The 97,010-nt window shown below is 64.8% G+C and carries 94 protein-coding genes, 1 tRNA gene, 1 pseudogene and 1 riboswitch (1 of these 97 only partly in view); of the genes and pseudogenes, 48 read left to right on the top strand and 48 right to left on the bottom strand.

Features of this window, described 5'->3' with window-relative positions; all coding sequences use genetic code 11:
- The 4 genes and pseudogenes from BST47_RS30760 to BST47_RS18530 form a co-directional block, all read left to right on the top strand.
- Nucleotides 1–1,547: pseudogene (locus tag BST47_RS30760) on the top strand (MobF family relaxase); the annotation flags it as partial.
- 259 nt (nt 1,548–1,806) lie between these two features.
- Nucleotides 1,807–2,154: a hypothetical protein gene (locus tag BST47_RS18540; RefSeq protein ID WP_133056228.1), complete on the top strand. Its 348-nt coding sequence runs from the start codon at nt 1,807–1,809 to the stop codon at nt 2,152–2,154.
- A gap of 589 nt (nt 2,155–2,743) precedes the next feature.
- Nucleotides 2,744–2,884 carry a helix-turn-helix domain-containing protein gene (locus BST47_RS31465; RefSeq protein ID WP_255392533.1) on the top strand — a complete coding sequence of 47 codons (141 nt, stop codon included), beginning with the start codon at nt 2,744–2,746 and terminating at the stop codon, nt 2,882–2,884.
- Between the two features lie 210 nt (nt 2,885–3,094).
- Nucleotides 3,095–4,285 carry a tyrosine-type recombinase/integrase gene (locus BST47_RS18530; RefSeq protein WP_234809765.1) on the top strand — a complete coding sequence of 397 codons (1,191 nt, stop codon included), beginning with the start codon at nt 3,095–3,097 and terminating at the stop codon, nt 4,283–4,285.
- 78 nt (nt 4,286–4,363) lie between these two features.
- Here BST47_RS18530 and BST47_RS18525 read toward each other — a convergent pair.
- The 6 genes from BST47_RS18525 to crcB (BST47_RS18500) all read right to left on the bottom strand — a co-directional run bounded on the left by BST47_RS18525 (nt 4,364) and on the right by crcB (BST47_RS18500) (nt 8,873).
- Nucleotides 4,364–4,436, bottom strand: a tRNA-Ala gene (locus tag BST47_RS18525).
- A 53-nt stretch (nt 4,437–4,489) separates the two neighbouring features.
- Entirely contained in the window at nt 4,490–5,770 is a 1,281-nt protein-coding gene (locus BST47_RS18520; RefSeq protein ID WP_083127076.1) for an MFS transporter, read from the bottom strand.
- Nucleotides 5,767–7,401, bottom strand: a complete 1,635-nt coding sequence (pgm, locus tag BST47_RS18515; protein ID WP_083127112.1) for a phosphoglucomutase (alpha-D-glucose-1,6-bisphosphate-dependent) — start codon at nt 7,399–7,401, stop codon at nt 5,767–5,769. The genes BST47_RS18520 and pgm overlap by 4 nt, the downstream gene beginning before the upstream one ends.
- Before the next feature lie 51 nt (nt 7,402–7,452).
- On the bottom strand, nt 7,453–7,920 hold the full coding sequence (locus tag BST47_RS18510) for a universal stress protein (protein WP_083127075.1): 468 nt from the start codon (nt 7,918–7,920) through the stop codon (nt 7,453–7,455).
- Between the two features lie 36 nt (nt 7,921–7,956).
- Nucleotides 7,957–8,325, bottom strand: coding sequence for a fluoride efflux transporter CrcB (gene crcB, locus BST47_RS18505; protein ID WP_083127074.1), 369 nt, complete (start codon nt 8,323–8,325; stop codon nt 7,957–7,959).
- Nucleotides 8,322–8,873: a fluoride efflux transporter CrcB gene (gene crcB, locus BST47_RS18500; RefSeq protein ID WP_083127073.1), complete on the bottom strand. Its 552-nt coding sequence runs from the start codon at nt 8,871–8,873 to the stop codon at nt 8,322–8,324. The genes crcB (BST47_RS18505) and crcB (BST47_RS18500) overlap by 4 nt, the downstream gene beginning before the upstream one ends.
- Nucleotides 8,874–8,897: 24 nt before the next feature.
- Nucleotides 8,898–8,970: riboswitch (Fluoride riboswitch) on the bottom strand.
- Nucleotides 8,971–9,077: 107 nt separating this feature from the next.
- On the opposite strand from crcB (BST47_RS18500), the gene BST47_RS18495 reads away from it, so the two are divergent.
- From BST47_RS18495 to mbtN, 3 genes are read left to right on the top strand one after another with little or no spacing between them, the layout of a single operon-like run.
- Entirely contained in the window at nt 9,078–9,347 is a 270-nt protein-coding gene (locus BST47_RS18495) for a mycobactin biosynthesis acyl carrier protein MbtL (protein ID WP_083127072.1), read from the top strand.
- A gap of 5 nt (nt 9,348–9,352) precedes the next feature.
- A complete protein-coding gene (gene mbtM, locus BST47_RS18490) occupies nt 9,353–10,924 on the top strand; it encodes a long-chain-fatty acid--ACP ligase MbtM (protein WP_234809772.1) in 1,572 nt (523 codons plus the stop codon).
- Entirely contained in the window at nt 10,921–12,081 is a 1,161-nt protein-coding gene (gene mbtN / locus BST47_RS18485) for a mycobactin biosynthesis acyl-ACP dehydrogenase MbtN (protein ID WP_083127070.1), read from the top strand. The genes mbtM and mbtN overlap by 4 nt, the downstream gene beginning before the upstream one ends.
- On the opposite strand, the gene BST47_RS18480 is transcribed toward mbtN, so the two are convergent.
- The 4 genes from BST47_RS18480 to BST47_RS18465 are packed head-to-tail and all read right to left on the bottom strand — an operon-like array spanning nt 12,078 to nt 15,074.
- Nucleotides 12,078–12,776: a YceI family protein gene (locus tag BST47_RS18480; RefSeq protein WP_083127069.1), complete on the bottom strand. Its 699-nt coding sequence runs from the start codon at nt 12,774–12,776 to the stop codon at nt 12,078–12,080. The two genes, mbtN and BST47_RS18480, sit on opposite strands and share 4 nt — an antisense overlap.
- An 11-nt stretch (nt 12,777–12,787) precedes the next feature.
- Nucleotides 12,788–13,420 carry a GNAT family N-acetyltransferase gene (locus BST47_RS18475; RefSeq protein WP_083127068.1) on the bottom strand — a complete coding sequence of 211 codons (633 nt, stop codon included), beginning with the start codon at nt 13,418–13,420 and terminating at the stop codon, nt 12,788–12,790.
- 60 nt (nt 13,421–13,480) lie between these two features.
- On the bottom strand, nt 13,481–14,350 hold the full coding sequence (locus BST47_RS18470) for an LLM class F420-dependent oxidoreductase (RefSeq protein ID WP_083127067.1): 870 nt from the start codon (nt 14,348–14,350) through the stop codon (nt 13,481–13,483).
- Between the two features lie 28 nt (nt 14,351–14,378).
- Entirely contained in the window at nt 14,379–15,074 is a 696-nt protein-coding gene (locus tag BST47_RS18465; RefSeq protein ID WP_083127066.1) for an Ntn hydrolase family protein, read from the bottom strand.
- Nucleotides 15,075–15,131: 57 nt separating this feature from the next.
- Between BST47_RS18465 and BST47_RS18460 the strand changes: the two genes are divergently transcribed.
- Nucleotides 15,132–15,329 carry a hypothetical protein gene (locus BST47_RS18460; RefSeq protein WP_083127065.1) on the top strand — a complete coding sequence of 66 codons (198 nt, stop codon included), beginning with the start codon at nt 15,132–15,134 and terminating at the stop codon, nt 15,327–15,329.
- A 48-nt stretch (nt 15,330–15,377) separates the two neighbouring features.
- On the opposite strand, the gene BST47_RS18455 is transcribed toward BST47_RS18460, so the two are convergent.
- The 3 genes from BST47_RS18455 to BST47_RS18445 form a co-directional block, all read right to left on the bottom strand.
- Nucleotides 15,378–15,716, bottom strand: coding sequence for a hypothetical protein (locus BST47_RS18455; RefSeq protein WP_083127111.1), 339 nt, complete (start codon nt 15,714–15,716; stop codon nt 15,378–15,380).
- Between the two features lie 96 nt (nt 15,717–15,812).
- Nucleotides 15,813–16,352: a TetR/AcrR family transcriptional regulator gene (locus BST47_RS18450; protein ID WP_083127063.1), complete on the bottom strand. Its 540-nt coding sequence runs from the start codon at nt 16,350–16,352 to the stop codon at nt 15,813–15,815.
- Nucleotides 16,336–16,782 (bottom strand): SRPBCC family protein, encoded by a 447-nt coding sequence (locus tag BST47_RS18445; protein ID WP_083127061.1) that lies wholly within the window; start codon nt 16,780–16,782, stop codon nt 16,336–16,338. The genes BST47_RS18450 and BST47_RS18445 overlap by 17 nt, the downstream gene beginning before the upstream one ends.
- A 145-nt stretch (nt 16,783–16,927) precedes the next feature.
- Here BST47_RS18445 and BST47_RS18440 point away from each other — a divergent pair, with 145 nt between their 5' ends.
- Genes BST47_RS18440 through BST47_RS18430 form a run of 3 tightly spaced genes read left to right on the top strand, consistent with a single transcriptional unit; the run spans nt 16,928 to nt 22,406 of the window.
- Nucleotides 16,928–19,213, top strand: a complete 2,286-nt coding sequence (locus BST47_RS18440; RefSeq protein WP_083127110.1) for a DUF1214 domain-containing protein — start codon at nt 16,928–16,930, stop codon at nt 19,211–19,213.
- A 9-nt stretch (nt 19,214–19,222) separates the two neighbouring features.
- Nucleotides 19,223–20,908, top strand: coding sequence for a patatin-like phospholipase family protein (locus tag BST47_RS18435; RefSeq protein WP_083127059.1), 1,686 nt, complete (start codon nt 19,223–19,225; stop codon nt 20,906–20,908).
- Nucleotides 20,909–20,924: 16 nt separating this feature from the next.
- Nucleotides 20,925–22,406, top strand: a complete 1,482-nt coding sequence (locus BST47_RS18430) for a flavin-containing monooxygenase (protein WP_083127057.1) — start codon at nt 20,925–20,927, stop codon at nt 22,404–22,406.
- Here the strand turns inward: BST47_RS18430 and BST47_RS18425 are convergent.
- Both BST47_RS18425 and BST47_RS18420 read right to left on the bottom strand, forming a co-directional pair.
- Complete coding sequence (locus BST47_RS18425; protein ID WP_083127055.1) at nt 22,403–24,787, bottom strand: CaiB/BaiF CoA transferase family protein; 2,385 nt, start codon at nt 24,785–24,787, stop codon at nt 22,403–22,405. The genes BST47_RS18430 and BST47_RS18425 overlap by 4 nt on opposite strands.
- Nucleotides 24,787–26,250 (bottom strand): aldehyde dehydrogenase family protein, encoded by a 1,464-nt coding sequence (locus BST47_RS18420; protein ID WP_083127053.1) that lies wholly within the window; start codon nt 26,248–26,250, stop codon nt 24,787–24,789. Before BST47_RS18420 ends, BST47_RS18425 begins: the two co-directional genes overlap by 1 nt.
- 169 nt (nt 26,251–26,419) lie before the next feature.
- On the opposite strand from BST47_RS18420, the gene BST47_RS18415 reads away from it, so the two are divergent.
- From BST47_RS18415 to BST47_RS18380, 8 genes are read left to right on the top strand one after another with little or no spacing between them, the layout of a single operon-like run.
- Entirely contained in the window at nt 26,420–27,622 is a 1,203-nt protein-coding gene (locus BST47_RS18415; protein WP_165799816.1) for a cytochrome P450, read from the top strand.
- A 3-nt stretch (nt 27,623–27,625) separates the two neighbouring features.
- A complete protein-coding gene (locus BST47_RS18410) occupies nt 27,626–28,825 on the top strand; it encodes an acyl-CoA dehydrogenase family protein (protein WP_083127052.1) in 1,200 nt (399 codons plus the stop codon).
- Nucleotides 28,822–29,406: an FAS1-like dehydratase domain-containing protein gene (locus BST47_RS18405; RefSeq protein ID WP_083127050.1), complete on the top strand. Its 585-nt coding sequence runs from the start codon at nt 28,822–28,824 to the stop codon at nt 29,404–29,406. Before BST47_RS18410 ends, BST47_RS18405 begins: the two co-directional genes overlap by 4 nt.
- Nucleotides 29,406–29,816 carry a Zn-ribbon domain-containing OB-fold protein gene (locus tag BST47_RS18400; RefSeq protein WP_083127048.1) on the top strand — a complete coding sequence of 137 codons (411 nt, stop codon included), beginning with the start codon at nt 29,406–29,408 and terminating at the stop codon, nt 29,814–29,816. The genes BST47_RS18405 and BST47_RS18400 overlap by 1 nt, the downstream gene beginning before the upstream one ends.
- A gap of 15 nt (nt 29,817–29,831) precedes the next feature.
- Entirely contained in the window at nt 29,832–30,935 is a 1,104-nt protein-coding gene (locus BST47_RS18395) for an acyl-CoA dehydrogenase family protein (RefSeq protein WP_083127046.1), read from the top strand.
- Between the two features lie 12 nt (nt 30,936–30,947).
- Nucleotides 30,948–31,415, top strand: coding sequence for a MaoC family dehydratase (locus BST47_RS18390; RefSeq protein WP_083127044.1), 468 nt, complete (start codon nt 30,948–30,950; stop codon nt 31,413–31,415).
- Entirely contained in the window at nt 31,412–32,578 is a 1,167-nt protein-coding gene (locus tag BST47_RS18385) for a lipid-transfer protein (protein ID WP_083127043.1), read from the top strand. The genes BST47_RS18390 and BST47_RS18385 overlap by 4 nt, the downstream gene beginning before the upstream one ends.
- 10 nt (nt 32,579–32,588) lie before the next feature.
- Complete coding sequence (locus BST47_RS18380; protein WP_083127041.1) at nt 32,589–33,191, top strand: TetR/AcrR family transcriptional regulator; 603 nt, start codon at nt 32,589–32,591, stop codon at nt 33,189–33,191.
- 38 nt (nt 33,192–33,229) lie between these two features.
- Here BST47_RS18380 and nagA read toward each other — a convergent pair whose 3' ends face one another.
- From nagA to BST47_RS18365, 3 genes are read right to left on the bottom strand one after another with little or no spacing between them, the layout of a single operon-like run.
- Nucleotides 33,230–34,375, bottom strand: coding sequence for an N-acetylglucosamine-6-phosphate deacetylase (gene nagA / locus BST47_RS18375; protein ID WP_083127039.1), 1,146 nt, complete (start codon nt 34,373–34,375; stop codon nt 33,230–33,232).
- Entirely contained in the window at nt 34,376–35,161 is a 786-nt protein-coding gene (gene nagB, locus BST47_RS18370; protein WP_083127038.1) for a glucosamine-6-phosphate deaminase, read from the bottom strand.
- Nucleotides 35,162–35,632 (bottom strand): PTS sugar transporter subunit IIA, encoded by a 471-nt coding sequence (locus tag BST47_RS18365; protein ID WP_083127036.1) that lies wholly within the window; start codon nt 35,630–35,632, stop codon nt 35,162–35,164.
- A 134-nt stretch (nt 35,633–35,766) separates the two neighbouring features.
- Here BST47_RS18365 and BST47_RS18360 point away from each other — a divergent pair, with 134 nt between their 5' ends.
- Nucleotides 35,767–37,341 (top strand): PTS transporter subunit EIIC, encoded by a 1,575-nt coding sequence (locus BST47_RS18360; RefSeq protein ID WP_083127034.1) that lies wholly within the window; start codon nt 35,767–35,769, stop codon nt 37,339–37,341.
- Between the two features lie 13 nt (nt 37,342–37,354).
- Here the strand turns inward: BST47_RS18360 and BST47_RS18355 are convergent, their stop codons facing one another.
- The 7 genes from BST47_RS18355 to BST47_RS18325 all read right to left on the bottom strand — a co-directional run bounded on the left by BST47_RS18355 (nt 37,355) and on the right by BST47_RS18325 (nt 45,252).
- Nucleotides 37,355–38,293, bottom strand: coding sequence for a TIGR03619 family F420-dependent LLM class oxidoreductase (locus BST47_RS18355; RefSeq protein ID WP_083127032.1), 939 nt, complete (start codon nt 38,291–38,293; stop codon nt 37,355–37,357).
- A 295-nt stretch (nt 38,294–38,588) separates the two neighbouring features.
- Entirely contained in the window at nt 38,589–39,545 is a 957-nt protein-coding gene (locus tag BST47_RS18350) for an LLM class flavin-dependent oxidoreductase (RefSeq protein WP_083127108.1), read from the bottom strand.
- Between the two features lie 5 nt (nt 39,546–39,550).
- On the bottom strand, nt 39,551–40,378 hold the full coding sequence (locus BST47_RS18345) for an SDR family NAD(P)-dependent oxidoreductase (protein ID WP_083127030.1): 828 nt from the start codon (nt 40,376–40,378) through the stop codon (nt 39,551–39,553).
- Nucleotides 40,379–40,502: 124 nt separating this feature from the next.
- Nucleotides 40,503–42,119, bottom strand: coding sequence for an FAD-binding protein (locus BST47_RS18340; protein WP_420094045.1), 1,617 nt, complete (start codon nt 42,117–42,119; stop codon nt 40,503–40,505).
- Nucleotides 42,065–42,928 (bottom strand): SDR family NAD(P)-dependent oxidoreductase, encoded by an 864-nt coding sequence (locus BST47_RS18335; RefSeq protein ID WP_083127107.1) that lies wholly within the window; start codon nt 42,926–42,928, stop codon nt 42,065–42,067. The genes BST47_RS18340 and BST47_RS18335 overlap by 55 nt, the downstream gene beginning before the upstream one ends.
- A 40-nt stretch (nt 42,929–42,968) precedes the next feature.
- A complete protein-coding gene (locus BST47_RS18330) occupies nt 42,969–44,330 on the bottom strand; it encodes an APC family permease (protein WP_083127026.1) in 1,362 nt (453 codons plus the stop codon).
- A gap of 37 nt (nt 44,331–44,367) precedes the next feature.
- Nucleotides 44,368–45,252, bottom strand: a complete 885-nt coding sequence (locus BST47_RS18325; RefSeq protein ID WP_234809764.1) for an IclR family transcriptional regulator — start codon at nt 45,250–45,252, stop codon at nt 44,368–44,370.
- Nucleotides 45,253–45,305: 53 nt separating this feature from the next.
- Here BST47_RS18325 and BST47_RS18320 point away from each other — a divergent pair, with 53 nt between their 5' ends.
- The 6 genes from BST47_RS18320 to BST47_RS18295 are packed head-to-tail and all read left to right on the top strand — an operon-like array spanning nt 45,306 to nt 51,228.
- A complete protein-coding gene (locus tag BST47_RS18320) occupies nt 45,306–46,568 on the top strand; it encodes a sulfotransferase family protein (RefSeq protein WP_083127023.1) in 1,263 nt (420 codons plus the stop codon).
- Nucleotides 46,569–47,816: an alkyl sulfatase dimerization domain-containing protein gene (locus BST47_RS18315; RefSeq protein ID WP_083127021.1), complete on the top strand. Its 1,248-nt coding sequence runs from the start codon at nt 46,569–46,571 to the stop codon at nt 47,814–47,816.
- Complete coding sequence (locus BST47_RS18310) at nt 47,813–48,553, top strand: SDR family NAD(P)-dependent oxidoreductase (RefSeq protein WP_083127020.1); 741 nt, start codon at nt 47,813–47,815, stop codon at nt 48,551–48,553. The genes BST47_RS18315 and BST47_RS18310 overlap by 4 nt, the downstream gene beginning before the upstream one ends.
- A 13-nt stretch (nt 48,554–48,566) precedes the next feature.
- Complete coding sequence (locus BST47_RS18305; protein ID WP_083127018.1) at nt 48,567–49,538, top strand: LLM class flavin-dependent oxidoreductase; 972 nt, start codon at nt 48,567–48,569, stop codon at nt 49,536–49,538.
- 28 nt (nt 49,539–49,566) lie between these two features.
- The gene (locus BST47_RS18300; RefSeq protein ID WP_083127017.1) at nt 49,567–50,259 is read left to right on the top strand and encodes a TVP38/TMEM64 family protein; all 693 of its coding nucleotides are present in this window, start codon (nt 49,567–49,569) and stop codon (nt 50,257–50,259) included.
- 30 nt (nt 50,260–50,289) lie between these two features.
- A complete protein-coding gene (locus tag BST47_RS18295; RefSeq protein ID WP_083127016.1) occupies nt 50,290–51,228 on the top strand; it encodes a R2-like ligand-binding oxidase in 939 nt (312 codons plus the stop codon).
- Nucleotides 51,229–51,305: 77 nt separating this feature from the next.
- Here the strand turns inward: BST47_RS18295 and BST47_RS18290 are convergent, their stop codons facing one another.
- Entirely contained in the window at nt 51,306–51,707 is a 402-nt protein-coding gene (locus tag BST47_RS18290) for a Zn-ribbon domain-containing OB-fold protein (RefSeq protein ID WP_234809771.1), read from the bottom strand.
- 87 nt (nt 51,708–51,794) lie between these two features.
- Here BST47_RS18290 and BST47_RS18285 point away from each other — a divergent pair, with 87 nt between their 5' ends.
- Nucleotides 51,795–52,988, top strand: a complete 1,194-nt coding sequence (locus tag BST47_RS18285) for a thiolase family protein (RefSeq protein WP_083127013.1) — start codon at nt 51,795–51,797, stop codon at nt 52,986–52,988.
- A 46-nt stretch (nt 52,989–53,034) separates the two neighbouring features.
- Here the strand turns inward: BST47_RS18285 and BST47_RS18280 are convergent, their stop codons facing one another.
- The 6 genes from BST47_RS18280 to BST47_RS18255 all read right to left on the bottom strand — a co-directional run bounded on the left by BST47_RS18280 (nt 53,035) and on the right by BST47_RS18255 (nt 58,734).
- Complete coding sequence (locus BST47_RS18280) at nt 53,035–54,699, bottom strand: alpha/beta hydrolase (RefSeq protein ID WP_207568638.1); 1,665 nt, start codon at nt 54,697–54,699, stop codon at nt 53,035–53,037.
- 130 nt (nt 54,700–54,829) lie between these two features.
- Entirely contained in the window at nt 54,830–55,441 is a 612-nt protein-coding gene (locus tag BST47_RS18275; protein WP_083127011.1) for a carboxymuconolactone decarboxylase family protein, read from the bottom strand.
- Nucleotides 55,438–56,304, bottom strand: coding sequence for a TIGR03619 family F420-dependent LLM class oxidoreductase (locus tag BST47_RS18270; RefSeq protein ID WP_083127010.1), 867 nt, complete (start codon nt 56,302–56,304; stop codon nt 55,438–55,440). Before BST47_RS18270 ends, BST47_RS18275 begins: the two co-directional genes overlap by 4 nt.
- Nucleotides 56,301–57,131, bottom strand: coding sequence for a TauD/TfdA dioxygenase family protein (locus tag BST47_RS18265; RefSeq protein ID WP_083127008.1), 831 nt, complete (start codon nt 57,129–57,131; stop codon nt 56,301–56,303). Before BST47_RS18265 ends, BST47_RS18270 begins: the two co-directional genes overlap by 4 nt.
- A gap of 5 nt (nt 57,132–57,136) precedes the next feature.
- Nucleotides 57,137–57,460 carry a hypothetical protein gene (locus BST47_RS18260; protein WP_083127007.1) on the bottom strand — a complete coding sequence of 108 codons (324 nt, stop codon included), beginning with the start codon at nt 57,458–57,460 and terminating at the stop codon, nt 57,137–57,139.
- A complete protein-coding gene (locus tag BST47_RS18255; protein ID WP_083127005.1) occupies nt 57,457–58,734 on the bottom strand; it encodes an aromatic ring-hydroxylating oxygenase subunit alpha in 1,278 nt (425 codons plus the stop codon). Before BST47_RS18255 ends, BST47_RS18260 begins: the two co-directional genes overlap by 4 nt.
- Nucleotides 58,735–58,847: 113 nt before the next feature.
- On the opposite strand from BST47_RS18255, the gene BST47_RS18250 reads away from it, so the two are divergent.
- Nucleotides 58,848–59,774: a LysR family transcriptional regulator gene (locus tag BST47_RS18250; protein WP_083127105.1), complete on the top strand. Its 927-nt coding sequence runs from the start codon at nt 58,848–58,850 to the stop codon at nt 59,772–59,774.
- A gap of 101 nt (nt 59,775–59,875) precedes the next feature.
- On the opposite strand, the gene BST47_RS18245 is transcribed toward BST47_RS18250, so the two are convergent.
- Nucleotides 59,876–60,382 (bottom strand): nitroreductase/quinone reductase family protein, encoded by a 507-nt coding sequence (locus BST47_RS18245; RefSeq protein ID WP_083127004.1) that lies wholly within the window; start codon nt 60,380–60,382, stop codon nt 59,876–59,878.
- Nucleotides 60,383–60,430: 48 nt separating this feature from the next.
- On the opposite strand from BST47_RS18245, the gene BST47_RS18240 reads away from it, so the two are divergent.
- Nucleotides 60,431–60,961: a nitroreductase/quinone reductase family protein gene (locus BST47_RS18240; protein ID WP_083127104.1), complete on the top strand. Its 531-nt coding sequence runs from the start codon at nt 60,431–60,433 to the stop codon at nt 60,959–60,961.
- 39 nt (nt 60,962–61,000) lie between these two features.
- Entirely contained in the window at nt 61,001–61,156 is a 156-nt protein-coding gene (locus BST47_RS30755) for a hypothetical protein (protein WP_165799815.1), read from the top strand.
- A 6-nt stretch (nt 61,157–61,162) separates the two neighbouring features.
- Here the strand turns inward: BST47_RS30755 and BST47_RS18235 are convergent, their stop codons facing one another.
- A complete protein-coding gene (locus tag BST47_RS18235) occupies nt 61,163–61,960 on the bottom strand; it encodes an extracellular catalytic domain type 1 short-chain-length polyhydroxyalkanoate depolymerase (protein WP_165799819.1) in 798 nt (265 codons plus the stop codon).
- A 174-nt stretch (nt 61,961–62,134) separates the two neighbouring features.
- A complete protein-coding gene (locus tag BST47_RS18230) occupies nt 62,135–62,578 on the bottom strand; it encodes a VOC family protein (protein ID WP_083127001.1) in 444 nt (147 codons plus the stop codon).
- Nucleotides 62,579–62,737: 159 nt separating this feature from the next.
- Between BST47_RS18230 and BST47_RS18225 the strand changes: the two genes are divergently transcribed.
- The 3 genes from BST47_RS18225 (at nt 62,738) to BST47_RS18215 (ending at nt 67,482) form a co-directional block, all read left to right on the top strand.
- Nucleotides 62,738–63,544 carry a SigB/SigF/SigG family RNA polymerase sigma factor gene (locus BST47_RS18225; RefSeq protein WP_083126999.1) on the top strand — a complete coding sequence of 269 codons (807 nt, stop codon included), beginning with the start codon at nt 62,738–62,740 and terminating at the stop codon, nt 63,542–63,544.
- Nucleotides 63,545–63,612: 68 nt separating this feature from the next.
- Nucleotides 63,613–66,810 carry an MMPL family transporter gene (locus BST47_RS18220; protein WP_234809763.1) on the top strand — a complete coding sequence of 1,066 codons (3,198 nt, stop codon included), beginning with the start codon at nt 63,613–63,615 and terminating at the stop codon, nt 66,808–66,810.
- 96 nt (nt 66,811–66,906) lie between these two features.
- Complete coding sequence (locus BST47_RS18215; RefSeq protein WP_083127102.1) at nt 66,907–67,482, top strand: dihydrofolate reductase family protein; 576 nt, start codon at nt 66,907–66,909, stop codon at nt 67,480–67,482.
- A gap of 86 nt (nt 67,483–67,568) precedes the next feature.
- Here the strand turns inward: BST47_RS18215 and BST47_RS18210 are convergent, their stop codons facing one another.
- Together BST47_RS18210 and BST47_RS18205 are read right to left on the bottom strand one after the other, a co-directional pair.
- On the bottom strand, nt 67,569–69,347 hold the full coding sequence (locus tag BST47_RS18210; protein ID WP_083127101.1) for an alpha/beta hydrolase domain-containing protein: 1,779 nt from the start codon (nt 69,345–69,347) through the stop codon (nt 67,569–67,571).
- 84 nt (nt 69,348–69,431) lie between these two features.
- On the bottom strand, nt 69,432–70,352 hold the full coding sequence (locus BST47_RS18205) for an alpha/beta fold hydrolase (RefSeq protein ID WP_083126998.1): 921 nt from the start codon (nt 70,350–70,352) through the stop codon (nt 69,432–69,434).
- 121 nt (nt 70,353–70,473) lie between these two features.
- Between BST47_RS18205 and BST47_RS30320 the strand changes: the two genes are divergently transcribed.
- Together BST47_RS30320 and BST47_RS18195 are read left to right on the top strand one after the other, a co-directional pair.
- Nucleotides 70,474–71,481: a hypothetical protein gene (locus BST47_RS30320; RefSeq protein WP_133056227.1), complete on the top strand. Its 1,008-nt coding sequence runs from the start codon at nt 70,474–70,476 to the stop codon at nt 71,479–71,481.
- A 53-nt stretch (nt 71,482–71,534) separates the two neighbouring features.
- Nucleotides 71,535–72,407, top strand: coding sequence for an alpha/beta fold hydrolase (locus BST47_RS18195; protein WP_083126996.1), 873 nt, complete (start codon nt 71,535–71,537; stop codon nt 72,405–72,407).
- A gap of 9 nt (nt 72,408–72,416) precedes the next feature.
- Here the strand turns inward: BST47_RS18195 and BST47_RS18190 are convergent, their stop codons facing one another.
- Nucleotides 72,417–75,272 (bottom strand): MMPL/RND family transporter, encoded by a 2,856-nt coding sequence (locus BST47_RS18190; RefSeq protein WP_083126995.1) that lies wholly within the window; start codon nt 75,270–75,272, stop codon nt 72,417–72,419.
- Nucleotides 75,273–75,544: 272 nt separating this feature from the next.
- Between BST47_RS18190 and BST47_RS18185 the strand changes: the two genes are divergently transcribed.
- On the top strand, nt 75,545–75,811 hold the full coding sequence (locus BST47_RS18185) for a hypothetical protein (protein WP_083126993.1): 267 nt from the start codon (nt 75,545–75,547) through the stop codon (nt 75,809–75,811).
- A 71-nt stretch (nt 75,812–75,882) separates the two neighbouring features.
- Here the strand turns inward: BST47_RS18185 and BST47_RS18180 are convergent, their stop codons facing one another.
- The 4 genes from BST47_RS18180 to BST47_RS18165 form a co-directional block, all read right to left on the bottom strand.
- A complete protein-coding gene (locus BST47_RS18180; RefSeq protein ID WP_083126992.1) occupies nt 75,883–76,188 on the bottom strand; it encodes an STAS domain-containing protein in 306 nt (101 codons plus the stop codon).
- On the bottom strand, nt 76,188–80,336 hold the full coding sequence (locus BST47_RS18175) for a SpoIIE family protein phosphatase (RefSeq protein ID WP_234809762.1): 4,149 nt from the start codon (nt 80,334–80,336) through the stop codon (nt 76,188–76,190). Before BST47_RS18175 ends, BST47_RS18180 begins: the two co-directional genes overlap by 1 nt.
- Nucleotide 80,337: 1 nt before the next feature.
- Complete coding sequence (locus BST47_RS18170) at nt 80,338–80,691, bottom strand: STAS domain-containing protein (RefSeq protein WP_083126988.1); 354 nt, start codon at nt 80,689–80,691, stop codon at nt 80,338–80,340.
- A 66-nt stretch (nt 80,692–80,757) separates the two neighbouring features.
- Nucleotides 80,758–81,435, bottom strand: a complete 678-nt coding sequence (locus BST47_RS18165; RefSeq protein WP_083126986.1) for a PAS and ANTAR domain-containing protein — start codon at nt 81,433–81,435, stop codon at nt 80,758–80,760.
- A 103-nt stretch (nt 81,436–81,538) separates the two neighbouring features.
- Here BST47_RS18165 and phoU point away from each other — a divergent pair, with 103 nt between their 5' ends.
- A complete protein-coding gene (gene phoU, locus BST47_RS18160; RefSeq protein WP_083126984.1) occupies nt 81,539–82,183 on the top strand; it encodes a phosphate signaling complex protein PhoU in 645 nt (214 codons plus the stop codon).
- A 16-nt stretch (nt 82,184–82,199) separates the two neighbouring features.
- Here the strand turns inward: phoU and BST47_RS18155 are convergent, their stop codons facing one another.
- The gene (locus BST47_RS18155; protein WP_083127099.1) at nt 82,200–82,934 is read right to left on the bottom strand and encodes a YwaF family protein; all 735 of its coding nucleotides are present in this window, start codon (nt 82,932–82,934) and stop codon (nt 82,200–82,202) included.
- Nucleotides 82,935–83,058: 124 nt separating this feature from the next.
- Nucleotides 83,059–83,946 carry an alpha/beta hydrolase gene (locus BST47_RS18150; RefSeq protein WP_083126983.1) on the bottom strand — a complete coding sequence of 296 codons (888 nt, stop codon included), beginning with the start codon at nt 83,944–83,946 and terminating at the stop codon, nt 83,059–83,061.
- A 36-nt stretch (nt 83,947–83,982) separates the two neighbouring features.
- Here BST47_RS18150 and BST47_RS18145 point away from each other — a divergent pair, with 36 nt between their 5' ends.
- The 3 genes from BST47_RS18145 (at nt 83,983) to BST47_RS18135 (ending at nt 85,355) form a co-directional block, all read left to right on the top strand.
- Entirely contained in the window at nt 83,983–84,552 is a 570-nt protein-coding gene (locus BST47_RS18145; protein WP_165799814.1) for a TetR/AcrR family transcriptional regulator, read from the top strand.
- 70 nt (nt 84,553–84,622) lie between these two features.
- Nucleotides 84,623–84,982, top strand: coding sequence for a DoxX family protein (locus tag BST47_RS18140; RefSeq protein WP_083126979.1), 360 nt, complete (start codon nt 84,623–84,625; stop codon nt 84,980–84,982).
- Nucleotides 84,983–85,001: 19 nt separating this feature from the next.
- A complete protein-coding gene (locus tag BST47_RS18135) occupies nt 85,002–85,355 on the top strand; it encodes an ester cyclase (RefSeq protein WP_083126977.1) in 354 nt (117 codons plus the stop codon).
- 55 nt (nt 85,356–85,410) lie between these two features.
- On the opposite strand, the gene BST47_RS18130 is transcribed toward BST47_RS18135, so the two are convergent.
- A complete protein-coding gene (locus tag BST47_RS18130; RefSeq protein WP_083126975.1) occupies nt 85,411–87,636 on the bottom strand; it encodes an acyl-CoA dehydrogenase family protein in 2,226 nt (741 codons plus the stop codon).
- A gap of 90 nt (nt 87,637–87,726) precedes the next feature.
- Here BST47_RS18130 and BST47_RS18125 point away from each other — a divergent pair, with 90 nt between their 5' ends.
- The 5 genes from BST47_RS18125 (at nt 87,727) to BST47_RS18105 (ending at nt 91,005) form a co-directional block, all read left to right on the top strand.
- Nucleotides 87,727–88,299, top strand: coding sequence for a TetR/AcrR family transcriptional regulator (locus tag BST47_RS18125; protein ID WP_083126974.1), 573 nt, complete (start codon nt 87,727–87,729; stop codon nt 88,297–88,299).
- 112 nt (nt 88,300–88,411) lie between these two features.
- Entirely contained in the window at nt 88,412–88,690 is a 279-nt protein-coding gene (locus tag BST47_RS18120; RefSeq protein WP_133056226.1) for a hypothetical protein, read from the top strand.
- 62 nt (nt 88,691–88,752) lie between these two features.
- Nucleotides 88,753–89,553, top strand: coding sequence for an alpha/beta fold hydrolase (locus BST47_RS18115; protein ID WP_083126970.1), 801 nt, complete (start codon nt 88,753–88,755; stop codon nt 89,551–89,553).
- Nucleotides 89,550–90,710 carry a SpoIIE family protein phosphatase gene (locus BST47_RS18110; RefSeq protein ID WP_083126968.1) on the top strand — a complete coding sequence of 387 codons (1,161 nt, stop codon included), beginning with the start codon at nt 89,550–89,552 and terminating at the stop codon, nt 90,708–90,710. Before BST47_RS18115 ends, BST47_RS18110 begins: the two co-directional genes overlap by 4 nt.
- A gap of 121 nt (nt 90,711–90,831) precedes the next feature.
- Entirely contained in the window at nt 90,832–91,005 is a 174-nt protein-coding gene (locus tag BST47_RS18105) for a CsbD family protein (protein WP_083126967.1), read from the top strand.
- 61 nt (nt 91,006–91,066) lie between these two features.
- Here the strand turns inward: BST47_RS18105 and BST47_RS18100 are convergent, their stop codons facing one another.
- The 3 genes from BST47_RS18100 to BST47_RS18090 all read right to left on the bottom strand — a co-directional run bounded on the left by BST47_RS18100 (nt 91,067) and on the right by BST47_RS18090 (nt 92,722).
- Nucleotides 91,067–91,597, bottom strand: coding sequence for a hypothetical protein (locus BST47_RS18100; RefSeq protein WP_083126965.1), 531 nt, complete (start codon nt 91,595–91,597; stop codon nt 91,067–91,069).
- Nucleotides 91,594–92,175, bottom strand: coding sequence for a hypothetical protein (locus tag BST47_RS18095; protein WP_083126963.1), 582 nt, complete (start codon nt 92,173–92,175; stop codon nt 91,594–91,596). Before BST47_RS18095 ends, BST47_RS18100 begins: the two co-directional genes overlap by 4 nt.
- A gap of 85 nt (nt 92,176–92,260) precedes the next feature.
- On the bottom strand, nt 92,261–92,722 hold the full coding sequence (locus tag BST47_RS18090; protein ID WP_083126961.1) for an OsmC family protein: 462 nt from the start codon (nt 92,720–92,722) through the stop codon (nt 92,261–92,263).
- 98 nt (nt 92,723–92,820) lie between these two features.
- On the opposite strand from BST47_RS18090, the gene BST47_RS18085 reads away from it, so the two are divergent.
- From BST47_RS18085 to BST47_RS18075, 3 genes are all read left to right on the top strand, one after another.
- The gene (locus BST47_RS18085; RefSeq protein WP_083127098.1) at nt 92,821–93,978 is read left to right on the top strand and encodes an LLM class flavin-dependent oxidoreductase; all 1,158 of its coding nucleotides are present in this window, start codon (nt 92,821–92,823) and stop codon (nt 93,976–93,978) included.
- Nucleotides 93,979–94,483: 505 nt separating this feature from the next.
- Complete coding sequence (locus tag BST47_RS30915) at nt 94,484–95,998, top strand: hypothetical protein (RefSeq protein ID WP_107529012.1); 1,515 nt, start codon at nt 94,484–94,486, stop codon at nt 95,996–95,998.
- A 324-nt stretch (nt 95,999–96,322) separates the two neighbouring features.
- On the top strand, nt 96,323–97,010 hold the 5' portion of the coding sequence (locus BST47_RS18075; protein ID WP_083126959.1) for a CDP-alcohol phosphatidyltransferase family protein. The gene runs 38 nt beyond the window's last position; only the first 688 of its 726 coding nucleotides appear in the window; the start codon lies at nt 96,323–96,325; the stop codon falls past the right edge of the window.

Raw genomic sequence — 97,010 nt, 5'->3', positions numbered from 1 at the left:
ACCCCCAACACCCCGCCTTCAACGAGGAACCCGCCGTCCCCGACGTCGACGCACCCCTGCCTGCCGACGTTCACACAGTCGAAAACGGGACGGTCCACTTTGAGGGGCTGCGGTTCGACCAGCTCTCCACACAGCGGCCCCCACGCGAATTACCCATCACTATGGAGCTTTTTACCCAGCTACGCCAGGAATACCGCTCGGTCTGCAACGCCATCACCGTACTCAAAGCCGACATCGCCGCCGGTAACGGACCATCCATGCGGGCCGCCGACCAAGACCTGGCCCGCATGCGCCAGCAGATTGATGCCGACCGCCCCTACGGCCACGCCGTCGCCACAGTGATGGCGCAATGGTCAGACGCCGATGCCGCCTACAACGACAGCATGCTGCTCCTCGAGCACGCGCGCACCCGTCTACTCGCACTCACATCCACGCCCGGCGCCGATGAGATCGACATCGCCTCCGCCCAACAAGAACTCGCCTTCTACACTGAGCTGCTCCCAGACCAGCCGCCATCAGCGCAGTACCAGCAGGCTCTCGCGCAAGCACAAGCCGCCCGCAGCGCAGCCGCCGGCGGACCCATCGTCGCCGAGCACGACATCATCGCCGCACGTGACGTCGCCGAGGCCGCCGACCGAGCCACTCTCCACGAACTCTGCACCCACCGCCAAGCCCTCCACGACCGGCTGCAGCGCGCCGAGAGCGACATCGCCGCAGCCTTCGACACCGCACACACCCGTGCCACCCAGACACTGGAACAGTTACTCGACACCGCGTACTGCGAGGTCAACCTGCTCCGATCCGCCCGCCATTTGGACACCAAGGCCGCCCCCCTGCGAATGCCCGAATCCGCACTAAGCCAACATGACCCGGCCATCGCCACACGACTGAACGCGCTCGCAGCTCAGCCCTATCGACTCGGATTTGTCCACGCCGACAGCACCGACCCCGACACCGCCGCCGCCTTGCGGACGCTTCGTGCAGCAGCCAACGACAGCAACCGAAAACTACTGTGGATCAGTGCATCTGACAACGCCGCGGCCATAGCACAAGACTCGGGCGTGGCCGACACCTACACCACCATCGGTGACGACCTCGCCGACAAACTATGGTCGCCGGGACCCGACGCGATCGTCATCATCGACAACCCCGCAACGATCGACCCCGAACAACTCGCCATCACCACCAACTACATCACCACCAACGGCGCCCGCGCCATCATTCTCAATCCCGCTGACGAACACATCGGACCCGCCACCTCCGCGCTGCGACTCCTAGCTACCACGATCCCCTGGGCGACAACTCTGACGGCCACCAAGACTGCCGTCCAAGACCGTCCCGACACCCCAACGCCCGCTATCGCGATGGCCGACCGACTCGGCCGAAGCCAACTCGACCAACGCTGGCGCGACCTACTCACCCACTACGACACAACAACCCGTGCCATCCGATCCGCGCACCGACTCCACCTCACCCTCACCTGGCACGACCACTCACACAACCGCACCCAATCAGAACACTCACTCGACACCGGCATCGACGACTGACCCGACAAGCAGTCCTGCCGGACCCCATCCCCGCACCGCACGACGAAATCCACGATGCGTAACCGCAAGCGACCGGACAAGGCCCTAGGTCGCTGACAGTCGGCATTTCGCCCCCGGGATTCCGCTCGCAAGCCAGTAGCCTCAGAGTCAAGGACTCGTCCTTCTCCCCAGCCATAAGGAGGACCGAGCAATGAGCAGAGCGATTCGACGTCGGGTAGCCACGAGGATGACACGGGTCCGCATGTGCACCGTGGAGTCCATGCCACTAGAGACCGACCCAAGCATCCTGCACGCCGTAAAGACGGTCTACACCACCGATCTCGGATTGCCCCACGACTGGACCGATGCACAGCGAGCTGAGCTTATCGAATACGAGGCCGACAAGATCACCTGGATGGTTCGGTCGCAAGCGAGCACCCTCGGCGATCAAAGCATCGAGCAATGGACTCGGCGAAACGACGGCCGTGCGCCCGACCGAATGGTTCGAAGCGCGTTGAGAACCGCGGCACGAGCCCAAGCGCTTCACATCGTTCTAAATACGGAGCTTTACGAACTCATCGCCTCAGACACCGAAGACGAAAACCCGGAACAAGTCAGGTCAGCATGATGACTGGCGAGGGTAACTCTGAATCGTCGTGACGCAAATACGCACTCATCATTCGCGAAACGACAACGAGACGGTTTAACTGCGCCTAAACACTGTGGAAGCTTGATCCGCTGACTTTAAATGGGTGGGTCCGGGTCTCGAAAACGTTGACCGTGCACGAGGAGCACGATTTGGTGCTCGCGCTACTCATTCAACTATGAGTAGGCGGGTAAATTCTAACCCTGGCCATGCTGCGAATTCATAGAAAGAAACAGCAGAAGGGGCTGCAGCACTCCGTCAGCGTTGTTCGGGGCCCCACTGAACAACAATCAGCTCTCACCGTTACGAGGAATACGTTGTCCTCATTGTCTCGATCTAGTGCGGACAAACGACGAAATCCGGGATAGCTCAAGTATTTCGAAACTATATTGCTTCTAGTAGTGGACTCGGCTCGTCGACCGTCATACTTTGGAAGAAGCTGAACGGGCCTTCCGAAACGCTCGCGAAGCCAACAGCTGAAGACCAAGGCGCCTCTCCGACTTGGTGGACCCTCAGGAGGTGAATAGCGTTGACTCTTAGTCTTTTCGATGATCTCCCCTTCCTGCTGCCGGTGCCCCGCGCCGCGGTGCTGCTGGGGATCAGCCGCGCTTCGGCGTATCGGCTCGTGGCTACCGGCGAACTGCCGTCGAGACGACTTGGCGGGCGCGTTTATGTCGTTACCGCGGAACTGCGTCAGATTGTTGCGGCATAATCAAACTGACCGCTGGCCGTGGTGCGTCACTGCTCACGTCGAGCGCGAACTTTCATACGCAGCGGCGAGCAGGTGATGGTTCGACCCGACAGCGGTGACAACAGCCGGCGAATGAGCGCCACGGGCGCGCCTGCTTGGCTAAGACAATGTGCTGCGGACAGAAGACCGGCAGCAAGAACAGGAACCGTCGCGCAGCCTAGGAGAACCCAAGTGAACGACGCGCAATCCCCACGTCCACCCCAGACGCGCGGCGAACGGACCGACAGCTCGATCAAGCGACTCTCCAACGGCGCTGGCTGGCGGGCGCGGCCGACACTCGGAACCGACCCCGTGACCGGTAAGCAGGTCAGGCCCACCAAGGTGTTCGCCACCAAGAAGGCTGCGCTCGACTGGGTGACCGAGCAGCGCCAGCAGTGGAGCTCGTCGACGTGGGCGCCGAAGTCGACGCGAACCTTCGATGAAGTCGCCGATCATTGGCTTACCGTGCGAGAAGCAAACCCATCGATCGGGCCGAATACCATTCGCGCTGACCGGGAGTCGCTGGCTTACGCTCGCCGGGCCTTCGGCGCGGTCCAAGTGCAGAAACTCACCCCCGCGACGCTTGCCGACTGGTCGGCCGCCTTGAAGGGTAAGGACGGCAATACGCTTGCGCCAGCAACCAAGCGGCGCGCCATCATCCGACTGAAATCCGTGATGGCCCACGCCCGCAAGATGCGCTGGCTCACCTACGATCCCGCGGCCGAGCTCGAGTCACCAGAACAGAAGTCGATCACCGCCGCCGACGCCGCCGATATCTGGACTCCCGATCAGATGGGCAAGTTCCTCGACCACGTCGCCGCGCACCGGCTCGGCGGCTGCTTTGCGCTGACGCTCCTCGGGCTCCGCCGCGAGGAAGTCGGCGGGCTGCGATGGTGCGACATCGACCTCGGCACCGGCGCGCTACGGATCCGTCGCGCCCGCGTTGATGTCAACGGCAAAGACACCATAGTTCCGACGAAGACCGATAGGTCGGCGCGCGAGTTGCCGCTGCCGCCGCGTGAGTTGGCGATGATTAGGACGATGCGGTCTGTGCATCTGCGAGAGCGCCTATCCGTTGGCCGACCGCTGACTGACGACGATCTGCTGCTGTCGCGCACCGACAGCACGTGGCTGCCGGTGCGCCACTACTCCCGCGAGTTCGCCGTCCAGCGACAGGCTGCCGGACTCAAGGCGATCACGCTGGGCAAGCTGCGGCACTCGAACATCTCACGGATGCGCGCGGCGGGCGTCGCCGCTGATGTCGTCGCCGCCTGGCACGGCCACACCGAGCGGATGACGCAGGCGGTCTACGGACGAGTGACTGACCAACGCCTGTCTGCCGCGTCGGCGGTGTTCGCGCGGCCAGCCGTAGGACAGAGTTAGGACAAGCAGCCCAAGCGGCGAGCTTCCAGCGAACCAGGCAAGCGGGCTACTCAAAGTTCAAAGCCATACCATGTCAAGTGGAGCTAAGGGGACTCGAACCCCTGACCCCCACACTGCCAGTGTGGTGCGCTACCAACTGCGCCATAGCCCCTCGTTGTGCTCATCGAAGTTACACCACCTGCGGTAGGCCTTCAAAATCGCAGGTCAGGGCACTTCGCCGCCGGCCTCCGGCCCGAGCGGGCGCGCCGGCGTATGCCCAGCTGGCGGTAGGCCACGCGTTTCCGGGGCGAACATCCAACCGATTGCCGCGATGAACAGGACCGCGCCGCTGACGACGAACGCCCAGCCGAACGACAGATGCTGGGCGATCAACCCCACGACCAGAGACCCGCCGATCGATCCGAAGTCGACCATCATCTGGAAGAGGGCGACCGGTCCCCCGCCACGGGACTTGTTCCCGACGATGTCGGCGACTGCCGCCTGCTGAGGCGAGATGAAGATTCCCGTCGCCGCCCCCGAGATGTACGCGGTCACCAGAAAGATCACGAGCGAGCTCGTCACCCCGAGCAGGCTCGTGGAGATCGCTGCGGCCAGCAGTCCCACGATGAGCAACTTGCGCCGACCGATCCGGTCGGACAGGTAACCGCTGGGGATCACGACGGAGACGTTGCCGATGGCGAACGTCGCCAGCGCCAGGCCCGCGATGCCGGTCCCGCGGCCCAGTCCCTCCACGATGAACAGCGGCACCAATGCGATCCGCAGCCCGAACGCCGCCCATCCCGTCGCGAAGTTGGATACCAACGCGGCGAGGTAGGCACGGTGTCGCAACACCTCTCGCAGCGTGACCGCAGGCTCGTCGGATTCCTCGGGTGCGGCCAGCGTGCTCCCCCGCAGGCTGAAGAACACCACCCCGGCCGCGACGAGCAGCGCAGCCCCGTAGATCGCGAACGGTGCCGCCAGACCCAGCCCGGCCGTGAGGCTGCCGAGCACCGGTCCCCCGACCGATCCGATGAGGAACCCTGACGAGAACAGGCCCGCGACGCGACCGCGTGCATCCTGGGGCGAGATCCGAATCATCAAGGCCAGTGACGACACCGAGAACATGGCAGACCCGAGGCCGCCGAGCGACCGGAACAACAGCAACTGCCAATACGTCTGCGCGAACGCGCACACCGCGGTCGACACGGCGACGATCAGCAGGCCGTTGATGTAGACACGTCGCTCCCCCAGCCGCTGGACCAGCCAGCCGGCCGGCGGAGCGGCGACCAACCGCATCAACGCGAACGCCGTGATGACGAAAGTTGCTGCGCTGATGCTCACACCGAAGTGGCGGGCATACTGCGGAAGAACCGGCGAGACCACTCCGTAGCCGAGCGCGACTACGACGTTCGCCGAAACCAGCAGCCAGACCTCACGCGGCAGCTTCGGCTTGCCACCAGGGCCGGAACTGTCTGTCGAACAGTCGGCCTCCGCGTCAGAACTCACGCAATGACTTTATTCACCACGTCCTTGGCCGCTTCCTGCACCTCGGCAAGATGGTCCGGCCCGCGGAACGACTCGGCGTAGATCTTGTAGACGTCCTCGGTACCCGACGGGCGCGCAGCGAACCACGCGTTCTCCGTCGTGACCTTCAGACCGCCCAGCGGCGCGCCGTTGCCCGGCGCCGTCGTCAGCTTCGCGGTGATCGCCTCGCCCGCCAGCTCGGTGGCGCTGACCTGCTCGGCCGACAGCTTGGCAAGCCGCGCCTTTTGCTCACGGTTGGCAGGCGCGTCGATGCGGGCGTACGTTGGCGCACCGTACTTTTCGGCGAGCGCGTTGTATCGCTGCGACGGCGTCGAACCAGTCTTCGCCAGGATCTCCGACGCTAGCAGCGCCAGGATGATGCCGTCCTTATCCGTCGTCCACACCGACCCGTTGCGCCGCAGGAACGACGCCCCGGCACTCTCCTCGCCACCGAAACCGATAGTGCCGCTGAGCAATCCGTCGACGAACCACTTGAAGCCCACCGGAACCTCAACCAATTTTCGGCCCAGCCCGGCGACGACCCGGTCGATGATCGACGAACTCACCGCGGTCTTACCGACGGCCGTGGATGCCGGCCACTCGGGCCTGTTGGCGCATAGGTAGTCGATCACCACAGCCAGGAAGTGGTTCGGGTTGAGCAGCCCACCATCGGGTGTGACGATGCCGTGCCGGTCGGAGTCCGCGTCGTTGCCTGTCGCGATCTGGTAGCTGTCGCGGTTGGCGATCAATGACGCCATCGCGTTGGGCGAACTGCAATCCATCCGAATCTTGCCGTCGGTGTCGAGCGTCATGAACCGCCACGTCGCATCGACGAGCGGGTTGACCACGGTGAGCTTCAGGTTGTGTCGCTCGGCGATGGCGCCCCAGTAGTCGACGCTTGCGCCACCCAGCGGGTCGGCGCCGATGCGGATTCCCTCGGCGCTGATCGCGTGCAGATCGACCACGCTGGGCAGGTCGTCGATGTACGCGTTGAGGTAGTCGTGCCGCCGTGCGTGTTCCGCCGCGCGGGCCAACGGCACACGCTTCACGCCCTCGAGGTTATTCCGCAGCAGTTCGTTGGCCCGTTTAGCGATCGCCCCGGTGGCATCGGTATCGGCGGGACCGCCATTGGGCGGGTTGTACTTGAATCCGCCGTCGCGGGGTGGGTTGTGTGACGGCGTGACGACGATCCCATCCGCCAGATCGCGATTGCGGCCGCGGTTGTACGCCAGGATGGCGTGGCTGACCGCTGGCGTCGGCGTGTAGCCGTCCGCGGCATCGATCATCGCTACCACATCATTGGCGGCCAGGACCTCCAGCGCCGACTCCCACGCCGGTTCCGAGAGCGCATGGGTATCACGGCCGATGAATAGCGGACCAGTGATGCCCTGCGCATGCCGGTACTCGACGATGGCCTGGGTCGTGGCATGGATGTGTGCCTCGTTGAACGCCGCATCGAGGCTGGAGCCCCGATGGCCTGACGTGCCGAACGCCACCTGTTGGTCGACGTTGTCGGGATCGGGTTCGACGGTGTAATAGGCCGTGACCACCTGAGCCACATCGATGAGGTCTTCGGGTTGCGCCGGTTGACCGGCGCGGGGGTTGGCCGCCATGTGTCCAGTCTGCTCTGTTTCCGCGCCGCGCACCGCCATGGCGCGGAGAATTCAGGCCGACGAGTCGGGTACCAGCAGCACCGCTCGGGCGTGTTTGCGAGTCAACTGGTGGGCGACGGACTGTCCGGCGAAGGTGTCGATGAACGAGTGCACTCCGCCCCGTGGTGCGCCGAGGACGATCATCACGGCATCGACCCGCTCGGCAAGCTCGGCGAGCACATCGGGTGGACGGCCGTGCATAGCGTGGTACGTCCAGTTCACGCCGAATTCGTCCAGCAGCTTTCGTGCGGCGACGGCGTGGGCTTCGACGCTGGCGTGGAACTGCTGTTCGTAATCCCACGCGTCCGGATCGATGGGTAGGTCGGCGACGTCGGCGATGTGCACCACGTGCAGGTGCGCGTCCAGATACCGTGCCAGCATCACCGCGTAACGCAACGCCGCGGCGCTCGCGGGTTCACGATCCCAGCCGACCACCAACTCCGCAGATGTCCGCGTCGTGGATTCGTCAAGGTCTGCCATTACGGGCCGCCTCCATCGGTCGAAAATCTCACGGGTTCAGAGCGCCCACACCACAGCCAGTCCGAGCGCGCATGCGGCGACCGATAGCACCAGGGAAACGAGCGCGTTGAGCAGCGCAAGTCCTCGCCGGCCTTGTTGGACCAGTCGCACGGTCTCGAAGCTGGCGGTGCTGAAAGTCGTGTAGCCGCCGCAGAATCCGGTGCCCAGCACGGTCTGCCAGGTGCTTGATTGGTCGTGGAACAGCACCAGTCCGGCGAGCACACCGAGGAACAGCGATCCCGTGATGTTGATGACGACAGTGGCCAAGGGAAACGGAGACTGCCAGCGCTGTTTCGTCCATGCGTCGAGCAGGAACCGCGTGACCGCGCCCGAGGCTCCCGCGAGGAAGGTGAGGATCGCAATCACTCGGGCGACCTCCTACGGTGCACCGCTGCCGTGATCACGATGCCAAGCCAGGCGGTGAACACGCCGCCCACGACGCTGAGCAGGCCGTAACTGATGGCGGTTCCGAAATCGCCGTGTCGGCCCAACAGCACGATCTCCAGTGCGAAGGTGCTGTAGGTGGTGAACGCCCCGCAGAACCCGGTGCCGGCGCAGAGGCGAGCGCGGCGGCGCCATCCCGAGTCCGCGCCGAGACGTGCGAGTCCCTCGAGCAAGCCGCCCAATAGGAAGGCGCCGCACAGGTTGATCGAAAAGGTCGCCCACGGCCACGATGCGCCATCGTGCGGTAGGGCCTTCTCCACGTAATAGCGCAGCGCTGTTCCGGCGATACCGCCGAGGAACACCCAGGCCATCGCCGATGGCCGTAGGTGCAGCGGTCGTAGCGGTCTGGCCGGGGCGTCGGGATCCGTGAGCAACTCGGCGTGGGAGTCGGCGGCCGCCGGCGACGTCCCTTCGCCAGGTACGTCTCCGTCGTCGTTCGGGGGCTTCACGCCCGGCGGTTCTGAGGTCATGTATTAGGTACCTGATCCATCGCAATGACGGCAGGAACTATCAGCCAATTGGCGGTTCGAGCGACGAGCTCGGGCGAGATCCATCACCACTTCGAAGGACTGTACCGCTCTAGCTGCGGATATCGGGGTACCAAAGCCGGCGCTTCTTCAATCGCGAGAGGTAAGGCTAGCCTCACCTTGGATTCGCGTGTACCGTCCCACGCCGTGACTTCGTCTAATCCAGAAGCCGTGAGCGCTGCACTCACCGAGATCCTGCGCGAAGACATGAACGTAGACATGCGCAGGGTCACGCGGGAATCCAGACTGATCGACGACGTCGGGCTCGACTCGGTGGCATTCGCAGTCGGACTGGTGGCCATCGAGGACAAACTCGGGGTGGCGCTGTCCGAAGAGGACCTGCTCAGCTGCGACACCGTGGGCGATCTCGAAGCGGTCATCCTTGCGAAGGTGCCCGCGGCCCACTTGAACTCGTGACCGTGCTGGCCGCGGCACTGTCGGCCGCGATGCGAGGAGCCAAAACCCAGTTGTCGGTGCTCGATACCGACAGCGACAAGTGGATTCACCATCCCTGGCCGGAGGTCCACGCCCGATCCGAGAACGTCGCCGACCGCATCGTCGACGACGGATCCACTTCGGTCGGCCTCGTCGGTGAGCCGACCATCGAGTACCTCGCCGCGATACCGGGCACCTTCTACGCGGGTGCGGGACTGTCGATCCTGCCGGGACCGATTCGGCGCGCCGATCCCGCGCGATGGGCGCAGACGACTTTGAACAGGTGGCGCAGCATCGGAGTGACGACGGTGTTCAGTCACGGCGCCGAGCTGGAACTGCTGCGCGAGCAGGCCGACGGAGTCGTCGTTCGCGATCTCGTCGACGTGGCCCACGCCCGCCGGTCCACCACCTTCGAAGCATCCCGGACAGCCGACGTCGCCATCCTGCAGGGCACTGCGGGTTCCACCGGAACTCCACGCACAGCGCAGATATCGCCCGCCGCAGCCCTGGCCAACCTTCGCGGACTGACCACGCGAATCAATATCGACGGCGACTCCCGACTGCAGAGCTGGTTACCGATCTACCACGACATGGGCCTTGCGGTCATGCTCGTGTCCACGCTCGGGCAGGCGGATCTTTGGCAGGCGTCCACAAAAGCCTTTTCCAGCAATCCATTTGGTTGGTTGAACTGGCTTCACGAGAGCAAGGCCACGATGACCGCGGCGCCCAATATGGCGTTCAACATCATCGGCAAGTACGGCAGCGGCCTCTCCGGTCTCAATCTGAGCAATCTCGGCTACACGCTCAACGGTGGCGAGCCCGTCGACTGTGACGGATACGCACGCTTCTCCGCAGAGATGGCCCGCTTCGGTTTCAACCCGAATTCACTTGCCCCGTCCTATGGGCTTGCCGAATCTACCTGTGCGGTAACCATTCCCGAGCCCTTCTCAGGTCTTCGTGTTGACGAGGTCACCGTCACCACCGATGCGGGTGAATCCACCAGGCGCTTCGCTGTCCTAGGCCACCCGATCGACGGTATGGAGATTCGGGTGAACACCGAGCAGCCTCACGCCACCGAGGTAACCGATCGTGAGGTCGGAGAGATCGAGATCCGCGGCACGTCACTCATGAACGGGTATGTCGGCGCGGCACCGATCGATTTTCGCGATTGGCTGCCCACCGGGGATCTCGGATACCTGACCGACGAGGGGGTCGTCGTCTGTGGCCGCGCGAAGGAGCTCATCACGGTGGCGGGACGCAACGTGTTCCCCAACGAGATCGAACGCATTGCCGGCCAGATCGACGGCGTGCGTGACGGTTGCGTGATCGCGATCGGCACGGGTGAGGCAACCGCCCGACCGCGACTGATCATCACCGCGGAGTTCAAAGGCGACGACGAGCCCGCAGCGCGCAGTGCCGTGGTTGCCCGCGTCGCATCCGAATGCGGTGTGGTGCCCGCCGATGTGGTGTTCGTAAAACCCGGTGCGCTGCCACGCACGTCCTCGGGCAAGCTGCGCCGGTTGGAGGTCAAGCGCAGCCTCGAAGGAGCCAGCCGATGACCGCAGATCTCCCTGCGGACGAGGACTACTGTGAGCTGCTCGACCGGGTCTTCGACGATCGGGTGACCAAGTGGACGGCCGAGGCAGAAGAGATCGAGCGCTTTCCCCGCCAGCTCATCGAATACCTTGGTGAATCAGGTATTTTCGCCGCCAAATGGCCGGAGGGCCAGCAGCATTCGGACGTCGCAAAGGTGATCGCTTTGGCACGGAAGCTCGGAACGCTGGGGTCGGCAGGCATCGGCGTCGGCGTGGGACTGCACGACTCCGCGATCGCGATTCTGCGGCGGTTCGGTAAGTCGGATTACCTGCGCAAAATCGCCGAGCAGGCGATTCGCGGCGAGGCGGTGCTGTGTATCGGTGCCTCCGAACAGTCCGGTGGATCCGACCTGCAAATCGTCGGCACCGAGGTCCGATCGGTCCGGGACGGATTCGAAGTCAAGGGCATCAAGAAGTTCGTGTCACTGTCCCCGGTCGCCGACCACGTCATGGCGGTGGCCCGCAATGTCGACCATGATCCGAACAGCAAGCACGGCAGCGTGGTCGTCATCGCCATCCCGTTGGCGCAGTGCGAAATTCAGCCACAATACCGCAAGGTCGGCGCGGGTCCGCTGGACACCGCCGCGGTGCACATCGACACCTGGGTGCCCGCCGACGCATTGGTCGCGCGGGCAGGCATCGGGCTGGCCGCGATCTCTTGGGGACTGGCGCAGGAGCGGATGTCGGTGGCGGGCCTGGTGTCGACGTCGGCTCAGCGTGTCATCGGAATCACGCTGGCGCGCATGATGACTCGCCGGCAGTTCGGCCATACCTTGTATGACCATCAGGCGCTGCGGCTGCGCATGGCCGACCTGCAGGCACGCGTCGATATGCTGCGGTATGCGCTTGACGGTATCGCGGCGACGGGCAAGCTGGATCTCCGAGCCGCTGCGGCGATGAAGGTCAACGCGGCCCGTCTGGGCGAAGAGGTGCTCAACGAATGTATGCACATCTTCGGTGGCTCGGGCTATCTGGTGGACGAGACACCGCTGGGCCGGTGGTGGCGCGACATGAAGCTGGCGCGGGTCGGCGGCGGCACCGACGAGGTGCTGTGGGAGTTGGTCGCCGCGGCGATGAAGCCTGACTACGACGGCTACGCCGAATTCAACCAGCTGCCCTAGTTCTTCGTGAGGTTCACCAGGAACTCGATCGTGCCAGTCGGTTCGACGGTCACAAAGCCGGCGAAATCCGGTGGCGTGACGTTGAAATCGGTCCAGGTGACCGGTACAGAGCCGGCGGCGACGATGGTGTCTCCCGCGCGTTGGACATCTACCTTGGCGGTGACGTCGCGCGCGATGCCCTTGACCGTCAGGCTCACCGGCACGTCCAGGGTCACCGGCGCACCGCTCTCGGGCACTGCGGCGACGTCGACCGGCTGAGTCACACGCAGCTCGGCGGTCGGGAACTTGCCGGTGTCGAGAATGTCCTCGCCGCGAAACTGGTTGTCGCGTGCGCTTTCCGGGGAGGCGATCGACGCCATGTCGACGGTGAATGTAGCCGACTCCAACTTCTCCGCGGCCACCACGGCCTCGCCGGTGACCTTTGGGGTCCGACCGTTGACGGTCAGCGGTGAGCCCCGCAGGATCTCGTCGACGCGATATCCCGCCTGCGTGCGTTTGGCTTCGTCGTCCGGTCCCGCCACCACCGTCCACGTCCCATTGACATCGGTGGTCGCCGCCTCCGTCTGTCCGGGCAACGTCAGCTCGGCGTCGGCCTCACCGGCGATGAACTCACGATAGATCCACGGTCCGGCCGTGAACCCGACAATGGCGAAGACGATCAGGATGCCGAGTCCCCACAGGACAGGCTTCTTCATGGCAGGGAACGCTAGCCGATATCGGGTACGTCCGACGGTGAACGCGGCAGCGCGTACAACGCCATTCGCCGATTCGACATGTCGTGCTCGCCGAGGAAAACGCCCCCGGCGTACTCGCAAACCGCCCGCGCTCCGGCGTTGCGGTGGTCGGGGTCGAACATGATGCGACGGCAGCGAGGTTCGAGCTCGAAAATGTTGGCGACCAAGCGAGGCAACATGATCGGCGCGATCCCACGATTGACGAAACGCATCTCCGCGATCGCCGCATGCAGACCGATGTCATGAGGATCTGCGTCATAGCGCGGCGCGATCGAGTCCTTCGCCGCTCGGTAGAGCTCGACGTAGACGAACGGCTGGCCGCGAAAACTGCCGATGAAGGGCCGCGAGTATTCGCCGTCGAGTTGGGCCTGCAGGTAGCGTTGCCACCGTTCCGGCGGCCAGTCGTATTCCCACGCCTCCACCAGATGCGGGCGGTTCATCCACTCCGACACCATGTCCGCATCGGCCGACGCGTCGGCGAGCCGGAAGCCGTAGGGGTCGCCAAGGGCAGGCGTCGGCGGCGCGCCAACGGCACGAACCTCGTCGGACACCGATGTCAGCTCACGCGGCAAGACGGGTGATGGGGCCTCGTCAATGTCGTTCATCGCCCGCCGAGCCTACCGGAGCAAATGAGGGTAGGTTTACCTACCTTCTTCTCGCCTCGGTCAACGCAGCGCAGAAGCCCAGCGTGCCGCCACGGCCGAGACCCAGCCCGCGGCGAGTTCCGCGTCTTCGGGCGGGCCTTCGACGATGACGAGTTCATCGACGCCGAGGTCGGCCAGCGCGGCGGCATCGTCGATCTGCGGATCGCGCAGCGCTACGGTCACCCGCAGCTCACCGCGGTCGCGACCGTTTTCCGCGCACTGGGCACCCAGGAATGCGATCCGTGCGGCCGCTTCGGCAACCCCGGCGAGGTTGAAGCCGTACCAGCCGTCGCCCCACGCCGCGACCCGACGCAGCGCCGCATCACTGTTGCCACCGACGACGATCGGGATAGACCGATCCGCGGGTTTCGGGTTGACGCGCACCGAATCGAACGCGACAAACTCTCCTTCGAACGTGGCGATGTCGTCGCGCCACAGTGCGCGCATCGCTGCCACATACTCCTTCGTGCGCGCGCCACGCCTTTCGAAGGAGACACCGAGTGCGTCGAACTCCTCACGCGACCAACCGATTCCGACGCCCAACGAAAGCCTGCCTGCGCTCAATCTGTCCAGCGTCGCGGCCTGTTTGGCGACGACGACCGGATTGTGCTCGGGCAGCAGCAACACCCCGGTCGCGATCCTGATCGACGAGGTCGCAGCGGCAGCGAAGCTCAATCCGATCAGCGGGTCGATCCAGTCCGCGGTCGACGGGATCGCGATCTGGCCGTCGTCGGAGTACGGATAGCGCGATGTCGAACGGTCCACCATCACGACGTGCTCGCCCGACCACAGGGTGGCGAATCCGGCGCGTTCCGCTCCGGTCGCGACCGCGTCGATCACGGCGCGATCGGCGCCGGCACCAATGCCGAGAGCGTGCAGTCCCAGGTCCATGCGGCGATGGTCCCACGCCCTGCGCGGATCACTCGAAGAGTTCGTCGATTGCCTTCTGCTCCAGGTCAATCCATTTGGCGACCCGCTCGCGGACCTGCGCGACTTCGTCCTCGTCGAAGTGCCGGGCCCCATCCGGTGTGATCCGGCAGATGTCCATCGGACCACCGATGCTCGGCGAGGACGTGTCCAACGTGTCGAGTACCCGCAGGGCTGCCACGACCCCGTAGTCGACACTGCGCTTGGACATCTGGAAATGGGCCAGCAGCGCGTAGGCCTGCTGGGCCATCGGCGAGCCACTGCCGACTGCCTGAAAGCCGGTCTCTTCGTGGTGTCCGATCAAGCCGTGCGGATCGATGTCGACGATGAACGGCTTTGCGTCGGAGTAGCCCGCAGCCAACATGTACGTCGCGGGAGTCGCACCGGGCTTCCCACCGGGAACCTCGGCGATGAAGCTGCTGTAGTGCTGTTCGAGGACGGGCACCACCCGTTGCTGGAGGGCGTGGCCGACGTCAGGAGCTTCGACGATCGCGTCCGCCTCGGCATCGAAGATTCGCTCGAGGTCGAACAGCACTGCCCGAGACCCGCTCCCGCCCCACGCGGCGTGCTTGCCGAGTGCGTGCAGCTTCTGGGCTGGATAGCTCACTGCGCGCACGGGATCGGTGATTTGCGAGTCCGACGCCATCACCAGACCATCGGCACACCGCAATGCGAGAACGACCGTCACACCTCACTTCTACCCAGATGGTGTTCGTCTCACTCCGCACCGTGGAATCGTGAAGGGATGGATGTCGACCGCGTGGCGGAACTTCAGCGCTGGCAGGACTCCGGGGCTTTGTGGGAGGTGCTCGCGCGAAAGAGCGGCTCCGTCACGGTTGCATTGTTGCGGTGCGACGGCGGTGAGGAGATGGACCGGTTCACCTCCGACGATCCGCGTCTGTTGGCGTTCATCGGCGACCGGCGCAGCAGCGACGACCAATGAAAGCCACGGAAGCCCCGCCCAAAGGACGGGGCATCCGCTGACGTGTCATCAGAACGGCGCGGTTCTGAAACCACCTTCCCACTGCACGCCCCAGGCATTCAGCTCACTGTTCCACTCCACCGGGAGCCACGGCGCCCAGTACGGCGGCGGCGGAGCAGGTGGCGCCCACACCGGCACGAAGCCACGATGCCCCGGCGGCGGAAGGCCGCGCTGCCCGGGCGGCAACGGATTGCCCGGGCCACCGACATTCACCCCCGGACCTGGACCAGGCCACGGTGGACCCGGCCACTTCGGATCGGCATTGGCGACACCTGCGCCAACCCCGAGTGCACCGGCGGCAAGAGCGCCGGCGCATATGGCCGAAACGACGCTCTTCTTAATACTCATCAGGTCGACTCCTTCAATCTGCACACCCGCGACGTGCGGAAATGCCTGTCAGTTTCGACCCCCGACGTCACCAGGCTACCCACCGGCGGCTGCGGCCTAAACGCCTGCTCGACGCACCAGATCGACGAATGCTGCCAGGGCCGCATCGACCCCATTGCGATCGTCCGTGGCGACCAGATCGAGCAACAGACCCCGCGCGACGGCCAGACCCAGACGCATCATCGCGGGATCGACCGCCCAGGCGGCGTCGTCGGTCAGCCAGTCGTTCACAGCGCCGGGCAGCATTCCGGAGAACGGCGCCTCGCCCTGTGCGCCGCGCGCGTAGCACTCGAAGAACAGGCGCTCGAAGGGGCGCAGTTCAGGCCTGCGCAGGTTGGCCCACATGGCCCCGATGGCGTCGGCTGGTTCGGTGGGCAGGTCACGCATCATCGACATCTGGCGACGTTCAACCTCCCCGACTATCGCGAGCAGCAGTTCGTTGCGGGAGCCGAAGTGGTGCAACAGCATCCGGTGGCTCGTCCCGACCGCCGCCGCAACGTCGCGCAACGACCGGTCACCGATCCCGCGCGCAGCGACTTCCGCGACCACTGCGTCAAGCAGTTCTTGGCGGCGCTCGAGGTCAGGAGGCCGGGCCATTGAGGTGGTACGACTGCTCGCTTCGCGCTTTCAGGCCTGCGGCCTCCAACTCGAGGTATCTCCGCGTCAGTCGGCGCATGAGGAGGCCGACCAAAGTCCCAATCGGTCCGCCCTGGTCGATCTGCTGACGTACTCGGGTACGGCCGTCGGCGAGCTCCTCGATGTCATGGCTCGCCTTGGTCAGCCCACCGGGCGAACGCTGGACCCACGTCCATGACCTGCCCGGTTCGACATCCGTGACCTCCCAGACGAGCTTCGGCATGCGCGGCTGCTTGATCTCGAACCGTTTGCCCACCGCAACGCCGGGTCCGTCGAGCGCAACCAGGCTGGTGACCGAGGCGGTCCATTCGGGCCAGCGTTCGACGTCGCTGAAGACATCCCAGACGACTGTGGCCGGTGCGTCGATCTCGACGCCATCGTCGGTAATCATGTACCAGACGGTACATGAATTATGGCGGGCACGGAAGCATCCGGCTTCCTGCAAACAACCGAAAGTGCATGCGGAAACGGCTGGACCGCGATTACCGTCGAGCAAACAGCTGAATCTCGATCAGCTGATGCACGAAAGGCCTTCCATGGCTACGAACTCCTTGGCAACGACGTCAACCGGCTACGGACGTTTCATCGGGAGGGTCGGCGCGCTGGCTGTCGTGCTCGGGATCGGAGTCGCCGTCGCCAACAGCCCAGCTGTGGCATGGGCACAGGACGGAACGTCGGGTGCCTCGGACTCGTCCCCCGGCGGCGCGGGAACGACGGACACCGGTTCCGCCGGAGGACAGGGCACGGGTGCGACGGGCGCGACGACGGGTACAACGAGTACGACGGGCACGACGGGCACGACGGGCACGACGATCGGCGTGAACGCCGGCAACGACGACGCGAACAATGACCGAGACGACGACGAAGACGACGACGACGATGACGAAGACGATGACGATGACGATGAGGGATCGCCCAATGACGGCGAAGGATCAATTGGGTCGAAGAAGAACGAGGACGACGACTCGAACCGCATGACCCGCAAGCTGAATACGCGTAGCAGCCGGGTCTCGCTGGACGAGCATGTCAACACCGTTCGACAGGCATTCAACGCCCTACGGACGGCAGCCACCGCGTCGACGGCCACCAACCAACCAGCAGCGCGAGACACCGTGAGTACCGCCGCGGTCGCCGATCCAGCGCCTGCCCCGGTCGAGAAGTTCTTCACCGCCATCGTCGCGCCATCGCCGAAGGAGTTGCCACGGGTGACCGCCCCCGCCGCGACGGTGTCCACCGACGTCGGCGGCGTGGTCGGTACGGTGTTGTCCGCCTTGGGTTTCAGCTCGCAAGCGGCCACCGGACCGACGGCACCGCCGCAGCCTCCAATGGCGTGGGCGATGCTGGGCTGGGTGCGCCGAGAGCTCGGAAACTTCGACTCGCGCGTCGTTTCTGCCGCCAGTGGGCCGGTCGCGGCACTGGTGACCGAGGACGTGGCGGCCGCCGCAGCCACCAGCCCGCTGGCCACACCTCAGCAATTCAGCGCCGAGGAGATCGCCGAACAAACTGCGCAGTCGTTCCCCGTGACGGCGATGAAACTTGTTCTGCGCCAGCAGTTCCTGGCCGCAGCCAACCGGCTGTACCCCGACGGTATCGACGCGGAGAACATGGCGCAGCTCGACCGGGCGGTCGACGAATACGCCAGGGCCGCCTCGTTCCAGCAGTTGCTGCTCGACTCGATGAACCCGACGGTGGTCGCCCAGGTCGCCCCGCCGCACTTCTGGGACGGCCGGTACGTGGCCGGGAGCCGGATCCTCTATGACAACCCTGACACCGTTTATCGCTTCATCGGTGTCAACGGCGCATCGACGTATGTCATCAGAGGCCAGTTCCACGATTGGGACAACGTCGAAGCACGGCCCACCAACGTCACCTTCAGTGTGCTGTCGGGCGCTTCAGGAACGACGACCACGGTCATGACCATCACCGAGGACATGGTCAACGAGGACGGCAGCTTCGAGATCATCGTCGACAGAGAGCCCGCAGACGGACGACCGAATCACCTGCAGCTGACCAACAACTCCACGATCATCGCGGTGCGCGACACCTTGGGCGACTGGAACGACGAAACGCCGATGAGCCTGACTGTCGAGCGCGTCGCGGGCCCGCCCCCCAGTTTGTTCGCTCAACTCGGCGGCTTCGCGTTCTTCGGAGAAAGCATCGTCGGCGATCCCCTGCTCGTCGACCTGGTGTCGACTGTCCCACCAGCGCCGTACATGCCTCCGGCACTGCGGGGCGCGGTCGCCACGTTCATTCTGATCGTGCGTGGCGCATCGGAGCAGGAAAAATACATGGCGCTGGCGACCACCGACCCGGAAACCGGGGAACCTCGCCCGGTCAACACCGTCAGCCAGCCGTCCAGCAATGCGGAGTTCCTCGCGAACCAGCTGCAGAGCAACGGCCACTTCCAACTCGAGGACGACCAGGCCCTCGTGCTCACCATCGATCCCGGCGACGCCGGATACTTCGTCGTGCCTACCTACAACGTGTGGACGATCACGAACGACTACCGGAACGAGCCCGCGAGCCTGAACATGGACCAGGCGAAGAGAAATCCAGACGGCACCTACACCGTGGTGATCTCGCCGACCGATCCGCTTGCGGCGAATTGGATTTCGACGAATGACTTGAATCAGGGCACCCTGGCGATCCGGTTCCAGGACATCGACCCCGACTCGCCGAATCAACCCCGCATCGTGGATCAGCGCGTCATGACCCACGACGAGCTCCGCGAGTTCCTGCCCGCAGAGGACTTCATCACCGAACAGGACCGTCTGGATCAGATCGAATCGCGCCAGGCCGGCTTCGACAGACGCTGGACGTAATCACACCGCATGGAAGACTCTTCAGCCGATGCCGTATTCAATCGGCTCAGCCGCCGTGAGGTCGCGCTCGACCTCGTCGAGGCAGTCGAGGACGAGGTCGTCGACTCCGTCGGCACTGTCGCTTTGCCGTCCGCCGAGCCGACGCTTCTCCTGCAGAAGATGGAGAACAAGCTCGTCCGACATCATCTCGCCAAACCGGAGGTGTTGAGCCCCGAAGAATTGCGCAAGCTGCGCTACATCCTCAACTTCGCCCGGCTCTCCGATTTCGAGCCCGGAGCTGCGGGCCCAAGCGGCAGCCGCGGACGCGGCGACATCTCGGTGGGCGCCGAGGTGGCACCGTGGCGCGCGAGGGTGGCCGATTCGCTGTACGGCCCGCTGCGCGAGGAACGTGACCCGACAAAGGCATTGGCGAAGGCACGCGATGTCCTGGCGGAACTGACCGGCGACCAGGACGAGCAACGTCGTCAGCTGATCGACAATCACGGGAACGATTTCTCCCCCGCCGAACTCGATGCCGAGGTCGGATACAAGAAACTCGTTACCGTACTCGGCGGCGGTGGCGGTGCGGGGTTTGTCTATATCGGCGGCATGCAACGACTGCTCGAGGCCGGTCAGGTACCGGACTACATGATCGGCTCGTCATTCGGATCGATCATGGGCAGTGTGGTCGCCCGGGCTCTGCCGGTACCCATCGAGGAGTACGTCGCGTGGGCCAAGACCGTGTCGTACGGCGCGATCCTGGGCCCCGAGCGCCTTCGCCGCAGGCACGGGTTGGCCGGTGTGTTTTCGTTGCGCTTCGACCAGTTCGCCGATGCGCTGTTCAGACGTGCCGATGGCGAGCGGATGCGGATGTCGGACTTGGCGATTCCGTTCGACGTCGTGGTCGCCGGCGTGCGCAGGCAGCCCTATGCGGCTTTGCCGTCGAGATTTCGCCGCCCGGAATTGGCGGCATTGCAGATGCGGACGCTGCCCTTCCTCCCCATCGGTATCGGGCCCCAGGTAGCGGCGCGGTTGTGGCAGGTGTCTGCATTCATCGACCTGCGGGTCGTCAAGCCGGTCGTCATCGGCGACAACGACCAGACTCGCCAGTTCGACGTCGTTGACGCGGCATCCTTTTCGTCGGCCATTCCCGGTGTGCTGCACCATGAAACGAGCGATCCACGAATGGTCCCGTTGCTCGACGCGCTGTGTGAAGACAAGGAGGTCGCCGCGTTGGTCGACGGTGGCGCCGCGAGCAACGTGCCCGTCGAGCTGGCATGGAAGCGGGTCCGCGACGGCAGGCTCGGCACCCGTAATGCCTGCTACCTCGCATTCGACTGCTTTCACCCGCAATGGGACCCCCGCCACCTGTGGCTCGTCCCGATCGCCCAGGCGGTCCAGTTGCAGATGGTGCGCAACGCGCAGTATGCCGACCATCTGGTGCGTTTCGCGCCGACGCTGTCGCCCGCGAATCTCGCACCGTCGGCGGCGTCCATCGACCGCGCCTGTACGTGGGGACGTAAGAGCCTCGACAAGGCCATCCCCGTGACGACGGCGCTCCTTCAGCCGACGTGGTGGGAGGGTGACCGGTCTGCGGTCCCGGGCGCCGAGCCCGCCCACGCGGCATCGGTGGCGTCGCCGATGAGCGCGGTGATGGCGGCGACCCACGAGCCCGCGAACCGCTTGGCGCGGTGGCGAAATCGACGCCTGACGTGATTCGAGCCGCCGTCAGATGACCGAAACCGTCGCGGTGATCGGCGCCGGGCCCGGCGGGCTCGTCACGGCACGGTGGCTGTGTTCGCAGGGGTTCGATCCGACGATCTTCGAGCAGCAGCCCCAGCTGGGCGGGCAGTGGACCGGTCTGTCCGGTTTCAGCGGTGTGTGGCCGGCCATGTACACCAACACCAGTCGCGTGTTGACGGCCTTCAGCGACCTGGAGCACGACGGCGACCAGACGTTCCTGTCCAACCGCGACGTCCTCGACTACTTGAACCGCTACGCCGACATGTTCGGTCTGCGGACCCGGATCCGGTTCGGACAACGGGTGGACCACGTCCGTCGCACCGGAACCGGATGGCAGGTGACGCTCAACGGCGCCGACGAGGCCTTCGACCGCGTCGTGGTGGCAACCGGCAGGTTCCGCTCCCCCGCCATACCCGAAGTGCCGGGCATCGAGACGTTCGTCGGCTCCGCAGGCGCGTTGTCGACGTTCGACTATCGGGGAGCGAATCCCTATGTGGGTAAGCGTGTTCTGGTGGCGGGTTGTGCGGTCAGCGCGTTGGACATCGCCACGGAACTGGCGTACCTCGGTGCGACGCGGGTGGTCGTCACCCAGCGAAAGCAACGCTACGTCCTACCCAAGTTCGCTGCGGGCATCCCATCCGACCATCGGATCTTCACGCGGTACGGAGCGCTGGCGAACGAAACACTCCCACCGGCCGAGATCGATCGCCAACTCAAAGAGATCGTGGTGGACGCCAACGGCAGCCCCGAGCAGTACGGTGCGCCGGCGCCTGATTCCTCATTGTTCGCCGCCGGTGTCACCCTCAACCAAGGGTATCTCCCATTGGTAGCCGAAGGACGAATTTCCGTGCGGCCGTGGATGACGTCGGTCGACGGGCCGAAGGTGAGCTTCGACGACGGACACGTCGAGGAATTCGACGGGATCCTGTTCGGGACCGGGTTCGCATTGAATCTGCCGTTCCTCGGCGACGAAATCCGACACGCTCTCGACGTCGATGCGGTGCACCTGGACGCCGACCGCTTCACCTTCCATCCTGATCTTCCGGGCCTGGCGATGGCGGGCATGTGGGATCAGTCGGGCGGATACTTTGTGCCGCTGGAACTTCAGGCCCGCTGGATCGCCTACACCTGGGGTGGTGCGGTACCGCTGCCCGACGAGAGCGCGCAGAGGGCAGCGATCGCGGGATACCGCGCGAGCCGCGGACTGTCGCAGAAGACCCGGATGAACTTGGTGGCGGTCGCCTTTGCGCGCGCCGCCGGTGTGGAGCCGCATCTGGAGAACTGGCCGAAAATGCGCAGAGCATTGCTGTTCGGTCCGCTGGCGCCGAGTTGTTTCCGGCTCGAAGGCCCGGACGCACTCCCCGAAGCGCCGGCGCGATTCACGCGCGACGCCGCGGCGTTTGGCGCTATCACATCCAACGAGATGACCGAACGGGAGAGCCGCTATTGGTCGCAGGTGGTGGAACGCTAGGCGTGGAGTGCGGTTTCCCCGATGACGTGCTGTGCACGCAGGTTCTCAATCTCGTCATCCGATAGACCCAGGCCACGAAGAATCTCCTCGTTGTGTTGTCCGAGTGTCGGTGAGGCGAAGCGGTGGTGGCGGTCCGGTCCCGGCGTCATCGTGAACGGCCAACCAGGATAGCGGTGCCGGCCGGTCACCGGGTTCTCGATCTCCTCGTAGTACCGACGTTCGTCCAACTGCGGGATGTCGTACATCCGATCCGCGGTCATCACTCGCTCGGCAGGCACGTGGCGTGACGCGAGTTCGTCGACGATCTGATCCGCCGTCAACGCTCGCGTCCAATCCGTGACCACGTCGTCGAAGTCGTCGTGGAATCGTTCACGGCTCGCCGAATATGCGAACCGGGCGTCGGCCGCAAGGTCTGGTCGACGCATCGCTTCCACCAACTGCGTCCAATCGCGGTCATCGCGCACCGACAATGCCACCCAGTCGTCGTCGACAGCGGTCGGATAGACACCTTGTACGAGCCCTCGGTGCCGATTACCGTTGCGCAGCTGGAGAATCCCGTTCATCGTATATTCGATGACGGGTTCGGCCGTCACACACGCCGCCACCTCGATCTGCGCCACCTCGATGAGCTGTCCCTCCCCGGTGCGGCGGCGGTGCTCCAGCGCGCCGAGTAGTGCAACGCCCGCGTGCACCCCGACGATCGGATCGGCCGGACCCTGCAGATTGCAGGGAGACCCGTCGGCGTATCCGGTGATCGCCGACATTCCCGCGGTCTGCTCGAAATTGAGCGCCCATCCGACATAGTCACGCCAGGGCCCGTGCAACCCGTATCCCGGCATCCGCACGAGGATGACATCGGGTTTGAGTTCGACGAGGGAGTCGTAGTCAAGCCCGAAGTGCTCGATCACCCGCGGCGAAAAGTTCTCGACGACGACGTCGGCCTCGCGGACTAGCCTTCGCACGATATCGCGGCCCGCGTCCGAGGTGAGATCCAAAGTGATGTCCCGCTTGTTGAGGTTGGTCGCCTGCCACATTCCACTGCGCTCGTACCAGCGGTCACCCTCGTGCGCCCATGCCCCCGAGTAGCGGAACCCGTCGGGTCGTTGGATCGATTCGACCTTGACGATCTCGGCACCGAAAGCCCCGAGGTAGCACGTCAGGTATGCGCCGGCCCAAAACGTGGACAGGTCGAGCACCTTGATGTCCTCGAACGGCATGGCGAAATTCATTTCCGCACCGCCTCGCGGCTGTTCATGTCCGCCGGCTTTGACCGCCGCAGATCCGCCGGTACCGAAAGCAGGCGCGGGCCGCGGCGGTGACACCGGCGACTTCTCCAATCGGAAGGGTGCGCCTGGCCTACGGAATGTCCAGTCGTCGCGACCAGAACCAACGAAGAAGCCGCGCTCACGGTACTGCGCAGACTCCAGCACCGTCGCCCCATCATTGACCGGTGCCGCAGGAATCCGCATCGCCTGACTCAGCTCGACGATCTCGGCCACGGTCCGTTCTGCGAGCCAGGGTTGTGCCTTTTCGAGAAACTCGCCGCGTTCGGGCCCCCCGAGCATGATCTCGATCTGTAGTTCGCCGTACTCGGACAACTCCAGCATCGCGCATGCGTCCAGCCAGTGTTGTCCGGTCAGGCAGTTGATTCCAAGCCAGCCGTCGGCGGCCCTCAGGATACCCATCATCGGGGCGGACCGGGTATTGGACGGCATACCAAGGCTCTTTATTTTCTCGGCCAGCAGCATCGGGTATGGCAGTGTCGACAACAGCGACTCGAACGCAGATAGGTCGACCTCGAGAACGCCGGTGGTATTAGCGCCCCGGATTCGTAACGCAGTGAGGGCGGCAAGAGCGCCGTAGCCGCCGGCGACGTACTCGGAGATTCGACCGCCTGCCTGCACCGGCGGCCGACCTGGTTCTCTGGTGTTGACCCATCCCGACGCCGCCTGCACAGTCAGGGGTGTGGCGTCGCGATCACGCAACGGGCCATGCTGGCCAAAGTCGGAGATGCGGACGACAACGAGGTCGGGGCTCAGGGCCGACAGCGCGTCCTTGCCGAGGCCTACTCTGTCCAGCGCTCCTGGCCGCAGACCGTCCACCAGCAGGTGCGCCTGCGAGATCAACGCCCCAACCGTAGGTGCATCGCTGTCGAGATCGACTGTGGCACCCCGCTTTCCCGCATTCAGATATTCGAACAGCCCCGACTTATTTGGATCCGACCTCCCGCCCGGGAACGGTCCCCAGCGCCGCATCGGGTCCCCGGACGGGGGTTCGACCTTCGTGACATCAGCGCCGAGGTCGACCAGCAACTTGGCGCAGTACGGCCCGGCGATCTCCTCGGCGATCTCGACGACGCGCAGACCCTCCAGCGCCGCCATCACGCCGGAATTCCGATGGCCTTCTGTTCCATATAGCTGTACAGACCGGGCAATCCGCCGCCTTCGCGGCCCAGTCCGCTCTGCTTGAAGCCGCCAAACGGCGCATCGCCTGGGATGCAACCGTTCACGGCGATCTGTCCGGTGCGGACACGGCGCGCGACGGCGACTGCACGGTCGACGTCGGCGCCCCATACCGCGCCGGACAGTCCGTACTGCGAGTTGTTGGCGATCGCGACCGCGTCGTCGTCATCCCGATAGCGCAGCACCGTCAACACCGGACCGAACACCTCTTCCTGCGCGATCGTCGAGTCCGGGGCGACGCCTGTCAGGATCGTCGGCTCGTAGTAGAAACCCTGGTCGAGGCCGGAAGGCCGTCGACCGCCGGCAACCACCGTTGCGCCGTCGTCAACCGCCGCGGCGACATGCGCTTCAACTCGTTCCAGTTGAGTTCGACTGATGAGCGGACCCATCTGCACATCGAGATCCGTTGGGTTGCCGACCTTTACGCACCTGGCCAACTCGACGAGCCTGTCGACGACGCTGTCATGGATTCGCTCCGGCAGCAGCAGGCGGCTTTGCAGGATGCACGCCTGCCCGGCATGCAGCGAGCAGCCGTCGAAGAGGAACCGTTCCAGCAGCTCGTCGGTCACGTCGACATCGTCGAGAAAGATGCCAGCCGACTTTCCGCCGCACTCGAGCAGGATACGTTTCATGGTGGCGCCCGCGGCAGCCATCACCTGCCGACCGACCAGGGAACTCCCGGTGAAGCTCACCATGTCGATACGCGGGTCGGTCGTCAGCAGCTTGCTAGCCTCGACCGAGGTCGGGGTGACCACGTTGACCACACCCGGCGGAATGTCGGTGTGCTCGTCGATGATTCGTGCGAGCGCAAGACCGGCCAGTGGGGTCAGCGGTGAGGGTTTGAGCACGATGGTGTTGCCCGCGGCCAACGCACGACTCACCTTCATCACGTTGAGGCTGTGGGGAAAGTTCCACGGGGTCAGGATCGACACCACGCCCTGCGGCTCGTGACGAAGCAACGTCGTTCCGGCCGCCCCGAAGGGACTGATCTGCTGATCGTCGAGTTGCAGTGTCAATTCGGCTGTGTTCATCGCCATGAAGGCCGGGCCGTCGATCTGGATCACGCGCTCGTTGGCGGTGCAGCCCCACTCTGCCTGCGACAGCGCAAAGAACTCGTCGGCACGTTCCATGAGTGCATTGCCCAGCTGATCGAGGCATCGTGAGCGGTCCTCCACCGAGGCGTTGGCCCACGGCCCTGAGTCGAACGCACGGTGCGCGGCCGAGATCGCCGCATCGACATCGGCAACGCTGGCGTCGGGAGCTTGGGCGATCGTCGCCTCCGTCGCCGGCGAAATATCGTCATAGCGACCGCTCCCGGGCTCCACCCACCGCCCGTCGATGTACAGCTCATATGAATCGAGGAGTGGACGTGCGTCGGCCATATCGCTTCCTCACCTGATCATTGGTCAACACTTGGTGTACACCTGTCGGACGCGCCCGTCAATCACGGTGATCCAACTCGCTTGAATTCCAACAGATCACTGGTCATTGACAGCGCCAATGCCATCAAGTAGACACATATGAATCGGACAGATTACGTATATCTGTCTGATGCCATCGAGGGAGGCCGCCTTGCGTACCGAAGTCCCTCTGCACTCCCCCGACTTCTTCGTGGGCGATCCGTATCCGGCGTACAAGGAACTGCGCGCTAACGATCCGGTCAGCTGGAATGACGTCACCCATTTCTGGGCGCTACTGAAGTACGAGGACATCAGGTACGTGTCCACGAATCCGGCCAAGTTCTCCTCGACCAAGGGGATCACCATCCCCGACCCGGAGTTTCCCAATCCGGTTCAAGAGGGCAACCTCATCTTCACCGACCCGCCGCGCCACCGGCAGCTCCGCAAGCTGATCAACACCGGATTCACACGGCGTCAGGTCGCCAACCTCGAACCGAAGGTGCGCCAGATCGTCTACGGCGTGCTGGCCGACATCAGCGCCGACTCCACGGTGGAGTTCGCGGAGACTCTCGCGGCCCCGCTGCCGACCCGGATGATCGCCGAATTGCTCGGCGCCCCGCCCGACGACTGGGAAAGTTTCCGGCGGTGGTCGGATGCGTGCACCGGGAACGCCGATCCCGAAATCGAGCTCGACTCGATGGTGGCCATCGGCGAGCTGTTCGAGTACTTCCAGCAGCTGATCGCCGCCCGGCGTTGCGAGCCGCGAAACGACATGCTCTCGGTGCTGAGTACCGCGGAGGTCGACGGCGCCCGGTTAACCGATGAGGACCTGTTGAACTTCGCGTTCCTACTGCTCGTGGCGGGCAACGAAACGACCCGCAATCTGATCGCACTGGGCACGTTGGCGCTCATCGAGCATCCCGACATCTGCGCACGGCTCGCCAGCGATCCCGCACTGATCCCTGATGCGGTGGAGGAGATGCTGCGCTGGTGCAGCCCGGTGACCCACATGGCACGGACGGCAACCGTCGACGTCGAGATCCGGGGGCAACGTATCCGGGAAGGCGACACCATCGTCATGCTCTACGGGTCGGCCAACCGCGACGAGGAGATCTTCGGATCCGACGCCGAGGAGTTCAAGCTCGGGCGTAATCCGAACCCGCACATCGCCTTCGGTTGCGGTGAGCACTCGTGCATCGGAGCGCAGCTGGCCCGACTCGAGGCACGCGTCTTCTTCGAGGTGCTACTGGGCAGCTATCCGAAGCTCGATTTGGTTGGCGACGTCGACAGAATGCGGGCGACGATGGTGCCCGGCGTCAAACGCATGCCGCTTCGGCTCGGAACGGGGCGCTGAGCCGTGCATCTGGATTTCACGCCGGAACAGAAGGAACTGCGCGCCGAGATCCGGGCGTCGCTCGAGGTCGTGATGAACCCCGAGCGCATCGCGGCGGTGGCTGGCCGTATGGAGGGTGGCGACGCCGTCAAGGAATGCGTGCGGGCGCTCGGTGCGGCGAACCTGCTCGGCGTCGGCTGGCCCAAAGAATACGGAGGACGGGGCTTTACCGCACTGGAGCAGTTCATCTTCTTCGAGGAGGCGCAACGGGTCAGTGCGCCCATTCCGCTGGTGACACTGAACACCGTGGGACCCACGCTGGCATCGTGCGGCACCGACGAGCAGAAGCAGAAATTCCTGCCAGGAATCCTCGACGGCACGGTGGAGTTCGCGATCGGCTATTCGGAGCCGTCCGCGGGCAGCGATCTGGCGTCATTGCGCACCACTGCCGTGCGCGACGGCCACGACTATGTGATCAACGGTGCGAAGATGTTCACCAGCGGTGCGGCGTACGCAGACTACATCTGGCTCGCGGCGCGCACCGATCCCACCGTCAAGAAGCACAAGGGCATCTCGATCTTCATCGTGCCGACGTCGTCACCTGGATTCTCGTGGAAGCCGTTGCACACGATGCCGGGCGTGTCCACCTTCTACACGTTCTATGACGATGTCCGTGTACCCGAAGACTCGATCGTCGCCGGTGAGAACGAAGGGTGGCGATTGATCACCACGCAGCTGAACTTCGAACGCGCAGCGCTGGGCAATATGGGTGCGCTCGAGCCGTTGTTCGAGAAGACGTTGCACTGGGCTCAGACCACCGAGGTCGACGGCGGGCGGGTGATCGACCAGCCATGGGTACGGCTGGCGCTGGCTCGCGTCGAGGCGCAGGTCGCGGCCTACAAGATCATGAATCTTCAGGTCAACGCGGCTATGACCAAGGGGGCCCTCGGCATGGGCGAGGCATCCGCCGTCAAAGTGTTCGGTACCGAGTTGACGCAGGAAGTGGCCCGCGAACTGCTCGAGGTCCTCGACGGCAATGGGATCCGTAAGGGCGAGGACGCCCCGCTGCGCGGTGCGCTTGAAACGGCGTACCGGATCGCGGTGATCAACACGTTCGGTGGTGGCGCCAACGAGCTCCAACGCGACATCATCGCCATGGCAGGACTTTTCATGCCACGCGCACCACGCGACCTTCGGGCCAACCAGAATGGGGATGCCAAATGACCGACAACCGGGAGCCGAGTGCCTCTCCTTTCCGCGAGAAGCTCGACGCGCTGATCGGGCAGCCGACCGGCGGCTCCGGAAAGCCCACACTCGCACCTGATCCGGTGAATCAGCCCATGATCCGGCACTGGGCGCATGCCCTCGATGACATGAATCCCGTATACCTCGACGCCGAGTTCGCGGCCAAGTCGAGGTTCGGTGGCATCGTGTCGCCGCCGGTCATGCTGCAGACGTGGACGATGCCGGCTCCCAAGATCGAGGGCATCGCCGAACGCGGCGGCGTTCCGATGGAAATGGGCCACAACCCGGCGGCCTTCATCGAGGAGGCCGGGTTTACCGGCATCGTCGCGACCAATTCGGAGTTCGACATCGAACGCTATCCCCGCCTCGGCGACGTCATATCCGTGACGCAGGTCTTCGAAGAGATCTCCGACGAGAAGAAGACCGCCCTGGGCGCCGGTCATTTCATCACGTGGTTATCCACCTACACAGACCAGGATGGTGAAGTGCTTGGCAGACAACGCTTCCGGGTCTTCCGATTCAAGGGCAGCGGCGCACCGGCCGGAACGGCTGGAGACTGATGGCGACACGACTCGCACCGACGATCAGTCCCGACAACCAGTTCTTCTGGGATGGGCTCCGTGATCACAAGCTGCTGATCCAGCGATGCACAGGCTGTCAGGCATTGCGCCAGCCCGCACGCCCGATGTGTCCGGGATGCAACTCATTGGAATGGGACACTGTCGAATCCTCGGGCCGCGGCACCGTTTACAGCTACGTGATGCCGCAGCATCCGCCGATGCCGCTGATGGAGTATCCGTACATCGTCGTGCTCGTCGAACTCGATGAAGGTGTGCGGCTGGTATCCAACCTGTGCGAGATCGCTCCTGACGATGTCCGAGTCGGTATGCCGATCGAAGTCATCTATCAGACGTTCGACACGCTCGGCGACAGCCAACTCGTCCTACACCAATTCCGTCCGGCACGGTAGACGGGTCGCCGGCACATGGACTTCACATTCACCGAAGAACAGGAGACGATCGCGAAGGTCGCGCGTCAATTGTTCGAACACCGTTCCACACCAACACGTCTGACTGAACTGGAAGCCGGCGACGTTCGCTACGACGCGGCACTGTGGCAAGAGCTTGCGAAAGCGGACCTGCTGGGAATTGCGTTGCCCGAGGACGTCGGAGGGACAGGGCACGGCTTCCTCGAATTGGCGCTGCTGCTCGCCGAACTGGGCGCCAGCGTCGCGCCCGTACCCCTTTACGCCACCCTGCTCCTCGGCGCTGACACCATCGCACGGTACGGCGACGCCAGCCAGCGCAGACACTACCTACGCGACGTAGTCACCGGCGAGCGCATACTGACCGCCGCAGTGGCCGAGCCTGCGCGTTCCGATCCGACCGCACCGGCAACATCCGCACGTCGCGACGGCGATGGGTGGCGGCTGGACGGCAGCAAGGAGCTGGTGCCAGCGGCTCAGCTCGCGCAAACGATCCTGATCCCGGCCACGATCGACGGAGAAAACGCCGGCGTCTTCCTACTCGACGCGAATGCCGGCGGCGTCGAGATCCGACCGGTGGATACCACCAACGGTGAGCCGTATGCGGATGTGTTTCTCGATGGTGCAAGGGTTGTGGATGATGGCTGCCTGGCCGGTGATGGCCGCGAGATCGTCGAGTCGATGCACACCCGCGGGCTGGTCGGCTTGTGCGCGATTCAACTCGGGGTGACAGAGCGCGCGTTGCGCATGGCGGCGTCCTACACCACGGAGCGCGAGCAGTTCGGCCGCCCGATCGGAAGCTTCCAGGCGGTACAACAGCGCATGGCCGACGCCTTCATCGATGTCGAGGCCATCCGCTGGACGACGTGGCAGGCGGCCTGGCTGCTTGGCGAGGGACGACAGGCGGTCCGTGAGGCGAGCATCGCGAAATTCTGGGCGGCAGAGGCGGGTGCACGGGTCGTGGCAACCGCCCAGCAGGTGCACGGTGGGATCGGCATCGACACCACTTATCCGTTGTTCCGTTACTTCCTGTGGGCCAAGCACAACGAGCTCACACTCGGTTCGGCCACCCAGCAGCTGGCGCGCCTCGGCGCTGCGTACTGACGAAGGAGATCCATGACTACGGTGAATTCTCGGCGATCCCGCACCACCTTGGACTGGCGTGACATCAACTCCGGCGACGAGGTCACACCGATGGAGGTCCCGGTCACCGCGACGGTAATCGTCGCGGGGGCGATCGCCTCTCGTGACTTCATGCCGGTGCACCACGATCCCGAGTTCGCGAAGCAGCAGGGATCGCCGAACATGTTCATGAACATCCTGACCACCAACGGGTTGTGCACGAAGTTCCTCACCGACTGGGCGGGACCCGAAGCGATGGTCAAGAAACTGTCGATCCGATTGGGCGTACCGTCGTTCCCCAACGATCCGCTTCGCTTCACCGGCACGGTGACCGGCACGTCCGCGGGCGCCGAGGGCGAGGGCTTGGTCGAGATCGCGTTCAAGGGATCGAACAGTCTCGGTGACCACGTGTCCGGAATGGCGACGCTCAGCCTGCTCGAGAATCGGGTCGGCGAGCAATGAGCCTGAGCGGGAAGGCTGCGATCGCCGGAATCGGGCAGACCGAGTTTTCGAAGGAATCCGGCCGAAGCGAACTCCAACTTGCTTGTGAGGCAGTCAAAGCCGCGATCGATGACGCTGGCCTACGGCCCAGTGGCATCGACGGCATGGTCACGTTCACGATGGACTCGAGTGACGAGATCGATATCGCTCGCAACGTCGGGATCGGCGATCTCACCTTTTTCAGCAGGGTGCATCATGGCGGCGGCGCGGCGGCAGGCACCGTCGTGCAAGCTGCGATGGCAGTGGCGACCGGTACCGCCGATGCCGTCGTATGCTATCGAGCATTCAACGAACGCTCGGGATTCCGTTTTGGTGGTGCGACTTCGAGGCCCACTGCCGAGACGCCGATGTTCATGGCGAACTACGCACCGTTCGGATTGTTGACGCCCGCGGCCTGGGTGGCTTTGCACGCCCAGCGGTATATGTCGACCTACGGGGTCACCAACGCAGACTTCGGCAGGATCTCCGTGGTCGACCGTGCCCATGCGGCGCGCAACCCCGATGCGTGGTTCTACGAGCGGCCGATCACGATCGAGGATCACCAGAGCTCGCGGTGGGTCATAGAACCCGTTCTGCGGCTTCTCGATTGTTGTCAGGAGAGTGACGGTGGCGTCGCTTTGGTCGTCACCACCGCCGAGCGGGCGCGCGACCTTCCGCGTCCACCCGCCGTGATCACCGCCGCGGTGCAAGGCGCCGCGGCGGATGGCGAAATGATGACGAGCTACTACCGCAATGACATCACCGGTCTTCCTGAGATGGGTGTCGTCGCCGAAAAGCTCTGGCGAGACTCGGGGCTCAAGCCCACCGACATACAAACGGCGTTCCTATATGACCACTTCACGCCGTTCGTATTCGCCCAACTCGAAGAACTGGGCTTCTGCGGTCGCGGCGAAGCGAAAGACTTCGTCACCGTGGATCGCCTCTCGCTCGGTGGCGAATTGCCGATCAACACCAACGGCGGGCTGCTCGGCGAGGCATACATCCACGGGATGAACGGAATTACCGAAGGTGTCCGGCAGGTGCGCGGAACCTCTCACAACCAGGTCGAAGACGTTCACAACGTCTTGGTGACATCGGGAACGGGCGTGCCCACCAGCGCGCTGATACTGTCGCCGGCCGATTGATACAGCTGCCGTGACCACCGAGACGACAGCGACCGACACGCGCGAGCTCATCATCGAGTCTGCGTTCGACTGTTTCCGTCGGCATGGCCTGGACAAGACGACCGTCGTCGACATAGCGCGCACGGCCGATGTCTCGCGAAGCACCGTCTATGAATACTTCCGCGACAAGGCCGCCATCGTCGAGGCCTGCGCAGAGGGTGCCTCACAGAAGTTCTACCGCGAGATGGCCACCGCAATGCGCAAGGGCGCGACGCTCGAGGAACAGCTGGTTCTCGCAGGAGTTTTCGTCACCAATGCCCGGCGGTTCATCGAGCCAGAGGACTATTTCGACGTCGACGAGGTGAGCCTGCTGCTGACGAAGAATGCCGCAGTCCTTCTACGTGAATGCACCGAGTTTCTTGCGCCGTATCTCGCCGCGGCAAAACTCACCGGCGAGGTGCGCAAAGATCTCGACGTTGCCGCCGCAGGCGAATGGTATGCACGGATGCTCTTCTCGTTGTTCAGCACTCCGTCGTCTACGTTGAACATGGACGACGCCAAGGTCGTCGCCGAGTTCATCCGATCGCATGCTGTACGGGGCTTCGCACCACAGCCTCGGATTCGCCGAGTGTGAAACTACTGCGAGGAGCAGCGCAAAATCTCGCGCAGTGGCTACACGTTCGGCGTAAGCACCCACGCCCCCTGGCGCAACACCCCGGTCACCGCGAGGTCGGTGTCGAGGACCACCAGATCGGCGGTGCCCCCGGCAAAGAGTCCCGTGGCAGGAAGACCAAGCGCGCGGGCCGGGTTGATCGACGCTTGACGTACCGCAGCGATCAGCGCCCCGTCGCGGTCGAGCCCGCTGTGCTTCACGGCGAATCTGAACTGGTGATCCATGGTCGCCGTACTGCCCGCGATGGTCTGTGTTCCGGCCACACGCGCCACTCGGTCCACGACCTCCACCGCGAGCGAACCGAGATGATATGTGCCGTCACTCATTCCGGCTGCTGAGATCGCATCGGTGATCAAGGACACCCGGTCTGGTCCCGTGCTTCGCGAGACATGGCGGTAAAGCGCAGGATCGACGTGCACACCGTCGGTGATCAGTTCGACCGTGACGCGGGGATCTTCCAGAAGCGCGATAACCGGGCCGGGCTCACGGGTGTTGATCGGACGCATCGCGTTGAATAGGTGCGTGGCCACCGTCGCACCCGCCGCGATCGCTGCGCGGGTCTGGTCGTAGGTCGCTTCGGTGTGCCCCACCGCGGCCACCACGCCCCTGTCGACGATCCGCTCGATCGCCGCGAGTGCCCCATGGCGTTCCGGTGCGATGGTGATCATGCGTACGGTCCCCGCGGCGGCCTCCAGCACACGGTCGATCTCGGCAGGGTCGGGGTCGCGCATCAGGGCGGGTTGATGTGCACCGCACCGCACCGTCGAGAGCCAAGGACCCTCGAGGTGAATCCCGTCGAGCAAGCCGTCACGAACATCAGCTGCCAATCCGGTTACCTGATGCAGTAAGTCATCGGGGGCGGCGGTGACCAACGACGCGACCAACGACGTGGTGCCGTGCCTACGGTGGAAGTCGACGGCCGTTGACGTATCGGTGCGCGCGGCCGTAGAGAAATTCGTCCCTCCCCCACCGTGGACGTGCGTGTCGACGAACCCCGGCACCACAGTCACGCCGCCGAGAGCGCCGTCTGCTACACGCGGTGGGGCTCCGGCACCGACCGCATCGATACGGTCACCGGATATCTCAATCCATCCGGGCCGCAACAACTCTCGTCCTGTTAACAGGGTGTCGGCCGTCAGTAGCACTCAGATGCCCTGCCATTCGGGTTTGGAACGGTATGTCTCGCGGTAGTAGTCGACGAGCTGCAGCCGTTGGGCCGCCGCCCCGTCCAACAGCACCGTGACATGCGGGTGGAGCTGCAATATCGTCGCGGGCCACATCGCGCTGACCGGGCCCTCGACGAGCTGATGCACGGCTTCTGCCTTCTGCCGGCCCGTCGCCACCAGAATCAGGTGACTGGCCTCCAATATGGTGGCCAGCCCCTGCGTGAGGCAGTGGGTCGGCACCGCGTCGACATCACCGCCGAAAAAGCGGGCATTGTCAACCCGGGTCTGTCTGGTCAGCGTCTTGATACGGGTGCGTGATCCCAACGAGGAACCGGGCTCGTTGAAGGCGATGTGCCCATCCGTGCCGATGCCGAGGATCTGCAGATCGACACCGCCGGCGTCGCGGATGGCGGCCTCGTACTCCGCGCATGCGGCGGGGATGTCGGCGGCGAGCCCATCGGGTCCTTGGACCGCACCGGGGGCGAAGTCGACTTTGCAGACGAAGACTTCGTCAATGACATTGCGATAGCGCTGCGGATGCTCGGCGGGCAGGCCGACGTACTCGTCGAGTGTGAAGCCGCGTGCTCCACGGAAGGAGACCGTTCCGCTGTCGCAGCGACGCGCGAGCTCGTCGTAGATCGCCAGCGGCGATGATCCGGTGGCCAGCCCGAGGACTGCCTCCGGTTTTCGATCGAGCAGCGCAGCCACCGCGTCGGCACCGACGGCGCCGATCTCGGCGGCATCCTGCAGGATGATGACTTCCATCTATTTGTTCGCAATGAAAAGTTTTGCGCCGGAGGGAATCTGCGCGCCCTCAAGGACCGCTTCGGCAGGAACTATATTGTCCGGTTCGCGTTCGTCCATCACGACGACGGGGACGATCGGATTGAGTCCTTTCGCCACGACCGACGCGACGTCATAGGTGATGACCACCTGGCCGGCGGTGACACTGTCACCTTGGCTCAGATGGGCCGTGAAGCCGTCACCCTTCAGCTGAACGGTGTCCAGGCCGAGGTGGACCAGCACGCCGACGTTGTCCGGGGTCATGACGACGTAGGCGTGCGGCATCAGTTTGAGCAGTCTCCCGCTGACCGGCGCGACCGCCTCGATCATCTCGTGCGGAGGGTCGACAGCTGCGCCGTGGCCCACCATGCCTGCCGAGAACACCGGATCGGGCACCTCGGTGAGCGGAACTGCACGGCCGCCGACCGGCGCGAAGACCTGAGTCGTACCCACGTCGAGACTCCTTCTGCTCGTGCGCACCAACAATACGAGCGTGCCGGAAAGAGAGGCTGGACTTCGGCGTTTCCTCTAAGCTTCCGCTGAGCTTCGACGGCTTACGCGATTGGGGCAGAGGAGGTCTGAACTAGATGAGCGACACATCGAAACCCGCCGGTACACAGGCGAAGTCGGGTCTTCGCTTCCCGGGATTTGCGCAGTTGCAGCGCCTGGGCAAGAGCCTGATGCTGCCGATCGCGGTCCTGCCCGCGGCAGGCATCCTGCTCCGGCTCGGTCAGCCCGACCTGCTGGGCCGAATCGAAACCCCCGTCATCGGCGACTTCTTCAAGGCCATGAGCGCGGCGGGCGATGCCCTCTTCAGCAACCTGCCGCTGCTGTTCGCCGTGGGTGTGGCGATCGGTTTCGCCAGGAAAGCCGACGGTTCCACTGCACTGTCGGCCGTCGTCGGCTACCTGGTGATGGAGGCGGTCTTCAAGACCATGTCACCAATCGTCCTGGCCGGTGAGCTCGACAAGGCGGGCGAGCAGGCCCAGATCAACTACAGCGTGTTCGCCGGCATCGTCATCGGCCTGGTGACGGCGTGGCTGTTCGACCGCTATCACACCATCCAGTTGCCGTCCTACCTCGGCTTCTTCGGCGGCAGGCGGTTCGTTCCGATCGTCGTGTCGCTGGCGAGCCTGTTCATCGCGTTCGCGATGAGCTACTTCTATCCGATCTTCGACGCGGGCCTTACCAGTCTCGGCGAGTTCATCGGCGGTGCGGGCGCGCTCGGCGCGTTTGTGTACGGGTTCGCCAACCGGATGCTGATCCCGTTCGGCCTGCACCACATCCCGAACTCGTATATCTGGTTCCTCTACGGCGACTACCAACCGCCCGGCGGTGAAGCCGTCACCGGCGAATTGACCCGGTTCGCCGCGGGTGATCCGAGCGCGGGGATCCTCACCTCGGGCTTCTACCCCATTCTGATGTTCGGGCTGCCCGCCGCGGCGCTGGCGATGATCCACGTCGCGAACAAGAAGCAACGCAAGCTCGCGGTCGGAATCCTGGCTGCGGCCGCACTGACCGCGTTCCTGACCGGCGTGACCGAACCGCTCGAGTTCGCGTTCATGTTCGTGGCGTTCCCGCTCTACATCATTCACGCGGTACTCACCGGGCTGTCGCTGGCCATCGCCTACCTGCTCGACATACACCTGGGCTTCTCGTTCTCAGCCGGACTGATCGACCTGCTGCTGTACGGCACCGCGCCGGCGGCGAAGAACATCCCACTGCTGATCGCCATGGGCGTGGTCTTCTTCGTCATCTACTACCTGTTGTTTCGGTTCGCGATCACGAAGTGGAACCTGGCTACACCGGGCCGCGAACCCGAGGGCGAGTTCGAGGCGGAGGAACAGGCCAACCTCGGCGAGGGTGCCGATGCGTCGACTGCGGTGTCGGCAGGTAGCGCGACCGCCACGCTCGCCGCACCCACCAGAACGGACAGCAAGGCCGAGCAGGTGATCGCGGCGTTCGGCGGACGGGAGAACCTCGTCAACGTGGACGCCTGCATCACCCGCCTGCGCGTGGACGTGTCCGACAAGGACAAGGTGGACCAAGCCCGTCTGAAGAGCCTTGGCGCGGCGGGCGTCATCGAGGTCGGCAACAGTGTCCAGGCGGTGTTCGGCACCGACGCCGAGGCGCTGAAGAATGACATCAAAGAGATTCTCTGAACCCGTCGGTCGCCTAGCGCGTCACGTCCCGGAACGCCTCGACGAGTGGGGTGAGGACCTCGACCGCCCGGTCATGGTCCACGGTCAGCGATGCCGGGAAGCGGATATCGGTGACGCCGGCTTCGACAAGTGCTGGAACTCCGGCCACCGACGCCGCGTAATCGAACGCTCCATTGTCGGCCTTCACCGCGCGGGTGACGCCCTGCACCTGCAGATCGGTGGGATCACCGCCGAACTCGACCACCTTGTCCTTCATCGCGGCGATCGCACCGGGGAGGTCGGTGTATGCCGAACCCCATGGGATCCAGCCACTTCCGAAGCGAGCGATCCTGCGCGCCACCGCGTTGTTGACGGTGCCACTGATCCATACCGGCACGCCGCCGGGTTGCACCGGCTTGGGCATCTGGTGAATGCCATTGAAGGTCAGGTCGGCGGATTCATAGGACGCCCGCTGCTGTGTCCAAAGCGTCTGACATACGTCGAGTGTGTGGTTGAGTAGCCGTCCACGGTCCTCGAAGGGCAATCCGACGGCTTCATACTCTTCACGCTGCCAACCGACTCCGACTCCCAGATCGACGCGGCCTTCAGACAACACATCGAGCGTGGCGAGTTGCTTGGCCAGGACTGCGGGCCGTCGCAATGCGGCCAGCAGGACCGCGGTGCCCAACCTGATGCGCGTGGTCGTGGCGGCGATCGCCGTCAGAACGGTCAGCGGTTCGAGCCAGGCGCCGTCGGGGCCGGTCGGCTGCCGTCCGCCTGCCTGCCCACCAATCGACGGATCTGCATACGCCTCGAGATTCTCGCCGAACACCAGGTGATCGGATACAACAAGCCGGTCTACCCCCGCCACGTCCATCGAGCGGGCCAGATTCAGCGTCGCACGCCAGTCGTGCTGCGGCGCGTCGGTGAAAGTCGTCAGATACAGCGAGAGTTCAGGCTTGCGCGTCGTCATCGTCTCTCCGATCCCTTTCCCCGTCGCTCCGCTCGCCCCGGTGGGCCATGGTGAACCCAACGGTCCCACACTGCCATCTCTGTAAGCCGCACGAGCGGACATCGCCCACGTCAGCGGAGCGTTTGAAATAGAACCACGCTTCGCGAACGCCACGAGCCCGGCTCGGACATATGCATGGGGCGCCAAGCTCGGAGCGACGATGTCGCTCATGTTCGCGGGTTGCGTAGCAGTACAGCGACAAAGTCGCTCATAGGTTGGCACCGAACGTACTTACCCTGGGACCGGCCCGAGCGCTCTAGCCCAGATCGGCGAAGCGTTTCAGGTAGGGCCACGCGATCTCCGGTGGCATCCCTCCGCACAAAGGTGAGAGGTTGATGACCTCACCGCCGGCGACGCGCGCGGCGGCCTCCTCCACCGACAGAATGATGTGTGTCCGGGACGACGCGCGCAGTTCGTCAATTGTCTTGGCGGTGGTGATGTTGGCGGACACCGTGTTGTCGGGATTCCACTCGGAATACGAGAGTGCATCGTGCAGCAGATACTTGCCGATCTCATCCCACGCCGCGTCGACGTCCTCGGCGACGAAGACATTGGTGGCGGTTTCTCGTTCGGGCAACACCATGAGCCCCGGCTCGTAACCGGATTCCCGACAAGCCTTTTCGTACGCCTCCTTCATCCCGGGGACCACACCGTTTGCCAACAGGCCGAGACCGTTGCGGCCCGCACGGCGTGCCGCCGCCAAGCTCGCACCGCCCCACATCATCATGGGTCCATCGGAGTTGCGAGGCTGGGGCGTAACCTTCATCCGTCGCCCTTCGTGGACGACTTCCTCGCCGGCGAGTAGCCGCCGCAGCTGGCCGAGCTTCTCATCCGCCAATCGCCCGCGATCGGACAACGAAAGACCGAAGTGGTCGAATTCCTCTTGCCGATAGCCGATTCCGAACACGTAACTCGCCCGGCCGCCGCTGATGTGGTCGAGTACCGATATGTCTTCAGCTAGGCGAGCGACATCGTAGAACGGCAGAATGATCACCAGGTTGAGCATCAGCTGTTCAGTGCGGGCGGCGATCGCCGACCCGAGAAGCAACGGCGAAGGCAGGTACCCGTCGTCGGCGCAGTGGTGCTCGCACAGCACCGCGGCCACACAGCCCCGCGTCTCCGCCCACTCGGACATCTCGCTGGCCGCCGCGTACAGCTTCGTCGCCGGCGCACCGAGAGACGGGGCCCGCATGTCGAAGCGAAGGGTGAACAGCGGCACTACTGATCTCCGTCCGATCCCATGGCTTGCGCCCCGGCCTGGATGACCATCTTGACGGCATCGTTTCGGCTGAGCCTCTTGAACACCTCTTCGGCCATTCGCATCATGTCCCCCACCATCAACGTGGGGCCGTTGGTCAGGTTGTCGAACGCTTCGTTGATGACGACCTCGGCCGGAATGGCGCCGGGCGGAACGTCATCGAGCGAGGCGATCTGCCCTCGGCTGTATTCGAGCTGGCGCAGTGCCGGGGTGTCGGTTTTGCCCAGCAGCAGGCACAGCACGTCGACACCCTTGTCGTGCAGCTCGGCCCACAGCCCTTCGGTGAAGACCATGTCGAACGCCTTGGTGCCACCGTAGGCGACCATGTTGGGCCCGCCGGCCAGCGCCGCACCGGAACTGAAGTTGACGATGCCGCCACGGCCGCGTTCGACCAATTTGCCGGCATAGTGATGGCACAACCGCATGAGCACCAGGCAGTTTCGTTGCAGCAGAGCCTCGGCTACAGATACCGGATTCGCCAAGAAGGGTTGGTAATTCGGGTCAGCGCCCGCGCAGTAGACGAGCATGCCGATGTCGAGATCCGCGGTCGCCTGGATGATCGTCTGCGCGGCATCGGGCTCGGTCAGGTCGACCGCGACCGTCTTGGTCGCCGAACTGGTGCGCTCGCCGATAACCGCGGCCACATCCTGCAGCACCTGCTCGCGGCGGGCGACAAGAACCACGTCCACACCCTCGCGCGCCAACCTCTCGGCGAACAGCGCGCCGCAGCCGTCGGACGCGCCCACGACAAGCGCCCACGGTCCGTATTTGTCGGCGAAATCACTCATGTCAGGCTCCTAATATGACGAGCCGCGCAGAGGTGAATTCTCGCTTGCTGAAAGGGCGGAAATCCGCTCGGCGGCAACATCTCTGCTGCGAGAATTGTGCAGCTCACTGATGGTACGGACTGAGTCATCCGACGGGGTCCGTGCGAGACATGTGCAGTGCGGCAAGGTGACTGAACAACAGTGACGCACCGATCGGATTGCCGCCGCCCGGATACGTCTCACCGGACACCGCTGCCATCGTGTTCCCCGCCGCATAGAGGCCCGGGATCGGCCGGCCATCGGCATCGAGCACACGCGCGTCGACGTCGGTGCGCAGTCCGCCCTTGGTGCCGAGGTCCGAGGTCCCGAACGCCGCCGCCCGGAACGGCGGTGTGTCAATCGGCACCAACGGTGACGCGCCTCCGGTGAAGGCCCGGTCGAACGATTCCCGGCCACGGCCGAAGTCCTCGTCTTCACCGCGCGCCGCGAGGACATTGAAACGACGGACCGTTTCGACCAAATTCACTTCCGGCACACCGATCTTGGCCGCAAGCTCCTCCATGGTGTCGGCCTGCACCCACAGCCCGGCCGACTCGTAATCGCTCGTCGGCGAGAACGAGACGTTGGTGGCCATCACCGGTGGTTGTTCACCGGCGCGGCTGTCGTAGACCATCCAGTACGGTGTGCCGACGGCGCCGTCGCGCATCGCGCTCAAGATCTCGCGGCCCAGCCTGTCGTAGGCCGCCGATTCGTTGACGAAGCGGCGGCCGGCCTTGTCGACGAAGATGCCTCCGGTGAAGCACAGCGCGAACGCCGCGCGACCATCGGGATGGATCAGCCCGGGCGACCACCACGCCTGGTCCATCAGGTCGGTGCTCGCGCCGACAGCGATCGCCGCCTTATGCGCCAAGCCCGTATTGCCGGGTGCGCCCATCGTGCCGGATGCCGTTCCGGGAACGCCATATTCGGCTCGCATGTCGGCGTTCTGCTCGAATCCACCCGCGGCCAGCAGGACACCCCGGCGCGCCCTGATCATGCGGCGCTCCCCTTCGCATTCGACGACCCCGCCGGTCACTCGGCCGTCCTCGACGATCAGCTCGACGAGGCTGGTGTTCAGATACGCCGCCACGGCGGGATTGTCGGCCATCGCGGACAGGAAGCGACCGATCACCGCTCGCCCACCAGTCAGGAAGTCGGGCTGTGGCTCGCCGAGACGTTCGTGGTCCAGCGGACCACGGACCTTACCCTGGAATCGCCCGAGGCGTTCGCCGGGCAGTCCCTTGCAGACAGTGTGGCGCATGCCGTCATTGCGCGCCCCGGGGACCGAACTGTAGTAGTCCGGCCATGGCAGGATCTTGAACGCGAAATGGTCGTCCTGCTCGAGGTATTCGATCAGTGCGGCTCCGCCGCGCACATACGTCTCCTGGAGTTCGGCGGGCGTGCGGTCGCCGACGACGCTGCGGTAGTAGCGCAGGGCTTCGTCGATGGTGTCGTCGCTGCCCGCACGGACCAACACGGGGTTGCACGGGTACCACATCCCGCCGCCCCCGGAGTAAGCGAACGTTCCGCCGAACTGATCCGTGGCTTCGACGATCGCCACCGAAAGTCCCTCGCGGGCAGCGGTGTACGCACCCGCCAGGGCACCGGCGCTGCCGGCCACCAGGACATCGACAGTTTCATCGCTATCGGAAGCAACAGAAGATGTGGTCACAAGTTCCTCGATCTGTTGACGAAGCGGCCTTCTCGTGGCGAGAAAAGCCATCCGCCACCGGCTTTGGTCCCGCCGTCGACGGGAATGTTGTGGCCGGTGACGAAAGCCGACTGATCCGATGCCAGGAACAGCGCCACGCGGGCCTGGTCCGCCGGCCATCCGACCCGGCCGACGGGCGCCCACGACGCCCATAGTTCGTCGACGTCCTCGTAGCCGGTCAGGTAGTCGACCTGCGGCGTCTGCGCGAGGTCGGTGGCGATGCCGTTGACGCGGATGCCGTGGCGACCGAGATCCACGGCCAGACATGTGGTGAAGTGCGCGGCCGCTGCCTTCATCGCCCCGTACACCGGATCCTTTGGATAGCCCCGCATGCCCTCCACCGAATGCACGGTGACGATGCTGCCGCGGTGGGCGTCGATCATCGACGGGACGAAAGCCCTTGTGACGGCGAAGACGTGGCGCAGATTGATGTCGTACTGCTGCTGCCACGACTCCGGCGTCGACCGGTGGAACGGCACCAGGGGCCGGTAATCGCCGACGTTGTTCACCAGCACGTCGATCCGGTCGTGTTCAGCGAGGACAGCCTCGGCCAGGCGGGTGACATCGTCGTCCACGGTGACATCGACGACATGGCAGCGGATTGATCCACCGGCGCCGGACACCTCGTCGCGAATTCGGTTGGCGCGTTCCCGGTCGACCTCGGCGACCTCGACGTGGGCACCGTGCTCGGCGAACAGCCGGGCGATGCCGGCGCCGATACCGTCGCCACCACCCGTGACGACCGCGACGCGGCCGTCGAGGAGCCGATTCCAATTGCCGATAGGCGGTATGCCGTCATCCGGCGAGCCGGAGACTCCCATCCCGCCACCGGTCATGGCGACGGACAATAGCCGGTATTGCCTATTGCGCGGGGGACTTTGCGGCCGTGCGCCGCGTTGCCGCGCGCGCCGAGAAATAGAGCACGACACCCGCGGCCAGCAAGATGGCCGCGAAAAGCCAGACCCTCGCGGTCTGTTGGGTGAGCAGCAGGATGCAGGACGCCACCCCGAGCACCGGCACAAAAGTCCACACCCGGAAATGCGAATGCTCGACGGTGTCACGACGCAGAACCAGCACAGCGACGTTGGTTGAGATGAAGACGATCAACAGCAGCAGCACGACGGTTTCGGCGAGTGTCGACAGGTCGCCGACCAGAGTGAGCAGCATGGCCACGGCGGTCGTCGCCACGATCGCGACCCAAGGCGTCCTCCGCTGCGGCAATACGCGGCTCAGCACGTCGGGCAGCAAACCGTGTTCAGCCATGCCATAGGCGAGCCGGCTCGACATGATCATGGTCAGCAGTGCGCCATTGGCGACGGCGACAAGCGCGATCGCGCTGAACAACCAGTTGGGTACGCCGACGCCGGCGGCCGCGACGACCGCGAGCAGAGGTCCCGAGGACTCGGACAACTCACTGGACGGCAACGCAGTCGCACTGGCGATTCCGACCAGGGCATAGATCACGCCCGCAGTGATGAGCGCGCCGAAAAGCGCCATGGGATAGACCTTGCTCGGGTCGCGAATCTCCTCGGCGACATTGGCCGACGTCTCGAAACCGACGAACGAGTAATACGCGACGATCGCGCCGGCCAGAATCGCCAGCGCGGGGGTCGTGCCGTCAGGGAGTTCCAAGGCGCGGCCGGTGTCGCCGCGACCGCCACCAACCATCACCGACACTGCGACGATGACAATGAGCAGACCGGTCAGCTCGATGACAGTCATCACGACGTTGCTCTTGACCGATTCGCTGATTCCGCGGGCGTTGAGGCATGCAACGAGAGCCAAGAATCCGACGGCGGCCGGGATCGGCGGGATATCGACGAAGGTGGCGAGATAGTCGCCGGCAAAAGCCAGTGCGAGGCCGGCGGCACTGGTGACGCCGGCAGCAAGCATGCAGAAGCCGACCAGAAACGACACGAGAGGCTGTCGGTAGGCACGCTCGGCGAAGACCGCCGCACCCCCGGCCTTGGGGTACTTGGTGACCAGTTCGGCGTAGGAGCCCGCGGTCAGCAGCGCGAGAAGAAGAGCTGCGAGCAGCGGCGCCCACAGCATCCCGCCGACGTCCTCGGACAACACACCCATCAGCGCGTAGATGCCCGCTCCCAGCACGTCGCCGAGAATGAAAATGAACAGAAGTGGTCCGGTGATCTTTCGTTTGAGTTTGCCCTCGGCGTCTGCGGTCTCCTCACCGATGTCCGCCTGTGCCGTCGATTCACTGCTCACCGCGCGTACTTTGACAGACCACGGCTGGTCCAAACGTCTAGCCGCTCTCCTCGATCCGGCGGGCGGCAGCGCGTACCGCGGTCCCAATCTTGCTGATCTCCCTGGCGTTGAGTCCGCGGAACGGCGCCGCGGTGATCGACATCGACACCACCCCGTCGGCGTCCCTGACCGGCACCGAGATCGTCGCGACCTGATGGTCGGGGGTGCCGTCGAGCTCGGCGGGTAGGTAGTCGACCAGCGCCAGATCGGCGAACGCGCCGGCCAGCCGCGCGGTGATCTCGTCGGGCTCGCCGTCGGCGGCCAGCGCGCGCAGGGCCGTGTAGACGCGGACGTATTCGCGACTGAGCCGTTCGATCACATACCCGCGCTCACGCACCTCGGCGAGCACTGCGGTCAGCCGCTTGCGCAGCTTGGTCGACGGTTCACCGATCCCGGCAAGCCACGACTTGATGGCCGCCTCCCCGGCCCAGGCCACATAGTCGCGCCCGAACGGCGCCACCAGCGGCATGCGCAGACCGGCCGTGACGCGCGGTGCGGTGAGCGAGTCCCCCACCGAATCCGTCACCACCAGCGTCGCACCCTCACGACGAGCCAGGAAGACCTGCGCGCCAACGGTTTCGGACAGGGATTCCAGCAAAGAGCGGAATTCGCGGTCGTGGGCCGGTCGCGCCAGCGCCCCGATAGCCGGACCACACGAATAGGTCGCCGACGATTCGTGCCTTACGACCCAACGGTGTTGAGCGAGGGTGGCGAGGATGGCGTGACCGGTGGCGCGGCTGATACCCAGACTGCGGCAGATGTCAGCGAGCGAGAAATCCCGCTCCGGATCACCGGCGAGCAGGTGCATCACCGCGACGACGCGTTCGGTCGGCGGGGAGGGCACTTGACGGCCTTTGCTCCCAGCGTCTACGTTCAGCGTCACAATATCGAACAGTATGTCGAATATTCGAATCATGCAATCAACAAGGACCCGCCATGGGCAGGACTGCTGAACTCAGCTTCGACGATCTGACTGCGCCGCAACTGACCGACGTCCAACGCCAGATTCTGGAACACACCGAAAGCCGGCGCGTCGACCTCGACATCGAGCAGATGGTCGGCGAGGCCGTCCTCGAAGCGGGAGCCGACGATTTCGGCGCCGACGACGAGTTCTGGGAGCGGGTCAGAGCCTACGTCGACGCGATCGAGGCCGACGATGGCCTGACGCAGCTGATCCGCGGAACGCTGCGCCAGCGCATCGTCCGACTGCTCCGCAACCGGCTGTCGTTGACGGACCTGCTCAAGCGCCACCCGGAAATCGAATCGATCGCGATCGAGAAACCCTTCATCGTGGTGGGGATGCCCCGCTCGGGGACGACACATCTGGTCAACCTGCTGGCCGCCGATCCACGGCGCCGCGCGCTGCCCTACTGGGAAAGTCAAGAGCCGCTGCCGATCCCGGGCCAGGGCCCCGATGTCAACGGCGTCGACCCGCGGTACACCCGCGCGAAGAACGAGCACGACGCGATGATGATCAGCGCTCCCGCCACCGCCGCCATGCATGACCGATTCCCCGAGGCGATCGAAGAGGAAGTCGAGATCCTCGACCTGGACTTCGCGGGGTATGTCCTGGAATGGCACGCCCGCGTCCCCGGCTGGCGGGACTTCTATCTCAGCCTCGACCAAACCCGGCACTACGGGTACATGAAAAAGGTCCTGCAGGCATTGACGTTCCTGCGCGGTCCCCGTACCTGGGTGCTGAAGTCGCCACAGCACTGCGAGCAACTCGGCCCGCTGATGTCGACGTTCCCCGATGCCACCGTGGCTTTCACCCACCGCGATCCCGTCGCGGTGATCCAGTCCGCGATCACGATGATGGCCTATTCCGACCGGCTCCGCCGCCGCAGCATCGAACCGCAGTGGCTGCTCGACTACTGGGCGGACCGGGTCGAGCGACTGTTGCGCGGCTGTGTGCGGGACCGGGGCCTGGTGCCGGCCGAGCGCAGCGTCGACATCGGGTTTCACCACCTCAACGGCCACGAGATCGATCTGCTCGACGACCTGTACGCACGCGCCGGCGTCGAGCTGACGTCCAGGGTCCGCCGGGCGTTCCAGGCATATCTGGACAGCAACGCGCGTGGCAAGCACGGATCGGTGCGCTATGAGCTGCAAAGGCACTTCGGGGTGTCGCCCGACGAACTACGCTCGCAATTCGCCTTCTACTTCGAACGATTCGACGTGCGACCCGAAGGACACTGAATGAGCGAAGAGCCGATCTACCGCAGTCGTCCTGGCGCTGATGCTCTCGCCCCGGCAGCCGCCGAACACGCCGAGGAAGTCGTACCCGGCGTCTGGTGCTCGCCCGGACTGTCGAACACCTATCTGCTGACCACCGGTGATGGCCGCGTCGTCGTCAACACCGGGATGGGATTCGAAAGCCAAGTCCACCGCACCAATTTCGACGCCGTCGATTCGTCCCCCATCCGCTACATCATCATCACGCAGGGCCACTACGACCACGTCGGTGGCCTCGACACGATGCGCGATCCGCAGACTCAGGTGGTGGCGCAGGCCAACTGGCGTCACTGGCGCGACGACAACGAGCGCCTACTGGCCTACCGCGCCAACAACAGCGCCTTCGCGTTCTCCGACAAGCTCGCCAACGGCATCGCCGCGATCCAGCAGCGGTTCGGAAAGCGGCTCCCGGCCCAGTCCGCACACTCCGCCGACATCGAAGTGGACGACTCGCTGGTACTGACCGTCGGCGGCCGCACCATCGAACTGCTGGCAACACCGGGCGGTGAGACCACCGACTCGATGGTAGCCTGGCTTCCTGAACAGCGGGTGTGCCTGTGCGGCAACACCTTCGGACCGGTTTTCGGCCATATCCCGAATTTCGTCACGATGCGCGGCGACCGGTACCGCGACCCACTGACGACCATCGCCTCGATCGAAAGGGTCCGCGAGCTTCGGCCGGAAGTCCTGATCACCGGACACTTCGAGCCGATCCGCGGCGTCGATCTCATCCACGCCGAATTGACCCGCCTGCGCGACGCGATCGCCTATCTCCACGACCAGACGGTGGAGGGCATGAACGCCGGTAAGGACGTTCACACCTTGATGCGGGAGATCACGCTGCCCGCCGAACTCGAGGTCGGCCAGGGCTACGGCAAGGTGGCCTGGGACGTGCGGGCCATCTGGGAGAACTACTCCGGGTGGTTCCATCACCGTTCGACCACAGAGCTTTACGACATCGGACCCGATGAGCTCACCGTCGACCTGGTCGACCTCGCCGGCGCCGAGCGCGTCGTGGCGCGGGCCGAAGAGCGGCTCGCGGCGGGCCATCCGGTGCATGCGATCCATCTCGCCGAGGCCGTCGTCCATGCCGACCCGACACATATTCGCGCACGCGCCGTCCTCAAGGCCGCCCATGGGGACCTGCTCGCCGCCAGCGCCAACTTCTGGGAATCCGCCTGGCTGACCAAGAAAATCGGAGACTACTCATGACCGCGCGCGCCACCTTCGACTTCACCGGGACAAAGGCACTGATCACCGGCGGCACGAGCGGGATCGGCCACGCCACGGCGACGCTGTTCCGCGACGCCGGCGCAGCAGTGTCCATCACCGGCACCAAGACCGGGCCGGGCGACTACGACACCGACCTCACCGGCATGACCTACCGCCAGCTCATCCTCACCGACGCGGACTCGATCAACGAGTTGGTCTCAGCGACAAGCACATTGGATGTGCTCGTCAACAACGCAGGCGCCAACTTTCCGGGTGGACTCAACGAAGCCGAGCCCGACGGCTTCGACGCATCCGTGGCGGTCAACCTCACGGCGCCCTACCGTCTGACCGTGGGGCTGCGTAAGGCGCTGGCAGCGTCGGGCGGTGCGAGCGTCGTCTTCCTGTCGTCGTTGTCGGCGCTGCGGGCAGTGACCATGGTGCCCGGATACGGCGCGGCCAAGGCCGGCATCGCGAGCCTCACGCACAATCTCGCCGTGAAGTGGGCGCCGCGCGGCATCCGCGTCAACGCGGTTGTGCCCGGCGTGGTCGACACCCCGATGACCGAGCTCGCCCAAACAGTGCCGGAAATCATCGATGCCGAACTCGCCCGAATCCCACTGAGCCGCTTGGGTACACCAGCCGAGATCGCCGGGACGATTGCCTTTTTGTGCACGGAGCAGAGTTCCTACACCACTGGGGCGCTGTTGGTCGTCGACGGCGGATCGACCAGCCAGTGAACGAGGCTTTCCAATGACGATGGCGATCCTACGGTTCAATTTCGCCGCGCCACAAGACGACCCGGCCGCACGCCGCGACCGGATACAGGCGGCGATGGAACTCAGTTCCTGGTCGGAAACACGCGGTGTGAGCGCCGTCAGCTTCGATGAACACCACCAGAGCGGACACGGCTGGAGCTGCAATCCCGTCATGACCGCCGCAGTCCTGCTGTCCCGCACCGAACGCATCGTCGCCAGCGTCGACTGCACGCTGGGACCCCTGTGGCACCCGGTACGGCTCGCCGAAGACATCGCCATGGCCGACACGATCGGTGGCGGACGGTTGATCGTCACAATCGGGATGGGATACCGGGCCGTCGAATACGAGTTGTTCGGAACGCCATTCGAGCAGCGCGGCCGCCTGATGGACGAGCTGTTGGACACGCTGATGTCGCTGTGGTCGTCACCGGATTTCACTCCCGGCCCGTTGACACGCCCCCACCCGACGGTGTTCGTCGGCGGCAGTGTGCGCGCGACCGCGCGGCGGGCCGCCAGACACGGCCTGCCGCTCAACCTGCCCAGCCACCTCCCCGAACTCGCCGATTACTACCGCGAACTGTGCGCCGAGGCAGGACACGCGCCGATCGTCGTCATGCCGCCGTCGCGCAGTCGCGGCATGGTTTTCCTGCACGAGGACCCGGACCGTGCGTGGGCCGAACTCGGCGAGCACTATCTATGGGAGGCGCGCGTCTACTCGGGCTGGGGTGGCGGCGAGGTGCATTCGTTCATGCATGGCGCGGAAGAGATCGAAACCCTTGACGACGTCAAAGCCGCCGGACGGTATCGCTTCATGTCGCCCGAGCAATTGGTCGCGGACGTGAAAGAGAATCCGCACGATCACGTGGTGCTTCACCCGCTCGTCGGCGCCATGCCGATCGAGGAGGCCTGGAAGTCGGTCCAACTGCTGACCGACGAGGTGCTGCCCGCCCTCAAGGGGCGTCGATAGGTCGGCAGCAGGCACAATCGCAGTCAGCATGTCCGATATCGACGAACCACCGCCCGCCTCGCGGCGGCGTCACATCGTGCGCCTTGCCATTGTGGTGGCGTTCCTGCTCGGGTTGTTCTATCTCGTGGCGATCGCCAGGGTGATCGACGTCGAAGCGGTTCGCGGCGCTGTGGCCGCCACGGGTCCGGCCGCCCCCGTCGCCTATGTCGTGGCGTCCGCTCTGCTCGGTGCCGTGTTCGTACCCGGACCGATCCTGGCGGCGGGCAGCGGCGTGCTGTTCGGACCCGTCCTCGGCCTGTTCGTGACGCTGGGCGCGACCGTGGGGACAGCGATCATCGCGAGCCTGATCGGCCGTCGCGCCGGCCGCGTGAGCGCACGCGAACTGCTCGGCACCGAACGGGCCGATCGGCTGGACAATCTGATCGAGCGGCGCGGATTGTGGGCGGTCGTCGGGCAGCGCTTTATCCCGGGGGTGTCCGACGCACTCGCATCCTACGCGTTCGGCGCGTTCGGGGTGCCGCTGTGGCAGATGGCCGTTGGCGCGTTCATCGGGTCGGTGCCGCGGGCGTTCGTGTACACCGCGCTGGGAGCCTCGATCGGCGATCTGAATTCACCATTGGCGTACGTCGCGGTCGCGGTCTGGTGCGTGACGGCCGTCGTCGGCGCGTTCGCCACCCACCATGGCTACCGCAAATGGCGGGCACGCTCCACCTCCCATTGACTGTGACAGCAGTCACACTAGAGTCGGGGCATGGACAGGAACCACTCCGATTCACTCGCCGCGGGCGGCCTCAACTGGGACAGCCTTCCCTTGAAGCTGTTCGCCGGCGGCAACGCCAAATTCTGGGACCCGGCCGACATCGACTTCTCCCGCGACCGAGCCGACTGGGAGGCGATGACCGAGCTCGAACGCGACTGGGCCACCCGACTGTGCGCACAGTTCATCGCGGGCGAAGAAGCGGTCACGCAGGACATCCAGCCGTTCATGGCGGCGATGCGTGCCGAAGGTCGCCTCGGTGACGAGATGTACCTGACGCAGTTCGCGTTCGAAGAAGCCAAACACACGCAGGTGTTCCGCATGTGGCTCGACGCCGTCGGGATGACGGGCGACCTGCAGCACTATCTCGACGATCTGCCTTCGTACCGGCAGATGTTCTACGAGGAGCTACCCAAATCGCTGGACACGCTGGCCACAGATCCCTCGCCGGCCGCGCAAGTCAGGGCCTCGGCGACGTACAACCACGTCATCGAGGGGATGATGGCGCTGACGGGATACTATGCGTGGCACCGCATTTGCGTCGACAACAACATTCTTCCCGGGATGCAGGAGCTGGTCCGCCGGATCGGGGACGACGAACGCCGCCATATGGCGTGGGGCACCTTCACCTGCCGGCGCCACGTCGCCGCCGATGACGCCAACTGGACTGTCTTCGAGAACCGGATGTCGGAGCTCATCCCGTTGGCGTTGCGCAATACCGACGATGCGTTCGCCCTCTACGACGAGATCCCCTTCAACTTCACCATGGACGAGTTCACGGCGTACGCCACCGACAAGGGGATGCGGCGGCTCGGCACCATCGGCAGCGCGCGGGGGCGACCGCTTGCCGAGATCGACATCGACTACTCGCCGGTGCAGTTGGAGGACACCTTCGCCGACGAGGACAGGAAGAGCCTGGCGGCCTCGGCCTAGACGCTGCCGCCGACTACCGTGCCAACGGTGAAGGTCGGCGTTCAGATTCATCCGCAGAACACGACGATGGCGGCTCGCTAGTCAACCCGCGGAGCGAAGACCGGCATGTAGACACTTTCGTCGCCGACGACCTGGTGTTCGAAGCGCACCTCGACGGGAAGGCCCACGTAGACCGAGTCCGGTTCACAGTCAACGATATTCGTCGCGATTCGCAGATCGTCCTGCTCCTCCAGCTCGACGATCGCGATCACGTACGGCACGGGCACACCCGGGTTGAAGGGCTGGTAGTTGACGGTGTACGTGAACACCGTCCCTCGACCCGACACCGGGCGATACTCCAGCACGCCGTCGCAATCCGGGCATTCGGCGGCCAGCGGCGTCACCCACGTACCGCAGGAAGCACAGAAGGGGATTCGGAGCGCTCCCTCGGCTCCCCCGGTCCAGAACGCCCGGTTGTGGTCATCGAGCGCGGGCAGCATCCGCGCTGAGGGTGGGGCGTGGTTGGACATAGCAAGCAACGTACATTCCTAGGGGCTGTCATTACAAAAATAGATGGATGGGTGCCGATGAGCCACTTCGAAAAGGACACGATTGTCAGTGGCCTCGGCATTTCGCGCATCGGCCGCAAGACAGGCATCCCGGGGCTGGAACTGACCATGGAAGCGGTGCGGGATGCGATCGCCGACGCCGGCCTGACGCCCGAGGACATCGACGGTATCGCGACGTTCGGCGACACGCTGCCGTCTGAAGTCGTTGCGAGCCTTGGCAATGACGCCGCCGACGTCGGCGTCGGGTTCGGTACCGGCGGCGTGCTGACTCCGTTCATGTCGGCACTGGTCGCGGTGTCGGAGAAACGGGCGCGACATGTGCTGGTCTATCGGACGGTGCAGATGCTCGGCGGGGCGATGACCGGTTCGACAGCATCACCGCTCCTCGCTCCACTTGCCGACCCGCCGCTCGAGCCTCGGTCGCCCGGGGCACGCAGGAGGCTCAAACCGTTCGAGGACATCAACGTGCTGTTGGCGGCGCACGCGTACTCGGCGGCGAACTGGGTCGCCATGCACTGCCGGCGCCATATGGAGATGTACGGAACGACACGGGAGCAGCTGGGCTGGCTCGCGATCAACAGCAGGCACAACGCCGGCCTCAACCCTCGCGCGGCGTTCCGAGATCCGATGAGCATGGACGACTACCTGACCTCACGCCCTATCTCGACACCGTTGGGCCTCTTCGATTGCGACGTCCCGATCGACGGCGCGATTGCGCTGGTGGTGTCGCATTCCGACTATGCGGCGGACTGCCCGAACCCCGCGGTGAAGGTCGAGGCGGTCGGTGGCGCCTACGGCTCGGACGGCTGGTTCCATCGCGCCGACTTTCCGAAAATGGCGTCCAGTGAGGCCGCGACGGAGATGTGGTCGCGCACCGACCTCACCCCGTCGGATGTGGACGTGGCCGAAATCTACGACGGCTTCACGTATCTCACGTTCGCGTGGCTGGAGGCACTGGGCTTCTGCGGTGACGGCGAAGCCGGGCCATTCGTCGAGGGGGCGACGCGGATAGCGCTCGACGGCGAGCTGCCGTTGAACACCTATGGGGGCCAACTGTCCGCCGGACGCATGCACGGCTACTGGCTGTTGCACGAAGCGTGTCTACAGTTGCGCGGACAGGCCGGCGACCGGCAAGTTGCGCGACGGCCCGAGGTGGCCGTCGCTGCCGCCGGGGGTGGCCCGATCGCCGGCTGCATGGTGCTGACCTGCTAAACGTCCGGACAGCCGCGAAAGTCACGGCAAACTAGATCAGCGCCGGTCAACCTTTGGCGATCACGTCGTGGATCCGTTGCGTCTTGCCCGGGTCCCAGTCCGGTGGGTCGAGAATGTCGACCCAGAGTTCTGCAGCGTCGGGGCCAAAAGCGTGTCCGTATCCGTAAGGAACGTCGGCGGAAAAGATCATGTCCAGGGTCACCTGCCAAAACGTCACGAACGGTAGCCACCTGATCCCCCGATACACGTCGGGGCCCAGGGGCTCACGCAGCCAGTCCGGCCGGTTCAGGAGGAGATCGAACGACCACCAGGTGATCGGGTCGCTGGCGTGTTGCCAGAACACGACCCGTGGAGACTCCCACCGCCCAGGTAGATCCACATCGGTGGCGCGCGAAGCGAACCGGATATTTCGGCCCTCATCGACGACCGGCAGCCTTTCCAAAGACCCGGGATCTCGATTGGCAGTGATCCGCCCCCAGGGCTGCGCGAAGTTCGGTGTACCGACCAACAATGCGCCGTCGGTGCGAGCGACGATGTCTGCTCCGGACGCAAATGCGGCCTGTCCGCCGAAGGAGCCCAGGCTTTCCCCGAACACGACGAGCTTCGGACGGCGCGCTTCGGGCCGGGCCACCCACACCCGGTACACCGCTTCGAACAACGCATGGCCGGCTAGCCGCGGTGTCTCGCGGTCGGCGACAAAGGAAAGAGCGCTGGGCAAGAACGAATACTGCATCGACGCGATCGCGGTGTCACCGCCGTTCACGTACTCGAAGGCGGCCGCCACGTTCGGGTTGACCCAGCCGCGCCCCGTCGTCGTCACCACGGCCAGCACTTTGCGGTCGAAGGCGTGAGTTCGTTGCAGCTCGCTGACCACTCGTTCGGCGATGCCCTCGACGGTGTCTGCAGATTCCCGGCCTGCGTAGACCCGGATCGGGGTGATCGCGGCCGACCCTGTCACTTCCGAGATCTGTTGGGCAGTCGGACCATCCGCGACAAAAGTGCGTCCCTCGCGGCCCAGGCTTTGCCATGACTCCCCCGACGCCGGCGAGCCGGAGCGTTCGGCTGCTTGCGGTTGCGTGACGCCCTCGGCGGTGCTCTTGTCTGCGACCGCGGCTGAACCTTGGGCCACACCGAGTAGGCCGCGCTGCAGCGCGCCGTCGAGCAAGAAGACCACCAGCACCGTGACGGTCACGACCGCGGCAAGCCGCGCGACCGGACCGGGAACGACGCGGCGGCCCCTTGTCGTCAGCCACGCTGTGACAGCCCGCAATCCGCGCGCGGCCGCGAGCAGCGCCAACGCGATGAAGAGTGCGATGAGCAATACCAGGATGTAGAAGGAGCGCTGCGCACGCGGCACACCGACCAGGTCCCGAAGGATCTGCTGCCACCAGGATCCCAGTACCAGGAAGGTGGGCACCACCAGGAGTGCGGCCACGGCCAACACCCGCCAGCCACGGGTCCGCGTCCGCTGCGTCCATTCCGGGCTGACCCCGCACCACCGCACGACCCAGGCGATCGCACAGCCCAGTCCGTAGCCGATCGCAACGCTGATACCCGCCGCGACCCCTTGCAGATACCAAGCCCGGGGCAGCAGCGACGGGCTCATGGACCAGGCGAAGAACAGCAGCGAACAAGACAACCCGACGGGATGAAAGGTGCGCATGAAGCCGCGGAGTCGCAGGACCAAACGGGATGCGCCGTCCACCGACATCGGCGATACCGTCACCCCGGGCGCCTGGACGGCGTAACCGACCAGCAGATCCTGTACATGCGCAGCACGACGTCGCCGCCCTTCATCAGTTGATTCAGGCGACTGTAGTGGATCTGCGATTCGCCGACCCTCAGTGCGGTCCGCTTGTGGTCTCGCTCCTCGGATCGGGAAGCCGAGCACTGCCCGGCGGTGGCACGAGCGCCCATGTATCGCACGCCATCGCCAGCATCGCGTACGTGCCGACGACGAAGATGAGCTCCATCGCCTGATGTGTACCGAGCTGGTCGACGAGCCGCCGCCACGTCTCGGGTGCGGCACGCCCGTCGGCGAGCAGTTCGTCAGTCGCTTCGAGAACCAACCGGTCGACGCCGTCGAATCCGTCGTTGCCTGCCGCAAGAACCGCGATGTCAGACTCCGGCAGACCGCCGGTGGTGGCGACTCTGACGTGCTCCCCCCAGAAGAACGCCGAACGTCGCGTGTGCGCCAGGCGAAGGATCGCCAGCTCGCGCAGGCGCAGCGGCAGCTCGCCACGCTGCAGCAGAAAAGCGTTGTAGCTCAAGAACTCCCGGGTCATCCCCGGGTGACGCGCAAGCACACCGAGGATGTCGAAGTTCATCGGGTCCCGTGGGTCCCCCGAACCTGCGCGCGGCACGTCATCACCCGGTATCCCGAACAGTGCGCCGACCGCGGCGTATTCGTCGTCGCCCCACTCATCCTGGGTCAACGGGGGTAGCAGCGTCACGCCGGCGCTCCGTTCAGACCGTGCAGCTCAGCCAACGCATGGAGCTGTTCGAGGTAGTGATCGAACGACTCGTGAGCGAAATAGGCGAACACCGTCGTCGTGCCGGCCTCGGCCATCTTCTCGAGCGTTTCCCTGGCCGCCTCCGGATCTCCCACCGGATCCAGCGGCTTGCCCGCAGGCAGCACGACCTCAAAGCCGTCGGGGACGTCGCGCGTGCTCAGCCATTCGGCAGCGGTGTCGATGGACACGGCGAACGGGCACCAGCCGTCGGCAAACGTGAGCGCCCGGCGCAACGAGCGTTTCGTGCGTCCGCCCACCCAGATCGGCATATGCGATTGCAGGGCACAAGGGTCGACGGTGAGGCCACCGAAGGTATAGAACTCGCCCTCGTACGCGGGTTCATTGGTCGGCAGCGCAACCCGCAGCGCCCGCAGCGCGTCGTCACCGCGCGCCCCTCGGTCGTCGAACGGCGCGCCGAGCAGGTCGAACTCCTGCTTCAGCGAACCGACCCCGACGCCGAGTATCACCCGCCCCTTGCTGACGTGATCGAGTGTTCCGTAACGCTTCACGATCTCGAGCGGATGGTGATACCCGAGAACCAGTGTCATGGTGGCGAGCCGGATTCGCTCGGTGCGAGCGGCGATGTAGCCCAAGGTGGCCAACGGATCCCAGTAGCGTGCACCGCGTCGTCCGGCCTCGGCGGCGGGTATGCCGATGTGCTCACTGCAGGTCAGAAAGTGATAGCCGAGCCGGTCCGCCGTCTCGGCGACTCGGCCGATGTCCTCGATCGTCGCATCGCGCTCCCACCCGAGGACCGCGCCGCCGACGTTGGTGACCACCGGCGTCGCAATGCCGATTTTCACTGCAGAGGCTCTTCGCCCGCGAGGATCGTGCGATGCATGAGACGTCCACTGTCGACGGGATATTCGAGCACCCGATGCATCGTACCGGTGTTGTCCCACATCAAGAGGTCACCGGGCTCCCACTGGTGACGGTAGACGTACTGCGGTTGGGTGGCCCAGTCACGCAGGCGGGCAAGGAGTCCGCGGCTCTCCTCGACGGGCATGCCGACAACGTAGTCGGCTGTCGCACCGAGCAGCAACGACTTTCGGCCGGACTGATGTGTCCACACAATGGGGCACGTCTTTGTCGGCGACTTCTGCCAGAACGTGATCTCCTCGAAGCTCATCTCGGGTCGGACGTAATACTGCGAGCGTTCCGCACTGTGGACCACGCGAAGATCCGCGATGAGTTCCTTGTCGGACTGCGGCAGGTCGTCATAGGCCGCGTAGGTATTGCAGAACTCGGTGTCGCCACCAGTTTCTGACAGCGTGATGGCCCGTAGCAGGGTCGCGAAGTTCGGATAGGGCTGCAATGATCCGTCGAAATGCCAGAACATCGAGCCCTTCAGATACTCGGCTCGCTGGTTCACGTTCTTGTCGAGCGAGATCTTGTAGATGCCGCTCTCGCCCTCGTTCGCGGGGATGGCGCCGAGGGTCCTGGCGATCGCGACTTGCTGTTCGTCGGTGATGTCGAGTCCACGGAAGAAAACGACGCCGCGCTGCTCGAGAATTGCGCGGATGTGCTGGGCTTGGGAGCCGCTGAGTAGCGTGTCCAGGTCGGTTCTGATCTCGCTACCGATCCGCGGGGTCAGGTCGACGACGTCGAGCTGTGCTGACGTGAGTCCCACGGCGATCAGCTCACTCTCGTGAGAATGGTGGTGGCCGAATGCTTTACCCGCGGCTGCTTCCACAGTTCGACCGCCAACGACACGGTGATCAGCGAGTAGAGCAGGTTGCGTAGGTTCGCGACGTCATCGGGCAACGGTTCGGAGTAGTCGAACTTGTCGACGTAGGTGACCGCTTCTTCGGCATAGGGGAACACCTGGTCATAGAACGCCTGGATCTCCTCCATCGACGAATTCACCCGCTTGACGTAGCGCTGATGCCCGTCCTCGATGGCCCACTCGTCAACCAGGTGTTCGAGTTGCGAGAACTCCGGGGGCAAAAGCGCGCTCATCGGGCCGCCGCCTCGCCCGCCGCCACGTAGTCACCGACCACCTTGTGCAGATGACGCAACAGGATCTCCTCGTCGTTCATCGTGAAATGTGTCAGGGCACCGCTGTTCAGCATCGCCTGCAGGCCCTCGGACGGGCTGGCGTCCTCCAGGATGATGTCGTTGAGGAACGTCATCGTCAGTTCCTGGCCCAACCGTTCCCGATGGGTGGTGGGTGGCTGGTAGTACGCCTCGGTTTCGAAGATGTGCGAATGCGGACCCGTCGGCCAGTGGGTGTGGACCGTGAAACCCGATGCGCCGAAGATCAACACAAAATTCGGGAAGAACTGGAAAGAATCGAATCCGTACTTCTCGGCGCGCGTCGGATTGATACCCGGCGGCATCGGCCCCCGATCGGGTTTCTTGTTCCACGGACCCGCCGCGCTGGCCTCCATCACGCATTCGATCGGCTTGGAGTAGGGCGTCTTCTGCGACGGTTCGCCTGCGAAGGAAAACATCCGGTGCGGTCCCTTCAGCTGGTAGCCCAACGCATCAGTGAACGGATTAGGTTGATCGAACGCCTCTCTGGCTTCTGCGGTGAGCGCGCCGAAGGACGAAGCGTGCAGATAGGGGCCGTGGTAGCTTTCCGCGAACCCATCGACGAAAATCTTCCAGTTGCACTGCAATTCGGCCTTGAACTGATACACCTGATGCGGCCCGTCGAAGGGATAGCCCTCCAGACCGTGTGCCAGTTCCCCGAGATACGACCGCAACGACTCGGTGTTGTGCGGGTTGAGATTGATGAAGATGAACCCTTCCCACACCTCGCACTGAATGGCGGGAACCCGGCAACTGGCGGCGTCGAAGTCGAGCAGCAGATCCTGACGCGTCGCCGAATGCAGCGAGCCATCCAGCTTGTAGCGCCAACCGTGGAATCGGCAGTACAGCAGCGGCGCGCGGCCCTGGACCTCCCGGAAGGGATCGTCCTCCCAGAGCATCTTGTTGCCGCGGTGCGGGCAGATGTTGTGCATAGCGCGGATCACGCCGTCCTTGCCCCGGACGACGATGACCGACGTGTTGAGAAACCTCAGCTCGCGGGTGAAGTAACTGCCCGACTTCGGCACCCGCTCCACCCGGCCCACATAGAGCCACGTTTTTTTGAAGACGTGTTCGCGTTCCTTCTCGTAGAACTCCTCGGAGACGCAGTCTTGCAGTGACACCGGGCCGCGGCCGAGTTCGGGATAGGCGTCGGTCCAGTGTCCGCTTTCGGGTTTGGTCACCAGGCTGTCGTGACTCATGAGGCCCTCCTCATACTTCGGCCCCGACTACAGATGCGCCGACGCTAACAGCTGCGGAAATGGTCAAAACAGATGCAGAAGCGCAACACCCTGTTGCATATTTGGAACAGCTGATGGAACAGAACCTGCCGTTCGACCTCGACGCCCTGCTGGTATTCGGCAAGGTCGTCGAGTGCCGCAGCCTGTCGAGAGCGGCCGCGCTGCTCGGCACGCCCAAGTCCACCGTGAGCCGCAAGCTGACCAAGCTGGAAGCCGACCTCGGCATCAAGCTGCTGCGGAAGAACACGCACCAGCTCACGGTCACCGACCTCGGCGAGCAGGTCTACAGCCACGCCGTGAACATTCTGACCGAGGCCAACGGCGTGCGCGCCCTGGTCGAGGGCAGCAGACAAGAACCGCAGGGCGAGCTGAAGGTTGCGATCCCGATCTTCCTCGGTATCGACTACGCGTCGCGCGTCGGTGCCGCGTTCCTGCAGCACTATCCCCAGTCGCGATTGGACATCCGACTGGTGGACAACCTCGTCGACCCCATCAGGGACGGATTCGACGTCGTGTTCGGCACCGCGCCACTCCAGGATTCGACGCTGATCGCCCGGAAGGTGTTCAGCCTCAAGCTCTTTCTCTGCGCGACGCCCGACTTCGTGCAAAAGTTGCCCGAACCGATCACCGACCCGACGCAGCTTGACGCCCTCCCATTCATCGACTTCGGCTTCGGCGGACCGCGAAAATTCACCGTCACCAAACAGAAGCGCCGTTACGAGCTGTCACCGCAGGTGCGGGCGCGCGCAAACAACTTTCAGGTGTGCAAGCAGTACATCTTGCAAGGACTCGGCATGGGACCCATGCCCACCCAGATCATCTGCACGACCGAATTGCGCGAGGGCAGCATCGTCCCCGTCCTGCCGGAGTGGCAGCTCGAGGCGATGGACGTGCACATGATCTATCCATTCGAGCTCTCGTTCTCGACTCTCATCAGCGCGTTCTACGAAACCGCCTGCGAGATCATCGTCGAGAACGAGGCACGTAGCCAAGAAGGCTGAATGTTCACTCACGTCCACACCAATCGCTTTCAACGTTATGCGGTGAAAGTACGAAGTGAACCTCTGCATTTCGTTGATAGCGATGAGGTAGTCGAGCAGACCTACGACGACTGAAGGTCGGACTCCTCGAACACGTCGATGGGCGTGACAGGAGTCATCATGACCACCGGGATGTGCCGCGTCGTCGCCCGTTGATAGCTCAGATACGGCGGATACACATGTGACATGAAGTCCCAGATCCGGTGCCGCTCTTCACCTTCTGGCTCACGCCACGTCGCCCGGAACGCCTGGGTAGCGATCTGCAGGTCGACCTCGTCATGGGCACGCAGGTTGTGGTACCAGTCCGGGTTCTCGTCGGCTCCGCCCTTGGACGCTACGATCACCACCTCACCTGCAATGTCGCCGTAGATCAACGGAACGATCTGAGTCCTACCCGACTTGCGGCCCTTGACCCTGATCAGGCAGTGCGTCGTGAACGTATGGCCGCCGACGTCGCTGATGTCCATGACGTGGCCTTGCGCGCCACCGGAACGCAGGTACGTGTCGCGGTGTTTGGCCATCCAGTCGCGGCGTTCCTGTCGAATGGCCGCCGCGGATTCGTTGCTCATTGCGCTTCTTCCTGATGGGCTGGTCTGGACATACATACCATGGCGATCATGACCGATCTGCTGAATGGCATCCCGAGGGTCGACCCCACGGCCGACCCGCCATGGACGCTGCGAATCGTCGCCCGTGTCCTCTCGACGGAGCTCGGTTCCGTTGTCCATCGTCGCGTCATGGCGCCGCTCGACGGGCCGCTGGGCCGCCTGACCCGCGGTCGTCTGCATTTCGGCAAGGGCACGATTCCGCTTGTCGTATTGCGCTCGACTGGAGCCAAATCCGGCGTAGAGCGTGATGTGCCGCTGGGATATTTCACCGACGGCGACGACGTCATTCTCATCGCCTCGAACTACGGCCAGGCCCACCACCCGAGCTGGTACTACAACTTACTGAAAAACCCGCAGTGCCAGTTGTTCCCGGAAGGCCGTACCGATCGCGGTGGTCACTTCGTGGCCCGCCTGACCGAGGGTGCAGACCGTGACCGCCTGTTCGACCTCGCGGCGGGCTATGCCGCCAACTTCGCGTCGTATGCGGTGAAGACCGACGGCGTCCGCACCATCAACGTGTTTCGCCTGTCCCCGGCGTAACCGCGTTTAGTAAACGCGATGCCGGGAGAACCTCTGCGCATGTCGCAGACCAACGATCCGCCGTCGACGCCGAAGGACGCCACCAAAGCGACCGACGACCAACGCGAGATCCAGGACCAGCTCGACCACCAGGACGACGACCCCGATGCCCCCGGCGGGCATCAGACCAAGGATCAGGTCGCCGACGAAACCTAGATCAGATCACCTGCCGTGGGTGGCGAAGAACTGGCCACTCGCGAACGACGCGTCCAGCCAGGTGTGACCACCGCCGTCGATCTGGATGAACGACACCTCGGTGCCGTCGGCGCAGCCGGCCGCGGTGAACCGGTGTACAGAGGGCGACGGGGAGTCCTCGACGGGCGCTGGGCACCCATCCAGTTCGCGCCAGCGCTGCGCCATCGCCGGCGCGGACACGATGTCGCTCGCTCCGCCGCGCCCCACCATCGGGCCGCCGTTGAACGGCACGACGTTGTCTGCGGTTCCGTGAATGCTCAGGACGGACACCGGTTGCGATGGATTGCACGGGGACGCCGAGCCGAGCGTGCCTGCGACGGGCGCGACCGCGGAGAAGACGTCCGCGCGCGAGCAGGCCAGCCGGTTGGCCATGAAGGCGCCCGCCGACATTCCGGTGGCGAATACGCGGCCGGGGTCGATGCCGAAGTCCTGCGTCAGCCGGTCGGCGAGCGCGACGAGAAAGCCCACGTCGTCGACGCCCTGCCGGTCGGGAACCGATGCGCCCCGTCCATCTGCCCAGCTGAGGTCCACGCCCTCGGGGTAGACCACGACGAACCCGTGCTGATCGGCGACGGCGTTGTAGTTCGTCATCGCCGCTTGAGCACCGGCGGTCATTCCGGCCCCGTGCAGGTTGATCACTAGCCCGGTCGGCTGCTCGAGTCCCGGGGGCACGTGGACGAGATAGTTGCGCTGCAGCCCGCCGAAGTTCAGGCCGTCGGGGAAGTCCCCGGTCGGCACCGCGGAGGCGTGAGCACCACTGAACATGAGAAGAGCCAGAAGGACGGCGGCCAGCGGTGCCGTCGTGCGCCCGATCAACCGCAATTCAGCTCTCCCTGTCGCAACATGACACCCGACAGTAGGGACCCTCATTGCGACTGCGCAAATAGCCGACATCCACGTGACGGTGAGATTCCCTGCTAGAAGGGGCGCCAGCCGCGGTCAACCGACGGCAAACAGCTCGAGCTGGATGTTGTCGGGGTCGCGGAACACCACCGTCGCAAATGGGAACGGCTGGTCCCCGGATCTGATGCCCGAGTGTTCGATGCCGAGTTCGTCCAATCGCGCCGTCCAGGATTCGAGGTCGTCGCGCGAAGCAACGTTGAGCGCCACATGGTCCAGCCCGGTGCGGGCCTCGTCAAAGGCCTGGCCGTCGTTTCCGGTGTTGGTGTGCAGCCCGATCACGACGCCCGAGCGCGGTTCGACGAGGAGTTCGCCATAGCCGGTGTCCTCGCATCCATAGTGCGGGAACTTCATCGGTACCCGCTCAGCTCCGAGCAGGCGCTGGTACCAGGCCAGGCTGGCCTCGAGGTCGGTGACGGTGATGGAGAAGTGGTGGATCCCGGTCACGCCGGGCACTGGTCGTTCACTCACGTCGGGCTCCATTCGGATGGTCTACCAGGATGACCCTTCATACCTGGGCCGATGCAGGCAATTGGAGTCGGGTGGTTTCGGCAGTCCGCCCTTTGGGTACAGCTTTCCCGCACGAGAGGTTCAGATCCGAGCCGCATCATCACAATGGCAACCGGATAGGGGCCACTTCGCGTGTCTGAACATACTTCTTCCGAGTACGCCGATCTCACCGACATGTTTCGCCGCTTGGCGACCCTCGATGAAGGTTCGGCCGCATACCGCCGTCAGCGCGACGAGATCATCGAGCGCGGACTGCCGATCGCCAATCACATCGCCCGTCGCTTCCGCAATCGGGGCGAGCCGAACGACGACCTCGTACAGGCCGCACGGGTGGGGCTGGTCAATGCCGTCAACCGATTCGACCCCGAGAACGGCGCGGACTTCCTGGCCTTCGCCGTGCCGACGATGATGGGCGAGGTCCGCCGCCACTTCCGCGACTACGGATGGGCCGTCAAGGTCCCCCGCCGCCTGAAAGACCTCCAGGGCCAAATCGTCAAGGCCCGTGGCGCGCTGTCCCAGGACCTCAATCGGGCACCGACCGCCACGGAGATCGCGAAGTACCTCGACATCGACCGCGAATCGGTGGTCGAAGCGACGATCGCGAGCAGCAACTACTCCACGCTGTCGACTGACGTGCAGGCCGGTCCGGACACCGACTTCCGGCCCATAGGGGACACGATCGGCGAGGTGGATCCCAACATCGACAAGGTGCTCGCCCTCGCGACCGTCCGTCCATTGATCGCTGCCCTGCCCGAACGCGAACAACGGGTGCTGAGCCTTCGCTTCTTCGACAACCTCACCCAGACGCAGATCGCCGAGCGGATGGGCTACTCACAGATGCACGTATCGCGGCTCATCGCCAAGGCCCTCGCCACGCTGCGTGACCAGGTTCGCGAAGCTGACGAGGCAATCACGAGCAGGGCCGCAGTACCCGCCTGAGCAGTACACATACCCGGCCGCAGCCCGCCCTTTAGAAAGTGCCAAGGGCGAAGCCGGACCCTGTCGTCATGAACGAGGTCGGGTTTCGTCCGCTGGTCGCAAAGGTAATGCAGAGTAGTTCGGCGAACGGCGGCGCGCTGACGCGGTTGGCCGCCTTCACCGTGCGCTCCCCCAAGCTGGTTCTCGCAGTCCTGGCGCTCCTGCTCGGTGTCAGCATCGTGATCGGCGGCGGCGTCTCCGACAAGCTCGCTGTGGGCGGCTACAACGCCCCGTCATCGGAGTCGACCCACGCCGCCGAGGTCATGGATCAGAACTTCGGCACCACCGCGAACCTGGTGATCCAGGTGCTTCCGCGGGAAGGCACCGTCGACAGCCCCGAGGTCGCCGACGTGGCCGACCAGGTCAACGACCTCATCAAAGCCGAGCCCGAGGCGAAAGTCCTCCGATCGTTCACCGACCCCGCGGCCACCGACCTGCGCAGCCATGACAATCGCTCCGGCTTGATGCTGGTGCATGTCAGCGGAACCGCGGATGAGGCGGCCGACACCGCCAAGCAACTGGTCGCCGACCTGCCCTCCAACCCGGACGTCGCGGTGCGCGCCGGCGGCACTCTTGGTGTCCAGCAAGAAATCCGAGCCAAAGTCAAGAAGGACCTCTTGGTCAGCGAAAGTATTGCGCTGCCGGTCTCGATGGCCGTGCTCGTCATCGTGTTCGGGGGGCTCATCGCCGCATTCCTGCCGATCGTCGTCGGCATCACGTCGATCGTCACGACGCTGCTCGTGCTGGTACTCATGACGCGCGTCACCGAAGTCTCGACGCATGCCCTCACCGTCGCGACGGCCTTCGGTCTCGGGTTGTCCATCGACTTCGGCCTGTTGATGGTGTCGAGATTCCGCGAAGAACGCGACAGCGGTAAGGAACACCAGGCGGCGATCGTCGCGACGGTGGCCACCGCGGGCCGCACGATCATCTTCAGCGCGGCGACGGTCACCCTGGCGATGTTGTCGCTGCTGGTGTTCCCCACGTATTTCCTGCGCTCGGTCGGCATCGCCGCGAGCGCCACCGTCATGCTGTCGGCGTTGAGCGCAATCATCGTGCTGCCCGCGATGCTGTCGCTGCTGGGAAAGCGCATCGACTCACTGGCCATCATTCGACGGAAGACGCCTCCGTCCGCGGACTCCGCGTTCTGGCGGCGGTTCGCCGCGGCGGTCATCCGCCGCCCGCTCCTCTACGCCTTGCCCGTCGTCGTAGTGCTGATCGGTCTCGGGGTTCCTTTCCTGAAAGTGCAGTTCACCAATCCCGATGAGCGCGCGCTGCCCACCGACTCGAACGCGCGGCTGGTGGCCGAGTCGTTACAACGGGACTATCCGCTGGACCCCTCTCAGGCGATCACCTTGGTGACGCAGAACAACGCCGACGCCCTGGAAACGCTTGCCGCCGATGTCTCCCAGATGCCCGACGTGGTACTCGTCAACGGATCCGCCGGCAAGTTCGAGCGCGGCGCGCAGGTCGGCGAGGCCCCGCCCAGTGAAAGTGACGGCGCGGCCTATGTGTTGGCATATCTTGCGGTGGACTCGGATTCCCAAGCGGCGGAACAGCTCGTGCACGACATCCGCGCGAAGATCACCGACAAGCAGGTCGAGGTGGGCGGACCGTCGGCCACGTTGATCGACAGCCGGTCGGCGATCGCACAGCGGCTGCCGTGGGCGATCGGATTGATCGCGGTATTCACCTTCATCCTGCTGTTCCTGTTCACCGGCAGCGTCGTCGTCCCGGTGAAGGCGCTGCTACTGAACCTGCTGGTGCTGTCCGGAGTCCTCGGCGTCATGACGTGGATCTTCCAGGACGGGCATCTGTCGTCGCTGCTCGGATTCACGCCTGCGCCGTTGAATTTGTCGATGGTGGTTCTGCTCTGCGCCATCGCGTTCAGCCTCTCGGTCGACTACGAGATCTTCCTGCTGAGCCGCATCAAGGAGGCCCGAGACTCGGGTATGTCGAACGACGAGGCCATCGTCGTCGGACTTGGCCGGGTTGGCCGAATCGTCACCAGCGCAGCACTTTTGCTGACCATCACACTGCTCTCGTTCGCCAACGGAATGTCGTTCATGAAGATGTTCGGTATCGGAACGGCGCTGGCTGTCGTGATCGATGCGACGATCATTCGCGGCGTCGTCGTACCGGCATTCCTGCGTCTGGCAGGAGAACTCAACTGGTGGGCGCCGAAACCGTTGCGGTGGCTGCACTCCCGCATCGGTATCAGCGAGGCGCTGTCCTTCGCCGTGGAAGAGGCGACGATCGAGGTGCCCAGGCCCGCTGTTCTATCGCTGAACTCAATGCATGCGGCGCCTCCAGTCCGCACGCCGGCCGAACTTGCCCGCCGGGTCCAGGTCGTCTCCGGTCAGCATCTGGTTGCGAACGTGAACGGCATCGTGATCGTGGTGGCCAACCGCATGTCGCTGGCGCAACAGGCGATGGCCGCTCAGCAGATGTCGCACCTCGTCGAGATCGTCCGGCGGAGCGAGCCCGCGATGTTGTCGTATGCGTTCTCGCAGCTCGCCCAGAGCGGCACGTGGAGTCGCGATCTCGCGGAGGTCGGCATCGTCATGCCCACCGAAACGGGCCTGGAGATCTTCTTGTGCGGCGGTGTCTCGGTGGCGCTCGACGACGGTACGGGGGTCACGCTGATCGAGGGGCGCAACCGCTGCCTGCACCAAACCGTGCGGACGCCCGGCGTCGCCGCGGTGGTCACGGTCGACGAACTGGGTAAGCGGCCCGCCCTTCCCGCTCCGGACCAAAACGCTGTCTACTCGATGTCCGACGGCGTAGTGCCGGGGCGTGGCGCGGTGGTGTGGACGACGGAGGCCGTGGCGACGACACGACCCGTGCGACGCGTGGTCCTCGATGACGACTCCCGGATCGAGGTCGACCGTGACTGCGTCGTCGGTCGCTATCCGCACGACTCGGATGCGGCGCGGCAGGGTCTTCGTCCGGTGTCTGTCTACGACCGCTCGGGCCTGATGTCCCGGGCGCACATGGAGATTCGGATCATCGACGGCGAGTTGTTCGTCGTGGACCGGGGCTCGACGAACGGCGTATTCATCCGTGAGCCTCGACAGGACGGGTGGATGCGTGTCGACCCGTGGCGGCCCACGGCCTTCCGGGACGGCGCCTCGGTGCGCGTCGGCGGTCGGACATTTCGGGTGCAGCCCCAGGCCAGGCCGCAAGAGCAGCGCGAGCAGCCTCGCGTGCCCGCCATGTCGGTCTAGAACGCGACGCCTGTCGTAACCCCCCTCGGATCGCCGAGTATGGGGTTGCAGGGTGTCGTCGCGATGAGTTTCACCCTCCGGTGCAGTCTGATCTCCATGGGCAAACTCATCTATGGCTTCAACGTGTCGGTGGACGGATACATCGCCGACGCACAGGGCGATATCGACTGGTCTGATCCGAGCGACGAACTCCACCAGTACTGGAACGACTTCGCACGGGAGGTCGCCCTGTCGTTCTACGGGCGTCGACTCTATGAGCTGATGTCCGCGTACTGGCCGACCGCCGACCAGGCCGTGGACGCCACCCCGTTGATCGTCGACTTCGCGCAGATCTGGCGCAACATGCCCAAGGTGGTGTTCTCACGCACTTTGGAGGCCGTCGATTGGAACTCCCGCCTGGAACGCGGCGACCCGGTCGAGGTCGTCACGAAGCTGAAGGCCGAAACCGACGGCACGCTGGAGTTGGCCGGCGCGACGCTGGCCGCGCCGATCGTGCAGGCCGGGCTGGTGGATGAGTACCGGCTCGTAATCGCGCCCACCGCCGTGGGTGGCGGCACACCTTACTTGCCGACACTGCCGTCGTGGATGTCGCTGCGGCTGCTGGAGAACCGCGCCTTCCCAGGCGGCACGGTCCTGCTGCGCTATGAGGCCAAACGCGACCGGTCGGATTGACCGCCCGTCCACGCACACCAAAGCGCACAGCGGCCGGGGGCTAAGCCGCCCGGCCGCTGTGCAGAGTGAAGCGTGTATGAAGCCCGTCAGTAGTCGGCTGCGGCTTTCTGGACGATGGCCTCGACCTCGTCCGCGAGCAGGAACCGCTCGGCAACAAGCGATTCCGCAGCGGTGCGGGCCGCGGCGACGTAGTCCTCGCGGGACGGATACCGTTCGGTGACCGACGGCCGGCCCGGGGGGAACGCCAACTTGCTGCCCACCCGCTCGTAGAGCACATCGGGCAACTCGTCGATGTGACGACGGGGATTCCAGCCCGTGTAGGAGGCGAGCGGTGCGGCGACGGCAGGCAGGCGGATGCCCGCGACCTCGTTGCCGTCCGCGTCGACCGCCGACACCAGGTCGACGTACGGCTCGCCCAGCTTGACCGGCCAGCGACCGATCCCGCGATCGGCATCGGGGCCGAGGTCGATGTACCGCGCGTGCGGTAGCGCCGACGGGTCCGGGCCGGTGGTGTGGCTGAATACCGACAGGACCTCCTTGCGCGCGACCGCAGTGCCGTCGCTGGTCCGCGGCACCTTGCTGCGCGGAGGCTCGACACCCTCGCAGACCCAGTCCTCCAGCGCGACGAGCAGCGCCCGGTTTACCGGCGTGACATCCAGGCGATGCACCGGATTGGCGACCGGCAGCGCCTCCTTGAGCTTGCTGCTGCCGAAATGGTCGGTGCTGGCCAGCAGGTAGGTGCGGACATCGGGATCCTCGGGCAGATCCACGCCGGTGACCGGGTCGACGTGCAGCAGCGCGCCTCCGCTGGTCCAGTATTCGGTTGCACTGTTGGTGAAGATCGTCTTCGGCACCCCGCCCAATTCGCGCTGACGCGCCAGCAATTCGCTAGCCCCGAATGGTGCCAGGTTCCCGAAGCCATTGACCTGAGCCACGGACGGCTGCGCGTACCGGTGGTTGAACTCTCCCGTTGCCGCGCTCGCGGACTCGCTGAATACGCCGTCGAAGACGATCATGCCCGCCTCATCGACATTCAGCCCGTCCGAAATGAACTGACGAAGGAGCCGGCCAGCCTGTGATACACCGTATGCGAACGCGTGCTCGATGCCGGCAATCAAGCCGTCGCCCCGCAGGTGCGACACGACGTCGCGGATGGCCAGCAGGCCAGCGCCGGCTACCGGCGCCCGCGACGTCCGGTACACCAACTCGTACCAGTGGAACGACTTGAAACCACCATCGAGCGTCAGATGCGTCTCATCGGTGAATCGCCAACTCTCCCTTGGGATGATGGTCGGCTCGGCATCCGGCGAGGTGCGAACACTCAGAACGGCGTCGGGGTCCTCGACATCGACCGTCGGATAGTCGGTGAACGTGAACATCGCCTCGGCGCCAGCGGGCAGCGCGTCGATCTCGGGCACGGTGAAGCTGAGTGGATGATCCACGCTGGCACTGTCGGATCGCCATTCCAGACGCATGAATCCCGGCGGCACGTCAGCCTGCGGAGCGGATATTCCGAGGATGCCGGACCCGCGCTGGGTGTCCCACTGCCAGCCGCAGGACGCGATGGTGTAGCCGCGATCCAGTAGGAAGCCGTTCTTCAGCCACGGCGCAAGGGTGGGTACGCCGCGGTTGGGTACGACGAAAAGAAGCTTGCCGTTGCCACCGTCGACGGGGCGCAGAAGTTTCAGGTCAGCGTCGAAGCGCACCATCCCGTCGGCGTCGCGGGGAGCGAGGTCGAGATCGGCAATGCGCTCGTTCGCGAACAACTCGGGGTCGACGGCGAAGTCGACGGTCGCCTCCACCCACTCGTAGCGGGTGTCGGAATGGGGGTAAACCGCGTTTACGTGCACTGACTCGACGGCCATTTCCACTCCTTCGGATCGTTGGGCTGTGAACTGTTAGATAGCAATGTGCCGGTGGGGGCTTGGAGAGTTCTTAAAGGCTCTGTGTCAAGCCGGAACTGCGTGCAGAGTGCGTCGCGCTGCGCGCACCGACGCCGGAGTCGCCTTCGTCCGGTCGGCGAAGTCACCGACGAGGCGAGCCACGAGGTCGGGGCATTGCACCTGAGGCTGATGGCCTACACCGGGAATGACGTGCAGCTCGCTGCCTGGAATCGCCTCATGTACCGAATGTGCATGCGCGACAGGGATGCAACGGTCCTCGTCACCGAAAATGATCAGCGTCGGCAGGTCTGCCCGCAGCCGATCCAATGCGCAGACCGCCTGGCCGCGGTGATCGACGACAGAGCGCAGCGTGCGGAGAAACGCCGCGCGGCTATCTCGGTCCGACAGCGCGGCCTGACCCTTCAACGTCTCGCTGTATCTGGTGACATCGCGGCCTGAGGAGAACGCGCGCTTGCGAAGCGCCTTGCCGACCTCGACCGCCGGCCGCGACGCGAGCAGGTGCAACGCGATCTCGGCGCCGGGTAGCGACAGCATGCGCAGCAGCCGGCCCAGGTCGGGGCCCAGCCCGCCACTGCTGATCAACACCAGCCGGCGGCAGTACTCCTTGTGCTGATGAGCGAACTGCAGGGCCACGCCACCGCCGAACGAATGTCCCACGACGGTGACCTCACGGATGTGCAGGGCATCGAGGAAGTCACGCAGCCACACCGCGAAGGCACCCAGCGAGTAGTCCCCTCGCGGCTTGTCGGACTGGCCGTGACCGAGGAGATCGACGGCGATGACACGATGCCGCTCGGCGAGCTTGTGCACGACGTTGCGCCAGCAGTCCGAACTGCCGCCGATGCCGTGGATCAGCAACAGCACGTCTCCGGCGCCTTCATCCAGGTACGCCACACGGTTTCCATGCAAGGTCAGCACGCGCAGGCCCGTCGTGTCGATCGGGGCCATTTCCCGGATTGCAGTCATCGTTTCCTCCTCACTGTGTTGGGAGGACTCTGTGGCGATCGCCTTGGAGGTTTCTTAACGGGTGCGTCAGAGCTCCAGAAACTCCACGGCTCGGCAATGAGAGGTGTGCAACGCTGCGACGATGACAACGGGCCCGAACACGACCGAGAGCAGGCATCGGACGCAATTGCGCAGGGTGGTCACCACCCTGGTAGCTGGCAGCACCCTGGTTTCGCTGTGGTCGGCCTCCCCCGCCGCAGGCCAGACCTGCGGTGAACGAACAGCCGCGTTCGCCGCGGCCTTCTCAGCCGCATTCGAAGCCCTCCCGAACGACCTGAGCGTCGTCCCCATCTGCCCCGCCGAGGTCGGTCCCGGCTTCGCCGACCCGAAACCTCTGGCTCAGTTCTCTACGCTCACCGCCGGCCAGGTCACCGCTACCAGCATTGCGCCGGACCTGGTCGTGCTCGATGTTCTCGTCGCCACCGAAAAGAACGGCGGTGGTGAAGCCTATGTCGACGGGTTGTTCTCACGGCTGGGCCCCGAGGCCGACGGCGGAACCGTCACCCTCGACGGAAAGGTGGTGCGGTACATCAACCTGCCCGGCGGGCCCGCGGGCTACGCGTACGGCGCCGGCCCGACGGTTGTCATCGGTTACGTCAAGGCGCCCCCGGGACCGCCGTCGAGTAATTACGGCGCGCTGGCCGCGCGGCAGGCCTTTACCCATGTGCTCGCCATTGCGACTGGCGCACCGTTGGCCGACATCCCCCCACCGGCCGATGGACTCGACCAGTGGCCACTGGCCCGGGGGCGGTTCACGACGCCATCCGATTCTGGCTGGATCTACTTCCGGACTCCGACGGAAAAGGAGGGTGTCTACTCCTACTTCTGCGGAATCGCGCCTGGCGGCACCCTGGCCGGCTGCGATTTCGTTCCGGACAGTGCGCCGGAGGGAACCAACCAGACCATCGTCGACTCGACCGGCGCCCGCTACGTCCACTCGGACACACCGACGTTCACCCGCGACGTCGACGCCCTGCCTGCAGGTGAGCGGCTCGAGAGCGGGCCTGCCGTCTGCGGTGCGACGTATCAGGGTGCGGTCACGTGCCGCATCGGCGACCACAAGTTCGGCACCAACGGCTACCTCGAGTGACGGGTTTCGCCGATGTCGACGCGGATCGGGCTGATCCACGTTAGGAAAACAGGGTGACTTCGGCACCCGAGGCGTTCACCACGGCCGGCGACGGCGGCGTTCGCATCGTCGGCGATCGCATCGGCGATCCCCTTGCCCCAGCGGTGGTGTTCCTGCACGGTGGCGGGCAGACCCGCCGGTCCTGGGGCCGCGCCGCAGGCGCCGTAGCCGAGCGTGGATGGCAGGCGGTGACCCTCGACTTCCGCGGCCATGGCGAGTCCGACTGGTCCAGCGACGGGGACTACCGCGTCGCCTCCTTCGCGCGCGACGTGCTCGAAGTGCTGCGCGATCTTCCGCCGAAGCCGGTGTTGGTGGGCGCGTCGCTCGGGGGCTTCACGTCGATGCTTCTCGAGGGTGAACTCGCGCCGGGGACGGCACGCGCGGTCGTGCTCGTCGACATCGTGCCCGATATGGACCAGTCAGGCGCATCGCGGATCCACAACTTCATGTTCGATCGGATGCAGTCTGGATTCGATTCGCTGGACGAAGTCGCCGACATGATCCAGGAGTACAACCCGCATCGTCCGCGGCCGACAGACCTGGACGGGCTGCGGGCGAACCTGCGCCACCGCGACGGCCGTTGGTACTGGCACTGGGATCCGAAATTCATCGACGGCACCTCGGCGCTGCCGCCCACCGAGGTGACCGAGGTCGACCGGATGCACGCCGCTGTCCAAACGATTGTCGACGCGGGTGTGCCCATGCTGCTGGTGCGAGGGCAGATGAGCGACCTCGTCACCCGGGAACGGGCCGACGCGTTCATCGCCAGGTTTCCCGAGGTCGATTTCGTCGACGTCGGCGGCGCCGGCCATATGGTCGCGGGCGATCGCAACGACCTTTTCGCGGATGCCGTCGTGGAGTTCCTCGGCCGGCACGCCGCGCGGTAGGAGCGCCGGTCAGGACCGCACGGCGGCGTCGCGGTCGCCGAAGACCTTCTGCATCCGGCGCTTCGACGCGGGCGTCTGCGGAACCTGGGGCCACCAGAACCACCGCCCCATCAGCGCCGCTATCGACGGTGTCATGAAAGACCGCACGATCAGCGTGTCGAAAAGCAGACCCAGCGCAATGGTGCTGCCGACCTGCGCGATGGACAGTAGGTCGCCGAACACGAACGACGCCATCGTCGCGGCGAACACCAGCCCGGCCGACGTCACCACCGAACCCGATCCGGCCATGGCCCGGATGATCGCCGTCTTCAGTCCGTGGTGCAGTTCTTCCTTGAACCGGGAGACGAGCAACAGGTTGTAGTCGGAACCGACTGCGAGCAAGAGGATTACAGACATCACCAGAACGATCCAGTGCAATCGGATGCCGAGCAGGTACTGCCAGACGAGCACCGAAAGCCCGAAAGACGTTCCCAGCGAGAGCAGAACGGTGCCCACGATCACCGCAGACGCCACCACGCTGCGAGTGATGAGCAGCATGATGATGAAAATTAGTGCCGCAGCCGACAGCCCGGCGATCAGCAGATCGTAGTTGGACCCGTCCCGCATGTCCTTGTAGGTCGCCGCGGTGCCGCCGAGGAAGATCGTCGAGCCTTCCAGCGGTGTGCCCTTGATGGCTTCCTTGGCCGCCTGCTTGAGCGCATCGATGCGCTCAATGCCCTCGGGGGTGGCCGGATCGCCGTCGTGCTCGATGATGAAGCGCACCGACTTGCCGTCAGGTGAGATGAAGTTCTTGATGCCGCGTTTGAAGTCCTCGTTCTCGAACACCTCCGGCGGAAGGTAGAACGAGTCGTCGTTCATGGAGTCGTCGAATGCGTCGCCCATCGCAGACGAATTCTCTTGCTGCGCAGCCATCTGATCCTGCATGCCCTTCTGGGTGGCATACATGGTGAGCATCATCGCCTTCATCGTCTTCATCGTCTGAATCTGCGCGGGCATCAGCGCGACCAGCTGCGGCATCAGCGTGTCGAGATGTTCTAAATCGGGCAACAGCTGCTGGATGTCGGCCGTCATGATGTCGACGCCGTCGAGGGTGTCGAACACGGACCGGATCGACCAGCAGACCGGGATGTTGTAGCAGTGCGGTTCCCAGTACAGGTAGTTTCGCATCGGCCGGAAGAAATCGTCGAAATTGGCGATGTTGTCCCGCAATTCGGCAATGTCGACGGTCATGTCCCTGGTCTTGGCGACCATGCTGTGGGTGACGGCGGCCATTTGCTCGGTGAGTGCCGACATCTTTGTGAGCGTGTCGATGGTCGTCTGCATCTCATCGGCCTGAACCAGCATGTCGGCCATACGGTCCTGGTTGTACTTCTGGTTCAGCTGGTTTGTCGTGCCCTGCATGCCGAGCAGGAACGGGATCGTGGTGTGCTCTATCGGTTTTCCGTCGGGACGGGTGATGGTCTGCACCCGCGCGATTCCCGGCACCCGGAAGAGCGCCTTGGCGATCTTGTCGATCACCAGGAAGTCCGCCGAGTTCCGCAGGTCGTGATCGCTTTCCACCATCATCAGCTCGGGGTTCATCCTGGCGCTGTCGAAATGCCGGTCAGCGACCGCATATCCGATGTTGGCCGGCGTGTCCTCGGGCATGAAGTGGCGTCCGTCGTAGTCGGTCTTGTAGCCCGGCAGGGCGAGCAGACCGATCAGCGCAAGCGCACACGTCGCCACCAGAATCGGGCCGGGCCACCGGACGACGACCACACCGATTCGGCGCCACCCGCGCGAGTTGATTGCGCGTTTGGGCTCGAAGAGCCCGAAACGGCCGCCGATCACGATCACCGCAGGGCCCAGTGTCAGCGCGGCGAGAACGGCGACGAGGATGCCGACCGCACAGGGCACCGCCATGGTCTGGAACCACGGCAGACGGGTGAATTTGAGACAGAGGAGTGCGCCGGCGATGGTGAGGCCCGAGCCGAGCACCACGTGCGCGGTCCCGCGAAACATCGTGTAGTACGCGGTTTCCCGGTCTTCGCCGTCGCCGCGCGCTTCTTGGTACCGGCCAATGAGGAAGATCGCGTAGTCGGTGCCTGCGGCAATCACGATGAGCGTCAGCAGGCTTGTCGCGAAGGTCGACAACCCCATGACGCCCGCGTTTCCGAGAAACGCGACGATGCCGCGGGAGGCGCCGAGTTCGATGAACACCATCAGCAGGATCAGGATCGTGGTGGCGATCGAGCGGTAGACGACCAGCAGCATGACGAAGATGACGACGAGGGTCACGAGCGTGGCCTTGGCGGCACCCTTGTCCCCGGCGACGCGCTGGTCGGCATTCATCGCCGCCCCGCCGGTGACGTAGGACTTCACACCTGGCGGACTGGGCGTCAGCTCGATGGTCTCGCGCACGGCGGCGATGGACTCGTTGGCCCGCGTCTCGCCCATGTTTCCGCGCAGATAGAGCTGAACGTAGGCCGACTTACCGTCGCTGCTCTGTGCACCCGCGGCCGTCAGCGGATCGCTCCAGAAGTCCGCGACGTGCTCTACATGTTCTGAGTCGGCCCGGAAAGCCTTGATCAACCCGTCGTAATAGTGATGCGCCTCGTCACCCAGCGGCTTGTCACCTTCGAGGATGACCATCGCATTGCTGTCTGAGTCGAACTCCTGGAAGTTTGCACCGATGCGCTGCATCGCGATGAAGGCCGGCGCGTCGTGTGCGTTCATCGACACGGCTTGGGCCTCGCCTACCTTCTCCAGCGAAGGCACGAAGACGTTGGTGACGACCGTCAGGACCATCCAGCCCAGCACAATCGGCACGGCGAGCACGCGAATGGCGTGCGCGATCTTCGATCGCTCCGTGGACACAGAACTCATCAGTCGGACTACCGGCCCCTCGACCCCGGCCTACAAGAAGCCGCGCGCGTTACACGTTCCGTTTCGCTTGAAACATGACTGCGCATATATGTAGCCAGTCAAACTGTCGCCTGTCAATTGCTGAGCCGCAGGTCTGACAGGGTTTTCACAGCAACTCCACAGGCGCAGCCCCGGGCGGACCGCACTTCTTGGGATCGGTAGCCGTACCCGCTCGGTGTACTTGCCGCACTGACGACGCCAACCGGCGCCGCATGACCTAAAAGGAAACCGCAATGAACATCGTGCCCGCCCGCGTCCAGGAACAGATCAGCCAGGTCGACCGCACGTACAGCCTCGTCATCGGTATCAGCGCCGGCATCGCCGCGCTGTGGTCCATCTATCGGGTGTTCTGGTTGGTCTACACCGCTGCGACCTTCTCCAGCGTCGGCTGGTCCCCCATCTCGCTGGTCTTCCCGCTGGTGCTGTGGAGTGTGTTCGCCCTCGGCACGGCATTCGTCTCGGCAGCCTTCCTGCTGCGGTACGCCAAGAACCCTGAATAGGTGGGGGTAACCGGGAGGGGCCGCAGACCTCTGCGGCCCCTCTTCGGTCGTTGATCACCGACGCAGTGCTGCTATCGAGCTACCACCGCAGTCACGTTGGTGAGACCACTGACCCTGAGGACCGGCATCAGCATCGGGTTGACGATCAGGCGGATGCGATCGGCCTGTTCGAACAACGCGCCAATGGCGGCGCTGTCCAAGTACTCGACGCGGGTCAGGTCGATCGTCAAGACACCGCCGTCGTGCGAAGCCGGGACCATCGCGTCGGCGATCGCGGTCGTGAACACGCCGACATTGCTCATATCGATTTCGCCGGCCACACTCAGCACCGCGGTGCCGTCGTCAAGACTGGTACGGACAGAAAGTGGAGTGGCCATCAGGCGATCCCCGTGTGCATGCGAACCGTCGTGCCGGCGTCACTGGGCTCAATGGTCACATCCTGCATCAATGCGCGCATCAGCATGATGCCCCGACCCCGGAATGAATTCGGGTCGGCCTGTGGTGGTCGCCACGACCCGGTATCGACCACTGTCAGGTGCAATCGGTCCGCCAAAGCCGTCGCGCGCAGACGGACCGTGCCATCGCGCTGCTCCCGGTGTCCGTGCTCGATCGAATTGGCAACCGCTTCGCCCACCGCGATGAGCACGTCCAACGTCTGCTCGGCATCCACGCCGGCACGGATCAGCCAGCTGCGCAGCGTAGCGCGAGTCGATGCAAGCTCGCCCACCTCCGGGGCGATGTCGATTTCGAGTGACGCGGGCTGCCGGTACAGCAGAACGGCGACATCGTCCTGGTAGCCGTCGCCGGGCGCCAGGCGCGACATGATCTCATCGGCGAGGCCCTCGAGCGCGGTGTCCCGATTGTCTTTGACGAGATCGGTGGCACGGCGAATCCCCAAGTCCAGTGATTCACGACGGCGCTCGATCAAACCGTCGGTGTACAACAACAGCGTCGAGCGGGCGGGCATGGTCGCGCGAGCCTCGGGTCGTGAGTGGTCGTACCGCAATCCGAGCGGAGTCGCCGCGGCGCCGTCGAGCAACTGCGTGCTGCGATCGGCCATGACGAGAATCGGCGGTGGGTGACCGGCACTGGAATACACGACTTCTCCGGTGTCCGGATCCAGCACCGCGCAGAACGCCGTCGTACACCGCGCACCTTCCAGACGGGCGGCGAACCGGTCGAGAGCCATCAGCGCTTCGGACGGGCTGGATTGTACGAGTAGCAGTGCGCGACATGCGCTTCGGAGCTGACCCATTACCGTGGCGGCCGCCAGCCCGTGCCCGACGCAGTCGCCGACGATCAGGGCGACACGGCCGTCGTCCAGATCGACGACGTCGTACCAGTCCCCGCCGACATGCAGGGGCCGGGTGGCGGGCTGGTATCGCACCGCGAATCCACCGGACACATCGGGACCGAGGATCGCGTGCTGCAACGCCAATGCGGTCTCGCGCTGCTGGTCGAGTTGGTGTACCCGCTGCAGGCCCTGTCCGAGGCGCCCGGCCAGGACGGTCAACAGCGTGTGGTCCTCCGATGTGAACGGCCGGCGCTCGTGGAGTTCGACCACCATCACGAGGACACCACCCGGATGCTGCAGCGCGATGCCGGCGATGTCGAGTTCCGTTGCGGACGAATCGAGTAGGTCACCGCCCCGCAACGCATGGATGACGTCGCGGACGCGCGGCTCCAACTGCTCGAACGTCGCGGGCTCGCCTACGCCTACGACCCCCGATGGGTCGGCCTCTGTCTCGTCGACCGGGAACGTGACTGCCAGCACACGGCGCGCCGACCAAATGCCGCAAAACTCCTGGGCCGCGGCGCGTACGGCGTCGCCAAGCGAATCGGCTTGTGTGAGCTGCTGATTGAGCGCAGCCAGCGCAGATTCTCGTTGCGCGGTGTAGTGCTCGGCGGTGACGTCGCGGAAAGTGCCGACCATGACGCGACGCCCGGTGTCGGGATCGTCGACGTGGCTGAAGGCGGCGGACACCCATACTCGGTGTCCGTCGCGATGGGAGGCGGGGGCCGTCAGCGTGCCCTGCGTTTCGTCCCGGAGGGCTTCGAACGCCTCCGCCATCTCCCTGTGGGCGTCGGGATCCGTGTCGGGCGACGGCCACCACGGGTGGGCGGGTTCGTATGGCAGGCCGTCGACGCCGAAGCCGAGGATGTCGGTGAACGCCGCGTTGATCTCGATGACGGCCCCGTGTTCGTCGCAGACGAAGAACGCTTCTTGCAGCGAGTCGACGAGCGCGGTGCGCCAGCGGGCGTGCTGACTGCGCATCCGCGCCAGCCCGACGTTGGCACGCACCCGTGCAAGCAGTTCCGCGGCCGCAAACGGTTTGGTGAGGTAGTCGTCGGCGCCGGCCTGCAGACCACCGATCGACGCCTCCTGCCCGGCGCGTGCGGACAACAGCAGCACCGGTATCGCCACGGTCCGTGGATCCGAACGCAGAGCCGCCACCAGCCCCAGCCCGTCGAGCTGGGGCATCATCACGTCGCTCACGACGATGTCCGGCAGGGTGGTACGAGCTGCGTCGAGGGCCTGCAGGCCGTCGGTGACCGCGTCGACCTCGTAGCCGTCGTTACTGAGCAGGCGCACAAGATAGTCGCGCATATCGGCGTTGTCGTCCGCGATCAGCGCGCGGATCGGCTTCCGAGTGCCCGTACCCGACGCGTCCTCACCGGGTTTCCCGGACTCCTCGGCCCTATGACGAGTCTCGGCGGGGATCCAGCGCAATGCCTCCTGCACATAGGGGTCGGCAGTCGCCGAAGATGCCCGGCCGGCATCCGCCGTCGCGACCTGGGCGGTGGGCAGATTCGCGGTGCCGAACGGTATACGAATGGTGAAGGTGGTCCCCACACCTTCGGCGCTGTCGGCCACGATGCTGCCGCGGTGGAGCTCGACCAACTCCTTGACAAGGGCTAATCCGATACCACTGCCCTCGTTGGATCGGGAGCGAACATTTTCGATGCGGTGGAAGCGCTCGAACAGCCGGGGTATCTCCGCGGCCGCTACGCCGATGCCGGTATCCGCCACGGTCACCACCGCTTCGCCGTTCTCGCCGCGGACGCCTACGGCGATGCTGCCTTCGAAGGTGAACTTCAACGCGTTCGAGAGGAGGTTGAGAATCACCTTCTCCCACATATCGCGATCGATGTAGACGACATCGTCAAGAGGTGGGCAGTCGACGGCAAAACCAAGCCCCGCCCGTTCGACGGCGGACCGAAACACGCTCGCCAGCTCTGCGGTGACGGTCGCAATGTCGACCGGCACGAAGTGGGCCTGGGTGCGGCCGGCCTCGAAACGCGAGAAATCCAGCAACGAATTGACCAGCTTGGTCAGACGTAACCCGTTGCGCCACACGGTATCCAGCTCCTGGCGGGTCGGCTCGTCGAGTTCGGGACGACCCCGCAGCTGGTCGACGGGGTCGAGGATCAACGTCAGGGGTGTGCGGAATTCGTGGCTGATGTTCGAGAAGAACGTCGTCTTGGCACGATCCAGTTCGGCCAGCTCTTCCGCCCGGCGTTGCTGGTCCCGGAAGCTTCTCGCACTGCCGATGCCGGAGGCGATGTGCCCCGCAACGAGCGTCACGAAGTCGCGGTAGGCATCGTCCAAGGGGCGGTAACGGTTCAGCGCAGCCACCAGGAATCCGCGAGGAGTGCCGCCCTGCTGCAGCAGCAACGGCACCAAAAGTGCCTCGGTGGGCGGGTCGCGCCAATCCCCCGTCGGCAGATTCAAAAACCCGTCCAGAACTACCGATAGCGTGTCGCCATGGGCAGCCTCGGCTACCGGCCACGGCCGATTCTCGCCTGCGGGTATCAGCGAAGGAGCCGCAGGATGCCCAGGGTCGATACCGCTCGAGCCGGTGAGCCGGGCGTCACCGCTGTCATCGAGCAGGTACGTCAGCGTGAACGGGAGGTCGCGCAAATTTTGTCCGAGCTGGCGATCGGCGAAAGCGAGCGACTCTTCCTCGCTGCGCACGACGCTTGGATCGGAGCCAAGGTCGCGCAGCGTCGCCATCCGCCGCTCGCCGATCACCTGTTGCGTGTCCTCGCTGACCACGCACAGCATGCCGACGATCTGATTGTCGTCGTCGCGAAGCGGACTGTAGGAGAACGTGTGATAGGTCTCCTCCTGATATCCGGAGCGCTCCAGGAAGAGCAACAGCTCCGAGTCCCAGGTGGCTTCTCCGGTGGACAAGACCCTGTCGATTCGCGGTCCGATGTCGTCCCAGATCTCTGCCCACACCTCGCGCGCCGCCCGTCCCAACGCCCACGGGTACTTCCGGCCCAGCGTGTCGCGTCGATACGCGGCATTGCAGAAGAACGTCAGATCCGGCCCCCACGCCATCCACATCGAGAAACGAGTGGACAGCAGGATGCCGACCGCCGTCTGCAGGCTCTGCGGCCACTGATGCGGCGAACCGAGTGGGGTGCCCTCCCAGTCCACCTGGGCGAGGTCGAAGCCGACTTCCTTGTCCGCGCTGAAAACGGTGGCCACGCCATCGCGCTCGCCGGCTGTACCGCTCATGTCAATGTCCATCGAGTGCGGCGGGCAGACTCGGATAGACCCGCAGGATCGCGTCGAGCTTGGTGATCTGGATCGGACGCAGCACCTCTGAGTTGGCAGCGGCTACGCGGACGGCGACCCCCAGGGCCTGTCCCTGCTCGTGGCATTCGAGGACGGCGTTGAGCCCTGCGCTGCCGAAATGCGTGACACCCGAAAGGTCGATGACCAGTAGCAAGGCCGGGTGATCGAGAGCCCTCTTCAGGGCGGTGTCGAGATGGAACTCCAGGTTGGTGAAACTCGCCGAATCGACCTCGCCCGCTGCCGATACCACGACAGCGGCGTCGCGAACATCCTGATTCACTTCCAGTAGCGCCACGCCTCTGCACCTGTTGCTAGCCGATGGTTGGATGTTCGGTACCCAATTTGCTGCTAGCGCACACGCTCATGCCTCGCCGTCGCGATCGATGCGTTCGTGCGCGGTGAGCAGCAGGTGATCGAATGAACGCCGCAGATCGCCGGGTTCGAAGTCGACGGTAGCGAGCTCGGCGACTATCTGTGTTGCCAGAGCGCGCAGTTTGGTGTTGGTGTGTTGCGAACGCCAGAGCAACAGCTCGAACGCCGCGTTGGCGTCGATGCGGTAGACCAACATGAGGGCGCCTTTGGCCCGCTCGATCGACGCCCGTGACTCCAACAGTTCCGGAAGTGAGACGTCCAGGACTTGGCGGCGCGTCTGGTCGAACGTGTCGGTCAAGTCGACGTAGTAGCCCTCGGTTCCCACGACTGTGCCGTCGTCGTCGAGCATCCGGTCGGCGAGCACGATGACCGTGTGGACCCGGCCACCGGTGTCGATGAAACGGTGACGGCTGGATAGCGACCCTCGGGAGAGCAGGGCATGGTCGAGCGCGTCCTGGACGTGCTGACGGTCGTCGGGATGCTTGTGGGAAAGCAGCAACTCGGTCGTGGGCACGACCTCGCCGGGCTGATAGCCATGCATGCGGGCGACTTCGTCGGACCATTCCCATGACTGCCCGACGAACCAGAAGCGGAAGCTACCGACGTGCAAGTCCGGCGACACCAACGCCGATCGCTCACCGCGGGCCGACACGCGGGGGTCGTACATCGTCAGATCATTGCATTAGTGAACGCGTCCCGACAGACATATGGCGTCGGCGTCGGGCGAGGCGAAGACCCTGTACCCGGCCCTTTGCGCCTAAACTCATAGCGTGCGTAATGCATTCCATCAGCAGCTCGACGACCTGATCGTCGGAATCGCCGAGATGTGCGGTGCTGCGGGTAAGGCGATGGAATCCGCGACCCAGGCCCTTCTGCAGGCCGATCTGCTGCTCGCCGAGCAGGTGATCACCGACCACGAGGCCATCCTGCAACAGGCCAGGAAGACCGAGGAGCAGGCCTTGACCGTTCTCGCGTTGCAGGCACCTGTCGCCGGTGACCTGCGCGCGGTGGTCAGCGCCTTGAAGAACATCGCCGATGTCGAACGGATGGCCGCGCTGGCCCTGCACGTCGCCAAAATCACCCGTCGACGGCATCCGCAAAAGGTGCTCCCGGAGGAAGTCAACGGCTACTTCACCGAAATGGGCCGCATCGCGGTCGATATGGGAAGCAACGTCAAGCAGGTCGTCCTTTCCATGGATACGCACCGCGCAGAACAGCTTGCGGACGATGACGACGATATGGACAACCTCCACCGTCACCTGTTCTCGGTGTTGATGGACAGGGAGTGGAAACACGGCGTGGCCCCCGCCGTCGACGTCACGCTCCTGGGCCGCTACTACGAGCGGTTCGCCGACCATGCGGTCGAGATCGGTCGCCGCGTCATCTTCTCCGCGACCGGAGAATCGGCGGTCTGACCCGGCGGGTGGGGCCTCAGACTGCGGTCTGGCTCTGCTCGGTTCGGCGTCGCATGCGCTCCCACGGCCAGGTGATCAGCGCCCACACGACGAGCACGATAGTGACCTCGATGAGCAGATACACCGGCCACGGACCAAGGAAGTCCAGTACCGATGCGGTCGGTGGCTTGCCGTTCAGGTAGCCGTAATTGGTCCCGACGATCGCGTTGAACGTGAACGTGAATGCTCCCCACACCAGGGTGGCGATGATCGCGAACCGGTAGTCACGCCAGCTCGGCCGCATCCTCCGCCCCCACGTCAGGTAAATGGCCGCCCACACGACCAGCACGTGCAGCGCGAAGAAGGTGATGAAAAGGTGATGGGGGAAATCCGGCGACCCTTCTTCTGCCGTGCCGACGTCGGGTGTGATCAGCGCTTGCGAGCTGAGCACGAGGCACCAGTAGTACGTGAGCACAAACGCCCAATGCCGTTGTGTCCAGAGGGCATAGACCGCGACGAGTTCCGCGACATCGCAGAGCTGCAGCGGTATCGACGTGTCAAGGACCGGGCTCATCAGCTTGTACGTCAACGCCACCAAGAACATCGCGAGGATGACGAGCGCGAAACCCCGGCTGAAGAGACGAGCCTGAGCTTCGGTCTGCTTACGTCCACTCCAAACGAGCAGCGCCGCGCCTATCGCGAACACCGCGAGCACGATCAGATGCGACGGCCCGTACGCCGTGAATTCCCGCTGCGCTGCCAATAGCTCCATCAGATCCCCTGTTTTGAAGAACCCTATTGCCTCGGGCCCGCGATGGCGCGTCTTGTCGGAGAACGTGTCGAGCATCGCGTCGTCGACCGCGAATGCCGTGAAGCCCACTGACCGCAGCGCTCCCTCAGCGCAGCACGCTGTCGAGAAACGCGATCTGATCGGCGATCAGATGCTGGCGAACGGCGGCGTCGTAGACGTCGAAATGGCTGACACGGTATGTGAGCAGCCGTCCTTCAGGTGCCCGCCGGGCGATCTCGGCGACCGACTCCAGCGGTGTCTCGCAGTCCTCGGTCGCGGCGCATACCAGCAACGGTGCGGTGACCGACGCCGCCGAGGCACCGGGATGGTAGCGCATCATCGCGAACAGCACGCGGGGAGCGACCCTGTTGACCCAGCCTGTGCCGTCGAGCAGTGCGACGGCGTGCTCTGCCGCCCGCGACGCCATCACGGCCGTCGATCCCGGCGCGCCGACCGCATCGATGTAGTACGGCGGGAGCCGGAGAAGGCCGCGCATCCGGTCGATGGCCATCGCCGACAGCAGCCGGACGGTCGCCGCTGCGCTTCGACCCTCCACCCTGCGGGGGAAGCCGTTGAACGGCACCTGGGCGATGACGGCCGCGATGTCCCCGCGGCGCGCCGCCACAACGGTGACGTGGCCACCACCAAGCGACGTGCCCCACAGGACGATCCGGGTGGCGTCGATCTCCGTCTGGCCTGACACGAAGTCGACCGCCGATTCGATGTCGCGGCGCTGGCCGGCCAGGTCGATCACCTGCCGCGGCCGGCCGTCGCTGTCGCCGAACCGGCGGTAGTCGAATGTCAGGACAGCGAATCCGGCCCGGCAGAACGCGTGGGCCGCTGCCCTGATGGCCGGCGTGCGCTGTGTTCCCGCGAACCCGGCGCACATCACCACGACCGGCGACCTGCCCTCGCCCGGCGGTGTGATCAGGATCCCCCTGCACACCTCGCCTGAGCTGTGAAACTCGACGCGCCGTTCGTCATAACAAACCATACGGTCTAGTATTATATAACCCATGGCGGCGTGCTCGTGAATCGAAACAACACGCGGGAGAAGTGGCTGGACGCCGGCCTTCAGGTGCTGGCCGCCGAGGGCGCGGGTGGTCTGCGTATCGACCGCATCGCGGCGCGGCTCAAGCTGTCAAAGGGGTCCTTCCACCACCACTTCAGCGGTGCCGACGGCTACAAGCGCGAGCTGCTCGCACAGATCGAGGCGATGGCCATCGACGCGTTGGAGCAACAGATCGGCGCCGCCCCGACGCCCGGTGACGCCCGGGCCGTGCTGACCCAACTCACGCAGCTCGTCGCCGGTGGACGGGCGGGCATCTACCATCCCGAGCTCGAACTGGCGGTGCGTGCGTGGGCCAGCTGGGACGACGAGGTGAACCGGGTCCAGGGTCGCATCGACAGGGCCAGGCTGATGGCGCTCCAGCGGATCTGGCGCCCCCATGTCGCGACCGACTCCGATGCGCGGGTCGCCGCTCTGCTGCCGTATCTCGTCGCGCTCGGCGCGGCGGTGTCCGTGCCGCCGGTTGGGCCCGAGGAACTCGGGCGGGTCTACGAGATGCTGCTGCCACTCGTGCCCGAGCCGGGCGCTTGAGCCAAATCATACGATACGGTACGGTTTGTTTTGCCCAGCCAACAGCGCCGGGGTGGAGAGGTAGAGCCGGATGACGTCATTGCCCGATCCGCAGTGGCCCGTCGCGGTGCTGGCGGCCATCCAGCTGGTGGATGCATTGCTGTGCATCAAGCCGGCCGCATTCATCGCGGACTGCTTCCGTGGGGTGAATTGGCCGCAACGGCTCTGGTGGCTGATGCCGCCGATCAAACTGGCCGCCGCGGCCGGGTTGGTCGCTGGGCTCTGGATCCCCTACCTGGCGGCGTTGACCTGCGCGGCGCTGGTGGCGTACTTCCTCTGTGCCATCGCCGCCCATGTCCTCGCCCGCGATTACGGCCGGAATCTGTTCCTCAACGCCACAGGCATGCTCGTCACCTGCGTCGCCGTCGGCGTCTTCTGTTTCCTCGTCTGATCCGAAGAAAGGTACGGACATGATCGAATCCGGTGCAGCGACAAAGCTGTTCAGGAGGTGGGTGGACGAAGTCTGGTCCGGCGGCACGGTGACCGCCGACCTGGTCGCCGAAGACTTCGTCGGCCACTGGCCCGGCAGGGACATCCGCGGCCCAGCGGAACTGGCGGCGATCATCGACGAGACCCGCTCCGCGTTCGACGAGCTCACCTTTCAAATCGTGCTCGGACCGCTCACTGAGGGCGGCCTGACGGCAGGCCGGTGGATCGGGCGCGGGCGCAACAGTTCCGGCGAGGCACAGTTCGTCGGTAACGACATCCTGCGCATCGCCGATGGGCGCATCGCCGAGTACTGGACGGGAACGTCGCGCGTCTGACCTACCGGCTGCCAGCCCGGCAGGGGTCCTCGACCGAGGGTTACTTCTCGCTATTTCACTTGCGGGGCAGACCCATGATCATTTGCGCGATGATGTTGAGCTGAATCTGGCGGGTGCCACCGCCGATCAGTTCCGCGGGCAGCCGCAGGTATGGTGCGACGATCGGGGGTTCAGAACGTTCGACCACGGCAAGGGGTCCCGCCAACTCGAGGGTGGCCTTGAAGGTGCGGCGCAGCATGATGCTGGTGGCCACCTTGGCGATACTCGACGCCGGTCCGGCGCTTTGTCCGTCGAGCAGCCGAATCGTCTCGCGCACACCGAGCGCCTTGATCGCGTTGCTGTAGGCGTCCAGTTCGCCGAGCGCGCGGAGCACCATGCCCTGATCGGGTCCGGCCTCGCCGGCGAGATGCCGCAGGGCACCGGCGCGGTCAATGTGCACGTACGCGCCGATCGCGACCCGTTCTTGGGCCATCGTCGAGATCGCGAGACTCCAGCCGTCGGTCGGTCCCCCGAGCAACATCTCGTCGGGTACGAAGACATCGGCGAGGAACACCTCGTTGAAATGCGGGTCACGATCCGCCGTCTTGATCGGCTGGATTTCCACACCCTCGGCGCGCATGTCGATGATGAAGTAACCGATACCCTTGTGCTTCGGGGCATCTGGGTCCGTTCTCGCCAGCAGTGCACCGTAGTCGGCGTATTGCGCCGACGACGTCCAGATCTTGTGGCCGTTGATGCGCCAGCCGCCGTCGACCTTCACTGCGCGTGTGCTCAGCGCCGCGAGGTCGGATCCGGCACCGGGTTCACTGAACAACTGGCACCAGAGCAACTCGCCGCGCTGTGTCGGCGGAATCAGTTGCTGCTGAAGTTCTTCCGATCCCGAGCCGATGAGCGACGGCAGGATCCACTCGGCGATGTTGAGCGACGGCCGGACCAGAGAGGGCCGCTTGGCGAATTCATCGTCGATGATCAGCTGCTGCAGGGGCGTCGCACCCACCCCCCACGGTGGTTGCCAATGCGGTGCCATCAGACCGGCGTCGGCGATCAGCGTGCGCTGGGGCCCGCTGGCGAGGTGGTCGTAATCCCCAAGCGGGCTCGGCGTGTCGTTACGCAGTTCGAGCGCCCGGTCCAGCACGTCGGCAATCCTCGCGCGGAATTCCGCTTCGCCGTCGCCGAGCTTCACCGACATGTCGCGAACATGCGTCCGGCCCAGCTCGCCGAGGCGCCGCGACCATCCGGTGATCGGCCCCATCGAGGCAGCCAGACTGGTGGCGCGTCGCCAATGCAAGTGCACGTCGTGCTCCCAGGTGAACCCGATCGCGCCGAACATCGTCAACGCGTCGAGCAGCAGGTCGGGAGCAGGCGCGACCGCCATGACGGCGGCGCCAGCGGCCGCCAGTTGTCGTTGCTCCGGCGCTTCGTCCACGGCGCGCACCGCGTCCCACGCTGCCGCCGCGGCCAATTCGCTGTTGACGAGCAGCATCGCCGCTTCGTGTTGAAGCGCCTGAAAGGTTCCGATGGGCTTGCCGAACTGTTCCCGGGTCCGCAGGTGCTCGGTCACGGCATCGACCGCCCACCTCAACGTTCCGGCTGCGGCGCAGGCCGATAGTGCGGCGGCGATATCCCATGCCGCGTCGTCGTCGATGCCATTGAGCACCAGCGCATCCGGCACGTCGAGGTCATCAAGGTGAAGAATGCCGACGTCGATGGTGAGGTCGGTGCCGCCGCGCGCCTGCACCGACACCGCAGCGGCAGCCGGATCGACGACGCACCACAGTGTCTCGCCGTCCGCGCACCGGGCGGCCACCAGGATCGCCGCGGCCGAGCACAGCCCGAGAACGTCGCCCGACGATCCGGTCACGCGCCATGCGCCGTCGACGACGTTCGCGCGCAAATTGCCGGACTCCGGCAGCACGACGGTGGCGGCGACCCCGGCGGCGAGGTCGCTCAACAGCTTGTCCGCTGCGGGCACATTGTCGGCCGACAGCGCGATGGCGCCGGCGATCACTGTCGGCAGCAGCGGCCCGGGTAACAGCGCGGTGGCCGCGGCCTCGATGACACAAGCCGCATCCACCAGCGAACCGCCCTGTCCGCCAGACGATTCGGGGAGGTGTACCGCGTGAAAGCCTTGTGCGACAAGGTCATCCCACCACTTGGGCAGCGTTCCTTCAGCAATCTCGTCGAACGAGCCGCGGGTCTGGTCCACGGCGGCATGCCGTGCCGCGAAGCGGTCGACCGCCTCTTCCAGTTGCCCCTGCTCCGGGGTGAGCCCGATCGGCACGTCACGCCGCCTTTCGTTAACAAGACGGACCGTCTCGTCTTGTGGCACACTACGGGGTTGTCCGACGCACCGGCAACCGAGGATGCGCACATGGTCCGCCAAGTCACAGCTCCGCGCCGCCGCAGCGAGAAGTCGCGCGTCGCGATCGTCACCGCAACGCGTGAGTTGCTGCTCGAGCGCGGCTTCGACGGGACGAGCATCGAGGCTGTGGCCGCCCGCGCAGGCGTCGGTAAGCAGACCATCTACCGTTGGTGGCCGACCCGACCTGCCCTGGTAGCCGACGTTCTGCTCGCCGACGCGGACACGATGATCGCCGCGGTACAGCACACCGATGATCTCGTCGACGACCTGGTGAGGTGGGCGGGCAGGCTGGCTGCGACGCTGACCACCGAGCGCGGATCGGCGATGTTGCGCATCCTCACGGTGGCCTGCATGGAGCACGAGGACACGGCAATCAGGCTGCGCGCGGGATTCAGCGCGCCTCTGCTGGAGAGTGTTCGTATGCGACTGCTCGCAGGTGCCGTCGACGAGGCCACCGCCGCCTCGGCGGCAGACGCGATCGTGGGGGCCGTTGTCTATCCGATTCTGTCCGAAGGGCGCGGGTACGGGCGAAAGCGGGCCGAGGCCACGACACGGCTGATCATCGCGGGTCTGGCGATCTAACAGTTCGTCCTCGCTTTGGTCACGAATGGAGACCGAGGATCGTCTTACCGCGTCCGCAGTGATTGGATCGCCTGAGCGGCCTGCATTGACGAACGGCCCCGGAGGTCACATGGTGCCGCAGGTAATCTTTCTGTTGGTGGCGGTCGCCGCCATCGCCGCGGTATGCGGCCATGCCGCGTCGGTGATCGCGCGGCGGAAGAAGCAGAGGGCGCGTCGGTATCTCACTGTCGGCTTCTTGTGCGGATTCACCGCGGGTGTCATCGTCCGTCGCAACTGGCGCGACATCGCCCACCTGGTCGGTCGCACACTCAGCTCGAGGTCTAGTCGACCGGGCCGGCAACCGCAGCGGGCCCTCCGACTTCCCTTGGCGCTGCTACCTGTTCGCCGCTAACCCGACCGATGAATTCGAGACCGGCGTTGAAAGCCGAGTGCACTGGGGGCTTAAGCTGAATTGTGGATGTTCACGCCAGGCACAACATCAATATTGTCGGCGCCGATGACGGCCCGACCCTCTTGTTAGCGCATGGCTTCGGATGTGATCAAACGCTATGGCGTCACGTAGTCGACGAACTCAGGTCGGACTTTCGTTTGATACTGATCGATCTCGTCGGCTCGGGATCGTCGGACCGGAGTGCCTGGGACGCCAACAAGTACTCCTCTCTGGCCGGCTACGCCGCCGACATTCTGGAGATCCTCGACGAGCTGGATCTGCGCGAGGTGGTATTCGTCGGCCATTCCGTGTCGGCGATGATCGGGGCTTTGGCCACGATCAGAGACCCGAGTCGATTCGCCAAACTCGTCCTGCTGACGCCCTCGCCGTGTTACCTCGATGACGACGATTACCGCGGCGGTTTCTCGGCTGCGGACATCGACGAACTCCTGGAGTCGCTGGAGCAGAACTATCTTGGGTGGTCGCAGGCCATGGCGCCGGTCATCATGGGCACCCCCGACCGTCCCGACCTGCAGGATGACCTTGCGGCGACCTTCTGCCGCACCGACCCGGAGTGCGCCCGCGTGTTCGCTCGCGCCACATTCCTCTCGGACAATCGCGCCGATCTGCCGCTGATATCGCTACCCACACTGGTGATCGAATGCGCGCAGGACGCGATCGCACCGCGCGAGGTGGGAGCGTACGTGCATGCGCACGTCCCCGGCAGTCACATCGTCACCTTGAACGCAACCGGGCACTGCCCGCATGTCAGCGCCCCGCTTGCCACCGCCGATGCGATTGCTGCTTTCGCCCGCTCGACATGACCGATTACTCCGTCGAGGATTTTTGGCAACACGCTCCAAGCGGACAGATCATCGCCGACACCGACGGACGCATGATCCAAGCGAATGCCACGCTGACGAAGTGGCTCGGATACGATCCGAATACGTTGCGCGGTAAGCTATTCACCGATCTCCTGACCGTCAGTGGACGCATCTTGTACGACACTCATTTCGGGCCTCTGCTGAACATGGGCGGCGAACTCAACGGTGTGACCGTCGACATGGTGTCCGCCGACGGGACACGGCTGCCGATGTTTCTCACCGCGAACGTGAAGAGTGACGCTTACCAGAAGCCGCAATTTCTCCGGATCAGCATCGTGGACGCGTCCGATCGCCGTGCCTACGAAGTAGATCTCCTGCAGGCCCGCCAGCAGGCCGAAAGAGAGCAGGGGCGAGTCAGGAAATTCGCCGAAACGTTGCGACGCTCTTTGCTTCCGCCAATGTTGTCACCACCTGCCGGCCTGGAAGCCGCCGAGTACTACTACACCGCTTCGGTCGACGAGGTGGGTGGCGACTTCTATGACCTCTTCCCGCTGTCGCGCACGACGTGGGGGTTCTTCCTCGGCGATGTTTCGGGCAAGGGTGTCGAAGCCGCTGTGCTGACCAGTCTGACCAGGTACACGTTGCGCGCCGCGGCGGTTTACGACGACGACCCGGTGGAAGTGCTTCACAACCTCAACACCGTCCTGAGCCAGGAACTCGGTGGCGAACTCAGCCGGTTCTGCACCCTGATCTTCGGGAAACTGACCAGGAGCGACGACGGCTTCGATGTCCATCTGGGCAGCGGCGGGCACCCGCCGCCCCTGCTGTTCGGCGCCGACGGCAGCGCTTACTACGTCGACAACATCGGCGGCCAGGCCGTCGGCATCACAACCGAGCCGCACTTCGTCGCCAGCCAATTCGTCCTCGCACCCGGCGACACGCTCGTGCTCTACACCGATGGGCTGACGGAAGCCAGCACGGGCGTCGGCCGCGAACGATACGACGACGAAGGTGCACTCCTGCGCTTCGCGAAAGCACACTCCCCGACATCCGCATCACGCATCGTCGAATCCGTTTCCGCCCTACTCGAGGGTTTCGGTGCAGGCGTCGAGGACGACACAGCCGTGTTGGCGCTCGGCGTCCCTCCGAGGCGCTGAGCACCCGGACCGGACTCCTCGCGTCGCCCGATCATGACGAAACGTTTCAGATGACTCGATTAGCGGTATCCCACCCGTTAAGGCTCATTCGGGCCGTTGTAAATAAGCGAAGGAAGACGTCATGGGTGCAGGCGACAAGGCAAGCAACAAGATCGACAACGCGGGCGGCAAGGCCAAGGAGGCCATGGGCAAGGTGACCGGTGACCGCAGCACCGAGAACGAGGGCAAGGTCGATCAGGCCAAGTCGAGCCTCAAGGACGCCGGCGAGAAGATCAAAGACGCGTTCAAGAACTAACCGACTTCAAACCGCAACTGGCCCGCCGTCCCTTATGGACGGCGGGCCAGTTGCGTGACGTTTACGCCGCAAGCAACCGCTGGAAGAACTCGCGATACCGCTGCAGGGCCAGACGTAGATCTTCGGTGGACGCCTGCTCACCTCTCGCCCACTGCGCCTCGAGTCGCGAGCGGGCCTCGGAGAATCCCGCTGTCACCTGCTCGACGACCTCGGCCACCAGGGTGTCGGCCTTTTGCACGCAATCCGCAGGGTCGTCGACGAACACCGCCTGAATGTCGTCCCAGCGCGACCGCAATCCGGAAGTGTCTGCGTTGAAAAGCAACTCGTCGGAGGGCGGCTGATCTTCAGCATTCGGTGGCACCGTCTCGGGTTGAGGTGACTCGGCGGGTGCGTTTGACGCCTCTTCATGAGCGACCGATGGGTGGTCGTGTGCGGGTGCAACGCCGGTCGGCACGTTGGATGGTACGCCGGTGTCGTCCCATATTTCTGGCGAAACACGCTGCGCTGGAACAGGTTCCCTACCGGGCTCGGAGAATTCAGGCTGCTCAGACCGCATCGGGACACTTTCGTTCTGCTGGTCGTGGGTAGTCATGCCGTCGCCTCCTTTGGCGTGTCACTCTCGATTGCGCGATCTGCGCCGAGCAATTCCTCGAAGAGCGCGCGATAGTGAACGAAGGCCTGCCGCTGCGCTTCCGTGCCGATGTCGGCCTTCTCCTGCGCCAGGTGCAGGGTGTGCGCGGCACGATAATGTTCGACCGTGCCGGGGTGATCGACCGAGATATCCGATGCACGCTGGTCGAAATCGCTTATTGGATAACCGCGTTCGCGCATGACCTCGGTCACCAGGCGGTCTGCGTAGCCGACTGCGCTCGAGGGGTCGTCAACGAACGAGCGTTGAATCTCTACCCACTGCTCCGAATATCGTCGGTGGGCCTCGGGAGTCAACGCGACGATGTCGAGCCTTTTCCGGTTTCGTTCACGCGCCACCAGCTCGTTCTCGGCGGCGCGCCGATCTCCGGCATCCTCTACGGCATGCTCATACTCCGGACCGAAATGCTGCTTTAAGCGCCTCGTTCTCCTGCGACCGGTCGCGGCTAATACCACGGCGAGTAACAATGTCAACGCGATCAGAACACCTGCTGCGATGAAGAACCAGCTCCAGACGGGCATCTTCCCACCTCCTGTGGGGCGGATACCCGGCCTTCGCCGACGGAAACGTCAATTCTTCGGCGCGTCGCCGCCACCCAGCCTGGCCTCAGCGCAATGTCGTGACGATGTGGATCTCCGAGGTCAGGGTCTGATGAATCGGACAGCGTCCGGCGATCAGGAGCAATCGTTGCCGCTGGGCATCATCGAGATCCCCGATCAACTCAACGCCAAGATCGATATGGTCGAGCATTCCGATGCGGGTTTCGCAGTCTGCACAGTCTTGTGCGTGAATACGCGAGTGCCGCAACGAGACTCGGACTTGGTCAAGGGGCCAGTCCTTGCGCTTGGCATACATCCGCACCGTCATGGAAGTGCAGGCACCGAGCGCCCCGAGTAGCAGATCGTAGGGTGTCGGACCCGCATCCTCGCCGATCGGCCGCGGCTCGTCGGCAACCAGTTGGTGCTCCCCCACGCTGATCCGCTGGGTGAGGGCTTTCGGGTTCATCCCCTCCACGACGACGGTGGTGGCTGCCGACGCCGGATCCTGGGCCGTCTCGGGTGTTGTCATGCCCGACCTTATCGCCCAGCTCAGGGCCAGGCAGGACCATTCACCGCCTTCTGAGACGCGCCTGCAACCCGGTGCGGGGCCAGGTCCAGAATGTCCGAATGCGATTCGGAAACTTCATGGCGCCGTTCCATCCCACTGGACAGAATCCGACGCTCGCTCTCGAGCGTGACCTCAAACTGATCCAAGCGATGGACGAGCTCGGATTCCACGAGGCGTGGATTGGCGAGCACCATTCCGCCGGGTTCGAGATCATCGCCTCACCCGAGGTGTTCATCGCCGTCGCCGCCGAGCGAACCAAGCACATCAAGCTCGGGACCGGGGTCAGCTCGCTGCCGTACCACAACCCCCTGATGCTCGCCGATCGCATGGTGCTGCTCGACCATCTCACCCGAGGCCGGGTCATGCTCGGCTGCGGGCCAGGCCAGCTCACCTCCGACGCGCACATGCTCGGCATCCCTGCCGATGAGCAGCGGCCCCGTATGGAGCAGTGCCTCGACGCGATCATGCGATTACTGCGCGGCGAAACCGTCACCATGGACACCGACGGATTCACCCTCCAGGACGCCCGGCTACAGCTGAAGCCCTACAGCGACCCCTGCTTCGATGTCGCTGTCGCCGCGTCCTTCTCCCCCACCGGCCCGCGCGGAGCGGGCAAGCACGGGATCGGCATGCTGTCGATAGCGGCGACCGCGAGGCAAGGCATGAACATGCTCGCCCACCATTGGTCGACGTGGGAGGAGGTCGCCGCAGACCATGGCCATGTCGCCGACCGCTCCAAATGGCGACTCGTCGGCCCGATGCACCTGGCCGAGACTCGCGAGCAGGCCGAACGCGACGTCGAATACGGAATCGCGGAATTCTCGCGCTATTTCAGCCACATCCTTCCGGCCGGGCCCGTACAGGGCGACACTCCGGCGGAGATCATCGCCAACAACCGTGAGTCCGGTTTCGCAGTCATCGGGACACCCGAGGACGCGGTCGCCAAGATCGAGGAACTCGTCGAGGCGAGCGACGGCGGATTCGGTGCATTCCTATTGTTCGATCACGACTGGGCACCCCCCGCTGCCAAGCTCAAGAGCTATGACCTCTTCGCGCAGTATGTGATTCCACATTTCACGGGCCAACTGAAGGGGCCGTCCGCTTCGGCCGACTGGGTAGCCGCAAGCGGAACCGAGTTCGTCGACCGCGCGTCGCATGCGATCGGCAAGGCCATTGAGGACCACGCGGCCGAACGGGCGGCGCGTCCCGCCACCTAGCGGGTTATCTGCCAGGCGATCGCCGTCAGACGCGACCGCATGACGCGCTGTGCTTTCACCGTCATCAACCTCATCGGCTTCGGCGAATGGCGGCAGCCTCTCCGAGGGTTTGCTCACTCCGGTCGCCCGAATTTGCAGGAGTGGGCACGCGATACGGGTTGCTCGATGCTTTGGGTCGGCGCCGGGGGTCGGACGAAGAACTTCAGCAACCCCCTCCAAGGGGAATGGCTGAGCGCGCCCCGCAAAGTGCGGTGATTACCCACACGCTGACGCACGTAGCCCCCCGCGACGTCTGACTCTGGTGTAAATTCGCGCCCTGCTGCTTCGTGATTTTGCAATCACCACGCTCTAGCTGCGATGTCGTCGCCTTTTGGACATCAATGAGGCGCCGCACCGCCCCGAAGGCGACCCTCTAATTAGTCAGACCAATCTCTTGTCTATAAGGTTAGCCTCAGCTAATCTTCAGCTGCCATAAGGCAAATTCACAGGCACAACAGGAGACAACGTGCAACTCGCAGTTCATGCCGACTCGCCGGTTTTCGATCTGTCGCCCAGCCACTCGCCGTCAACTCGCCGCAGCACCAAGTTCATGGTTGCTGGCGTCGCGATGGCAAGTGCAGGCATGATCGCGGTCAGCCCGGTGGCCCCGCCGATGCCCACCGTCCAGGACGTCCAAGAGCGCGTCACGCAGGCGGCGGTTCAGCTCACGGCGGCCACCAACCCGCTCATCGCGTGGCAGCAGAGCATCGCCAACACGTTCGCAAGCCTCGACACGCTCATCGAGGGCTCCTCGTTGGCGACGGAGAACCTGGTCGGGGCGCTGAGCACCGGCTACATCTTCCAAGAAGTCGCGAACATCCTGATTCAGAACACCCTCAACCCGGGTCCTCTGCTGGACCAGATCATCAATTTCAACTCCAACTTCGGTCCCGTGATCGATACCGCGATCACCGACACCATCGACCGACTGACGCTCGCCGCCGAGCAGTTCCCGGAGGTGCTCACCAACACGCTCACGTACCTGTCGCAGGGGCAGTTCGTCGAGTCGTTCTCCGAGATCAACGGCTGGTTCGTGCTTCGGGTGTTGGGGGGCATCCGTCCGCTGATTCCGATTCTGTCGATCCCGGCTCAGTTCGTTGGTGCCCTGCCGGGCGCGGAGAAGCTGCCCGTACTGCTCGACGTGATCTCCGAGTTCGCGCTCACCAAGGCGATCTTCGAGCCGGCCCTTGGCGGGATCCTCCAGTCGGCGGAACTCTTGGATGCCGCGCGGGCGGCGTTCGGCGAGGGGGACTACGTCGACGCCGTCACCAACCTGGCCAATATCCCGGTCCTGGCGTTCAACGCTCTGGTCAACGGAATGACACCGGCCGGCACCACCTCGGAGTGGCAGGGGCTGCTCGACCGTGGTCTTGTTTCCTACCTCACGGTCACGCTGCCCAACCAGATCGCCAACGCGATCAAGCCGCCGGTGCCGGTCGACACGCTGGCCTTCAGCGCGAACGACACTCTGGAACCGCAAGCGCCGACCGACTACAGCTTCGGCGGTAAGACCTACACCTTCGAAAACGGTTCGCTGGGCCTCGACAACTCGGGCGCAGACGCGGGTGTCAGTGCCGGCGCGGGTGACCGCACAGGCGCCGGCGTTGGCGCGGGTGACGGCACAGGCGCCGGTGCTGGCACGGGCGACGGCTCAGGCTCCGGTGCTGGCACGGGCGACGGCGCAGGTGACGGCACGGACGACGGATCCGGCGACGGCGAGGGTGACGGTGATGGCGACAACGGCTCGGGTTCGGGCACCGGGACCGGCTCGGGCAGCGGCACCGGATCGGGCAGCGGCGCGAGTGCCGGCGCGGGCTCGGGCAGTGGCTCGGGATCGGGCAGCGGCGCGAGTGCCGGCGCGGGCTCGGGCAGTGGCTCGGGATCGGGCAGCGGAGCGAGCACCGGCGCGGGTAGCGGCTCCGGGTCGGCTAGCGGCGCGGGTGCCGGCGCCGGCAGCGGCTCCGGCTCGGGCAGCAACTAAATAAGCACGACAACGACGGCCCCCTCGGCAACGAGGGGGGGGCCGTCTCTCGCTCATCCCCGGATCAGGCCAGCCTCAACGCATTTGGTGTATCGCAACAGGACCTCGGATGCGCGAACAGGTCTCTGCTTCCGGTTAACGGCGGGTTTTCGTTCGCATTCTGCGACAGAGTGCCCTTATGCGGCTGGTCACAAGGCCTGTAGACAGGTTCGTTTCTTGGGATCGGTAGCCCTTCGGGCTGTCTTTACTCAGTGACGTAGGGGCGCCACGGACGTGGCGCCATGCCTTGCAGGTAGAGCGGCACGAAAACGAAAGGAGCCAGCCGTGAACACACGCATCACTATTCACACCGTCGCCCAGGCGACGCCGCGGGAAGCACGCGCGACTGGCCTCTATGCCATGAAGCCATGGTTCACGGGTCGCTTGACCTTCGCCGTCAACGCCGCCGTCGCTCGGCAGGTGTCGCCGAACGTGTTCACCGCCGCCGGCATCGTCGCAGCCGGTGCGGCCGGAGTCGCGGTCGCGTTCGGCTGCTGGCCGCTCGCGGCGCTGTTCATGGTGCTGGGGCTTGCCGGCGCCAACCTCGACGGCGCGGTCGCCCGTGCCCGCGGCGTGAGCCGGCCTTGGGGTTTCGTCGTAAACGAGATCGGTGACCGCACCGCGGATCTGTTGGCGTTCGCCGGCCTCGCGGTATGGGCCGCGCAGCAGAGTGGTCCCGATATGAACTGGCTGTCCTGGCCGGTGCTCCTGGTCCTGGTCGCCGCGATCGCCGCGACACTACCGACGTTCGCATCCCTGGCCGCGGCCGGTGCGGGCGCAACCCGACGCAACGGAGGCCCGCTCGGAAAGACCGAACGCTGCCTCGTCGTGGTGTTGGCGACCGCCTTTCCCGGCCTCATGCCCTTCTTGCTCGGGCACCTGGTGAACGGTTCACTCATCACGGCGGTCCTGCGCCTGCGGGCCGCGCACCGCGAACTGAAAGCGCAGCAGGTCGAACCGATGGCCGACGTCG

The organism is Mycolicibacterium tusciae, from assembly GCF_002086795.1.
Classification (GTDB): Bacteria; Actinomycetota; Actinomycetes; order Mycobacteriales; family Mycobacteriaceae; genus Mycobacterium; species Mycobacterium tusciae.
Note: the sequence above shows the minus strand (reverse complement) of the source record. Positions and strands in the feature narration are given on the sequence as shown.

What these genes read in the sequence shown, in the direction of transcription:
- BST47_RS18540 (WP_133056228.1), top strand. Translation starts at nt 1,807, where the DNA reads ATGCCACTAGAGACCGACCCAAGCATCCTGCACGCCGTAAAGACGGTC.
- pgm (WP_083127112.1), bottom strand. Translation starts at nt 7,401, where the DNA reads ATGGCGGCCAACCCCCGCGCCGGTCAACCGGCGCAACCCGAAGACCTC.
- BST47_RS18510 (WP_083127075.1), bottom strand. Translation starts at nt 7,920, where the DNA reads ATGGCAGACCTTGACGAATCCACGACGCGGACATCTGCGGAGTTGGTG.
- crcB (WP_083127073.1), bottom strand. Translation starts at nt 8,873, where the DNA reads ATGACCTCAGAACCGCCGGGCGTGAAGCCCCCGAACGACGACGGAGAC.
- mbtN (WP_083127070.1), top strand. Translation starts at nt 10,921, where the DNA reads ATGACCGCAGATCTCCCTGCGGACGAGGACTACTGTGAGCTGCTCGAC.
- BST47_RS18480 (WP_083127069.1), bottom strand. Translation starts at nt 12,776, where the DNA reads ATGAAGAAGCCTGTCCTGTGGGGACTCGGCATCCTGATCGTCTTCGCC.
- BST47_RS18475 (WP_083127068.1), bottom strand. Translation starts at nt 13,420, where the DNA reads ATGAACGACATTGACGAGGCCCCATCACCCGTCTTGCCGCGTGAGCTG.
- BST47_RS18470 (WP_083127067.1), bottom strand. Translation starts at nt 14,350, where the DNA reads ATGGACCTGGGACTGCACGCTCTCGGCATTGGTGCCGGCGCCGATCGC.
- BST47_RS18460 (WP_083127065.1), top strand. Translation starts at nt 15,132, where the DNA reads ATGGATGTCGACCGCGTGGCGGAACTTCAGCGCTGGCAGGACTCCGGG.
- BST47_RS18455 (WP_083127111.1), bottom strand. Translation starts at nt 15,716, where the DNA reads ATGAGTATTAAGAAGAGCGTCGTTTCGGCCATATGCGCCGGCGCTCTT.
- BST47_RS18450 (WP_083127063.1), bottom strand. Translation starts at nt 16,352, where the DNA reads ATGGCCCGGCCTCCTGACCTCGAGCGCCGCCAAGAACTGCTTGACGCA.
- BST47_RS18445 (WP_083127061.1), bottom strand. Translation starts at nt 16,782, where the DNA reads ATGATTACCGACGATGGCGTCGAGATCGACGCACCGGCCACAGTCGTC.
- BST47_RS18440 (WP_083127110.1), top strand. Translation starts at nt 16,928, where the DNA reads ATGGCTACGAACTCCTTGGCAACGACGTCAACCGGCTACGGACGTTTC.
- BST47_RS18435 (WP_083127059.1), top strand. Translation starts at nt 19,223, where the DNA reads ATGGAAGACTCTTCAGCCGATGCCGTATTCAATCGGCTCAGCCGCCGT.
- BST47_RS18430 (WP_083127057.1), top strand. Translation starts at nt 20,925, where the DNA reads ATGACCGAAACCGTCGCGGTGATCGGCGCCGGGCCCGGCGGGCTCGTC.
- BST47_RS18425 (WP_083127055.1), bottom strand. Translation starts at nt 24,787, where the DNA reads ATGGCGGCGCTGGAGGGTCTGCGCGTCGTCGAGATCGCCGAGGAGATC.
- BST47_RS18420 (WP_083127053.1), bottom strand. Translation starts at nt 26,250, where the DNA reads ATGGCCGACGCACGTCCACTCCTCGATTCATATGAGCTGTACATCGAC.
- BST47_RS18415 (WP_165799816.1), top strand. Translation starts at nt 26,420, where the DNA reads ATGCCATCGAGGGAGGCCGCCTTGCGTACCGAAGTCCCTCTGCACTCC.
- BST47_RS18405 (WP_083127050.1), top strand. Translation starts at nt 28,822, where the DNA reads ATGACCGACAACCGGGAGCCGAGTGCCTCTCCTTTCCGCGAGAAGCTC.
- BST47_RS18400 (WP_083127048.1), top strand. Translation starts at nt 29,406, where the DNA reads ATGGCGACACGACTCGCACCGACGATCAGTCCCGACAACCAGTTCTTC.
- BST47_RS18395 (WP_083127046.1), top strand. Translation starts at nt 29,832, where the DNA reads ATGGACTTCACATTCACCGAAGAACAGGAGACGATCGCGAAGGTCGCG.
- BST47_RS18390 (WP_083127044.1), top strand. Translation starts at nt 30,948, where the DNA reads ATGACTACGGTGAATTCTCGGCGATCCCGCACCACCTTGGACTGGCGT.
- BST47_RS18385 (WP_083127043.1), top strand. Translation starts at nt 31,412, where the DNA reads ATGAGCCTGAGCGGGAAGGCTGCGATCGCCGGAATCGGGCAGACCGAG.
- nagB (WP_083127038.1), bottom strand. Translation starts at nt 35,161, where the DNA reads ATGGAAGTCATCATCCTGCAGGATGCCGCCGAGATCGGCGCCGTCGGT.
- BST47_RS18360 (WP_083127034.1), top strand. Translation starts at nt 35,767, where the DNA reads ATGAGCGACACATCGAAACCCGCCGGTACACAGGCGAAGTCGGGTCTT.
- BST47_RS18355 (WP_083127032.1), bottom strand. Translation starts at nt 38,293, where the DNA reads ATGACGACGCGCAAGCCTGAACTCTCGCTGTATCTGACGACTTTCACC.
- BST47_RS18345 (WP_083127030.1), bottom strand. Translation starts at nt 40,378, where the DNA reads ATGAGTGATTTCGCCGACAAATACGGACCGTGGGCGCTTGTCGTGGGC.
- BST47_RS18340 (WP_420094045.1), bottom strand. Translation starts at nt 42,119, where the DNA reads ATGGCTTTTCTCGCCACGAGAAGGCCGCTTCGTCAACAGATCGAGGAA.
- BST47_RS18335 (WP_083127107.1), bottom strand. Translation starts at nt 42,928, where the DNA reads ATGGGAGTCTCCGGCTCGCCGGATGACGGCATACCGCCTATCGGCAAT.
- BST47_RS18320 (WP_083127023.1), top strand. Translation starts at nt 45,306, where the DNA reads ATGGGCAGGACTGCTGAACTCAGCTTCGACGATCTGACTGCGCCGCAA.
- BST47_RS18315 (WP_083127021.1), top strand. Translation starts at nt 46,569, where the DNA reads ATGAGCGAAGAGCCGATCTACCGCAGTCGTCCTGGCGCTGATGCTCTC.
- BST47_RS18310 (WP_083127020.1), top strand. Translation starts at nt 47,813, where the DNA reads ATGACCGCGCGCGCCACCTTCGACTTCACCGGGACAAAGGCACTGATC.
- BST47_RS18305 (WP_083127018.1), top strand. Translation starts at nt 48,567, where the DNA reads ATGACGATGGCGATCCTACGGTTCAATTTCGCCGCGCCACAAGACGAC.
- BST47_RS18300 (WP_083127017.1), top strand. Translation starts at nt 49,567, where the DNA reads ATGTCCGATATCGACGAACCACCGCCCGCCTCGCGGCGGCGTCACATC.
- BST47_RS18295 (WP_083127016.1), top strand. Translation starts at nt 50,290, where the DNA reads ATGGACAGGAACCACTCCGATTCACTCGCCGCGGGCGGCCTCAACTGG.
- BST47_RS18290 (WP_234809771.1), bottom strand. Translation starts at nt 51,707, where the DNA reads ATGCTGCCCGCGCTCGATGACCACAACCGGGCGTTCTGGACCGGGGGA.
- BST47_RS18285 (WP_083127013.1), top strand. Translation starts at nt 51,795, where the DNA reads ATGAGCCACTTCGAAAAGGACACGATTGTCAGTGGCCTCGGCATTTCG.
- BST47_RS18280 (WP_207568638.1), bottom strand. Translation starts at nt 54,699, where the DNA reads ATGTCGGTGGACGGCGCATCCCGTTTGGTCCTGCGACTCCGCGGCTTC.
- BST47_RS18260 (WP_083127007.1), bottom strand. Translation starts at nt 57,460, where the DNA reads ATGAGCGCGCTTTTGCCCCCGGAGTTCTCGCAACTCGAACACCTGGTT.
- BST47_RS18255 (WP_083127005.1), bottom strand. Translation starts at nt 58,734, where the DNA reads ATGAGTCACGACAGCCTGGTGACCAAACCCGAAAGCGGACACTGGACC.
- BST47_RS18250 (WP_083127105.1), top strand. Translation starts at nt 58,848, where the DNA reads ATGGAACAGAACCTGCCGTTCGACCTCGACGCCCTGCTGGTATTCGGC.
- BST47_RS18245 (WP_083127004.1), bottom strand. Translation starts at nt 60,382, where the DNA reads ATGAGCAACGAATCCGCGGCGGCCATTCGACAGGAACGCCGCGACTGG.
- BST47_RS18240 (WP_083127104.1), top strand. Translation starts at nt 60,431, where the DNA reads ATGACCGATCTGCTGAATGGCATCCCGAGGGTCGACCCCACGGCCGAC.
- BST47_RS30755 (WP_165799815.1), top strand. Translation starts at nt 61,001, where the DNA reads ATGTCGCAGACCAACGATCCGCCGTCGACGCCGAAGGACGCCACCAAA.
- BST47_RS18235 (WP_165799819.1), bottom strand. Translation starts at nt 61,960, where the DNA reads ATGTTCAGTGGTGCTCACGCCTCCGCGGTGCCGACCGGGGACTTCCCC.
- BST47_RS18230 (WP_083127001.1), bottom strand. Translation starts at nt 62,578, where the DNA reads ATGGAGCCCGACGTGAGTGAACGACCAGTGCCCGGCGTGACCGGGATC.
- BST47_RS18220 (WP_234809763.1), top strand. Translation starts at nt 63,613, where the DNA reads ATGAACGAGGTCGGGTTTCGTCCGCTGGTCGCAAAGGTAATGCAGAGT.
- BST47_RS18215 (WP_083127102.1), top strand. Translation starts at nt 66,907, where the DNA reads ATGGGCAAACTCATCTATGGCTTCAACGTGTCGGTGGACGGATACATC.
- BST47_RS18210 (WP_083127101.1), bottom strand. Translation starts at nt 69,347, where the DNA reads ATGGCCGTCGAGTCAGTGCACGTAAACGCGGTTTACCCCCATTCCGAC.
- BST47_RS18205 (WP_083126998.1), bottom strand. Translation starts at nt 70,352, where the DNA reads ATGACTGCAATCCGGGAAATGGCCCCGATCGACACGACGGGCCTGCGC.
- BST47_RS30320 (WP_133056227.1), top strand. Translation starts at nt 70,474, where the DNA reads ATGACAACGGGCCCGAACACGACCGAGAGCAGGCATCGGACGCAATTG.
- BST47_RS18190 (WP_083126995.1), bottom strand. Translation starts at nt 75,272, where the DNA reads ATGAGTTCTGTGTCCACGGAGCGATCGAAGATCGCGCACGCCATTCGC.
- BST47_RS18185 (WP_083126993.1), top strand. Translation starts at nt 75,545, where the DNA reads ATGAACATCGTGCCCGCCCGCGTCCAGGAACAGATCAGCCAGGTCGAC.
- BST47_RS18180 (WP_083126992.1), bottom strand. Translation starts at nt 76,188, where the DNA reads ATGGCCACTCCACTTTCTGTCCGTACCAGTCTTGACGACGGCACCGCG.
- BST47_RS18175 (WP_234809762.1), bottom strand. Translation starts at nt 80,336, where the DNA reads ATGAGCGGTACAGCCGGCGAGCGCGATGGCGTGGCCACCGTTTTCAGC.
- BST47_RS18165 (WP_083126986.1), bottom strand. Translation starts at nt 81,435, where the DNA reads ATGTACGACCCCCGCGTGTCGGCCCGCGGTGAGCGATCGGCGTTGGTG.
- BST47_RS18155 (WP_083127099.1), bottom strand. Translation starts at nt 82,934, where the DNA reads ATGGAGCTATTGGCAGCGCAGCGGGAATTCACGGCGTACGGGCCGTCG.
- BST47_RS18150 (WP_083126983.1), bottom strand. Translation starts at nt 83,946, where the DNA reads ATGGTTTGTTATGACGAACGGCGCGTCGAGTTTCACAGCTCAGGCGAG.
- BST47_RS18140 (WP_083126979.1), top strand. Translation starts at nt 84,623, where the DNA reads ATGACGTCATTGCCCGATCCGCAGTGGCCCGTCGCGGTGCTGGCGGCC.
- BST47_RS18135 (WP_083126977.1), top strand. Translation starts at nt 85,002, where the DNA reads ATGATCGAATCCGGTGCAGCGACAAAGCTGTTCAGGAGGTGGGTGGAC.
- BST47_RS18125 (WP_083126974.1), top strand. Translation starts at nt 87,727, where the DNA reads ATGGTCCGCCAAGTCACAGCTCCGCGCCGCCGCAGCGAGAAGTCGCGC.
- BST47_RS18110 (WP_083126968.1), top strand. Translation starts at nt 89,550, where the DNA reads ATGACCGATTACTCCGTCGAGGATTTTTGGCAACACGCTCCAAGCGGA.
- BST47_RS18105 (WP_083126967.1), top strand. Translation starts at nt 90,832, where the DNA reads ATGGGTGCAGGCGACAAGGCAAGCAACAAGATCGACAACGCGGGCGGC.
- BST47_RS18100 (WP_083126965.1), bottom strand. Translation starts at nt 91,597, where the DNA reads ATGACTACCCACGACCAGCAGAACGAAAGTGTCCCGATGCGGTCTGAG.
- BST47_RS18095 (WP_083126963.1), bottom strand. Translation starts at nt 92,175, where the DNA reads ATGCCCGTCTGGAGCTGGTTCTTCATCGCAGCAGGTGTTCTGATCGCG.
- BST47_RS18090 (WP_083126961.1), bottom strand. Translation starts at nt 92,722, where the DNA reads ATGACAACACCCGAGACGGCCCAGGATCCGGCGTCGGCAGCCACCACC.
- BST47_RS18085 (WP_083127098.1), top strand. Translation starts at nt 92,821, where the DNA reads ATGCGATTCGGAAACTTCATGGCGCCGTTCCATCCCACTGGACAGAAT.